Raw genomic sequence first — 112,690 nt, 5'->3', positions numbered from 1 at the left:
AGCTCTCCCGCGTGCTGGTGCGTCTCGGCGACGGCGAGGTGCTGCGCCGGCTCGGTGCCAATCGCGGCGCCGAATTCTCCGACGACGACATTCATGCGTTGCATCTGCGCTCCGAGAGCGATCCGGTCCTGCGCGACACGCTGCTCGCCCGCGACGACCTGCGCGAGGCGCTCCTGCGCGTCCTGCGCCGGATGATGGAACGCGCCGTCGGCGAGGTGCGGCCGCGCAGCCGCGGCCTGTCGGCGCGCGGCGACCTCCACCCGGTCCACACCGTCGGCGACGTGCCGGCACCCGTCGAAGAGGCTGTCGCCGCGAAGCCCAGGGACGAGGACCTCGGCGTCGCCGTGCTGGTCGAAAACGTCCGGCGCGGCACCCGCTCCGTCGATGCGGTGGTGGTCGAACTCGCCGACGCCGATCGCCATGCCGATCTCGCCCGCTTCCTCGGCACCATGGCCGACATCGACGAGAGCGGCGTCCTGCGCGTCCTGGTGCGCTCCGACGTCGACGGCATCGCGCTGTTGGCCGGCGGCCTCGCCATCGCCGAAGCCGCCTTCGAACGACTGATCGAACTGCGCCGCCGCAAGCTCCGCTTCTCCGCGACGCAGGTGAAGTGGGAGCGCGAGGCCTATCGCAACCTCGACCGCGAGAATGCCCGCACCACGCTCGAACAGTTGGGCCGCCGCCGCCGCTCGGTCGCGTGACGCCGCCCTTCGTTCGTGCCGTGCGCTCTTCCGACGATCCGCCGAAGAACAACGCCGCCGCGGATCGCTCCGCGGCGGCGCCTCTCCCGGGCGGCGCGGGTTGATCCCACGCCCGTCTCCTCGAAGGTCGCGCCGGGCCTGCCCGGCGGCGAATGTCGTTCAGGCGGCGCCCCGGTCGCGGGGCGCCGGCCCGATCACTTGACGATCTGCGCCAGCTTGCCCGACGCATAGGCGGCGGCGATGTCCTCGAGTGGGGCCGGCTTGATCTTGTCGGCCTGACCGGCGGCGCCGAAGGCCTCGTAGCGGGCCTTGCAGACCGCCGAGGCGGCCTTCTGGGCTTCGGCGTTGTACTTGCGCGGGTCGAACTCGCCCGGCTTGGTGGCGAAGACACGCCGCACGGCGGCGGTCATGGCCAGACGCAGGTCGGTGTCGATGTTGACCTTGCGCACGCCGTACTTGATGCCCTCGACGATCTCCTCGACCGGGACGCCGTAGGTCTCCTTCATGTCGCCGCCGTACTTGCGGATCTCCTCGAGCAGTTCCTGGGGAACCGAGGACGAACCGTGCATCACCAGATGGGTGTTGGGGATGCGGGCGTTGATCTCCTTGATGCGGTCGATGGCGAGGATGTCGCCGGTCGGCTTCTTGGAGAACTTGTAGGCGCCGTGCGACGTGCCGATGGCGATCGCCAGAGCGTCCACCTGGGTCCGCTTGACGAAGTCGGCGGCCTGATCGGGATCGGTCAGGAGCTGCTCGCGGGTCATGGTACCCTCGGCGCCGTGCCCGTCCTCCTTGTCGCCCTTCATCGTCTCGAGCGAACCCAGAACGCCGAGCTCGCCTTCGACCGACACGCCGATCGAGTGGGCGAAGTCGACCACCGTGCGGGTGGTCTCGACGTTGTACTCGTAGGTGGCGACGGTCTTGCCGTCGGCCTGCAGCGAACCGTCCATCATCACCGAGGTGAAGCCCGAACGAATCGCCGCCTGGCAGATCGCCGGGGAGGCGCCGTGATCCTGATGCATGACGACCGGGATCTCGGGATAGGCCTCGACGGCGGCCTGGATCAGGTGGCGCAGGAACTGCTCGCCGGCATATTTGCGCGCGCCGGCCGAGCCCTGGAGAATGACCGGGCTCCGGGTCTCGCGGGCGGCCTCCATGACGGCACGAACCTGCTCGAGGTTGTTGACGTTGAAGGCCGGCAGGCCGTAGCCGTTCTCGGCGGCATGGTCGAGCAACTGGCGCATGGAAACGAGCGGCATCGGGGTCTCCTCATTCTGTTCGAGTGCGAAGCCGAACGCGGCCCCGCTCGACTACGTCCGAGTTAGAACCCCGGACGCCTGCATTCAAGTGGAACGTTCGACCATCGCGAACTTCCCCGTCCGTGAAACGACGGAGAAACTTCGCCGCAGTGCAAGAAGTTGCCTCCACTGCGGCGAATTTCTTCGAATTACCCGACGATGCGGCGCACCGTCGCGGTAACGTTGTCGACAGTGAAGCCGAAGAGCGGCCACAGAACCTTCTCCGGCGCGCTCTCGCCGAAGCGATCGATGCCGATGACGGCGCCGTCGCGGCCGGCGAGCTTCCACCAGCCGCGGGTGACGCCGGCCTCGACCACGACGGTCGGCAGACGGCCGAGCACGGCGGCCTGTTCGTCGGCCGGGCGACGCTCGAAGGCCTCGACGCAGGGCATCGAGACGACGCGGACCGGAAGGCCCTCGGCCTCGAGCTGCTTCTGGGCGGCGACGGCGAGCTGCACTTCCGAGCCGGTCGCCACGATCACCGCCTTCGCCGCTGTCTTCGGCTCGACCAGCACGTAGCCGCCCTTGGCGACGTCGGCGAGCTGGACGGCATCACGCGGCTGATGCGGCAGGTTCTGACGGGTCAGCAGCAGCGCCGACGGGCCGTCGGTGCGCGACACCGACGACAGCCACGCCGCCATCGTCTCGACCGCGTCGCAGGGACGCCAGACGTCGAGATTGGGGATGACGCGCAGCGCCTCGGCGTGCTCGACCGGCTGATGGGTCGGGCCGTCTTCACCGAGACCGATACTGTCGTGGGTGTAGACGTGCACCACCTTCTGCTTCATCAGCGCCGACATGCGCACCGCGTTGCGGGCGTAGTCGGAGAAGACGAGGAAGGTCGCTACGTAGGGAATGAAGCCGCCGTGCAGCGCCATGCCGTTGGCGATCGCCGTCATGCCGAACTCGCGCACGCCGTAGAGCACGGCGTTGCCGGCCGGATCGCGGGTGATCGCGGTCTGGCCCTTGTAGTTCGTCAGGTTGGAGTGCGTCAGGTCGGCCGAACCGCCCATGAATTCCGGCAGCTTCGGACCGAGCACGCCGAGCGCGTTCTGGCTGGCCTTGCGGGAAGCGATCGTCGCCGCCTCGGCGTCGACCGCGGCGAGCGCGGCCTTGGCGAAGGTGTCGAAGTCGGCCGGGAGCTGGTGGTTCACGCGGCGGGTGAACTCGGCGGCGAGGTCGGGATGGGTCTTCGCATAGCCGGCGAAGAGCGCTTCCCAGTTGCCCGAGAGTTCGGCGCCGCGGGTGGTGCGATCCCACTCGGCGTAGACGTCGTCCGGGATCTCGAAGGGCGCGTAGGGCCAGTTCATCGCGGCGCGGACGCCGGCGATCTCTTCGGCGCCGAGCGGCGCGCCGTGGCAGCCCTCGGTGCCCTGCTTCTTGGGCGCGCCCTTGCCGATGACGGTCTTCGCCTGGATCAGGGTGGGCTTCGACGTTTCGGCGATCGCGGCCTTCATGGCGGCGTCGAGAGCGACCGGGTCATGGCCGTCGACGTTGCGCACGACGTGCCAGCCGTAGGCTTCGTAGCGGGCGCAGACGTCCTCGCCGAACCACTCGGCGACCTTGCCGTCGATCGAGATGCCGTTGTCGTCCCACACCACGTTGAGCTTGCCGAGGCCGATGGTGCCGGCGAGCGAGGAGACTTCGTGGGAAACGCCCTCCATCAGGCAGCCGTCGCCGACGAAGACCCAGGTGCGGTGATCGACGATCGTGTGGCCCGGACGGTTGAACTGGGCGGCGAGCGTGCGCTCGGCGATGGCCATGCCGACGCCGTTGGCGATGCCCTGGCCGAGCGGACCGGTGGTGGTCTCGATGCCCGGCGTGTAGCCGTATTCCGGATGACCCGGGGTCTTGGAATGGAGCTGGCGGAAGTTCTTGATGTCGTCGATCGAGACGTCGAAGCCGGTCAGGTGCAAGAGCGCATAGTTCAGCATCGAGCCGTGGCCGTTCGACAGCACGAAGCGGTCGCGGTTCGGCCAGGTCGGCTTCTTCGGGTCGACGCGCAGATGCTCGCGCCACAGCACGCTGGCGATCTCGGCCATGCCCATCGGGGCGCCGGGATGGCCGGACTTGGCCTGTTCGACCGCGTCCATCGCAAGGGCGCGGACAGCGGCGGAAACCTTCCAGGTCAGGGCGTCGGTCACGGGCTTGTTCATCTCGTCGTCTCCCGGTCCCCGCCGTCCCGTTGATCGGGATCGCGACGGGTTCGCGCTGCACTCGTGCCCGCGGGCGGGTCTTTCCGACCATCGCGGACGAGCGGCGGATTTCCGCCGCTCCACGTGCTGGTCAACCGCCAGACCCTGCGACGAAAGTCAACCTCCGAAGTTGGAAAGATCGCCGCGGTCCCCGACCGCTCGAAGGCATCTCCGGATTGCAATGAATGATCTTGCAGAAACGGCACAAGTTGCAAGTCTGGTGTCGGTCGAAGCAGAACCGTCATGTTCAGTAGAAGCGACTTTCGCCGCCCGAAGGGGCTCGAAGAGCGCACGATCGCCGGTCGCGATCGATTGGAAGCCCGTCGCGGAGGTTTCGCCGGAGCGACCGCCGAGCGGCGCGGTGCCTCGATGCCATTCGCGGCCGGATCGCCACGGTCGCATTCGACTCGACAAGTCTCGTCCGTCCGCCACGTCATGGCTGGCCCTCCGGGATTGCACGAGACCGCCGTGCGCCTGCCGAGCCTACGCGGTTCTACGCAAAATGCGTGCACCATGCATGTATTTCGGGTATCGTGTCGCGCCCGGCGGGGGAGGGCGCCCAGGGCGATGCACCGAGTCGGAGCTGCCCGCGCGAGGCGGTGGATCGCGGCGAGGTCGGGGTCCTTGCCCTTCGGCCCACGCACAGGCTGCGAAACGAAGACGCCCGCAGACCGTGCGATCCGCGGGCGCTTCGAAAGATCGGGACGCCGTCCCCGTCGCCTCACTCGGCGGCGGCTTCGATCTCGTCCTCGTCGACGAGGTGATGGCTCTCGATGCGCTCGACTTCCTCGCGGCTGCCGAAGATCAGCGGGATGCGCTGATGCAGGATGCGCGGCTCGAGGTCGAGCAGGTTCTCGTTGCCGGTCGAGACCGCGCCGCCGGCCTGCTCGACCACCCAGCCGATCGGGTTCGACTCGTAGATCAGCCGCAGCCGACCCTCGTCGTAGCCCTTGCGCTTGTCGGCCGGGTAGAGATAGACGCCGCCGCGCACCAGGATGCGGTGGCCGTCGGCGACGAGGCTGCCGACCCAGCGCATGTTGGTGTCCTCGCCGCGGGCGCCCTCGGCGCCGTGGACGCATTCGTCGATGTAGCGCTGCGTCGGCTCGTTCCAGTGGCGACGGTTCGACGAGTTGATGGCGAATTCCTTGGTCTTCGGCGGGATGCTCATCGCCCGGTTGGTGCAGATGAAGGTGCCGCGACGGCGGTCGAGGGTGAACATCTGCGTGCCCGAGCCGAGCGTCATGACGAGCGTCGTCTGCGGCCCGTAGAGGATGTAGCCGGCGGCGAGCTGGTCGCGGCCCTTCTGCAGGAAGGCGTCGTGGGTGTGCGGGTCGACGTGGTCGGGCGCGCGCAGCACCGAGAAGATCGTGCCGATCGACACGTTGGTGTCGATGTTCGACGAGCCGTCGAGCGGGTCGACCGCGGCGAGCAGCGTGCCGTCGTGGTGGATCGGGGTCGGATGATCGAGTTCCTCGGAGGCGATCGCCGCGACCGGCGCGCGGCGGCAGGCCTCGATCAGCAGGTCGTTGGAATGGACATCGAGGAACTTCTGCACCTCGCCCTGGACGTTCTCGGTCATCGCGGCGGCGAGTTCGCCGGCGAGCGGGCCGTCGGAGACCAGCGCGGCGATGTCGCGACCGGCGTCGGCCAGCGCATGGACGGTGGCCGCGATGTCCTGCCGGAGGCTGTCCCTGCCCGCCCACTTCTCGAGGAACGAATAGAGGCTCTCGTTCTTCATCGTCGTCTCCCTGACCTGACCCGGCGCGACACCGCGCCCCTCGAGGTGATGTGTCGCATCGCCCTTCACATGCCCTCGCGCCACGCTCTTCGCAACCGCGAAAAAGCAGTCGCGCGATGGTATTCGCTCGGCATTTCGTCGATATCGTGGATTCACGAAGGCCTTTTGACGCGACGAGTTGCGTAATTCCGTCAAGTCTGCAAGAAATTCCTCCGTCATGACCCGAACGCCCGTTCCGCCCTCGAGCCCCTCGAGCTCGCCCGCGCCCTCCGACCGTGCCCCCGCAGATCGGGCGCACGGCGACGAGGGACTGCCGTCGCATGTCCGCAGGAAGCGACTGGGGGCGAAGCCGCTCGTCCACGAGACCGCGGTCACCCGCGACAGCCGCTTCGGCAAATTCGTCAAGATCGGCGCCCGCACGACGATCATCGAGACGGATTTCGGCGACTATTCCTACGCGGTGAACGACTGCGAGATCGTCTATGCGACCATCGGCAAGTTCGTCTCGATCGGCGCGCTGGTCGGCATCAATCCGGCGAACCACCCGTGGGAACGGGCGGCGCAGGCGCATTTCACCTATCGCTCGTGGCAGTATTTCGAGGACGTCGCCGACGAGGTGGAGGAGTTCGACCGCCGCCGCGCCGAGCGGGTGACGATCGGCCACGACGCCTGGATCGGCCGCGCGGCGATCGTCCTTCCGGGCCGCACCATCTGCAACGGCGCCATCGTCGGTGCCGGCGCCGTCGTGACGAAGGACGTCGCGCCCTATACGATCGTCGCCGGCAACCCGGCGAAGCCGATCCGCCGCCGCTTCTCCGAGGAGACCGCGGAACGGCTCGAGCGGCTGGCGTGGTGGAACTGGCCGCACGCGGTGCTGCGCCGCGCCGTGCCGGACTTCCGGGCCCTGTCGGCGGAAGCCTTCCTCGACACGTGGGAGAAGAAGATCGCGGCGGGTGAGGTCCGGCTCTGAACGCCGGCCTCGGAGCGGGTGCGTCGCGAAAACGAGCTTCCGCCCGAGGACGTCAGCAACCATGATGCGCGCCGGCGAGCGCCCGGAGCGGGTGGCGTCGCGGCGGGGGAGAGCGGCATGGAACAGTTCGCGGCATTGATCGGAGCGACGGGATTCCTGTCGGCGCTCGCCGGATTTCTCGTATTGTGGGGCACCGTGATCCTCGGCGTGACCGTCACCTTCGTGGTGACCGGCTTCGTTCTGGAGCGGCTCAACGCCCGCCATCCCGAACGCCGCATCCAGAACCGCACCAACCCCGACAAGTGGCGGGAACTGCGCACCGCGCCGCAGTCGATCCTGACCCTGTCGTTCTGGTTCGCGCTCGGGTTGTTCGCTCAGGCGCGCGGCTGGACCATGACGCCGGTCGCGGCCTCGTGGTGGTCGGTGGCACTCTTCACCGGGCTCGGCATCGTGCTCTACGACACCTGGTTCTATTGGGGCCACCGGTTGATGCACCTGAAGTCGTGGGCGTGGATCCACGCGCTCCATCACGAGAGCTTCGCGCCCACTCCGTGGTCGAACCAGCACGACAGCATCCTCGATTCCACCATCTGCCAAGTCTATTTCGCGATCCTGCCCTTCGTGCTGCCCTTCCCGTGGCAGGCGCTGGTGCTGCACAAGCTCTACGACCAGATCGGCGGTATGGTCGGCCATTGCGGCCACGAGCATTTCGCCTCGCCTCTGGCGCGGTCGCCGTGGCCGCTCGCCGGCACGGTCTTCCACGACATCCACCACAGCCGCTACAATTACAACTTCGCCCACACCTTCACGTTCTGGGACCGCTGGGCGGGAACCCTCCATCCCGACTACGACCGCACCGTCGACGCCTTCGTCGCCGCGGACGCCGCGCGCCGCGCCGCTTGAGCGCGGGCTCCTTCGATCACGTCATCGTTCGGCGTCCGACCAATCGCTGCCTTGGCGGCGTCCCGGAACCGTTCTAGAACCTCCGCCGGGCGCGACCGCCGGTCGCAGGCCCGTCCCGGGCCGGCCGTCGCGCCCGAGATCCCAGATCCCACGGGAGACCTTCGACGATGACCACCGAGACCCCGGCTTTCCAGTATTCCGAGATGTTCCCGCACGGCCCCGACAAGACGCCGTGGCGCAAGCTCACCTCGGACTTCGTGAAGGTCGAGACCTTCCAGGGCGAGGACATGCTGGTGGTCGATCCGGCGGCGCTGAAGCTGCTCGCCGAGACCGCGCTGGGCGAGATCTCGCACTATCTGCGCCCCGGTCATCTCGAACAGCTCGCCAAGATCCTGAAGGACCCGGAAGCGACGTCGAACGACAAGTTCGTGGCGCTCGATCTCCTCAAGAACGCCTGCATCTCGGCCGGCGGCGTGCTGCCGATGTGTCAGGACACCGGCACCGCCATCGTCATGGGAAAGAAGGGCCGCCGGGTCTACACCAAGGGCGGCGACGAGGCGGCGCTGTCGGAGGGCGTGCGCGACGCCTACCTCAAGCGCAACCTGCGCTACTCGCAGCTCGCGCCGATCACCATGTTCGAAGAGAAGAACACCAAGAACAATCTGCCGGCGCAGATCGACATCTACGAAGAGGGCGAGGACGCCTACAAGTTCCTCTTCATGGCCAAGGGCGGCGGCTCGGCCAACAAGACCTATCTGGTCCAGGGCACGCCCTCGCTTCTGACCCATGATCGCCTGATGGAGGTGCTGAAGAAGCAGATCCTCGGCCTCGGCACCGCCGCCTGCCCGCCCTATCACCTCGCCATCGTCGTCGGCGGCACCTCGGCCGAGCAGAACCTCAAGACGGTGAAGCTCGCCTCCGCCCGCTATCTCGACGACCTGCCGACCAAGGGCACCGAACTCGGCCACGCCTTCCGCGACCTCGAGCTCGAGGAAGAGGTCCACAAGCTGACCCAGTCGCTCGGCGTCGGCGCCCAGTTCGGCGGCAAGTACTTCTGCCACGACGTCCGCGTCATCCGCCTGCCGCGCCACGGCGCCTCGCTGCCGATCGGCATCGGCGTCTCCTGCTCGGCCGACCGCCAGTGCCTCGGCAAGATCACCAAGGACGGCGTCTGGATCGAGCAGCTCGAGCACGATCCGGCGAAGTTCATGCCCGAGTTCGACGAGAGCGAACTGTCGGGCGACGTGGTGCAGATCGACCTCAACCTGCCGATGGCCGAGATCCTGGCGACGCTGTCGAAGTACCCGACCAAGACGCGCCTGTCGCTCTCCGGCCCGATGATCGTCGCCCGCGACCTCGCGCACGCCAAGATCCGCGAGCGGCTCGAGAGCCAGCAGCCGATGCCGGACTACTTCAAGAACCACCCGGTCTATTACGCCGGTCCCGCCAAGACGCCGGAGGGCATGGCCTCGGGTTCCTTCGGCCCGACCACGGCCGGCCGCATGGACAGTTACGTCGACCAGTTCCAGTCCTTCGGCGGCTCGATGGTGATGCTCGCCAAGGGTAATCGCTCGGCCGCGGTGACGACCGCGTGCAAGACGCACGGCGGCTTCTACCTCGGCTCGATCGGAGGCCCGGCGGCACGTCTGGCGCAGGACTGCATCAAGCACGTCGAGGTGCTCGAGTACCCGGAACTCGGCATGGAAGCGATCTGGAAGATCGAAGTCGAGAACTTCCCCGCCTTCATCGTCGTCGACGACAAGGGCAACGACTTCTTCAAGGAGCTCAATCTGGGCTGAGGCCGGGGATCGTCGTTCCCCTTGCTTCTTGGTGCTCATGTCGGCAACAGCCGACATGAGGTGGGAACGACTTCCTCGAGGAGCCGAACCTCGGCTGAGGTGGGGTTTTCGGGACTTCCCTGTTCGGCTTCACCCTGAGGTGCCCGGCAACGCCGGGCCTCGAAGGGCGAAGCCTCGACGGGCGGTGCCACTCGGCCCTTCGCCCTTCGAGGCTCGCTTCGCTCGCACCTCAGGATGAAGGGCCTCTGCTCGAAGCCCGTCGGGATCCCCTCCCGGCGGGCTTTCCCATGCGGCCTCACCCCGCCCGCGGCGCTTCCCCGTCGAGGCCGCGGAAGATCGCTTCGGCGATCGGCAGGAGACGGTCGCGATCGGTCGTCGCCGTCACCGCGAAGCCCCAGCCGCGATCGATCCAGGCGAAGGTCGAGGTCGCCCCCTCGGAGCGGAACCGGAAGGCTGTGGTATCGCCGCCCGGCGTCGCCTGCACCCACAGCGTCAGCCGTCCGCCGGCCGCATCCTCGTACATCAGCTGCGCCGCGGCGGTCTCGCCCGCGGGCAACAGGCGCCCGCCGATCAGCTTCCAGCCGAAACGGCCGAGATCGGGCGCGACGATCGGCCGGCCGAGCCGTTTGGAGAGCCAGCCGAGGAGATGCTTCTCTTCGCTCGCCCGCACCTCGACCGGATGCACCACCTCCGCCACAAACAGCCGATGCGCGGCGCTCGCCTCCTCGGCGACGATCATCGGCACCGGTGCGACGGGGGCGGCAGGGGAGGGCGCGAATGCCCGCATCGACAGTCCGCCGACGACCGCGCCGGCGACGAAGACCACCAGCGCCGCGGCGATCGCCCGCATCCGCGACAGGCTGCGCCGACGGTTCGCCTCGCGGATGTTGGCGATGCGCAGGCGGCTGGGGATCGGCTCGTCGGCGATCGGGGCGAGCTGTTCGCGAAGTGCCGCGCGGTCGCGCGTCTCGGCGGCGATGCGGTCGGCGAGTGCCGGATCTTCGCCCATCCGGGCGGCGAGGAGAGCGGCGCGATCGGGGGCGAGGCGGCCGTCGACCGCCGCCACGAGATCGTCTTCGCCGATGGGAGACCGGAGATCGGTCATTTCACTCTCCTGAGAAGCGTCGTCCGTCCGGTCTCGATCAGGCCCCGGAGCCTCTGGCGCCCGCGCGCCAGCCGCGACATCACGGTGCCGATCGGAATGCCCATCACCTTCGCCGCCTCTTCGTAGCTCAGGTCCTCGACGCCGACGAGGAGCAGCAGCGTCTTCTGCTCTTCCGGCAGCAGATCGAGCGCGGCGAGCGCGTCGCGCGCACCGAGGCCGGTCTCCTGATCGGGGGGAAGGGCGGGTTCGTTGGTCTCGTCGATTGCGACCGCGACCCCGCGTCGGCGTCCGCGGCGGATCTCGTCGAGATGGAGATTGCGCAGGATGGCGAAGAGCCACGGTCGGGGATCGTCGGCGGAACGCCGCATCCACCAGCGGGCGAGGGCACGCTCCAGCGTGTCCTGCACCAGATCGTCGGCGCGGTCGGCATCGCCGGTCAGCGCTCGGGCATGGCGGCGCAGCGCCGGGATCAGGGGCTCGAGCACGCGTGCGGCATCGTCGCTCGCCATCGCTTCTCGTCCTCCCCCGTCTCGGCGCCCGCCATCATGCCTCAGGGACGCGCCAGGCTCCAGGCGCCGTTGAGGAAGCCGTCGCCGGTCGTGTCGCCGGGCTTGGTGTCCTTCGTCCAGGCATAGAGCGGCTTGCCCTTGTAGGCCCACTGCTTGGCGCCGTCGTCGCGGGTGACGACGGTCCAGTCGCCCATCGCCTTGGCATCGGCGTTCGCCGCGAGCGGCGGCCAGTTGGTGGCGCAGGGGCCGTTGCACATCGACTTGCCGCCGGCGTCCTTGGCGAAGGTGTAGAGCGACATGCCCTTGGCGTCGGTCAGCACCTTGCCCTTCTCGGTGGTCCCGACCATCGCCGGATCGGCGGCGAAGGCGAAGGCGGTACCGGCCAGAAGCGCGGCGGCGACGATCAGGGTGCGCAGGGGGGCGTTCTTCATCGGGTGTCTCCTCGTCGGGTTTGGGTCGACAGAGGTAAGACGTGTGCTGGGCAGGGTTTATTCCCGAAGGCTTCGAAAAATTCCTCGGTGCCGACGACGGCGGGAGCAGACGCCGCCGTTTGCGGCGGCGCCTTCGGTCTCGAGGCTCCAGCGGATCAGCGCTCGTTCTCTTCCATGATCTTCGTCGCTTCCCGGATGAACGCCAGTTCGTCGCGCCACGGCAGCGTCCGAGAGACTTCGGGATCGTCGAGCGCCTCGTCGAACACCGCGCGCAGCTTGGCGAGACGGTCCGGATCGCCGCCCGCGAAGGTCGAGGCGCGGTCACGCCACCGCCGAGCCAGATCCAGGGCATCCGGCGAACCAGGAGCGCGGCCGAGCAGAGCACGGGCCTCCGCCAACAGCTGCTCGCGTTCTTCCGCGTCCGCATTCCGGTCGCCGCCGCTCGGCCTGGGGGCGGCCATTGCGAGGCGCTCGGCTTCGGTGAAGTGCTTGGCAAAGAGCGGCGTCAGGTTTTCACGCCAGTCGGGTCTTCCTTCGGTCATGACGATCTCCTTCGTGAGCGTTACGAGATCGTCCACCGACAGGTTCTCGCCCGCCTCGAGGCGCCTTCTGGCTGCGGCAATGGCGGCCGCTGCGGCCTGCAACGTGGCGATCCGCAACCGAAGGTCTTTCTCCTGGGCCTCGAGGATGGGTTCGAGATCGTCGCCGAGGCTCTCGATCAGCACCCCGATCCGGGCGAGCGTGAGCCCGAGCGACTTCAGAGCCAGGACCTGATGCAGGCGGCGCATCTGAACCGGACCGTAGACGCGGTATCCCGCTGGGCTCCGATCCGGTTCGACCAGGCCATGGCGTTCGTAGACCCGCAATGCCTTGATCGAGACACCCAGCAGAGCTGCGGTCTCTCCGACGGTGCGGAATCTCGGGTGCCGGGTCAATTGCGCCTCCTGTCGATGGACATTCATGTCCTTCGGGCCGGTCCCTGGGGCCGGGTCAAGCGCCATCATTCGGAAATCGCGTCTTCCCTGTCACGGATCCGGAGATCCGTGGGAGGGCGAGGCAGGATCCTCGTCTTCGACCGTCGGGTCTCTCACCCCAACCGCTCGGCGTGCCACCTGAGATGATCGGCGATGAAGCTGGCGATGAAGAAATACGAGTGGTCGTAGCCCTCCTGCCGACGCAGGGTCAGCGGCATCTTCGCCTTCTCGCAGGCCGCTTCCAGCAGGTGCGGCTTCAGCTGCGCTTCGAGGAAACCGTCGGCGGTGCCCTGGTCGACGAGCAGGCCCGGCAGCCGCGCCCCGTCCTCGATCAGCGCGCAGGCGTCGTACTTGCGCCATTGCGCCCGGTTGGGGCCGAGATAGCCCTCGAGCGCCTTCTCGCCCCAGGGGCAGTTCATCGGCGAGACGATCGGCGCGAAGGCCGAGACCGAGGCGAAGCGCGACGGCTCCCTGAGGGCAATCGTCAGCGCGCCGTGGCCGCCCATCGAATGGCCCATGATGCCCTGTCGCATCATGTCGGCCGGCAGCTCGCGCCCGACGAGGCCCGGCAGTTCGTGCTCGAGCCACGAGCGCATGCGGTAGTGCTCGGCGAAGGGCTCGACGGTCGCATCGACGTAGAACCCGGCGCCGAGGCCGAAGTCGTAAGACCCTTCCGGATCGTCCGGCACGCCCTCGCCGCGGGGGCTGGTGTCCGGTGCGATCAGCATCAGCCCGCGCTCGGCGGCGACGCGCTGGGCGCCGGCCTTCACCGTGAAGTTCTCCTCCGTGCAGGTGAGCCCGGAGAGGAACCAGACGACCGGCACCGGCCGCCGTTCCGCCGCCGGCGGCACGAAGACCGAGAAGCGCATGTCGCAGTGCGTCTCGGCGGAGGCGTGTTTGTAGACGAACTGCGTGCCGCCGAAGCACTTGGCAGCGGAGATCTGTTCGAGAGCCATGGTTCGTCTCCTCAGAACACCACCACCGAGCGGATCGACTTGCCTTCGTGCATCAGGTCGAAGGCGGTGTTGATCTCGTCGAGCGGCATGGTGTGGGTGATCAGACTGTCGATGTCGATCTTGCCCTCCATGTACCAGTCGACGATCTTCGGCACGTCGGTGCGCCCGCGCGCGCCGCCGAAGGCCGAGCCCTTCCACACCCGTCCGGTGACGAGCTGGAACGGCCGCGTCGAGATCTCGGTGCCCGACGGCGCCACGCCGATGATGATGCTCTCGCCCCAGCCGCGGTGACAGCACTCGAGCGCCTGCCGCATGGTGTGGACGTTGCCGATACATTCGAAGGAATAGTCGGCGCCGCCGTCGGTGAGGTCCTGGATCGCCTCGACCACCTTGTCGCGGCCGACCTCGTCCGGATTGACGAAATGCGTCATGCCGAACTTCTTGGCCATCTCCACCTTGGACGGGTTGAGATCGACGCCGATGATCTTGTCGGCGCCGACCATGCGGGCGCCCTGGATCACGTTGAGGCCGATGCCGCCGAGGCCGAAGACGACGACGTTCGAGCCCGGCCGGACCTTTGCGGTGTAGATCACCGCGCCGATGCCGGTCGTCACGCCGCAGCCGATGTAGCAGATCTTGTCGAAGGGGGCGTCCTCGCGGACCTTGGCGACGGCGATCTCCGGCAGCACGGTGAAGTTCGAGAAGGTCGAACAGCCCATGTAGTGGAAGATCTCGTTCTTCGCCCGCCCGACCGGCTCGCAGGAGAAGCGCGTGGTCTTGTCCGGCATCAGGCCCTGGCCCTGGGTCGAGCGGATCGCCGTGCAGAGGTTGGAACGCTGCGAGAGGCACGTCTTGCAGCCGCGGCATTCGGGCGTGTAGAGCGGGATGACGTGGTCGCCCGGCTTCACGGACGTCACGCCCGCGCCGACCTCGCGCACGATGCCGGCGCCCTCGTGGCCGAGGATCGCCGGGAACTTGCCCTCGGAATCGAGGCCCGACAGCGTGTAGGCGTCGGTGTGGCAGACGCCGGTCGCCATGATCTCGATCAGCACCTCGCCGGGCTTCGGCCCCGAGATGTCGATGGTCTCGATGGTCAGCGGCTTGTTGGCCTCCCAGGCCACGGCGGCACGGCTCTTCATGGTCGTCCTCCCGAAGGTGTTCGTTACTTGAGATAGGTCTTGAGGATGCGCAGCACGCCGTCGAGTTCGGCGTCGGAGGCGACGTCGACGGGCGCTTGCGTGCGCGCCAGCGTCTCCTTGAGGTGGCTCTCGATCACTTCCGCCATCAGCCCGCCGACCGCGCCGCGCAGCGCCGCGATCTGTTGCAGCAGGGGACTGCAGTCGGTCCCCGCCTCGATCGCGCGCCGCAGCGCCTCGACCTGCCCGGCGATGCGGGAAAGCCGCGTCAGAGCGTGCTTCTTGTCTTCCGGCGAATGCGGCATCGGCTCCTCCCGATTGGGGAAGCTTCGGCGACGGCGCACGATCTGTCAACATACTCCGGGGAGTATATGGAGGGGCGGGTTCCGGGTTGACAGAACCGCCCTTTCGGCGCTTCGGTCGCGCCTTCATTCCTGCCGCCTCGCCATCGGAGCCGTCATGTCCGCGCTTGCCCCCGTCATCGCCCCGTCGATCCTCTCGGCCGACTTCGCCCGTCTCGGCGAAGAGGTGACGAACGTGCTCGCCGCCGGCGCCGACTGGATCCACTTCGACGTGATGGACAACCACTACGTCCCCAACCTGACGATCGGGCCGCTGGTGCTCCAGGCGATCCGGCCCATCGTCAAGGCGCCGATCGACGTCCATCTGATGGTCGAGCCGGTCGACCGGATGATCGAGATGTTCACGGAAGCCGGCGCCGACATCGTCACCTTCCATCCGGAGGCGAGCGGCCACGTCGATCGTTCGCTCGACCTGATCAAGAAGAAGGGCGCCAAGGCCGGTCTGGTGCTCAACCCGGCGACGCCGCTCTCGACGCTCGACTGGGTGATGGACCGGGTCGACATGATCCTGCTGATGTCGGTCAACCCCGGCTTCGGCGGCCAGAGCTTCATCCCGCACGTGCTGGAGAAGGCGAAGCGCGTGCGCGACCTGATCGAGGCCTCGGGCCGCGAGATCCGCCTTGAGATCGACGGCGGCGTCAAGGTCGACAACATCGCCGAGATCGCGGCGGCCGGCGTCGACGCCTTCGTCGCCGGCTCGGCGATCTTCGGCAAGCCGGACTACGCCGGCATCATCGCGAAGATGCGCGCCGAGATCGCCCGCGGCCGTGGCGAGACGCTGGACGCCTGAGGCGTGCAGAGGTCCTTCACCCTGAGGTGCTCGCGCAAGCGAGCCTCGAAGGGCGAAGGGCCGAGAGGCACCGCCCGTCGACGGCTTCGCCCTTCGAGGCCCGGCTTTCGCCGGGCACCTCAGGATGAAGCCGAACGGAGATAGGCAGTCTTCTGCGGATCGATCGCCCTCAGGCGATCCCGAATTTCGCCACCGCGTCGAACAGCTGGTCGAACCGGTCGAGCACCGCGTCGGGGTGATACTCGGCGACCGGCTTGTCGGTGTAGCCGAAGGTGAAGGCGACGACGGGGATGCCGGCGGCGCGCGCCGTGGCGATGTCGGTGCCCGAATCGCCCACCATCACCGACCGCTTCGGATCGCCGCCCGCCCGCTCGATCGTGCCGAGGAGATGGGCCGGATCGGGCTTGCGGACCGGGAACGTGTCGCCGCCGCAGATCGCCGCGAAGCGTTGCGTCAGGCCGAGCGCGTCGAGGAGTTGCAGCGACAGACCCTCGAGCTTGTTGGTGCACACCGCGAGATCCCAGCCGGCGGCGACGAATCGGTCGAGCGCCGCCTCCATGCCCGGGAAGGGGCGGGAGTGGACGGCGATCGATTCGCCGTAGAGCGGGATGAAGCGGGAAAACAGCCGATCGAGCTCGTCTTCGGCCAGCGGCACCTCGGCGATGGCGAAGCCGCGCTTGATCATCGCCCGCGCGCCGGCGCCCAGAAGCGCCCCCGCATCGGCCCGCGTCATCGGCCGGACGCCTTCGTCGGCGAGGATGCGGTTGAGCGTCGCGATCAGATCCTCGGCGGTGTCGACGAGGGTTCCGTCGAGGTCGAGGACGAGCAGCGGTCGGGTCATCACGGGGTCTCCGGCAACGGGAGGCGGACACTAACGGCCGAAGCGCCGGCGCGAAACCCCTGCGATTTCGATCGCGTCGGTTTCCCGTGCCGGCGCTTCGCACTGGCGAGGCGCGCGCCGCTGCGCTATGGAAACCGCGACGGGTCGGGCCGGGCCCGTCGGTGAGGAACCCGTGGGCACGCCCGCGGACACGAGGAGAGACGCCGCGCATGAGCGCCGAGATGAAGAAGCGCGCCGCCGCCGCCGCCCTGGAGTTCGTCGAACCCGGCATGCGGCTCGGCATCGGCACCGGCTCGACCGCCGACGAGTTCACCAAGCTGCTCGGCGAGAAGGTCGCGAACGGCCTCGACATCATCGGCGTGCCGACGTCGGAGCGCACCAGGGTGCTCGCCGGCTCGCTCGGCATTCGCCTGGCCACCCTCGAGGAACTGCCCGAACTCGATCTGACGGTCGACGGCGCCGACGAGATCGGCCCCGGTCTGTCGCTGATCAAGGGCGGCGGCGGTGCCCATCTGCGCGAGAAGATCGTCGCCGCGGCCTCGGCCCGCATGGTGGTGATCGCCGACGAGACCAAGATCGTCGACATGCTCGGCGCCTTCCCGCTGCCGATCGAGGTCAACCGCTTCGGCCTGCGTGCCACGACGATCGCCATCGAGAAGGCGGCCGCCCGGCTCGGCCTCTCCGGCACGCTGGTCAAGCGCGTCAACAAGGCCGACGGGACCGATTTCGTCACCGACGGCGGCCATCTGCTGCTCGATGCATCATTTCGCCGAATTCCCGATCCATTGAGCCTCGCGCGCGCGCTGGTCGACATTCCCGGCGTCGTCGAGCACGGCCTATTCCTCGGCATGGCGACCGCCGCCGTGGTGGCCCGCGCCGACGGCATCGACGTTCTGAAGCCCTGACACGAAGTCCTTTCCGCGTCGGCCTGCCGCCGACGCACGAGACAGCCAACCGGAGCCTTCCGATGACCCGTTCCTTCGCCTCTCGCCTCGCTGCTGCCGCTCTCTTCGTCGGTCTCGTCCAGCCGGCCTTCGCGGACGACTACACCAAGGAGCACCTCGACGCGGCCAAGGCGGCGATCGATGCGAGCCATGTCGGTGACGGTCTCGACAACATCCTGATCGGCGTCGCCCAGCAGACCAAGGCGGTGCTCGCCCGCACCAATCCGGCCCAGTCGAACCTGATCGACGAGCTGACCAACACCGCCGCCCTCGAGCTGGCCGCCAAGCGCCCCGAGCTCGACAAGCAGATCCAGGAAGTCTGGGCCGCCCGCTTCTCCCAGGACGAGCTGAAGAAGATCGCCGAGTTCTACAACTCGCCGGTCGGCCAGAAGCTCTCCAAGGAGACCGCGTCGATGGTCCAGATGTCGGGCGTCGCCGCCCAGGTCTGGCAGGCGAAGATCGCCCAGGAGATGCTCGCCAAGGTGCGCGAGGCCGCCAAGGCCAAGGGCGTCAACTTCTGACGTCTCTCCCGCGGCGGCAGACCGCCGCGATTCGGATGGTTCGGCGGGCCCGCTCCCGCCGCGACAGGCGTGAACGGGCGGGCCTGCCGCCCGTGGTGTGACCGATCGGCGGAGGGCCCGATGGCCGAGGCAAGCGACTTCGATCTCGACCTCTTCGTCATCGGCGCCGGGTCGGGCGGCGTCCGGGCCGCCCGCATCGCGGCGACCCACGGTGCCCGCGTGGCGATCGCCGAGGACCGCGAGGTCGGCGGCACCTGCGTCATCCGCGGCTGCGTACCGAAGAAGCTGATGGTCTATGCCGCCCGCTACGCCGACGACTTCGCCGACGCCCGCGGCTTCGGCTGGACGGTCGGCGCGACGTCGCACGACTGGTCGGCGCTGATCGCCGCCAAGGACCGCGAGATCACCCGCCTCGAGGGCGCCTATGTCGCCAATCTCGAACGCGCCGGCGTGACCATCCTGCGCGCCCGCGCCCGGCTCGACGGACCGCAGCGCGTCCGCCTCTCCGACGGTCGCACCTTCACCGCCCGCCACGTCCTGATCGCCACCGGCGGCACCCCCGTGCGCGACGGCGGCTTCCCCGGCTCCGAACTCGCTGCCACCTCGGAGGAAGTCTTCCACTGGCCGCAGCGCCCCGAGCGCGTGGTGGTGGTCGGCGGCGCCTATGTGGCGCTCGAATTCGCCTCGCTGCTCGCCGGCCTCGGCTCGAAGGTGACGGTGCTCTACCGCGGCGAGGAGATCCTGCGCGGCTTCGACGGCGAGGTCCGCGCCCATGTCCATGCGGCGCTGGTCGCCCGCGGCCTCGACGTCGTCACCGGCGACACGCCGGCGGCGCTCTCCCGCGAGGCCGACGGCTCGCTCCGCCTCGAGACGCGTGCCGGCCGGGTGATCGCCGCCGACGCGGTGCTGCTGGCGATCGGCCGCAGGCCGGCGACGAAGGATCTCGGCGTCGAGACGACCGACCTCCGCCTCGCGGCCGACGGCTCGATCCCGGTGACCGGGGCGGCGGCGACCAATCTCCCCTGGCTCCACGCCGTCGGCGACGTCACCGGCCGCCCGGCGCTGACCCCCGTCGCCATCCGCGACGGCCATGCCTTCGCCGACCAGACCTTCGGCGGTCTGGCGCGCGAGGTGTCGCACGAGCAGATCCCGACGGCGGTCTTCACCACCCCCGAAGTGGGCACCGTCGGTGCCGGCGAGGAGGACCTGCGCGCGGCGGGAATCGCCCATGCGATCTTCCGTTCGACCTTCCGTCCGATGCGGGCGACGCTCGCCGGTCGCGAGGAGCGTACGCTGATGAAGATCCTCGTCCGGGAAGCCGACGACCGCGTCCTCGGCGTCCACGTCGTCGGCCCGGATGCCGCCGAAATGATCCAGCTGGTGGCGGTCGCCATGCGGATGGGCGCGACGAAGGCCGACTTCGACCGCACCATGGCGCTCCATCCCTCGGCGGCCGAGGAGCTGGTGACCATGCGCCAGCCGTCCGGCCACTGGCGTCCCTGACCGCGACGGGCGGTTCGGCCAACCCTGCGAAGTAGGGAGTTCGCGCGATTTGACCCCCGCTCGGCGCGGGGCTATTTTCCGCCGCGTCGGTGAGGTGCGGTGAAACGGTCGCACCCCGACGAGTGAAGCCGGGGAGCGAAGAACCAGACCCACACGAGGCGATGCGCGATGCGGAGGGGCGATCCGCGATCGACGTTTCGCCGTCACGCCGACGGGCGCGAGGCAGACCTCGCGCCGCGACGAAGGTTCGAACCGCACCCGTTTCTCCCGGGAGAGGGCCATGGCCCAGAGTGATCAGGAAGTCCCGACGGCGGGTGACGCCGCTTCGGAAGCGCACGAGACGCCCATCGACAAGGCTCCCGCGGCACCGGCGACCCCGGCCGACAGCCCTTGCGCGCCCGCGGCACCGGCCCACGGCCACGGCGGCCACGCTGCCGGCCATGCCGGCGTTCTCGCCGCCCTCGGCATCGTCTTCGGCGACATCGGCACCTCGCCGATCTACACCCTCGGCACCGCCTTCAAGGTCGGCGTGATCCAGCCGGTCCCCGCCGACATTCTCGGCTTCCTGTCGCTGATCATCTGGTCGCTGATCATCGTGGTCGGCATCTGGTACGCGATCTTCATCATGCGCGCCGACAACCGCGGCGAGGGCGGCATCTTCGCCCTGATGGCGCTCGCCCATCGCGCCCGGCCGGAACTCGGCACGGTGATCGCCGTGCTCGGCATCATCGGCGCCTCGCTGTTCTACGGCGACGCGGTGATCACGCCGGCGATCTCGGTCCTGTCGGCGGTCGAGGGCATCGCGGTCGCCGCGCCGTCGCTCGAGCCGGTGGTCCTGCCGCTGGCGGTGGTGATCCTGACGACGCTCTTCGCCGTCCAGCGCGGCGGCGCCTCGAAGGTCGGCGGCTGGTTCGGTCCGATCATGCTCGGCTGGTTCGGTCTTCTCGGCCTTCTCGGCCTGAAGCAGCTGATGCTCTACCCGGGCGTCCTGTGGGCGCTCGACCCGTGGTACGGCATCGCCTTCATCGCCAACGGCGGCTGGCACGTCTTCGCCATCCTCGCCGTCGCCGTCCTCGCGGTGACCGGCGCCGAGGCGCTCTACGCCGACATGGGCCACGTCGGCCGCGATTCGGTGCGCAAGGCCTTCGCCTTCGTCGTCGTGCCGGCGCTGATCCTGGTCTATCTCGGCCAGGGTGCCCAGGCGCTCGCCGATCCGCTCCACGGCCACGACGACCCCTTCTTCCAGATGGTCGGCCCCGCCTTCCAGCCGGTGCTGGTGGTCTTCGCCACCATGGCGACGGTCATCGCCTCGCAGTCGGTGATCTCGGGCGCCTTCACGGTGACCCATCAGGCCGCCCACCTCGGCTTCTGGCCGCGCACCGACACCCGCCACACCTCGGCCGCCGAGCGCGGTCAGGTCTACGTGCCGGTCGTCAACATGGTGCTGTTCATCGCCGTCATCGCCATCGTGCTGATGTTCCAGAAGTCGGAGAAGCTCGCCGAGGCCTACGGCTTCTCGGTGACCGGCACGATGGTCGTGACCTCGCTCCTCGCCTTCATGGTGGCGCGCGGCGCCTGGGGTTGGCCGCTGTGGCGCGCCATCCCGACCGTCGCCTTCTTCATGATGTTCGACGTCGGCTTCTTCCTGTCCTGCGCCACCAAGCTGCTGCACGGCGCCTGGCTGCCGCTGGTCATCGGCATGCTGCTGGTCTTCATCATGGCCGCCTGGCGCATGGGTCGCCTCAGGCTCGCAGCAAGGCGGCGGCACGAGGGCGTACCGATCAAGATCGCGCTCTCGGCGCTCCGCAGCCCGCGCATCGAACACGTGCGCGGCACCGCGGTCTACATGATGGAAGACGCGTCGCTGGCGCCGCGGTCGTTCCTGCACAACCTCAAGCACAACAAGGTCGCCCACCAGCAGATCGTCTTCATGTCGATCCAGACGACGGAAGAGCCCTGGGCCGATCCCGATCGCCGGGTCTCGGTCGAGGAGATCGGCGAGGCCGTCGCCATGGTCCGGGTGAAGTTCGGCTTCATGGAGACGCCGGACGTGCCGACCGCGCTCGCCGCGTCGGAGTGCATGGGCGTCCACGTCGACCGGAAGGACCTGTCCTTCTTCGTCTCGCGCGCCCATCTCGTCGAAGGCGAGGAGCGTGGCCTGTGGACCTGGCTGCGCGGGCTCTTCATCTTCCTCTATCGCAACCAGGCCGATCCGGCGGAGTACTACCAGATCCCGCCCGGTCGCGTGGTCGACCTCGGCGCCCAGATCACCATCTGAGGCTCGGGCGCCGATCCGAAACGAAGAGAGCCCCGGTCGACGACCGGGGCTCTTCTCGTTTGTGGGGAGGGGGATTTGTTCGCCGGATGCGGATCGGATCCTCGTCCTCTGTTCGGCTTCATGCTGAGGTGCCCGACCGTAGGTCGGGCCTCGAAGCGCGAAGCCACGACGGGCCTTGCCACTCGGCCCTTCGCCCTTCGAGGCTCGCTTTGCTCGCACCTCAGGATGAAGGGCCTCTGCGAGAGTTCCGGTGGGCCGAAACTCCGCCGCCCCGCTCTCACTCGAAGGCGCAGCCGGGCTTGGCGCCGAGCTTCTTCAGGATCATCGCCAGCGGGCAGAAGCCGGTGAAGGCCGCCTGCAGCATGTTGGCGCCGACGAAGGCGGTGAAGAACAGGAAGTACGGGTGGACGTACCAGCCGAGCGCCAGTGAAATCAGGATCATGGTGCCGGCGAAGGCGAGGACGATGCGGTCTATGCTCATGGGGGAACTCCGGAGCGACGAAGCGCCGATGGCGCCGCGTGCGGAAAAATCGGACAATGCTCCCGGTGCCGGGCGCGGGGAGCTACGAAAGAACCATGCCGCCCTCTTGTTGGATTAGCAAGATCTAATATATACGGTCGGAGCAAGAATCCCCGACCGGGAGGAGAGCGCCGCGAGACGGCGGCCGCCTCGATCGAACCCAAGCTGGAGCACTCCTCGGCATGCCTCGTTCCATTCCTCTCCTCGATCCGTCGGCCGGCGCCTTCCGTCGACGTGCCGCCGCCTCGCGTGCGGCGCTCGCCTTCGCGCTGGTCCTCTCGGCCTCCGCCGCGGCGGCGGGCGAGGTCGTGACCGTCGCGCCGGTCACGGTCGACGACGCCAAGGAAGTGCTGGCGACGGTGGAGAGCGTGCGTGCGCCGCTCGCCCGCGCCCGCATCGGCGGTACGCTGGAGAAGGTGGCGGTGGTCGAAGGCGATCGTGTGGCGAAGGACGCCGTCCTCGCCGTCGTCGTCGATCCCAAGCTGAAGCTCCAGCTGGGGGCCTCCGACGCCCGCATCGCCGCGCTCGAGGCCAAGCTGACGCTGGTCCAGATGGAACTCGACCGCGTCCGCCAGCTGCGCACCACCGGTGCCGCGCCGCAGGCCAAGCTCGACGACGCTCAGACCCAGCTCGTCGTCACCAAGGCCGAGATCGCCGCCGCCGAGGCCGAGAAGTCGGTGCTGGAGCAGCAGGTGGTCGAAGGCCGGGTGCTGGCGCCCGACGAGGGGCGCGTCCTCAAGGTGATGGGTGTCGAAGGCCAGGTGATCATGCCGGGTGAGCCGGTGGCGAGCCTCGCCACCGCGACCTACGTCCTGAAGCTCCGCCTGCCCGAGCGCCATGCCCGCTTCATCCGCCAGGGCGACGCGATCGTCGTCGCCGGCCGCGGCCTCGACCGTGCCACCGACCTCCGCCCGATCGCCGGCAAGATCATCCGCGTCTATCCCGAGCTCGACCAGGGCCGCGTCGTCGCCGACGCCGAAGCCCCGGGCATCGGCGACTATTTCGTCGGCGAGCGCGTCTCCGTCTTCGTCTCGACCGGCAAGCGCGAGACCTTCGTCCTGCCGAAGGACGCCGTGATCAACCGCGAAGGCCTGACCTTCGTCCGCCTCGAAGGGACCGGCGAGGTCCCGGTTCAGACCGGCGTGTCCCGCCCCGCGACCGGCGATTCGCCGGCCGGCGTCGAGATCCTGACCGGTCTGAAGACCGGCGACCGGGTGGTGCGTCCATGAGCGGTCCCAATGATCATGCGAACGGCGCCGAGCCTTCGAAGAAGGCACTCGGCCTCGCCGGCCACCTGACGGCGGCCTTCATCCGCTCGGCCCTGACGCCGCTCCTGCTCTTTGCCTCGATCGCGCTCGGTTCGCTGGCGCTGATGTCGCTGGCGCGCGAGGAGGAGCCGCAGATCTCGGTGCCGATGGTCGACGTCCTGGTCCAGGCCGACGGCCTGCGCGCCGACGACGTGGTCGAGCTCGTCACCAAGCCGCTCGAAGGCATCCTCAAGGGCATCGACGGCGTCGAGCACGTCTACACCTATTCCTACGACGACCGCGTCATGGCCGCCGCCCGCTTCCAGGTCGGCACCAAGTCCGACGAGGCGATCCTGCGCGTCCACGAGAAGCTGCGCGCCAACTTCTCGCGCATTCCGCTCGGCATCCCCGAGCCGCTGGTGGTCGGTCGCGGCATCAACGACGTCGCCATCGTCACGCTGACGCTCTCGCCCAAGCCCGAGGTCGCCGACCGCTGGTCCGACAACGCGCTCTACAAGCTGGCGGAGAAGCTCCTGACCGAGATGGTCAAGATCGACGACGTCGGCCTGACCTACATGGTCGGCGGTCGCGCCGATCAGATCCGCGTCGAGCCCGATCCGGAACGGCTGGCCCGCTACGGCATCGCCCTCAACGATCTCGTCGAGAAGGTCAAGAACGCCAACCGCTCGTTCCTGGTCGGCACCCTGCGCGACCAGGGCCGTCAGGTTCCCGGCGCCGCCGGCCAGACCCTCCAGGGCATCCCCGACGTCGGCCTGCTGTTGTTGGCCTCGCGCGACGGTCGCCCGGTCTACGTCAAGGACGTCGCCAACGTCGTGATCGAGGCCAAGCCGGAAGAGGCTCGCGCCTGGACCATGACGCCCGACGGCAAGGGCGGTCTCGTCGCCACACCCGCGGTGACCATCGCCATCGCCAAACGCGCCGGCGCCAACGCCGTCACCATCGCCAAGACCGTGGAGAAGCGGTTGGCCATGGTCGAGCACGAGATCATGCCGTCCGACGTGGTCGTCACCAAGACCCGCGACTACGGCGAGACCGCCGACGAGAAGGTCGGCGAGCTCCTGTTCCACCTGGCGCTCGCCACCCTGTCGATCGCCGCTCTGGTGGGGTTCGCGGTCGGCTGGCGGGAGGGCATCGTCGTGCTGGTCGTGGTGCCCACCACGATCCTGCTCACCATGTTCGCCTCGTGGATCCTCGGTTACACCATCAACCGCGTGTCGCTGTTCGCGTTGATCTTCTCGATCGGCATCCTCGTCGACGACGCCATCGTCGTGGTCGAGAACATCGATCGCCACTGGTCGATGCCCGACGATCGCAGCATCGTCCGCAAGGCGATCGACGCCGTCGCCGAGGTCGGCAACCCGACCATCGTCGCCACGCTGACCGTGGTCGCCGCCCTTCTGCCGATGATGTTCGTGTCCGGCATGATGGGCCCCTACATGAGCCCGATCCCGGCCAACGCCTCGGCCGCCATGCTGTTCTCCTTCTTCGTCGCGGTGATGCTGACGCCGTGGCTGATGGTGAAGATGCGCGGCAAGGGCGGCGTTCCGGCCGGCCACGGCGAACACGACGAGGGTGCGCTCGGCCGCTTCTATCGCCGCGTCGCCGGCCCGATCGTCGCGACGAAGGCGACCTCCAGGCGTTTCCTGATCGCCGTCGGCGTCGCCACCGTCGTCTCGATGCTGCCCTTCGCCACCAAGTGGGTGACGGTGAAGCTGCTGCCCTTCGACAACAAGTCGGAGCTGCAGGTGGTGTTCGACCTGCCCGAGGGCACCTCGCTGGAGGACACCGACCGCACCTTGATGCAGGCCTCGCGGTTGATCGCCGACGTGCCGGAACTCTCCACCCTCCAGGCCTATTCCGGGACCGCCGCGCCGTTCAACTTCAACGGTCTGGTGCGCCACTACTTCCTGCGCTCCTCGCCCAACCAGGGCGATCTCCAGGTCAACCTGACGCCGAAGTCCGAGCGCAAGCGCCAGAGCCACCAGATCGCGCTCGAGATCCGCCATCGCCTCGACGACGGGCTGAAGCTGCCGCCGGGGTCCTCGGTCAAGGTGGTCGAGGTGCCGCCGGGACCGCCGGTGCTCTCCACGCTCCTGCTCGAGGTCTACGGCCGCGACGCCGCCGAGCGCCGCGAGGTCACCGCCAAGGTCCACGACGCCTTCAAGCGCGTGCCCTTCATCGTCGACGTCGACGACACCGTGCGCGAGCCGGGCGAACGCATCCGCTTCCGCCTCAACGAGGCCTCGCTCGAGTGGTACGGCGTCACCGAACAGGCGGTCTACGACACGATGCGGGCGGTGCTCTCCGGCGTGCCGGTCGGCTACAGCCACCGCGGCGCCGGCGTCTCGCCGATCGAGATCGTGGTGCGCCTGCCCAAGTCCGAACTCGCCGTCACCGAGCGCCTGCTCTCCACGCCGGTCCCCGGCGCCAAGGGCAACGCCGAACTCGGCGATCTGGTCCGCGTCGAGCACGAGAAGGCCTCGCCCTCGATCTTCCGCCGCGACGGCCGCCCGGCCGAGATGGTCACCGCCGATCTCGCCGGTGCCTACGAGGCCCCGATCTACGGCATGCTCGCCGTCTCCGACGAGTTGAAGAAGATCGACTGGGGCAAGAACGGCCAACCGCCGGTGTCGCTGCACGGCCAGCCCGAGGACGAGGCGCATCCGAGCCTTCTGTGGGACGGCGAGTGGGAAGTGACCTGGGTCACCTTCCGCGACATGGGCGGCGCCTTCGGCGTCGCGCTGGTCGGCATCTACCTGCTGGTCGTCGCCCAGTTCGGTTCGTTCCGCGTGCCGCTGGTCGTGCTGACGCCGGTGCCGCTGACGCTGGTCGGCATCGTCATCGGCCACTGGCTGTTCGGGGCGCCCTTCACCGCGACGTCGATGATCGGCTTCATCGCGCTCGCCGGCATCATCGTGCGCAACTCGATCCTGCTGGTCGACTTCATCCGCCACGCCGCCCGCCCCGGCGCGACGCTGCGGGAAGTGGTGCTGGAGGCGGGTGCGATCCGCATCAAGCCGATCCTGCTCACCGCCATCGCGGCGATGATCGGCGCGGCCTTCATCCTGGCCGATCCGATCTTCCAGGGTCTCGCCATCTCGCTGCTCTTCGGCCTCGCCTCGTCGACGGCGCTGACGGTGCTGGTGATCCCGGCGATCTACGTCGTCATGCGCGGCCCCGACAGCCTGCCTGCCGGCCCGGCGGTGGACGAGAAGGCCTGATCGGCGCGTCGCCGAAGCGAAACGAGAAAGGCCCCGGACGGTGACGTCCGGGGCCTTTCTCGTCGCGGGGGCGTCGCGGGTCAGGCGACGAAGAGTTCAGGTCGCGCCTTGGCGAGGTTCAGCAACATCGCGGTATAGGCCTCGACATGCGCCTCCATCTCGCGCGCCGCCGCGTCGCCGTCGTGCGCCGCGATCGCCTCGGCGATGCGTCGATGCCCGGCGTGCGAGGCACGGACGGCCTCGAGGTCGGGCCGGAACGGCTCCTGGCAACGTCGGATCGTCGCCAGCCCGAGGTCGATCTGATGGGCGACCTGCGGATAGGGCAGGGCCAGCGCCAGCGTCATGTGGAACTCGCGGTCGAGCGCGAAATAGGCGTCGGTGTCCTCGGCCTCGATGGCCGCACGCTGCCCCGCCAGGATCTCGTCGATCCGCGCCCGCAGCGCCGCGTCGTCGGCCTGCGCCAACCGCCGCGCCGCCGCCGTCTCGAGCGCGCCGCGCACGAACAGGCTCTCGCGCATCGCGCCGAGGCGCAGCCGCGCGACATAGGTACCGCGTTGCGGATAGATCTCGACGAGACCTTCCTGCTCCAACCGCGTCAGCGCCGCCGTCACCGGTTGTTTCGATACCCCGAGCTTTTCGCAGACCTCCACCTTGTCGATGAACGTTCCGGGTTGCATGCCGAACGACAGTATTTCGTCCCTGAGCCAGAAATATGCGCGTTCCGACTTGCGAACGACTTGTGAAGCGTCGCTTTCCGCGTCGGTTTGCGATCGCATGCCGCGATACATGTGCCTCTCCCCCGAAGTCCGGCCGAAAGCCCGCCAATTGGCTTTCCCGCCGTTCGCCGACATCTCTCGACGACGGCCTTCGGTAAGGGATGCTAGTCCGATCGTCGTCATGAGGGTATCGGAGCAATTACAGATATTCTCATGTATACGGGCAAACCACAATCGTAGATGAAAGTAAATATCCGAAATCCGGCCGAATTCGGCCCTGGAATCGATATCCTTACGTGAAGCCCCTGATGGTGTCGTCTTTCATCGGTCAAGGCGCCATCGCGTCGCCCGTGGGCCGCCGCGCGCGTCCGCGGATGTGGCCAAGACGGCGCCGGGCGTGTATAAACCCGCCTCCGGCGGCCCTGGACAGAGGGTCCTCGGAACCCAAATTCCCAGTGGATGGACAACGCGAGCCCGCATGACGACGGGCGGAGGATCTTGAAATGACGAAGTCCGGGAACTCGGCCGACTGGTCGCCGACGAGCTGGCGTGGCAAGCCGATCGTCCAGGTGCCTGTCTATGCCGATCAGGCCCTGCTTCAGGCGGTCGAGGAAGACCTGCGTACCTGGCCGCCGTTGGCGATCGCCGACGAAGTGCGCCGTCTGCGCAAGAACCTCGGTCGCGTGGCCGAGCGCAAGGCTTTCCTGCTCCAGGGCGGCGACTGCGCCGAGAGCTTTGCCGAGCACTCCGCCAATCAGATCCGCGACTTCTTCCGCATCTTCCTGTCGATGTCGGTGGTGCTGACCCATTCGGCCGGCCTGCCGGTCGTCAAGGTCGGTCGCATCGCCGGTCAGTTCGCCAAGCCGCGCTCCTCCGACATCGAGAAGCGCGACGGCATCGAGCTGCCGTCCTACCGCGGCGACATCATCAACGGCTTCGACTTCACGGCGGAATCGCGCATTCCGGATCCGCAGCGCATGCGCATGGTCTACCGCCAGTCGGCGGCGACGCTGAACCTGCTGCGCGGCCTCGCCAACGGCGGCTACGCCAAGCTCGAGCGCGTGCAGAAGTGGATGGTCGAGTTCCTCGCCGACAGCCCCGTCGCCGAGCGCTTCTCGGAAGTCGCCGAGCGCATCTCCGAGGCGCTCGACTTCATGGCCGCCTGCGGCCTGACCGCCGAGACCGTGCCGCAGCTGCAGACCGTCGATTTCTACACCTCGCACGAGGCGCTTCTGCTCCCCTACGAGGAGGCGCTGACGCGCGAGGACTCGGTCGAGGGCGGCTGGTACGACACCTCCGCCCACATGCTGTGGATCGGCGACCGCACCCGTCAGCCCGACCACGCCCATGTCGAGTACATGCGCGGCATCGCCAACCCGATCGGCCTCAAGTGCGGCCCGAGCCTCGACATCGACGGCCTGCTTCGCCTGATCGAGGCGCTCGATCCGAAGAACGAGGCGGGTCGCCTGACCCTCATCGCCCGCTTCGGCTCGGAGAAGATCGGCAAGCACCTGCCCGAGATGGTCCGCGCGGTGGCCCGCGAGGGCCGCAACGTCGTGTGGTCCTGCGACCCGATGCACGGCAACACCGTGACCTCGGCGACCGGCCACAAGACCCGTCCCTTCGACAAGGTCCTCTCGGAAGTGCAGAGCTTCTTCGAGGTCCATCGCGCCGAAGGCACCTGGGCGGGCGGCGTCCACCTCGAGATGACCGGCAAGAACGTCACCGAATGCACCGGCGGCGCCGTGGCCATCCAGGAGGCGGATCTCTCCCAGGCCTACGAGACCGCCTGCGACCCGCGCCTCAACGCGGCGCAGGCGCTGGAACTGGCTTTCCTCGTCGCCGAGGAACTCAAGAAGGATCGCGCCGGTCGCCCGGCGCTCGCCGCCGCGGCCGAGTGAGCCCGGCGGACGATCCGCCCCGATACGAGAGGATCGTTCGAGAAGATCGAACGATCCTTTCTCGTTTCCAGGGGGCCGTCGTCGTTGAATTCGCGGCCGTCTCGGCCGATTTGTGAAGACGAAAGAGGCCTTCCCGTCGCGATCTCCCATCGGACGATCCGGGGTGGCCGAGGATCGTCATCATGACCGACACCGTGACCCCGATCGCGCCGATCTTCGTCTCCCACGGCGCCCCCAACATGATCCTGCACGACAGCGCCACCCGTTCGTTCCTCGCCGGTCTCGGCAAGGCGATGCCGCGGCCGAAGGCGATCGTCTCGGTCTCCGCCCACTTCATGGCGATGCGCCCGGCGGTGGTCACCGACCCGCGGCCGGAGATGATCTACGACTTCGGCGGTTTCGAGCGCGAGCTCTACCGCATCGAATATCCCGCACCCGGCGATCCGGCGCTCGGCGAACGCGTGCTGTCGCTCCTCGGCGAGGCCGGCCTCGACCCTGCCCGCGTCGAGAGCCGCGGCTTCGACCACGGCACCTGGGTGCCGCTGAAGCTGATGTATCCGGAGGCCGACATCCCGGTCGTCCAGGTCTCGGTGCAGCCGCGCCGCGACCCGCGCCATCACTACGAGATCGGCCGGGCGCTGGCGCCGCTGACGCAGGAGGGTGTGCTGATCCTCGGATCGGGCTCGCTCACCCACAATCTCCACGCCGCCTTCGGCCCGCTCGGCGGCCTGCGCCCGATGCGCGAGGAGGCGGAGGCATGGGTCACCGGCTTCGCCGACTGGGTCGCCGAGAAGGTGGCGGAAGGCGACGTCGAGGCGCTGATCGACTATCGCGCCCGTGCCCCCTTCGGCGGTCGCAACCACCCGACCGACGAGCATTTCCTGCCCTTCTTCGTGGCGCTCGGCGCCGGCGGGGCAGGCACGGTGATCCACCGCGAGACCCAGTTCGCGGTTCTCGCCCTCGACGCCTACCGCTTCGCGGCCTGAGCGTCGGTTCCCTCCGGCAGGTGATCGAGCGGCAGCGGTGCGCCGCTCTTCACCGTCTGGATGGCGAAGTTCGAGCGGATGTCGCTGACCCCCGGCAGCTTCAGCAGCGTGCCGAGCAGGAAGCGTTCGTAGCCGGCGAGGTCGGGCACCACCACCTGCAACAGGAAGTCGGCCTCGCCCGAGACGAGATGGCAGGAGACCACCTCCGCCAGCCCGCCGACGGCGTCGCGGAAGGCGGTCGCCTGTTCGTCGTGGTGGCGCTCCACCTTGACGCCGACGAAGACCGTCAACCCCAGCCCGACCGCCTTGCGCTCGAGCGTCGCGTGATAGCCGGCGATCACCCCGGCCTTCTCCAGCATCTTCACCCGCCTCAGGCAGGGCGACGGCGACAGGCCGACCGCCTCGGCGAGGTCGACGTTGGAGAGCCGCCCGTCGCGTTGCAGGGCGGCGAGAATGCGCCGATCGATGGCGTCGAGCTTCATGTCGGCATCATTCCGTCGTGAGAGTGGAGCGATTGGCAGACTATGCCGATCTTGCTTCGAAACGAAGCACGAAACGCAGAGATCCGCTCCGGCCCTCGGTGCTATCGCTTCCGCGTCGAGGAGGTGATCACATGGAAGCCACGAGCCTTTCGGCCTTCGTCGTCGCGCTGGCGCTGGTCTATCTTCTGCCCGGTGCCGACATGATCCTGGTGCTGCAGACCGGCATCCGCGACGGCCGCCTTGCCGCGCTCGCCGCGGCGGCGGGACTGGCGCTCGCGCGTGCGATCCATGTCGCGCTCGCCGGTGCAGGGCTCGCGGCGCTGCTGCGCTCGGCGCCGGCGCTCTACGACGCGATGCGCCTCCTCGGCGCCGCCTGGATCGCCTGGCTCGGCGTCGAGATCGCCCGATCGCCGGCGCTCCTGCCGGCGCCGGACGCGGCGGTTCGCAGCGATGGCGGCGTTTCGCTCGGTCGTGCCTTCCTGAAGGGCGTCGCCACCAATCTGCCGAACCCCAAGGCGCTGCTCTTCTGCTCGGTGCTGCTGCCGCAGTTCGTCGCCGCCGACGAGGGCGCGGTCGGTGCCCGCTTCGCCCTGCTCGGTCTGGTGCTCGTCGCCGTCGGCATGGTCTTCGATCTCGCCTATGCGCTGGGCGGCACGGCGATCGGCCGGCTCGTCGCCGGCCGGCCGCGGCTCGCCCGTCTTCAGGCACGCGGTTTCGGCGCCGTTCTGCTGCTCTTCGCCGTCGCGCTGGTCGCCGACCACGCAGTGTGAGAATGCCGCGCGTGCTACACTCTGAAATTGCGGAATCATTCGAATTTTAGCGGTTGGATTCGATCGAATCGAACCGATCGGCCGATACCGTCCCGGCGTGGGAGGTCCGTCGCCGCATGTCGCGGCACGGCGCGTCGAACGGAGGCGTCGCGATGCACGACGTCGTGGAAGCCGTCAAGAAGGTCGGATACGCACTCGGCGTCGGCTATTGGATGGTCGAACTCGAGCGCGGGCTCGTCTATTGGCCCAAGGGCCTCGGACGCCCCCGCGGCGAAGAGAGCGAACGCGGCTATCAGGTCGCGCCGCTCGACAAGCTGATCGCCCGCATCGCGCCCGAGGACCAGGGGCGCTTCCGTTCCTTCCTCTCCGGCATCCTCGACGGTCGCGGCGACGAGCCCGTCGATCTCGCCATCCAGGCGACCTGGGGGCCGATCATCCACATCCGCATGGCCGGCCGTCAGGTCGGCCACGGTCGAGACGCCAAGGTGATCGGTCTGGTCGAGGTGACCGAGCACGTCCACGAAGTCGAGCGGCTCGCCAAGAGCCTGTCCTTCATCGTCGAGGCGCTCTTCATCTCCTCCGACAGCGGCATCGTCATCTTCGACGACCAACTGCGCGTGCGCCGGCTCAACCGCAACGCCCTCGACCTCTTCGGCGTCACCGACGAGGAGGAGACCTCGGGCGACTGGGCCGCCGTCATCGAGAAGCGCATGCCGAAGGGCACGCGGGACCTGCTGCTCGAGGCGATCCAGAATTCTTCCGCCGTCTCCGGCACCCTGTCTCTCGGCGGCCTCGGCAGCCCGCGCCTCTCCTGGCGCGCCAACCCCTGGGGCGACGGCGTCGGCGACATGTCCGGCCTCGTCATGACCTTCAACGCCAAGCATCGCGCCGTCGCCGCCGAGGCCGGCGATCACCCGGTGGCGGCGCTCGCCCAGGCGATCGAGACCGGGCTGGCGATCGCCGCCGAGGCCTCGCCGCCGCCGGAACTGCCGCCGCTGCCCGCCGCGGCGCAGAGCTCGGCCGACGCCGACGCGCGTCACCGGGCGCTCGAATGGGTGAAACATCCGATCGTGCTGGTGTCGGTCTCGACCGGCGAGATCGCCTTCGCCAACCGCGCCGCTCGCGATCTCTTCCGCCTGCCGGCCGAAAAGCGCTGCTTCGTCGAGAATCTCTACGATCTGTCGGGCTTCAACTGCGACGTCGATGCGCTCGCGGTCACCGCCGCCGGCGGCGTCGCACTGCGCCTGAGGCTCGGCGCCCGGGTCGGCCGCATGGTCGACTACGACGCCGACCTGATCTTCGTCGAGTATCACGACGCGACGCTGCACACTCGGCCCCATGCGCTGACCCGCGCCGAGATCGCCGACCGCGCAGCGCACAAGGGTGCTTCGCGCACGTCGCCCGTTGTCGCCCGCCCCGGCGCGCGCTAAGACCGAGGCATGACCGATCGCCTTCTCGTCGCCCTCGCGCAGTCGAACCCGATCGTCGGCGATGTCGCCGGCAACCTCGCCAAGGCGCGTGCCGCCCGGGCGGAGGCCGCGCGTCACGGCGCCGACGTGGTGCTGTTCTCCGAGCTCTTCATCGCCGGCTACCCGACGGAAGACCTCGTCCTGAAGCCCGCCTTCCAGGCGACCTGCATGGCCGCAGTCGCCGACCTCGCCGCCGACACCGCCGACGGCGGTCCGGCGGTGCTGATCGGCACGCCCTGGCTCGCCGAGGGCCGGCTGCACAACACCCACGCCCTGCTCGACGGCGGCGCCATCCGCCATCTGCGCTTCAAGGTCGATCTGCCCAACTACGGCCCCTTCGACGAGAAGCGCGTCTTCGTCCCCGGCGATCTCTCCGGTCCGATGCCGGTGCGCGGCGTGCGCATCGGCGTGCCGATCTGCGAGGACATCTGGAAGCCGGACGTGGTCGAGTGCCTCGCCGAGACCGGCGCCGAGATCCTGCTCGTCCCCAACGGCTCGCCCTTCCGCCGCGCGGTGCTGGACGAACGCTTCTCCGTCGCCGTGGCGCGGGTGAAAGAGAGCGGTCTGCCGCTCGTCTATCTCAATCAGGTCTGTGGCCAGGACGAACTGGTCTTCGACGGCGCCTCCTTCGTGCTCGATGCCGACGCCAACCTCGTCGTGCAGATGCCGGCCTTCCGCGAGGCGCTCGGCTTCGTCGAGTTCCGCAAGGTCTCCGGCCGCTGGGTGCCGAGCCCGGGCGAGAAGGCGCTGGTCGAGGAGGGTACGGCCGGTGACTACACCGCCTGCGTCCTCGGCCTGCGCGACTATGTGAACAAGAACCGCTTCCCCGGCGTGGTGCTCGGGCTCTCCGGCGGCATCGATTCGGCGATCGTCGCGGCGATGGCGGTCGATGCGCTCGGCGCCGACCGTGTGCACGCGGTGATGCTGCCCTATCGCTGGACCTCGTCCGACAGCCTCGAGGACGCCGCCGACTGCGCCCGCCGTCTCGGCATCCGCTACGACGTCGTGCCGATCTCCGATCCGGTCGAGGGCTTCCTCGGGGCGCTGGCGCCGATGTTCGCGGGCAAGACCCCCGACATCACGGAGGAGAACCTCCAGTCGCGCACCCGCGGCACCATCCTGATGGCGATCTCCAACAAGTTCGGCCCGATGGTGGTGACGACCGGCAACAAGTCGGAACTGTCCGTCGGCTACGCCACGCTCTACGGCGACATGAACGGCGGCTTCAACCCGATCAAGGATCTCTACAAGACCGAGGTCTATGCCGCCGCGCGCTGGCGCAACGCCAATCGCCCGGTGGGGGCGCTGGGTCCGGCCGGCGAGGTCATCCCCGACCGCATCATCACCAAGGCGCCGACCGCGGAATTGCGCGAGGGCCAGACCGACCAGGACAGCCTGCCGCCCTACGACGTGCTCGACGGCATCCTGATGCGGCTGGTCGAACGCGAGATGGCGGTCGCCGAGATCGTCGCCGAAGGCTTCGACGAGCCGACGGTGCACCGCATCGAGCGGCTGCTCTACGTCGCCGAATACAAGCGCCGTCAGGCCGCCCCCGGCGTGAAGATCGGCCACCGCATCTTCGGCCGCGACCGCCGCTATCCGATCACCAACGGCTTCCGCGATCCGGGCGTGAAGCCCGACCTGCCGGCCGCACCGCTGCCGGTGAAGCCGCTGACCGACGTCGTCGATTTCTGACCCGAACGGACCCTCCGTGACCGCACCCGTCACCCGCTTCGCGCCGTCGCCGTCCGGCCTGATCCACATCGGCAACGCGCGTACCGCGCTCCTGAACTTCCTCTGGGCGAAGGCCCGCGGGGGAACGTTCATCCTGCGCTTCGACGACACCGACACCGAACGCTCGAAGCGCGAATATGCCGACGCCATCACCGAGGATCTCGCCTGGCTCGGCATCGTGCCCGACCGGATCGAGCGCCAGTCGGAGCGGCTCGACCGTTACGCCCTCGCCGTCGAACGGCTGAAGGCGGCCGGCCGCCTCTATCCCGCCTTCGAGACGCCGGACGAACTCGAGCGCCGCCGTCGCCGCCAGCTCGCCCGTGGCTTGCCGCCGATCTACGACCGCGCGGCGCTGACGCTGACCGCCGACGAGATCGCCGCCTTCGAGGCCGAGGGCCGCCGGCCGCATTGGCGCTTCCGCCTCGATGGGAAACAGATCACCTGGGAGGACGGCGTGCGCGGCCGTCAGTCGGTCGACACCGCCTCGCTCTCGGATCCCGTTCTGATCCGCGCCGACGGCACCTGCCTCTACACGCTCGGCTCGGTCGTCGACGACATCGAGATGGGCGTCACCGACGTCGTCCGCGGCGAGGACCACGTCACCAACACCGGCGTCCAGATCGAGATCTTCGAGGCGCTCGGCGGCCCGGTGCCGCGCTTCGCCCACCACAATCTGCTGGCGGCGACGACCGGCGAGGCGCTGTCGAAGCGGCTCGGCTCGCTCTCCATCCGTAGCCTGCGCGACGCCGGCTACGAGGCGATGACCGTCGCCTCGATCGCCGTGCTGATCGGCTCGTCGGAAGAGGTCCACGCCTATCCCGACCTCGAAAGCCTCGCGCCCCACGCCGAGCTCTCGGCGATGTCGCGCTCGACCGCCAAGTTCGATCCCCACGAGCTCGACACGATCAACGCCCGCCTCGTCCATCACCTCGGCCATGCCGAGGTCCGCGACCGGCTCGCCGCCCTCGACGCCGATCTCGGCGAGGCCTTCTGGCTCGCGGTGCGCGACAATCTGGCGAAGCTCGCCGACGTCGTCGAATGGGCCGAGGTGGTGCGCTCCGACGCCGTGTCGGTGAAGCCGGACGGGCAGGGCGATTTTCTGGCCGAAGCCGCCCGTCTCCTTCCCGAGGAGCCGTGGGACGAGACGACCTGGGGGCTGTGGACCAAGGCGATCCAGGCGGCGACCGGGCGCAAGGGCCGCGATCTCTTCCTGCCGCTGCGCCTCGCGCTCACCGGCCGCGATCACGGCCCGGAGATGAAGCGCCTCATGCCGCTCATCGGTCGGAGAAGTATTTCGGCCCGACTGTTCTGACCTTCGGCGCGTCGGGGAGGTCGGATTCCGCGATCTTGGCGGCGGCCTCGACCGGGACCGGGGTCTGCGGCGCGACGTCGTCGATGGCGAGGCCGGACATCCTCAGCGCCTGCGTCTCGGGATCCTGATCGGGATCGGGGCGGACACGCGGCAGCGGCGCCCCCGCGTCGATGCCGGCCCGCGCCTCGCGCGTTCCCATCAGCCCGCCGGCGCCGGTCGGGATCGCCTTGAGGTCGGGTGCGCCGCAGGTGCAGTTCGACACCACCTTGGTGCGATAGACGAAGGCGTTCGGCAGCCTGGTGATCGGCGTGCCGTCGTCGGCGGCGACCGCGTCCTCCGCCTCCTGACCGGTGGCGTCGTGATAGTAGAGCCGGGTCTCGGCCGCCGGGCACAGCGCCTTGCAGACGTTGGCGTCGGTCTTCATCCGCGCCCGCGAGGCGTTGAACGTCACGGGGAAGTAGAAGCCGTCGCAGGTGCGGACGCAGAGCGTGCGGTAGTTGCCCGACCACGCGCCCGGCCCGCCGATCGTCGTCTCGCCGCCGGCGGTGAGCGCGGCGTTCGGATCGCCGTCGCCGGGATAGATGGTGACGCCTGACGGCGCCGGCCGCCCGGCCTCGTAAGGCGCGGGGCGCGTCTGCGAGCCGCGCGGCTCGAACAGGAACGAGAACAGCGAACGCTGCGGTTGCGGCGCCGGCTGTTGGGTCTGCACCCCCGGCGGCGGTTCGAAACGCCCGTGCGGGGCGCCGGGCGGCGGCGGCACGAAGCGCGACGGCTCGGGGGCGCGGGCGGCGGCCGAGCCGCCCATCCGGGCATGCTGGCGCTCGAGCCGCGCGAGATTGTCGGCCATCAGCTTGGCGCGGTCGTCGATCGCGGCGCAGCGCGGATCGCCGGGGGCACCACAACGCGTCCGCGCCGCGCGGTTGGTGGCGATCGCCTCGCGCTGTTCGCGGATCGCGGCGGCATATTGGTCGACCGCCGACTGGGCCGCGGCGAGGGACGGCGCGATGAGCACGAACAGAGCCGCGGCCGCCGGGATCGCCCAAGCGAACCCCCGCGTGCGTCGGCGCACCGTCGCTCTGCCCCTCGTTTCGAACATGTCCGTCCCCGTCGTCGCCCCGGCGACACCTCCGTCGGGACGAGCTATAACCCGCATTTGGTAGCCAAAGTCAAAACGCGGACGACCAATGGGTCCGATCGTCGCGAACGGCGGCGATCCGGGCGATTTCGGGCCTTCGAACCGCCCGAATCGTCGGATGCTCTGGCACCTCGCCATTCCGCGGGAGTACCCCATGACGTCGCGCCTCGCTCTTGCCCTCCTCGCCTTCGCCCTCGCGGCGGTGCCCCTTTCGGCGCGTGCCGAGGAGCCCGATCTGGTCTTCAAGAAGTCGACGGTGTGGAAGCTGCTCACCCCCGACGACAAGCTCGCGGTCTACGGCATCGACGATCCCGACGTCGAAGGCGTCGCCTGTCACTTCACCGTTCCCGAGCGCGGCGGCGTCAAGGGCATGCTCGGCGTCGCCGAACAGACCTCCGACGTCTCGCTCGCCTGCCGTCAGGTCGGCCCGGTCAAGTTCAAGCGCCCGTTGGCCCAGGGCGACGAGATGTTCCGCGAGCGCCGCTCGCTCTTCTTCAAGAAGATGCAGATCGTGCGCGGTTGCGACGCCAAACGCAACGTCCTCGTCTACATGGTCTATACCGACAAGATCATCGACGGCAGTCCGAAGAATTCCACCTCCTCGGTGCCGCTGATGCCCTGGGGCGTCGAGCCGCCGCCGCGCTGCGCCGACTTCGTCAAGTGAGCCCGCCGATGAAGCCCGTCCTCCTCGCCCTCGCCCTGATCGTCGCCGCCCCGCTCGCGGCTTTTGCCCAGACCGCGACCACCACCCGCACCGCCGCCGACCGGGCGCTCGACCGTTGCCGCGCCGAGATCGGCTGGAGCCGCATGACGGCGGCGCAGCAGGCCTCGGCCGACACGCGCTTCCGCCTCCAACTCTGCCTGAAGCGCGCCGCGGTGCGCTGAGGGTTCCCACCCGTCCGTTCCCGCCGTCCGGCCGCAGGGTCGGGCGGCGCCGTGTTCTTCCGCCCTGCGCGGCCCCGAGGTGTTTCATGTTTCCCGATCAATGGCCGTTGCTGCTCGGCGCTTCCTTCTTCGCCGGCATGGTCGACGCCGTGGGTGGTGGCGGCGGTCTGATCCAGGTGCCGGCGCTGCTCGCGCTCTTCCCGACGACCGCGATCCCGGCGCTCTTCGGCACCAACAAGGTGGCGAGCGTGGTGGGCACGGCGGCGGCGGCGCTGCATTTCGTCCGCCGGGTGAGGATGCCCTGGCTGATCGTGATCCCGGCGACCATCGCCGCCTTCGTCGGCTCGTTCTCCGGTGCGATCTTCGCCTCGTCGCTGCCGCGCCGGGTCATGCTGCCCCTGGTCATCGTGCTGATGATCGGCGCCGCGCTCTATACGTTCCTCAAGAAGGACTTCGGCAGCGTCGCCACCCACGAGCCGACGGCCGCCGATCGGCCCAAGGCGGCCGCGATGGGCGGCGGCATCGGCTTCTACGACGGCATCTTCGGCCCCGGCACCGGCTCGTTCCTGATCTTCGGCTTCGTCCGGCTCTTCGGCCTCGACATGGTCAGGGCGAATGCCGCCACCAAGATCGTCAACGCCACGACCAACATCGCGGCCATCCTGTTCTTCGCGGCGTCGGGCGCGGTGATGTGGCCGGTGGCGCTCGCCATGGCGGCGGCGAACTTCCTCGGCGCCCAGGTCGGCGCCCGCGTCGCGCTGCGCTACGGCTCGAAGTTCCTGCGCAAGGTCTTCCTGATCGCGGTGGTGGCGCTGATCGTCAAACTGGTGATCGACTTCGCGGGGACGCTCTGAAGCACCCGCGCTCCCTTGACGGCACGCCCGAAATCCGTCACTTCTCGCGCCATGACGAACGGAACCGTCGCGCGTCTCGCGCAGATCGCCATTTGCATTATTTGCGGCTAGCAGCTTCGCTGGCCCGGTTCCGTCTGTCCTTCCTCGAAAAGTCCAGATGAAACCCCGGCCGGCGGGCGGGGAAATTCGTCTCGACGTTCATGGTCCGCGTTGAAATGCGGCATTCGAGGAGACCGGTCGTGGTCCTGAAGCTCTACAACACGCTCACCCGCGAGAAGGAAGACTTCTCGCCGATCGATCCCGCCAACGTGCGCATGTACGTCTGCGGGCCGACGGTCTACGACTTCGCCCACATCGGCAATGCCCGCCCGGTCATCGTCTTCGACCTGCTCTACCGCCTGCTGCGCAACCTCTACGGCACCAATGCCGTGACCTACGTGCGCAACATCACCGACGTCGACGACAAGATCAACGCGCGCGCCGCCCGCGACTTCCCCGGCCTCGCGCTCAACGACGCGATCCGGCAGGTCACGAGCGCCACCGAGGCGCAGTTCCAGGCCGACGTCACCGCGCTCGGCACGCTGGCGCCCACCGTCCAGCCGCGCGCCACCGAGCACATCGCCGAGATGATCGCCATCATCGAGCGGCTGATCGCCTCCGGTCATGCCTATGAGGCCTCCGGCCACGTCCTCTTCGACGTGCCGTCGATGGCCGACTACGGTCGCCTGTCGCGCCGCCCGCTCGACGACATGATCGCCGGCGCCCGCGTCGACGTCGCACCCTACAAGCGCGGCGAGATGGACTTCGTGCTGTGGAAGCCGTCGAGCGAGAACGAACCCGGCTGGGAGAGCCCCTGGGGTCGCGGTCGTCCGGGCTGGCATCTCGAGTGCTCCGCCATGAGCTGGAAGCACCTCGGCGAGACCTTCGACATCCACGGCGGCGGCATCGATCTGGTCTTCCCGCACCACGAGAACGAGGTCGCCCAGTCGCGGTGCGCCTTCGGCCACGACGTGATGGCGAACGTCTGGATGCACAACGGCTTCCTTCAGGTCGAAGGCGAGAAGATGTCGAAGTCGCTCGGCAACTTCCTCACCATCAACCAGCTGCTCGCCGACTGGCCGGGCGAGGTGCTGCGCTTCACCATGATGAAGACGCACTATCGCCAGCCGATCGACTGGACGGTGAAGAGCCTCGAGGAGAGCTGGAAGACGCTCGACGACTGGTACTGGTTCGCCGGCGACGTGCCCGGCACCCGTCCGGCCAAGGCGGTCGTCGAGGCGCTCTGCGACGATCTCTCGACCCCCAAGGCGATCGCCGAACTGCATGCGCTGCGCAACGCCGCCCAGCGCACCGGCGGCGAGGGCGCCCGCGACGCGCTCGCGGGTTCGCTCCGCTTCCTCGGCTTCTTCGCCGACACGGGCGAGGCCTGGGCGGCGCGCCGCAAGTCGGCCGTCGAGGTCGACGTCGCCGCCGTCGAGGCGCTGATCGCCGATCGTCTGGCCGCCCGCCAGGCCCGCAACTGGGCCGAGAGCGACCGCATCCGCGACCAGCTCACGGCGATGGGTCTCGTCATCAAGGACGCCAAGGACCCGGCGACCGGCGAGATGAAGACGACGTGGGAACCGGCGCGATGACGCGCTCTGGGGAACCGGCGCGATGACGCACTTCGAGGAGCCTGCACGATGAGCGATCCGGGAAAGCGCGAGCCGATGAACCCGGTGTTGAAGGTCTCGATCTTCATCGCGGTGAAGCTCGCGCTCCTCTCGGCCCTCACCGTCGTCATCCTGCGCTGGAAGGGGCTGATCTGAAGGGTCCGATCCGAGAGGAGTGACTTGCCATGACGGGGTTCACCGGTGGGTGCCAGTGCGGCGCCGTGCGTTTTCGTTGCGAGGATCTCGGTCGCGCCTCGATCTGCCATTGCCGCATGTGCCAGAAGGCCTTCGGCGGGCATTACGGACCGCTCGTGACCGCCAAGGGTCTCGTCTGGACCCGCGGCGAGCCCAAGCGCTTCCGCTCGTCGAACAAGATCGCCCGTGGCTTCTGCCCCGACTGCGGCACACCGCTGACCTACGAGCCGGACGGCTTCCCCGTGGTCGAGGTGGCGCTCGGCGCCTTCGATCATCCCGCCGACATCCGCCCGGCGATCCAGGTCGGCGTCGAGAGCCGCATGCCCTGGTTCCACGAACTGGCGGATCTCCCCGGCCGCCCGCCCGAGCAGCAGGCGACGGCGGAGATCTTCTTCGCCGACGTCGTCTCCTACCAGCATCCCGACCACGACACGGCCGAATGGCCGCCGCGCGCCGACGCGTGAAAGAGCCGAGAGAAGCCCGATGAAAGAGCGCGTCCACCTCTTCGACACCACCCTGCGCGACGGTGCCCAGACCTCCGGCGTCGACTTCACCCTCGACGACAAGCTGAAGATCGCCCGTCTGCTCGACGATCTCGGCGTCGACTACGTCGAGGGCGGCTATCCCGGCGCCAACCCGACCGACAGCGCCTTCTTCGAGGAGAAGCGCACGACGCGCGCCCGTTTCACCGCCTTCGGCATGACCAAGCGCGCCGGCGTCTCGGTGTCGAACGACCCCGGCCTCGCGGCGCTGCTCTCGGCCGCCGCCGATGCCAACTGTTTCGTCGCCAAGTCCTGGGACTACCACGTCCACGTCGCGCTCGGCACGACGCTCGAGGAGAACGTCTCCTGCGTCCGCCAGACGGTCGAAGCCGCCGTCGCCCGCGGCCGCGAGGCGATGATCGACTGCGAGCACTTCTTCGACGGATACAAGGCCAACCCGGCCTACGCCCTCGAGGTCGCCCGCGCGGCGTACGACAGCGGCGCCCGCTGGGTCGTGCTCTGCGACACCAACGGCGGCACCCTGCCGCACGAGGTCGACGCGATCGTCCGCAAGGTGACGGAAGTGGTGCCCGGCAGCCATCTCGGCATCCATGCCCACGACGACACCGGCCAGGCGGTCGCCAATTCGCTCGCCGCGGTGCGCGCCGGCGTGCGTCAGGTTCAGGGCACGCTCAACGGCATCGGCGAGCGCTGCGGCAACGCCAATCTGGTGACGATCATCGGCACGCTGTCGCTGAAGCCGGAATTCTCCGACCGCTTCGTCACCGGCGTCGAGGCCGGAAAGCTGAAGGAGCTGACCCACGTCAGCCGCGCCTTCGACGACATCCTCAACCGCTCGCCCAACCGTCACGCGCCCTATGTCGGCGCCAATGCCTTCGCCACCAAGGCGGGCATCCACGCCTCGGCGATCGTCAAGGACCCCAAGACCTACGAACACGTCGAACCCGAGAGCGTCGGCAATCGCCGCCGGGTGCTCGTCTCCGATCAGGCCGGCAAGTCGAACCTCCTCGCTGAACTCGCCCGCTTCGGCATCGAGGTCGACAAGGCCAATCCGAAGCTCGACACGCTGCTCTCGGAAGTGAAGGAGCGCGAGGCCCGCGGCTTCTCCTACGAGGCGGCGGACGCGTCGCTGGAGTTGCTGGCCCGTCGGACGCTGGGCACCGTGCCGCGCTACTTCGACGTCCAGTCCTTCCGCGTCATCGTCGGCCAGCGCTCGGACGGGCTCGGCGAGATGGTCACCCAGTCGGAAGCGATCGTGAAGGTGCGCATCGGCGAGGAGCTGTTCCTGTCGGTGGCGGAGGGCAACGGCCCGGTCAACGCCCTCGACGCGGCGCTGCGCAAGGATCTCGGCCCCTATCAGGCGGCGATCGAGGATCTCGAGCTGGTCGACTTCAAGGTCCGTATCCTCAACGGCGGCACGGGGGCGACGACCCGCGTCCTGATCGAGAGCCGCGACGGCGCCAAGAACCATTGGACGACGATCGGCGTCAGCGAGAACATCATCGAGGCCTCGTTCCAGGCGCTGATGGATTCCGTCGTCTACAAGCTGGTCAGGGCCGGGGTGGAGAAGGCCGGCTGAACGCCGGCCCTCCCGTTCGGACGGTTCGAGGTGTGCTCGAACCGTCGTCGCGTCACACCGCGCCGTGCGCCTCGACGTAGAGCGCGTAGATCGAGTGGCACGACGCCATGTAGAGACGGTTGTTCTTCGGCCCGCCGAAGGTCAGGTTCTCGCAGCGCTCCGGCAGACGGATGAAACCGATCGCCTTGCCCTGCGGGTTGAAGACCTTGACGCCGTCGAGATCGGCCGACTTGCCCTTGAGCTCGTAGATCTTGCGGCCGCCGACGTCGGTCGGCTCGCTGTTCAGGGCGCCGTTGCTGCCCCAGCCGCACCACAGATTGCCGTCGCGATCGACGCGGAAGCCGTCGAGCGAGCCCTGGTCGTCGGCGTCGATCAGCTTGACCTTGTTGGAGACCGCGCCGTCGGCGGCGACGTCGTAGGACCAGATCGACCGGTTCGGCGTGCCCTTCCATTCGACGACGTAGAGCTTCTTCTCGTCGGGCGAGAAGGCGAGGCCGTTCGGGTTGACGAGATCGGTGATCACCGCCGTCAGCTTGCCGTCGGTGCCGATGCGGAAGACGTTGGTGTTGGTCTGCTCGCGCTTGGCCTTGAAGCCCTCCCACTCGCCGTTGATGCCGAAGGTCGGGTCGGTGAACCAGATCGTGTCGTCCGACTTGACGACGATGTCGTTCGGCGCGTTGAGCGGCTTGCCCTCGAACTTGTCGGCGAGGACGGTGATCTTGCCGTTCTTCTCGGTGCGGGTGACCCGCCGCGTCACCGAATGCTCGCAGGTGACGAGGCGCCCCTGACGATCGCGCGTGTTGCCGTTGGCGTAGTTCGACGGCGAACGGAACACCGTGACGCTGCCGTCCTTCTCCGAATACTTCATGATCCGGTTGTTCGGGATGTCGGAGAACAGCAGATAGCCGCCCTCGGGGAAGTAGACCGGTCCCTCGGCCCAGCGCATGCCGGTGGCGACCTGCTCGACCGAGCTCGAGTAGAGGCGGTACTTGGCGAAGCTCGGATCGAGGATCTCGACCGCCGGGTCGGGATAGCGCGCGTTCGGCGTGAAGGCGATCGACTGGGCGCTGGCGCGCGAGGCGACGGCGGACGCCGCGCCGAGGGCGGCCATCGACAGCAGGTTACGGCGAGTGGGATGCATGGTCTTCTTGCTCCACGTCAGGCGGGATCGGTCCCTTCGGCGATAGGCCCCGGCGGGATGCCGGCCGCGACCGCGCGCGCCCGTTCGCGTTCGAACCGGCGGCGACGCGTGATCGAAGAGGAGAGGCGAGGGGATGCATCGACGCCGGTCGTCGCAAAGCAATGCCCTTCACGAACCGAGCAGTGTCGGATCATGGTCGGCAAATGCACGAGCATCGACGCGCAAGTGCAGCGTCGACGTCACGTCTAGGCGTCGCGTGTTGTCGTCACGATGGTGCAGGACGAGTGTCGCCATCCCGAGGCATGGCCTCGGTTGCTTCCTTCTCTGTCATGGTTTCATCCCCGCGCCGTATGTTAGCGCTATCTTTTGCCGGGAGGCTAACCGATGACAGGGGCGCTGACAAGCGGCTCGTCGCGGCGAGCGCTGCGGCAATTCGGTTCGGTGAGATGTGTTCGGATGGCGCGCACGAACGCCTCCCGCCACGCCTCGAAGGCACGTCCGGGAGGTGACGACGGAGAGCGCGAGACGCGGCGAGGGCGCCGACGACGGCGCCCCTCCGCCCTCACATCTTCTTCAGATCCACCGCCGCCTGTTCCGCGGTGATCGCCTGATCGGCCTGTTCGGCGAGCTGGCCGAGGCGCTTGCGCATCTTCGGCAGGATCTCGTCGATCGCGTTCGCCACCCCGAAGGACAGTTCGAAGCGCGGGCGGATGAAGGCGCTGTCGCGCATGTGGGCGAGCAGCGCCACGAACGGGTCCCAGAAGCCGGCGATGTTGGCGAGCACGATCGGCTTGGCGTGCTGGCCGAGCTGCGCCCAGGTCATCTGCTCGACCACCTCCTCGAGCGTGCCGATGCCGCCCGGCAGCGCCACGAAGGCGTCGGCATGGTCGAACATCAGCCGCTTGCGCTCGTGCATGTCGGCGGTGACGATCAGCTCGGAGACGTCCGGCAGCATCACCTCCATGTCGACCAGGAACTGCGGGATGATGCCCGTCACCTTGCCGCCCTCGGCGAGGCAGGCGCGCGCCGCCGCGCCCATCAGGCCGAGCGAGCCGCCGCCATAGACGAGGCGGATGCCTTCGCGCGCCAAGAGCCGGCCGAGATCGACCGCCGCCCGTTCGAAGGCCGGATCGGCGCCCTTGCCGGAACCGCAGTAGATGCAGATGGAGGAAAGCGCACTCACAGGGGGGGTCTCCGTCGTCGGCCCGGATCGGGCTTTCGCGATGCAGCATGGGCCAAGTCTATCCGCTTCGCCCGCCCGTGGAACCCCTTTCGCGAAAGAACGGCCCGTCTTGGCCGCCCTGCGTGCCGCGGGGTTTGAATTCCGCCGCCGACGCCTTACATGGAAACCTTCCAAGCCCGCCTTCCCGAAGAGATTCCCATGTCGCGACACCACAAGCCCGTCGGCCCGAACGTTCCGGTCGGCGACGGCAAGACGCTCGAGACGCTGCGCGACCTGTGGCCCCACCTGTGGCCCGCCTCCCGTCCCGACCTGAAGCGTGCCGTGATCTGGGCGCTGCTTGCCCTCGTCGCCGGCAAGGTGCTGACGGTGTGGATGCCCTTCGTCTACAAGTGGACGACGGATGCGCTCGCCCCTTCGGGCGCCGCGCCGACCGCCACCGGGCTGCTCGCCGCGCCGATCATGCTGGTCGTCGCCTGGGGCATGGTGCGGATCGCCTCCAACGGCTTCAACCAGCTGCGCGACGCGCTCTTCGCCGCCGTCGGCCAGCACGCCGTGCGCGAACTCGCCACTGAGACCTTCCGCCACCTCCACGCCCTGTCGCTGCGCTTCCACCTTCAGCGCCGCACCGGCGGCCTCAGCCGCATCGTCGAGCGCGGCGCCAAGGGCATCGAGACCATCGTCCGCATCTCCATCCTCGCCGGCTTCCCGACCATCGTGGAGTTCGCCCTGATGGCGGCGGTGATCCTGTGGGAGTTCGACTGGACCTATGTCGCCGTCATCGCGGTGACGACGTGGGTCTACGTCTGGTTCTCGATCAAGGCGTCGGACTGGCGGATGGACATCCGCCGCGACATGAACGACGCCGACAACGACTCCATGTCGAAGGCCGTCGACAGCCTGCTCAACTTCGAGACGGTGAAGTATTTCGGCGCCGAGCGCCTCGAGGCCGCCCGCTACGATCGCGCCATGGCGAAATACGAGAACGCCGCCATCCGCACCTACACCTCGCTCTCCTGGCTCAACATGGGCCAGGCGGTGATCTTCTCGATCGGCATGGCGGTCTGCATGGGCCTGTCGGCCTGGTCGGTGTCGAAGGGCGAGCAGTCGGTCGGCCACTTCGTGATGATCAACGCGCTGATGATGCAGCTGTCGGTGCCGCTCAACTTCATCGGCACGCTCTATCGCGAGATCAAGCAGTCCCTCGTCGACATCGAGAGCCTGTTCTCGATCCTCGGCCAGCCGGCCGAGGTCGCCGACAAGCCGGGCGCCAAGCCGCTGGTGGTGCGCGACGCCACCATCCGCTTCGAGGACGTCCACTTCGCTTACGACCCCGAGCGCCAGATCCTCAAGGGCGTCACCTTCGAGGTGCCGGCCGGCAAGACCGTCGCCATCGTCGGCCCCTCGGGGGCGGGCAAGTCGACCATCTCGCGGCTGCTCTTCCGCTTCTTCGACGTCAAGGGCGGCCGCATCACCGTCGACGGTCAGGACATCCGCGACGTGACGCAGGAGAGCCTGCGCGGCGCCATCGGCATGGTTCCGCAGGACACGGTGCTGTTCAACGACACCATCGCCTACAACATCCGCTACGGCCGCCCCGACGCCTCGGAAGAGGACGTGCGCGAGGCCGCCCGCCTCGCCCAGATCGCCGATTTCGTCGAGCGTCTGCCCAAGCACTGGGAGACGGAGGTCGGCGAGCGCGGCCTCAAGCTCTCGGGCGGCGAGAAGCAGCGCGTGGCGATCGCCCGCACCATTCTCAAGGCGCCGCCGATCCTGATGCTCGACGAGGCGACCTCGGCGCTCGACACCCACACCGAACGCGAGATCCAGGAGGCGCTCGACCGCGTCTCGCGCAACCGCACCACGCTGGTCATCGCCCACCGCCTGTCGACGGTGGTCGGCGCCGACGAGATCCTCGTGCTCGACAAGGGTATCGTCGCCGAACGCGGCCGCCACGACGACCTCCTGGAGAAGGGTGGTCTCTACGCCTCGATGTGGACCCGCCAGCGCGCCGCCGACGAGGCCCGCGAGCAGCTGGAGAAGACCGAGGCCGAAGACCCCTTCGGCGTGGTCAAGCGCGGCGCCCCGGCTGCGGAGTGAAAGCGTGCGGCCGGGCGCTCGCGAGAGCGCCTGCGCCGACGTGTGGCCTTTTCTTCGCCGCCGTTCCCGTATAGGTCCTTGGTCACCCCGCGCGCGCCTGCGCGCCGAGACGTGACCCCGCGCGCCTGCGCTGATAGACGAGAGCTGACGGCATGGATTCCCTCTGGGCGACGATCACCAAGGCCTTCCCCCCGGTCAATCGCGAAGGCTGGCCCTTCGTGGCGATCGCGCTGATCCTGACGCTGGTGCTCGGCGCCTTCTGGCAGCCGCTGTTCTGGATCCTGCTCGGCCTGACGATCTGGGTCGCCGCCTTCTTCCGTGATCCGGTCCGCGTCACCCCCGAGGCCGAGGGCCTCGTGGTCGCTCCCGCCGACGGCCGCGTCTCCCATGTCGGCGAGGTCCTGCCGCCGCCGGAACTGGGCCTGCCGGCCGAGCCGATGCTGCGCGTGTCGATCTTCATGAACGTGTTCAACGTCCATGTGAACCGCATGCCGATCACCGGCGAGATCGAGAAGATCGCCTATACGCCCGGCAAGTTCCTCAACGCCGAGCTCGACAAGGCGTCCGAGTTCAACGAGCGCAACGGCTTCGTCATCCGCCATTCGCTCGGCACCATCGGCTGTGTCCAGATCGCCGGCCTCGTCGCCCGCCGCATCGTCACCTGGACGACCGAGGGCTCGCACCACACGGTGGGCACCCGCATCGGCATGATCCGCTTCGGCTCGCGCCTCGACGTCTATCTGCCGGTCGGTACCGTGCCCAAGGTGGCGCTGGGCCAGACGACGATCGCCGGCGAGACCATCCTCGCCGACCTGACGACGGGCGGTGCCGCCGCGCCGGTCTACCACACCGCCTGATCGGCGGCTGCTTCCGGAGATCGGACGATGAGCGAGCTCTTTCCCGAAGTCGACCACCAGTCGATCCGCACCGGGCGCCGTTTCGCGCGCCTGCGCTCGCTGCCCTTCCGCGTCATCCTGCCCAATCTGGTGACGCTGCTGGCGCTCTGCGCCGGCCTCACCGGCATCCGCATGGGCCTCGACGGCCGCTTCGAATGGGCGGTCGGCGCGGTGGTGCTCGCCGCGCTGCTCGATGCCGTTGACGGCCGCGTCGCGCGCTGGCTGAAGGGGACCTCGCGCTTCGGCGCCGAGCTCGACAGCCTCGCCGACTTCGTCAACTTCGGCGTCGTGCCGGGGCTGCTGCTCTACATCTGGGTGCTGAAGCTCGCCGGCAACTTCGGCTGGATCGCGGTGCTCGCCTATGTGCTCGGCGCCGTGCTCCGCCTCGCCCGTTTCAACACCCAGCTCGACACCGAGAGGCCCGCCTGGCAGGCGAACTTCTTCACCGGCATGCCTGCGCCCGCCGGCGCCATCGCCGCGCTGCTGCCGCTCTATCTGTCGCAGATCTTCGAATTCGCTCCGGCCCGTCCGATCGCCGGCGTGGTCGCGATCTATCTCGCGCTCGTCGCCTTCCTGATGGTCTCCACCATCCCGACCTGGTCGGGCAAGAAGATCGGCGCCCGGGTGCCGCGCGACAAGGTCGTGCCGATGATCGTCGCGGTGGTGATGCTGATCGCCTTCCTGGTCAGCTGGCCGTTCCCGTTCCTGGCGATCACCACCATCGCCTATCTCGTCTGCATCCCCGTCGGTTGGCAGGTCTTCCGTCGCATGGATCGCGAACACAAGGCGGCGGAAGCCTCGGAACCGCAGCCCGAGATCGACGACGTCGAACCCTGAGCCTCAGCGCCGCGCCGCTCCGGCGATGACCGCGACGCGGGCCGACAGGCTCGCCTCGGGAAAGGCGTCGCGCAGGCACTTCAGCGCCTCGGCGTCACTCGTCGGCCGCATCCGGGCGAGAAAGGCGCGCATCTCGGCGACGCGCGCGTCGATCGCCATCGCGTGCGGATCGGCCTGCCAGCCGGGCGGGCACTCGCCGAGGACTCTGGTGGTCGGCGTCCATTCTGCGACGCCGGGCGACGTCTTTCTGTCCGTCATGTCGCGCTCCGTGGCCCCTTCGGGTGATTCGGTCGACTGAAAAAAGACCAAGCACGTTTCGTGCCATCGCCATTCTGTCGGATTGCCGCCATCCGTGCCCGATCGTCGCACGCGATCGTGACGTTTTCGACGGCGTCTGCATCTTTTTGTCTACTTCGGCGCTTTTCCTCTGTGCGGGACGAGACGGCGCGCTATCCTCTTTCTCGAGAGCGCTTCGGGAGACAGCCCGCATGAACGACGATCGTCGCGATGGGGAATTCGAGCCGAGCGACCCCATGCTCGCCGACCCCGATCTCGCCCTGGCGGGTGGGCCGCGTCGCCTGCGCGACGACCCGCTGCTCCGCCTCTTCGCGGTCAACTGGCTGATCGGCGCGGCGGTCGCGCTGGTGCTCGTCACCGTCGTGCTGGTGACCGATACCGCCCACCTGCGTTCGCTGATCATGCGCTCGAGCGAGCCCTGGATCGGCTTCATCCTCCTCGTCTTCGGCTTCCTCGTCACCATGTGTTCGGTGGCGATCGCCACCGCGGTGATGCTGCTGCCCAAGGACGACGACGACGACGGCCCCGGCGGCGGTATGAGGATCGAGGTGCTGAAGATGCCGGCCCCCGCGCCGCGGCTCGAACCGGTGCCGGTGCGCGCCGCGCCCTCGCGGTCACCGCGGCGCTGAGCGGCTCTCCGTTTCCCGAATGGATGGTCTCCGCGCGGCGGGGGTTGAATTCGCGTCGGCGACGGACGCACTGTATGCGTCACCGTATACGCTTGTGAGGGTGTCTCATGACCGCCGATACCGCCTATCCCCGCGACATGATCGGCTACGGCCGCAACCCGCCGGACCCGAAGTGGCCGGGCGGCGCGCGCGTGGCGGTGCAGTTCGTGGTGAACTACGAGGAGGGCGGCGAGAACTGCATCCTGCACGGCGACGCCGCCTCCGAGGCCTTCCTCTCCGACGTGCTCGGCGCCCAGCCCTGGCCGGGCCAGCGCCACATGAACGTCGAGAGCATGTACGAATACGGCTCGCGCGCCGGCTTCTGGCGGCTGTGGCGGATGTTCACGTCGCGCGAGATGCCGGTCACCGTCTACGGCGTCGCCACCGCGCTCGCCCGCAATCCCGAGATCGTCGCCGCCATGAAGGAGGCGAACTGGGAGATTGCCAGCCACGGTCTGAAGTGGATCGACTATCGCAACGTCACCGCGGAGGAGGAGCGCGCCCACGTCGAGGAGGCGATCCGCGTCCACACGGAAGTGACCGGTTCGCGACCGCTCGGTTGGTACACCGGCCGCACCTCGGTCAACACCCGCGACCTGGTCAAGGCGGAAGGCGGCTTCGTCTACGACAGCGACACCTATGCCGACGATCTGCCCTATTGGGAGGAAGGCCCCAAGGGCCCGCATCTCGTCATCCCCTACAGCCTCGAGACCAACGACATGCGGTTCTCGAACGCGCCGGGCTTCACCGAGAGCGTGCAGTTCTTCCAGTATCTCAAGGACACGTTCGACGTCCTGTGGGAGGAGGGGGCGACGAGCCCGAAGATGATGTCGGTCGGCCTCCACTGCCGCATCGTCGGCCGCCCCGGCCGCGCCGCCGGCCTCGCCCGCTTCCTCGACTACATCGCGTCGAAGGAGAAGGTGTGGATCCCGCGCCGCATCGACATCGCCTGGCACTGGCACACCCACCATCGCCCCGCCGACGCCGGCTGAGGCCGGTCGGACGCGACACCGAAACGAAAGAGGCCGCCCATTGGGCGGCCTCTTCTGCATCGGGACGGCATCGCGCGTCAGGCCGCCGCGACGTCCTGCAGGAAGCGCGAGATGCGGCCGTCGAGTTCGCTCGCGGCCTCCGCCAGTTCCTTGGCGACGCCGGTCACCTCGTCGGCGACGCGCGAGGTGTCGTCGACGGCGCCGGCCACCCGCGAGATCGCCTCGGTGAGGAGCGCGGTGTCGCGCGCCACGTCGCGCGAGCGGTCGGAAATCTGGTTGGTGGTGGCGGTCTGCTCTTCGACCGCCTGGGCGATGGTCGAGCTCGAATTCTCGATCGCCTCCAGCGAATGCGTCACCGAGGCGATCTGACGGACCGCTTCGCGGGTCGCCGACTGGATGGCGGCGACGCTGCCGCCGATCTCTTCGGTGGCCTTGGTGGTCTGGGTGGCGAGCTGCTTGACCTCGGAGGCGACGACCGCGAAGCCCTTGCCCGCCTCGCCGGCCCGCGCCGCCTCGATCGTGGCGTTGAGGGCGAGGAGATTGGTCTGGTCGGCGATGGCGCGGATCAGGTCGACGACGACGCCGATCTTCTCGGCGGTGTCGGCCAGCGCGGCGACGCCCTGGCGCGCCTCGCGCCCCTGTTCGGCGCCTTCCGAGGTGATGCGCCCGGCCTCCGACGTCTGGCGGCCGACGTCGATGACGGTCGACGACAGTTCCGACGTCGCATGCGCCACGGCGGCGACGTGCTCGGCGTCGGCATAGGCGAGCTTCTCGGCCTCGTGCATCGACTGGCCGGTCTCGCGCGCCGTCTTGGTCAACTCTTCGGCCGAGACCGTCATGTCCTGCGCCGTGGTGCGGACGAAGGCGACGATCTGCGCCGCCTCGCCGCGGAAGTCGGAGATGATCTTCTCGATCCGGCCGGCGCGGGCATTGTGCTCGTCGGCGATGTTGGCCTCTTCGAGCTTCAGCGCGTCGCGCTCGATCATCGACTGGCGGAACACCTCGACGGCGCGGGCGATCTCGCCGACCTCGTCGTTGCGGACCGTGTAGGGCACCTTGCCCGAGGTGTCGCCGGCGGCGAGCTCGTCCATCACGCCGGTCAGGCGATTGATCGGACGCGAGATGCCGCGGCCGAGCCACAGCGCATAGATCACGAAGGCGACCATCGCCGGCGTGCAGCCGGCCGAGATCCACATCACGGTCCGGATGATCGTCGTATCGACGTCGGTGACGTGGGTGCCGGTGCCGATCAACCAGTCGAAGCCGGGGACGGTCACGGCATAGGCGCTCTTGCGGCTGCTCGAACCGTCGCCCGGGCGCGTCCACTGATAGTCGACGAAGCCGCCGCCCTTCGCGGCGACCGCGCGCATCTCCGTCATCAGCCTCTTGCCGTCGGCGGTGACCGCGCCGTTGCCGTCGGTGCCGACCTTCAGCGCGGGATTGCCGGAGGCGACCAGCCTGCCGGCTTCGTCATAGGCGAAGATGTAGTTGTCACCCTCGAAACGGATCGCGGTGATCGCCTCGGCGCCTGCCTTGCGCGCCGCTTCCTGCGTCATCTCTCCGGCCGCGACCTTGCGCTGCAGTCCACCGAGATGGGAGGCGGTGGTGTCGATCACCGCCTTGGCCTGCTGCTGGCGCAGCTCGATCATCGCCTCGCGGAACTGGTAGATCGCATAGATCGTTCCGGCACTCATGATCACGACCGCGATGGCGATGATCGTGAGAAACCGAAGCCCGAGGGTCAGTTTGATGCGGCTGAACATGTTTTCTTGTTCCGGCTCTCGCAGGCGTTCCGCTGCAAAAATAGGCCGTGGTGGTTAAAGAAATCATTTCGGCACGGCGATTTGTCGACATACGGGAAACCACGTGGCCGCACAGTTTCCACGCGAAGATGACGCGACGTCAGAAAAATTAGACGAAAGGCTGATGCCGTCGTCGCGGTAGAATTCGCGGGAAACTGCCGCAATCGTGACTGAAAACGATTTCACAACGTCTTGTCGGGCACCGCGCCGGCGAGACGGCCGGGATGCCCTTACGTCACGATGGTGAGGCGCTCTGCCGCACGGGTAATGCCGGTGTAGAGCCAGCGGGCGCGATGTTCCTTGAAGGCGAAGCTCTCGTCGAACAGCACGACGTCGTCCCACTGTGAACCTTGCGACTTGTGGACGGTCAACGCGTAACCGTAGTCGAATTCATCGGATCGACGACGCAATTGCCAAGGCAGAGCATCTTCTCCACCTTCGAAGAAGGCTGGAAGAACCGAGGCCGCGATGCGCCGCCGTTCGGTCGTGTCTTCGGCGGCGAGGTCGAATTTCAGGAAGGCGCCCTTCGGGCTCTTCACTCGGGTGACGCGATAGAGCCCGCCGTTCTGGATGCCCTTGGTCTTGTCGTTCCTGAGACAGACGAGCTTCTCGCCGACTTCCGGCGTCGTGGCGGTGTAGCCGCGCAGCTCGCGGATGCGCTTGTTGTAGAGATGCCGCGTCTTGTTGCGCCCGACCAGCACCTGGTCGGCGGCGAGGATGCGGTCGGCGGTGATCTCGCGCCGGCCGATCACCGCGGCCTCGCCGTAGTCGCCCGGCTCGAGCTCGCGCCCCTCGCGGATGTCCATCGACAGGCGGATGATCGGATTGTGTGCCGCCTGCCGGTGCACTTCCGTCAGCATCACGTCGGGTGTCGCCTCGGTGAAGAAGCCGCCGCCCTTGACCGGCGGCAGCTGCGCCGGATCGCCCAGCACCAGCGTCTTCTTGCCGAAGGAGAGCAGGTCGCGTCCGAGATCCTCGTCGACCATCGAGCATTCGTCGATGACGATCAGATCGGCCTTGGCGGCGTCCGAGTTGCGATTGAGAGTGAAGGAGAAGGTCTCCTCCTCTTCCTCCTCGTCCTCGGCCGGGCGCTTGGGGCGATAGATCATCGAATGGATGGTCGAGGCACCGTCGCAGCCCTTGGAGCGCATCACCAGCGCCGCCTTGCCGGTGAAGGCGCCGAAACAGACGTCGCCGTCGACGCCCTCGGCGATGTGGCGCGCGAGCGTCGTCTTACCGGTGCCGGCATAGCCGAACAGCCGGAAGACTTGGGCGTCGCCGCGCTTCAGCCAGTCGGCGATCTCGGTCAGTGCCCGATCCTGTTGGGGTGCCCATTCCATGCGATGCGAATCCTCGCCCGACCCTTCGCGCAAGGTTCTACAGGGATTGGAACAAAATGAAAACAGAGGTTGCGGGCCTCGTCACTGCGCCCCGAGCAGCGTGAGCCAGCCGACCGAGGTCAGGACGCCGAGCGCCGTCGTCAGCGCGACCACACCGGCCCCCAGCCGCTGCCCGGCGCCGAACTGGCTCGCCAGCATGAAGACGTTGATGCCCGCCGGCACGCCCGCCACCACCACCAGCGGCCCGGTGTCGGCGGCGTCGAGCCCGACCAGCCGGCAGGTCGCCAGCACCAGCGCCGGCATCGCCACCAGCTTCAGCGTCGAGATCGCCAGCGACGGCGCGATGTCGCCGCGGATGCCGCGGAAATGCATGCTCATGCCGAGCGACAGGAGCGCCACCGGGCTCGCCATCTCGGCGATCGACTGCACGGTCTTTTCGACCACGCCGGTCGGCTTCAGCGCGAAGTAGCGGAAGGCGAGGCCGGCGAAGATGCCGAGCACGATCGGATTGGTCGCGAGCGCCTTGAGGATCCGCCAGACGGTCCGGAACACGCCGCCCGGTGCGTCCTTGCCCGAGGCGCGCGTCATCATCAGCGTCGCCGCCGTCATCATGATCGGCATGTGGACGGAGATGATCAGCGTGACGATCAGCGCGCCGTGGTCGCCGTAGGCCTTCTGCGCCAGCGGCAGGCCGACGAAGGCGGTGTTGGCGAAGGCCGCCCCCATGCCGCCGATGACGGCGGTGCGGGCGTCGCGATCGAAGACGCGGGCGGTGACGAAGTGGCCGATCCCCCACGAGATCGCCGCCGCCGGGAAGTAGCAGGCCCACAGCGCCCAGGGCGACACCGCGCCGAAGTCGGCGAAGACGATGGTGCGGAAGATCAGCATCGGAATGCCGACGGCGCCTGCGACGATCGCCAGCCCGTCGGCCGCCTGCGGCCCGATGGTGCGCGTCACCGCCATCACCCAGCCGATGGCGACGAAGGCGAAGATCGGCACGACGGTCTCGAGGGCGAACAGCATGGGCATCCCACTGCGATCGACGGCGGGATGCCGGGCGGATCGTCCTGTTTTCGCTAACATGACCGGTCGGATTTGAACACCGCCGCGCCCGCATGGGACGATCCCGCCGCGAGATGCGTCGAAGTCCGCCGTCTGCCTCTGGTCTCGACGCCCGGATCGAGCTATTTGAACCGCTCGAAGATCGCTGGAATCCGTCGCGCCTCGCCGCGACCTCCTCGAAGGAAGAGCCGATGCCCGCCTATCGTTCCCGCACCTCCACCCATGGCCGCAACATGGCCGGCGCCCGCGGTCTGTGGCGCGCCACCGGCATGAAGGACGGCGACTTCGGCAAGCCGATCATCGCCGTGGTGAACTCCTTCACCCAGTTCGTCCCCGGCCACGTCCATCTCAAGGACCTCGGCCAGCTGGTCGCCCGCGAGATCGAGCGGGCCGGCGGCGTCGCCAAGGAGATGAACACCATCGCCATCGACGACGGCATCGCCATGGGTCACGACGGCATGCTCTATTCACTGCCGTCGCGCGACCTGATCGCCGACAGCGTCGAATACATGGTCAACGGCCACTGCGCCGACGCCATGGTCTGCATCTCCAACTGCGACAAGATCACCCCCGGCATGCTGATGGCGTCGCTGCGCCTCAACATCCCGACGATCTTCGTCTCCGGCGGCCCGATGGAGGCCGGCAAGGTGCTGCTCTCGACCGGCGACACCAAGTCGGTCGACCTGATCGACGCGATGATCGCCGCCGCCGACGACAAGGTGTCGGACGAGGACGTGAAATCCTACGAGCGCTCGGCCTGCCCGACCTGCGGCTCGTGCTCGGGCATGTTCACCGCCAACTCGATGAACTGCCTGACCGAGGCCCTCGGCCTGTCGCTGCCCGGCAACGGCTCGACGCTGGCCACCCACGCCGATCGCGAGCGCCTGTTCCTCGAGGCCGGCCGGCTGATCGTCGATCTCGCCAAGCGCTATTATGAAAGCGACGACGAGAGCGTGCTGCCGCGCTCGATCGCCGGCAAGCCGGCCTTCGAGAACGCCATGACGCTCGACATCGCCATGGGCGGTTCGACCAACACCGTGCTGCATCTCCTCGCCGCGGCGCAGGAGGCGGGCGTCGACTTCCAGATGGCCGACATCGACCGTCTGTCGCGCCGCGTGCCCTGCCTCTCCAAGGTCGCCCCGGCGGTCGCCAACGTCCACATGGAGGACGTCCACCGCGCCGGCGGCATCTTCGCCATCCTCGGCGAACTGGAACGTGCCGGCCTTCTCGCGACCGACCTGCCGACCGTCCACGCGCCTTCGCTCAAGGCTGCGATCGACACCTGGGACATCGTGCGCTCGAACGACCCGGCGGTCGCCGAGTTCTACAAGGCGGCTCCGGGCGGCGTGCCGTCGCTGACCGCCTTCTCGCAGGCGCGTCGCTGGGACAGCCTCGACACCGACCGCGCCAAGGGCGTCATCCGTGACGCCGACCATGCCTTCTCCAAGGACGGCGGCCTCGCGGTTCTCTTCGGCAACATCGCGCTCGACGGCTGCATCGTGAAGACCGCCGGCGTCGACGAGTCGATCCTGAAGTTCGAAGGCGAAGTGAAGATCTTCGAGAGCCAGGACGCCGCGGTCGCGGGCATTCTCGGCGGCCAGGTGGTGGCGGGCGACGTCGTCGTCATCCGCTACGAAGGCCCCAAGGGCGGTCCCGGCATGCAGGAGATGCTCTATCCGACGAGCTATCTGAAGTCGAAGGGCCTGGGCAAGGCCTGCGCGCTGCTGACCGACGGCCGCTTCTCCGGCGGCACCTCGGGTCTGTCGATCGGCCATGCCTCGCCGGAAGCGGCGGAGGGTGGCAACATCGGCCTCGTCGAGGCCGGCGATCGCATCCGCATCGACATCCCGAACCGCAAGATCGACCTGCTCGTCTCCGACGAGGTTCTGGCCGATCGTCGTGCGAAGATGGAAGCCAAGGGCAAGGCCGCCTGGAAGCCGGCCGAGCCGCGCGCCCGCAAGGTCTCGGCGGCGCTGCGCGCCTACGCCGCCATGGCGACCTCGGCCGCCAAGGGCGCCGTCCGCGACGTCAGCCAGATCGAGCGCTGATCGGCGACCGATCGATCCGCACCATGGGAAACGATGAAGGGCGGGAGCCGGGGGCTCCCGCCCTTCGTCGTTCCGATGGGGCCTCACGCAGCCGCGTCGAAGGTCGAGGCGGGCGGCGTCATGTTGCTCGTCGCCTGGCCGTAGGTCTGCATCAACATCTGGGCCAGCATCTGCGAGTACTTCGACGTGTCGGTGTCGCTCGACGACGTGGTCGAGGACGTGGACGTGTCGCTCGAAGAGGCCGTCGTCGTCGTGGAGGACGAGGAGTCGGTCGACGACGTCGAGGACGTGGAGGCCTGCTCGCCGTGCGGTCCGCCGTTCGGGCCGCCGGGCGGCGGCGGCGGCGGGGCGTTGGCTTCCATGAAGCTCGACAGCTCGTCTTCCGACACCGAGCCGTCGCCGTCTTGGTCGAGGCTCGCCATCAGCTGCGAGACGAGGTCGCTCGACGACGTTCCGTCGGTCGACGAAGCGGCGTCGGTCGACGTCGAAGAGGACGACGACGAGGAGGAGGAATCCTCCTGCAACGACAGGAGCGAGCTGCGGGTCTTGTCGTCGAGCCCGTCGACGAAGGACTGCAGTTCACTGGAGGAGAGCCCGCCGCTCTGATCGCTGTCGAGCGACGACATGATCGAAGACGCGGCATCGCTGGCGGAGGGGGGCGGGGGAGGCGGTCCCTGCATCGCCTGCGTGGAGCTCGACGAACCGGAGGTTCGGCTGTTCCACGAGGTCTGCATGGAGGATGTGTTCAAGGAACCGATCATCGTCGGTGGCTCCTCATGCTCAGCCGGTCCGGAATGGTCCGGCTCATTTCCCGCTGTACAAGGACCGTGCCCTGTTTCCTCTAGATGTCTCGCGCAAGTCTCGGTAAATTTTCAGAAAATCACTGGAAATATATGAGGCCTCGACGACCTGTGAGATGCTCCGGCGACGTCGGGGAACGGTAAGGTTTGCCGGGCAATGAGCGCTGCTCGGCAAGATCTGCCGCGACCGCCGGTCGCGGATGAACCCGACGAGGCGAATCGTTTCGTCAACCTGCGGGTAATCATCTCGCTTCACTCTATCTTTCAGAATTCGTGTCAGGGTCCCGGCCATGGGTCATTTCCAAAAGGGGAGTGTCATGGCCACTCAGATTCGCGAGCTTCTCGGCAGTCACAAGATCATTCCGGTTCCGGTCGACAACGTCCCCGACGAGGCCGATCTCTACGATCTCGGGATGACATCGTTTGCGTCGGTACAGCTGATGCTGGCCCTCGAAGAAGCCTTCGACATCGAATTCCCGGAACGCATGTTGAACCGCAAGACGTTCCAGTCGATCGCCTCGATCGACCGTTCCGTGTCCGAACTCGTTGCCGGAAGGGCTTGATCCCATGAACATTGCCATCGATCCCACGTCGCTGACCGAGTCCGCTCTGACGCGCATGGCGCGCGTCGCCGACGAAGTGGCCGCGAAGTACGCCGCCGACGTCGATGCCGTCGGTCGTTTCCCGAAGGAGACCTTCGAGGCCCTCAAGCGCGAGCGTCTGCTCGGCTGCTGGATCCCGAAGGAATACGGCGGCGAAGGCCTCTCCTTCACCGAGATCTGCGGCCTCGTCGCTCGTCTCGGCCAGGCCTGCGGCTCGTCCGCCATGGTCTACGGCATGCATCAGATCAAGATGTCGTCGCTGATCCAGCATTCGGTCGGGTCGGACTGGCACATCGAATTCATGCGCGAATGCGCCCGCGATCAGCTCCTGCTCGGCTCGGCGACGACCGAAGGCGGCATCGGCGGCGATCTGCGCAACTCGATCTGCGCCGTGGAGGTCAAGGACGGCCGCTATCGCCTGACCAAGCAGGCGACCTGCATCTCCTACGGCTGGGAGAGCGACGCGATCCTCGCCACCTGCCGCCGTCATCCCGATGCCGCCTCGTCGGATCAGGTCATGGTGGTCTGCCGCAAGGAAGACTACACCCTGCGCGAGACCGTCACCTGGGACACGATGGGCATGCGCGGCACCCGGTCGATCGGCTTCGAGCTGATCTCCGAAGGTGACGCCCGTCACATCTTCGTCCAGCCCTTCGGCGAGATCGCCGCCCAGTCCATGCTCGCCATGGCCCACATCATCTGGTGCGCCACCTGGTACGGCATCGCCGCCGACACCGTGGTCAAGGCCCAGGCCTTCGTGAAGGCCGAAGCCAAGAAGCGTCCGGGCGTCATCCCGCCGGGCGCCCTGCGCCTCGCCGAGGCCTCCGCGACGCTGCAGAAGATGAAGTCGCTGCTGACCGCCGGCATCGCCCACTACGAGGCCGCTCTGGTCGACGAGAACCTGATGAACAGCCTCATGTTCATCGCCGAACTCTGCACCATCAAGGTGTCGGCGTCGGAACTCGGCACCGAGATCGCCCAGCAGTCGCTGATGATCCTCGGCCTCAACGGCTATCGCAACGACAGCCCGTGGTCGATCTGCCGCAACTACCGCGATCTCCTCTCTGCCGCGATCATGATCAACAACGATCGCATCCTCGGCAACGCCTCGAGCCTGCTCCTCATGAGCAAGATCGACACTTCGATCGGAGCGTGATCCGCATGAACGCCGTTCCCCCGAACTTCGAGGCGGTCGAGACCGCCGACGAGGCCGAAGAGACCTCGGCCAAGCCGTTCCTCGACACGCTGTTCGCGGACGGCGTTCTGATCCCCTCGGGTGTCGACGGCCTCTACGGCCGCTCCGGCGACTTCGAGGACGTGATCGACCGGTTCGAGGCGCTCGTCGAGCGCTTCTCCCGGGAAGACGGTGCGGTGAAGATCCACTTCCCCCCCGCCATGCCCCGCGTCAACATGGAGAAGTCCGGTTACCTGAAGAGCTTCCCGCAGCTCGCCGGTTCCGTGCACTCCTTCATGGGCAACGACATGGACCACTGCCGCCTGATCGCCGCGATCGCGGAAGGCGGTGACTGGTCGCAGTTCCAGCAGGCGACGGACCTCGTCCTCACCCCCGCCGCCTGCTACCCGCTCTACCCGGCGGTCGCCGCCAGGGGCGCGGTGCCGGATGCCGGACTGCTCTTCGACCTGAAGAGCTACTGCTTCCGCCACGAGCCCTCCAAGGAACCGACCCGCATGCAGTTCTTCCGCATGCGCGAGAACGTCCGCATCGGCACCGCCGAGCAGGTCCAGGACTTCCGCGAGCGCTGGCTCGAGCGTGGTCCGAAGCTGATCGAGAGCCTGGGGCTGCCCTGCGAGCTCGACGTCGCCAACGACCCGTTCTTCGGCCGCGGCGGCAAGCTGATGGCGCGCAACCAGCGTGACCAGCAGCTGAAGTTCGAGCTTCTGGTTCCGGTCAACGACGGCCTCGGCCCGACCGCCTGCTTGTCGTTCAACTACCACCAGGACCATTTCGGCACCCTGTGGAACCTCGTTCGCGAGGATGGCGAGAAGGCCCATTCGGCCTGCGTCGGCTTCGGCCTCGAGCGCATCACGCTGGCGCTGTTCAAGCACCACGGCAACGACGTCGCCCAGTGGCCGGCGTCCGTGCGCAAGGTGCTGTGGGGCTGAGGCTCCCGGACGGTGGGAGACACGTCCCGCCGCATGCACAAAGCCCCCTTCACCCTGAGGTGCCCGGCGCGAGCCGGGCCTCGAAGGGCGAAGGGATGATGGGCGAGGCCGTGGCGGCTTCGCCCGACGGAACCGAGCCGCGAGGCCTTCACCCTCCCATCAGGGGAGGGTGGCCCGCAGGGCCGGGTGGGGTCGGAGTTCTCCTCTCGGACGCCGTTCGAGTGGAACCTCCCACATCACCCCACCCCCTGCCCCTCCCCTGAGGGGAGGGGGAAACCGGGCGGCATCCGAGCGATCCCGTCCGTGAGACCATGCGCCAGATCGAGGACATTCCATGCCCGCTCTCGACCCCGCGACCCATCGCTCCCATGCCCTCCACGGGCCCGATCGCCGTTGGCCGCAGACCAACTGCTGGACCGATCTGTGGATCGAGATCGTCGCCGCCCACGGCCACGATCCCCTCGCCATGCTCGGCTTCACCGTGACGCAGGACTACGAGGGCGATCAGGCGACCTTCTTCAAGGTGCCGACCGAGGACATGGAACGCCTCTTCGGCTTCCGTCTGCTGGAGCTGTCGATCTTCGACCGGCTCGAGGCGCATGTCGTCGAACAGGCGAAGCGCGGCCGCATCGTCGTCGTCGAGGTCGACGGGCACTTCCTGCCCGACACGCTCGGCGTCTCCTATCGCACGACGCATCCCAAGACGACGATCGGCATCCAGTCGATCGATCCGGAGGCGCGTCGCCTCGTCTATTTCCACAACGACGTCGTCTCCGCCCTCGAGGGCGAGGACTACGACGGCATCTTCGGTGCGAAGGACGCGGTCGCCGATCCGGCGAAGCTCTTCCCCTACGCCGAGTTCCTGAAGTTTCCCGAACGCGCCCCGCGTGTCGATCTCGTCGCGGAAGCCGTGGCGCTGATGAAGCATCATCTCGCCCGCCGCCCGGCGTCGAACCCGCTTGCCGCCTGGGCCGCCGACTTCGGCCGCCATGCGGCCGACCTCGCGACGCGGCCGCCGGAGTGGTTCCACACCTACGCCTTCAACCTGCCGCGCCAGTACGGCGCCAACTTCGAACTGCTGGCGAGCCATCTCGCCTGGCTGAAGGACCACGGCGAGACCGGTCTCGACCGGGCGATCGCCTCGGCCGAGGAGATCGCCGAGACCGCCAAGGTCTTCCAGTTCAAGCTCGCCCGCGCCATGGCGCGCAAGAAGTTCGAAGGGCTCTCCGAGATGATCGAGACCATGGCCGCGGCCTGGGACCGCATCATGACGGATCTCGACGCCAAGTACCTCGGGACGAGCGTCCGCGACGCGGCGTGAGGCCGCTAAGGGGTCAGCGGCGGCCGAAGCTCGTGTAGCGGATCACGCAGGATGGCGCCCGACAGCCGGCGGCGGTCAGTTCGATCGCAGCCGCCTCCGTCGCCATCGGCATGAAGGTCAGGGCGGTCGCATTGCCGACCGGCTGGCCCTGGGCGAGAACCGCGCCGTTCCGGCCGATCAGGCGCATCCGCACACCGCTGCAGGCATCGCAGATCGCGGCGAAGGCCACGGCCGTGTCCTGCCGCAGACCCGCGCCCCAGCGCTTGGGCGTGTCGCCGCGAATGGCGAAATTGTAGCCCTCCGCATGGAACGGCTTCCAGCCGTTGCCGACCCAGCGGCGCTGGACGCTCTGCCAGCCGTCGTCCATCGACGCCACGACCGGAGCGCCGGCGGCGCGAACCTCTCGGACGATGCCGGCGAGGACCGCCGTGGCCAGACCGACGACGAGCATGATTCGTACGGCGCTTCGCATCGTTCCTCACTCCCCATCCGGCAGCGACACGTGCCGTCGCGGCACCCGGGACGGGCCCGATCGGCCCGCCGACAGATGTCTGAGTAGAATTACGCATGCCGCATGATTTCCGCAAGCCGACGTGGGTGCGTCGCGTGGAGTATCCTGTCCCCCGTTCTTCCCCGAGTCGCCGGAGACCTCCCCCGTGCCTTTCCGCCCCTTCGAGACCTCGACCCTCCTCGACACCGGCTGGAGCCTCGTCTCGACCGCGCCGGGCGCCGCGGCGACGCCGGCCGATCTCGCGGATGATCTCGAAAGCGTCCCCGCGACTGCCCCCGGCACCGTCGCCGCAGCGCTTTCTGCCGCCGGCCGCTGGGACCTCGAAGCCCCGACGCCGCTGCACGATCGCGACCACTGGTACCGCACGCGGCTCGACGTCGCCGGCCGCCGCATCCTGCGCTTCGACGGGCTCGCGACCATCGCCGAGGTCTTCCTCGACGGTGTCGAGATCCTGCGCTCGCGCTCGATGTTCGTCGCTCGCGACGTGGCGGTCGACTGCCGGCCGGGCATGGAACTGGCGATCGTCTTCCGCTCGCTCGACCGCGCCCTCGAGACCGTGAAGCCCAAGCGCGCCCGTTGGCGCTCGACCCTGGTTCCCGATCAGCGCCTGCGCGCGATCCGCACCACGCTCCTCGGCCACATGCCGGGCTGGTGCCCGCCGGTCGACGCCGTCGGCCCCTTCCGGCCGATCCGCCTGATCGACCCGGCCGCAAACCCGATCGTCGACGTCGCCTTCGTCGCCGGCTTCGACGGTATGGACGGCCATCTCGACGTCACCATCACCCCGCGCGACCCCGCCGCCCGCCCCGACGGCATCGTCCGTTGCGCCGGCTGCGAGGCGCCGGTGGTGGCGAGCGGCGAGGGGACGTGGACGGCGCGGCTCAACCTCGCCGGCATCGCTCCCTGGTGGCCGGCGACCCACGGCGCACCGACCCTCCACGACGTCGCTCTCGTGCGCGACGGTCTGTCCACTCCGCTCGGCCGTGTCGGCTTCCGCCGCATCGACCTCGATCGCGGGCGCGACGGTCGCGGCTTCGGCCTGCGGGTCAACGGCGTCGAGGTCTTCGCCCGCGGCGTCGTCTGGACCGAGGCCGATCTCGTCGGCCTGCCTTCGACGCGCGGCGCCTTCGTCGCCGACCTCGAGCGACTGGCGGCGGCGGGCCTCAACATGGTCCGCGTCGCCGGCATCGGCCTCTATGCGCCGCCGGATTTCCACGCGCTCTGCGACGAGCTCGGCATCATGGTCTGGCAGGACCTGATGTTCGCCAATTTCGACTATCCCGCTGCCGATCCCGACTTCGTCGGGCTGTGTGCGGCAGAGGCCGAGGAGGTCGCGGCGCGGCTCGCTCTCTCGCCCTCGACGGTCGTCGCCTGTGGCGGCTCGGAAGTGACGCAACAGGCGGCGATGATGGGCCTGCCGCCGTCGATGTGGGGCAACGCCCTCTTCGACGAGGTTCTGCCCGAGATCCTCGCCCGCCGCCTGCCGACGCTGCCGCGGCTGCGCTCGACGCCCGACGGTGGCCCCATGCCCTTCGTCGTCGACGAGGGCGTCGGCCACTGGTTCGGCGTCGGCGCCTATCGCCGCCCGCTCGACGACGCACGCCTCGCCAGCGTCCGCTTCGCCGCCGAATGTCTCGCCTTCGCCCACGTCCCCGACGAGGTGTCGCTGGCCAAAGGGCTGCCCGTGTCGCCGGTCCATCACCCGAAGTGGAAGGAACGCGTGCCGCGCGATTCGGGAGCTGCCTGGGACTTCGAGGACACTCGCCTCCACTACGAGACCGAGATCTTCCGAACCGATCCGGCGCTGCGCCAGGAGGACCCGGCCCGCGCGCTGGCGATCGGCCGGGCGACGACCGCCCATGTGGTGGAAGAGACCATCCGCACGCTGCGCCGTCCCGGCTCGCCGACCCGCGGCGCGCTGGTCTTCCTCCATCGCGACACCCGGATGGGCGCCGGCTGGGGCTTCGTCGATGCCGAGGGGGTGGCGAAGTCGAGCTTCCACGGCCTCGCCCGCGCCGCGGCGCCGATTGCGGTGATCCTCGCGGACGAAGGGGTGAACGGCCTCGTCGTCCACCTCGTCAACGAGACCGCGACGCCGGTCGCCGGCCGGATCGAACTCGCGGCCCTGGCGGAAGGGCGCCGTCCGGCGGCGTCCGGCGCCCGCGACGTCGAGATCCCGGCGCGCGGCCACCTCTCGATCGCGGCGACCGATCTCTTCGGTGGCTTCTTCGACACCACGCGCGCCTATCGCTTCGGCCCCGCCGCCCACGACCTCACCCACGCTCGGCTCGCGGCGGCCGACGGCACGACGGTCGCGGAAGCCTTCCACTGGCCGCTCGGCCGCAGCGCCGTGAAGCGTGCGGCGGGTCTCGTCGCGCGGCTCGAGGGCGGCGCCGGCGACTGGCGGCTGGTGGTCGGAGCGGCGGTGGCGGTCACCGCGGTGACGATCGTCGACGAGGCCTTCGTCGCGGTCGACGACCATTTCCATCTGGCGCCGGGCGAGCGGACGGTCGCGCTCCGGCTCCGGCCGGGCGCGCCGGCGGAGGCGACCCCGCACGGCGAAGTGCGCGCCCTCGATGCGCTCGAGGTCGCACGCTACGGCTGACGGCGGCGGATCTCAGGCCGGCTTCTGGCGCAGCACGAAGGGGCGCCGGCCGCGGGCGAGGTCGCGGGCGACCAGTTGATCGATCCTGAGCCGCATGCGCTCGCCGATCCGGCGATGGAGGAAGCGGGCGATCGTCGGCGGCAGGTCGCCGCGTCGGGCGAGCGCGTCGTCCATCTCGGGCTGATGGGCGGCGATCGCCGAGAGCAGGTCGAAGCCGCGCGTCGAGATCTTGGCGCCGATGTTGCCGGCGACCGTCAGCAACACGCGGGCACGGCCGCGGTCGATCAGGAAGTCGGTCATGATCATCGACAGCGGATTGCGCCAGGCGATGGCGACTTCCTCGGCCTCGCGTTCGTTGACGGCGATGATCTCGACCAACTCGTCGTCGGAGAGTTCGGCGACCACCAGATGACGCGCCTCGAGCCGGCGCTTGAGCAGGGTGGAGACCTGCGGCGGCAGGTCGGGACGGCGGGCGAGCGCCTTGCCCATCGCCGACTGGCGTACGGCGATGTCGCACAGCGTCTCGAGGCTCGGCTCGGACAGGCGGGCGGTCTGGTTGCCGGCGAGTGCGGCCAGCACGTCGGGCCGGCCGCGGGCGACCAGCACCTCGGTGATCGCTTCCGAAAGCCCGCGCCGGCGTGCGATGGCGGTGTGGACGCGGTCGTTGTCGCGCGTGGTCAGGAGTTCGAGCAGTTCGACGTCGGAGAACGGTGCATGTTCGATCACCGCCGAGACGACGAGGTGGTCGTCCTCGAGCATGCGCGAGACGACCGCCCGCGGCACGTGTGGATGGGTCGAGACGTTGCGGGCGAAGGCGAAGCGCTCCAGCAGCCCCACCTTGCCGAACAAGGCGAGCACGAGTTTCGAGAAAATCTGACCTTCGGCGGAAGTCAAATCGCCGTCGTGACGCATGAGTTCTTCGGCCAGCCGCTTGAGCAGTTCGGGATCGGGGCGTTTTCCGCTCGTCCAATCCTGATATAGCTCTCTCAGACGTCGCTCTCGCATGTCGGGTTTCCTCTCCTTCCGCAACGATAGGCGTAAGGTGGTTGAAGAAACCTTATTTGCCGGCGCATCCGAAACCGATCCGAAACAATGCGGATCGGGACCCTTCAGCCACAGGCGACGGCGGGCCTTCGCCACAGGCTCGCCAGCTCCGGCCGTCGCGCCAGTTCGGCGACGCGGGACCAGATCTCGGCCGGCTCGTCGACCGGGCGATTGACGATGTCGGCGGCGACCCGCCCCGGCGCGCCCGAGAGCACGACGATGCGGTCGGCGAGCCGCACCGCCTCGCTCGGATCGTGGGTGACGAAGAGCGCCGCGACGCGCGTGCCGACGACGAGATCGCGCAGCATGCCCTGCAACGCCTGCCGCCGCGCCGGGTCGAGCGCGGCGAAGGGCTCGTCGAGCAGGACGAGATCGGGCTCGATGGCGAAGGCGCGGGCGATCGCGACGCGCGCCAGCATGCCGCCGGAGAGCCCGGCCGGCCGCTTGGCGAGATCGCCTTCACCGAGACCGAGCCGCAGGAGCCAGTGCCGCGCCCGCTCGCGGGCCTCGGGGCGCGTCAGCCCGTCGGCCGAAAGCGGCAGGGCGGCGTTGTCGAGAGCACTTTCCCAGGGCAGCAGGCGCGGCTCCTGGAAGATCATGGCGGTGCGACCGCCGTCGTTCGACACGCGGCCGCGGCCCGGCGCGATCAGGCCGGCGGCGAGCCGCAGCAGCGTCGTCTTGCCGATGCCCGAGGGCCCGAGCAGGGCGACGAGTTCGGCGCGGCCGACCGAAAGGTCGACGTCGGTGACGATGGCGCGGCCGTCCGCGCTCCAGGAGACGTCGTCGAACCGCAGCATCACGCGACCTCCCTCATGGCGCCGATGCCGACGCAGCGCGCGCCGCCGACGGCCGTCTTGCCCGGCGTCGTCTCGCGGTGCCCGGCGATCCAGCGCCGGAGCGGTCCGAGCACCAGCGCGTCGGTGACGAGCAGGAAGACGACGACGAGGACGATCCAGGCCATCGCCTCGGCGAGGTCGAGATGCGCCCGTGCCGTGGCGAAGGCGCCGCCGATGCCCGAGCCGTCGCCCAGCACTTCGGCCGTCAGCGCCACCTTCCACGAGATCGCGAAGGCGGTGGAGAGCGCCGGGGCGACATGGACGGCGAGTTCCGGCAGCACGATGCGCAGGAGCCGCGTGTGCCGCGGCAGGCGGAAGACCGTCGCCATCTCGGCGAGGCCGGCATCGCGCGTCCGCATCCCCTGCAGCGTCGCGGCGAAGACGATCGGCAGCGCGGTGATCGTCACCGTGAAGAGCGGCGCGAGGAGCCCCGTGCCGAACCACAGGAAGGCGAGCACGATCCAGGCGACCGGTGGCACGCCGAGGACGGCGGTGATCGGCGCGGCGAGCATGCCGCCGATCGGTCGCACCGCCCCGCCGGCGAGCCCCAGCCCGAAGCCGAGCGCCGCGCCGAGGAGCGCGCCGCCGACCGCATGGACGAGCGTCGTCGCGAGTGCGACGAAGGCCTCGCCGGAGGCCGTGATGCGCGCAAGTGCCGTCCCGGTGTCGCGGAGCGAGGGCAGCACGAAGGGCCCCGACCGGGCATGGACGAAGGCCCAGCCGGCGGCGAGGGCCGCCAGCCCCAGCGTCGGCCAGACCATGCGGAGAAAGCCGCGGCGCTCGCTCATGGCTCAGAGATCCAGATAGTAGTCGTCGGGCGGCAGCTTGCCGCCGACCGCGTTGGGTTCGAGCTCCAGCAGTGCCGAATAGAAGGCGATCAGCTCGTCCTTCGCCGCCTTGGCCGAGACGAGGTCGATCTTCAGATGCGGGAACGACTTCTCGAAGATCGGCGCCTTCATCTGCATGGTGCGTTCGGCGAGTTTCGCCGCCGCCGGCGGATCGGCGAGGACGCGGGCCTTGGCGGCGGGAAGCCCGGCGCGCAGGGCCGCGAGGATCTCCGGGCTCTCGTCGATCAGGCTCTGGTGGACGGCGATGCCGGCCATCGGGATCCGCGCCTTGCCCTTGTGGTGCCCCCAGACGTCGTTGAGATCGAAGGCACGACGCAGGCTCTTGCCCTGCGCCGCCGCCATGGCGATGGCCGCGGTCGCCGGTGGTTCGGAGAGGACGGCGGTGGTCGCCTGTCCCGCCGCCAGCATCTGCGCCGCCTCCATCGGCGTCTGCACATAGGTGAGCACGAAGTCCTTGTCGGGGTTCATGCCTTCCATCTTCGCCAGCGCCCGGAAGGTGAGGTCGGGCATGTCGTGGCGGAAGAAGCCGAGGATCGGCTTGCCGGCGAGATCGGCGAAGGAACGGATCGTCTCGTCCGAGGTGACGATCGACAGATGCCCCATGCCGAGGATGCAGAGGAGCTTCAGCGGCATGCCGCGCGCCACCAGGTTCGCCGGCACGTGGCTCGGCGTGGTGAAGAGCCGCGACCGACCGGAGACGATGCCGGCGCGCAGGTCGTCGGTCGTCCGCCATGTGCGGAACTTGGCGCCCGGCGCGGCACTCGCGAGCCCGCCCGCCTCGATCAGATCGGCGAGCACCACCGACGAACCGTTCGGCGCCAGCAGCACCTCGACATCCGAGACCGGCGCGGCGAAGGCCCGCGGCGTCGCGGCGAGGGCGGCGGCGCCGAGGAGAAGGGAACGGCGATCGAGGAAGGCGGTCATCGGGGGCTCCTGTCGGGGAAGGGGGCGGCGAGGGAGAGGGTGCGGGCGCGGACGTCGGCGTCGAGCGACGCGGCGGCCCGCACCACGGCCCGGGCGATCGTGCCGCCGCGCGCGTCGATGCCGGACCACTGCGCCTGCCAACGGCCGCGCGGGTCGATCTCGATCAGCTTGGTCTCGGCCGGCACCTCGGTGTCGTCGCGGACGAGGCCGCGCAACACGCCGTCCATCGGCGCCTGCACGGGCTCCCGACCGATCCGCCCGACGATCTGGCCGCGGAACACGCGGGTGCCGATCGCGAAGGCGGTGCGCCAGTGGCCGGCCTCTGCGGCGCGGACGAAACGCTCCTCGCCGTGGCCGCCGAGCAGGGGAGGAGACCCGTCCGGCGCCGCCGTGCTGCCTCGGGTCAGGAGGTGGCCGAGGCGGTCCGGACGGGTCTCCACCGCCACGTCGCAGTCGACGCCGGCGGAAAAGCCGGGGCCCAGCCCGATCGTCGCCGCCGCGAAGGGGCGCAGATCCGGCGTGACGGCATATTTCTGCAGCCGCGCGTCGACGAGGAGATCGAAGCGGCCGAGCGGCATCAGATCGACGAGACCCATGCGCGTCACCGCGACGGCTTCGGTCGATGCGGTCACCGCCAGCATCTCGATCAGGCTCTCGACGCCGACCGCCGGAACGCCCTCGAGCGCCGGCCCTTCGCCCCACAGAGCGTCGTGGAAGGCCATGCCGCGCCGGAGCACCGGCGGCAGCGGATCGTGCGACAGGACGACGCCCCAGCCGGCATGGCCGAGATGGACGGCGATCGCCGAGGCGACCTCGTTGGTGCCGAGGAGCACCGCCAGCGGCGGGCGGGAGGGAAAGGGCATCGTCGGCGCTCCGTCGGGCACTCGGCCCTCTATTTATATAATTGAATTACATCACGAGACGGAAAGCAACCGCCGTACCACCGGCGCATGGCGGTGCGCGACGTCACCAGAAACGTGACGTTCGGCCAAAAATGCCGCGAATTCGGGCATGGCGGCGCCCCATTCGGCAGCGGACGGCCGAAGAGGCGATTGTCGGGAATCCGACATCGTCGTATATGTCTAGGTGATTGCGAATGGAGGCTGCCATGTCGATCGCCGATGCGGAAATCTCGATCGCCGGACGGAGCGCGGCATGGAGCGTCGCACGGCGCCCGTCCTCGCCCCCCTCCGTCGCCCGTCGCCTGCCGATCCATGCCGAATGCGACGTCGGTGCGCTGGTCTACGGCCCCGACGACGATCCCGACGCGCTGATGCGCGCCTTCGTCGACCGGCGGATCGACGAGGGTCGCGACGTCGTCGGCATTCTCCAGACCCGTCGTCCGTCGCCCGACGGCTCGCGCCGCGGTGCCGCGCTGCGTCTCGTCCACGAGGCGCCGGTCGACGACGAGATCACCGTGCCGCAGACCCATGCCCGCGCCGTCGACGTCGTCGCCGATCTCGGGCAACGGCTCGAGGCGGTGCTCTCCCGCCGGCCCGAGCTGCTGGTGCTCAACCGCTTCGGCCGCGGCGAGATCGCCGGTGCGGGGCTTTGGCGGCTGATGGAGCGGGCCGTCACTCTGGAACTGCCGATGGTGACGGCGGTGCCCGAGACCCACTTCGGCGACTGGCTCGCCGCGGCATCCGGTCTCGCCGTGCGCATCCGCCCGACCGCGTCGGGGCTCGAGCGCTGGTGGCACTCGTTGGAGACCTCCGCGGCGCCGCGTGCCCGCGAGTCGGCCTGCAGCGCCTGGAAGTGACGTGGGCCGAAGGCCTGAAACGACGTCGCCCGCCCCGTGAGGGGCGGGCGATCGCATTTTCGGGTGTCGTCGCGAGGCGTTCGCCTCACTTCACGACGGTGAAGCCCTGACCTTCGAAGATCTTGCGGGCTTCGGGACCCTTCAGGAAGGCGAGATAGTCGGCGACGTCGGGGCTCTTGGCGTCCTTGGTCACGGCGACCGGATAGACGATCGGCGGGTGGCTGTCGGCCGGGAAGGTGCCGACGACGACGACCTTCGGTTCCGCCTTGGCGTCGGTCGCGTAGACGATGCCGTACTTGGCTTCGCCGCGGGCGACGAGACCGAGGGCGGCGCGGACGTTCTCGGCGCCGGCGATCTTCGGCTCGACATCCTTCCACACGCCCAACTTCTCCAGCGAGGCCTTGGCGTATTTGCCGACCGGCACCGAGGCGACGTCGCCGGTGGCGATCTTGCCGTCGCCGACCTTGGCGGCGAGCGCCACGCCCGGACCGATGTCGACCTTCTCCGGATTGGCGATCGGAGCGATCAGCACCAGCGCGTTGCCGAGCAGGTCGGAGCGCGTGTCGGCCTTGATCAGGCCCTTGTCGGCGACGTAGTTCATCCACGGGATGTCGGCCGAGATGAAGAGATCGGCCGGCGCGCCGGCCTCGATCTGCTTGGCCAGAGCCGAGGACGCGGCATAGGAGACGGTGACCGTCTTGCCCGACTTGGCCGTCCACAGCGCGTCGATCGCGTCGAGCGCGGTCTTCATCGAGGCGGCGGCGAAGACGGTCGGGCCGGCCGACTGGGCGGTCGCGGCGCCGACCGAGAGGCCGAGCGAGACGACGCCGACGGCCGCCAGCGCCAGGGCGCGACGCGTCAGGGCGGCGAAATCGGTGCGGAACGCGTGCATGTCGAGGGATCTCCTTGGGTGCGGGAAGCGGAACGTCGTGGCCGATGTCCGACATCGACCGGCTGCACGACCGCAATGCAATTCGAATGCCGAATGCTGGCATTCTGGACGGCAGGACGGCGATTTTCAACACGCAATATATAACCGAGGTATACGACGGCGGCGTTGCAGAGCCGCGACCGGCGCGGGCATCGGGATTCCGTGCCCGGGTCCGTCGTGCTAGCCTGACGCTCCGATCGACGTCGAACCGAGCCGGGATGGCGCCTTGAAGACCCTCATTCGTCTCCTCGCCTTCGGCGTCGCGCTCGCCGCCGGCCCCTCGGTTGCCGCGCGGGCGGCGGATGCCGCCTTCGAGCGCTTCCTCGCCGAGATCCGCCCCGAGGCGGAAGCCGCCGGCGTCTCGCGCGCCACCTTCGATCGCGAGACCCGCGGCCTCGAGCCCGATCTGAAACTGCCCGACCTCGCCCTGCCGGGCCGCCCGGCGACGGGGGCCTCGAAGCAGCCGGAGTTCGTCAGCCTGCCGGCCGACTACGTGAAGGAGACGACGATCGCCGGGCTGGCCGCGACCGGCCGCCGCCTCGCCGCGACCCATGCCGATGCGCTGGCCCGGCTCGAGGAGCGTTTCGGCGTGCCGGGCAACGTCGTTCTGGCGATCTGGGGCCGCGAGACCGACTACGGCCGCGCCGCCGACAAGCTCGACGCGCTACGTGTGGTGGCGACCCAGGCCTTCGTCGGCCGGCGCAAGGCACAGTTCCGCAGGGAGTTCGTCCTCGCGCTGAAGATCCTCGACGAGGGCGCGGTGAAGCGGTCGGAGTTCCGCTCGTCCTGGGCGGGGGCGACCGGTCTCACCCAGTTTCTGCCGTCGGAATATTATGGCCACGGCGCCGATCTCGACGGCGACGGCCGTGTCGACATCTGGCATTCGGTCGACGACGCGCTAGGCTCCGCCGCCAAGCAGCTCGCCGACAAGGGCTGGCAGCCGGGCACTCCCTGGGCGATCGAGGTGCGGGCACCCGCCGCCACCGACTGCACCCTCGGCGTGCCCGATCAGCGCCGGCCGATCGGCGACTGGGTCGACGCCGGCTTCGTGCCGACGCGCGGGCGGGTGCTGACCGCCGCCGAGCGGGCGGAACCCGCCTCGCTGCTCCAGCCCGAGGGCGCGCGGGGCCCGGCGTTTCTCACGACGAAGAACTACTTCGTGATCAAGGAATACAATTTCTCCGATCTCTACGTGCTCTTCGTCGGCCATCTCGCCGATCGCATCGCCGGCGGCGAACGCTTCGCCACGCCGTGGGGCGCGACGACGCGGCTCGAGACGGCGGGCGTCGAGACCGTGCAGCGCCATCTCACCCGGCTCGGCTTCTATCGCGACAAGATCGACGGCAAGGCCGGCATGCTGACGCGTTCGGCGGTCGGCGCCTATCAGAAGGCGACCGGCGCCCCCGTCGACTGCTGGCCGAGCGAGAGCGTGGCGAGATCCCTCGCGGCGACGCCGTGAGGGGTGACCGACCGATCTGCGGTGCGCCGTGCGGAGGCCCTTCATCCTGAGGTGCCCGGCTCTGCCGGGCCTCGAAGGGCGAAGGGCCGCGTGGCAGGGCCCGTCGTGGCTTCGTGTTTCGAGGCTCGCTTCGCTCGCACCTCAACATGAAGCCGAACAGGGTGCAGACTTCGGCGGCAGTGCTGCTCGATACCTCACCCCATCCGCGACAGCATCGTCTTGAAGCGTGCCGAGGCCCAGCCGAGGAAGAAGACGCCGAGTACCGCCATCACCGCGAGCTGCGGCCAGACGATGTCGAGGCCGGCGCCGCGATAGAGCAGCGCCTGCGAGAACTGCACGTACCAGACCGACGGCGAGGCGTGCATGCCCCATTGCAGCACCGGCGGCATGGACTCGAGCGGCGTCATGTTGCCGGAGAGCAGCAGCATGGTGGTGAAGACCGGGATCGCCATCAGCCCGAACTGCGGCATCGACGAGGCGACGGTGGCGATCAGGATGCCGAGCGAGGTGGTCGAGAACAGGTAGATCACCGTGCCGAAGGCGAAGAGCAGGCGCGATCCGGCGATCGGCACGCCGAGCCACCAGCGCACCACGATCTCCATCGAGGCGAGGGTGGCGACGAGGATCACCGCGCCGTTGGCGACGACCTTGGCGAGCGCGATCTCGACCGCGCCGATCGGCATCACCAGGAGATGCTCGATCGTGCCGTGCTCGCGCTCGCGGATCACCGCCGCGCCGACCAGGATGATCGACAGGATGGTGATCGAGTTGACGAGCTGCATGATGGCGTTGAACCAACGCCCCTCGATGTTGGGATTGAAGCGCACCCGCGGCACCACCTCGATCGGCAGCGACGCCTCGATGCCGGCGGTGTTGGCCCAGGTCGCGACCTCCTCGGCGACGATGTTCTGGACGAGGATCGAGCCGTTGCCGGCCTGCACCATGGCGGTGGCGTCGACGGTCAGCGCGATCGACGGTGCCCGGCCGGCGACCGTGTCCTTCTCGAAGTCGGGCGGGAACTCGACGACGAAGCCCCAGCGCCCGAGATCGAGCCCGCGCGCCGCCTCGGTCGGACCGACGACGATCGGCGGCTTGAACCACGGCGGGCGCAGCGCATCGACGATGCGGTGCGACAGCACCGAGCGGTCGGCGTCGACGATCGCCACCTGCGCGCCCACGACCTCGAGCTTGACGCCGGTCGCCACCGTGACGACCGCCACCGACAGCGCATAGACGATCAGTCCGAGCATCACCGGATCGTGCCGGAGGCTCGCCAGTTCCTTGAGCGAGAGACGCCAGAGGTCGAGGAGGAAGCGCATGGCTCAGCGCTCTTGTTTGTCGAGGAGGAGGCAGGCGACGCCGATGAAGAGCCCGGCGAAGCCGGCGATGATCAGCGCCTCGCGCCACAGGTCGGCGATCCCCAGCCCCTTGGCGAAGACGCCGATCGAGATGGTCTGGAACCACGAGGTCGGAAAGGCGAAGCCGACGACCTTCGCCGCCCCCTCGAGCGAGGAGACCGGATTGAGGAAGCCCGAGAAGTTCACCGCCGGGACGACCGACAGGATGGCGACGGCGAAGATCGCCGCGACCTGACTGCGCACCAGCGTCGAGACGAGCAGGCCGAAGCCGGTCGCCGCCAGCACGTAGAGCAGCGCCCCGAGCGTCAGTGTGGCGACCGAGCCGCGCAACGGCACGCCGAAGAACACCATGGCCGCGAGCGTCAGCGTCGCGAAACTCACCATGCCGACGGCGACGTACGGGAGCTGCTTGCCGATCAGGAACTCGGCGACGCGGGCGGGCGAGGCCTGGACGTTGGCGAAGGAGCCGACCTCGCGTTCGCGCACCACGCCGACCGCGGTCATCGCGCCGGGGATCAGCACCAGGAGCAGCATGATGACGCCGGGGGTGATGGCGTCGACCGAGCGGAAGGCCTGATTGTAGGCGAAGCGCGGCACGACCGAGACCAGGCTCGTCGACGCCGTGCCGGGGCCGCGGATCTCGGCCGAGAGCTTGGTGGCGAAGTCGATCGTCACCCCCTCGACATAGCCGCGCACCGTCTCGGCGCGGAACGTGTTGGCGCCATCGATCTCGACCGCCACCGCCGGACGACGACCGGCGAGGAAGTCGCGGCCGAAGCCGGGCGGGATGGCGAGGACGAAGCGCAGATCGCCGTTCTTGAGGCGCCGGTCGGTCTCCGCCTCGCTCGTCACGGCGGCGCGGCGCTGGAACCAGCGGCTGCCGTCGAAGGCCTCGACGAGGCGGCGGCTCTCGATCGACTGGTCGCGGTCGAAGACGGCGAAGGGCAGATGCTCGACGTCGAAGGAGACGCCGAAGGCGAAGAGCACCATCAGCAGCAGCGAACCGAGTACCGCGAAGGAGAGCCGCACCGGATCGCGCCGGATCTCCAGCGCCTCGCGCCGCGCAAAGGCCAGCGTCCGCCCGATCGCCCCGGCGTTGCCGGGTGTCGACGCGGGATCCGCGGCCACGGCGAGCGGCGCGTCGACGGGACGATCCTCGCGGCCGCCGCCGGCGGCGATCAGCGCGTCGATGAAGGCGTCTTCGAGGCTCGCGGCGCCGGCCTTCTCGACGAGATCGCGCGGCCGGCCGACCGCCAGCACGCGGCCCTGATGCATCAGCGAGATGCGGTCGCAGCGCTCGGCCTCGTTCATGAAGTGGGTCGAGACGAAGATCGTCACGCCGTCGCGCCGCGACAGTTCGGCGAGATGGCGCCAGAAGGCGTCGCGCGCCCGCGGGTCGACGCCCGAGGTCGGCTCGTCGAGGATCAGCACCTCGGGCCGATGCAGGCAGGCGGCGGCGAGCTGCAACCGTTGCCGCCGGCCGAGCGGCAGCGCGGCGGGCGAGGCGTCGGCATCCTCCACGAGGTCGAAACGCTCGAGCGCTTCGGCGACGCGCGAGGCGACGTCGTCTTCCGCCACGCGGTAGAGCCGGGCATGGAGCCGCAGGTTCTCGGCGACGGTCAGTTCCTCCCACAGCGAGAAACTCTGCGAGACGTAGCCGACGCGCAGCCGGACCGAGACGTCGTTCGCCTCGATCGGCCGACCGAGCAGGGTCGCGTGGCCGGAGGACGCCGGCAGGAGCCCCGTCAGCATCTTCATCGTCGTCGTCTTGCCGCAGCCGTTCGAGCCGAGGAAGCCGAAGATCTCGCCGCGCGGAATGGCGAAGGAGACGTCGTCGACCGCGACGAAGTCGCCGAAGCGCCGCGTCAGCCCGTGTGCCTCGATGGCGATCTCGTCGCTCTTGCCGGCGAAGGGTGGCATGACGAAGCCCGTGGCCGCGCCCGAAGGTCCCGACTGCAACGCCGCGAAGGCGCCCTCGAGATCGGCGGCGCCGGTCTTCGCGACGATCGCCGCCGGGGCGCCGTCGGCGATGACGCGGCCGTCGTCGATCGCCACTACCCGGTCGAACCGCGCCGCCTCCTCCATGTAGGCGGTGGCGACCAGCACCGTCATCCCCGGCCGCGAGGCGCGGATCTCGCCGACGAGGTCCCAGAACTGGCGGCGCGACAAGGGATCGACGCCGGTCGTCGGCTCGTCGAGGACGAGCAGGTCGGGGTCGTGGACCAGCGCGCAGCAGAGCGACAGCTTCTGCTTCATGCCGCCGGAGAGCTTGCCGGCCGCCCGGTCGGGGAAGGGATCGAGCCCGGTCGCGCGCAGGAGCCGCTCGATGCGGGCGCCGCGCGCCGCGGCGTCGAGGCCGAAGAGCCGGGCGTGGAAGTCGATGTTCTCGGCGACCGACAACGTCGGATAGAGATTGCGCCCGAGCCCCTGCGGCATGTAGGCGACGCGCCTTGCGACCGCGTCGCGCCAGGACGCCTCGCGCATCGAGCCGCCGAAGACGTCGATCGTGCCCGTCTGCATCCGCCGCACGCCGACCAGCAGACCGAGCAGTGTCGACTTGCCGACGCCGTCCGGTCCGATGATCGCCGTCGCGGTACCCGCCTCGAAGGAGAGCGTCACGCCGTCGAGCGCGGCACGGTCGCCGTAGCGATGCTCCACCCCGGCGAGCGCCAGCACCGGGCGCGGCTCGCCGTCGGCGGTGGTCATCGCGTCGCCTCCGGCTTCGGCGGCAGTTTCGGCTCGAGCGAGGCCGGCCACGCGGCGCCCGGTTCGGTCAGGAAATGGGCGGTACCGGTCAGGCCCGACTTGACGTAGTCGCGCCAGGCGTCGAGCAGGGCGGGGTCGATCCGCGCCTTGACCCGATACATCAGCTTGTCGCGCTCGTCGGCGGTCTCGACCGTCTTCGGCGTGAACTGCGCCTCCGCCGCGACGAAGGAGACCGTCGCCGGGATCACCCAGTCGGGCGCGGCGTCGAGCACGATGCGCACCGGCGCACCGAGCTTCACCCGCCCGAGCGAACGCGTCGGCAGGAACACCGTCATGGTGACGTCGGTGAGATCGAGCAGCGTGACGATCTTGCCGCCGGCGCCCAGCACCGCGCCGGGATCGACGAGGCGATATTCGACGCGGCCGGCGACCGGCGCCTTCAGCACCATGTCGTCGAGATTGGCCTGGATCTGGGCGACCTGCGCCTCGGCGACGTCGCGCATCGCCTCGGCATCGGCGACGCCGGCACGCGCTGCGGCGACGGTCGCGGCGGCGACGTCGCGCTGCGCCTTGCGCTGGTCGAGGAGGGCCTGTGGGCTCACCGCCTTGTCGAGGAGATCGGCCGAGCGCTGCATCTGGATCTCGGCGAGCGCCAGATTGGCCTCGGCCGAGGCGACGTCGGCCCGCGCCTTGGCGATCGCCTGACCGGCGCGCGCGACGTTGGCTCGTGCCGAGGCGCGTTGGGCGAGCAGATCGGAGACGTCCATCTCGGCGACGATCGCGCCCTTCGCCACCATGTCGCCCTCGGAAACCTCGAGCTTCGCGAGCCGCCCCGGCAGTTTGGTGGCGATGTCGCGTCGTTCGACCTCGAGCCGGCCGTTGGTCGACGTGACCCCCGCCGGCCCGCGCGTCGAGGTTGTGGCGATCTGGACACCGACGATCAGGAGGGCGAGCGCCGCCCCGGCGAGAACCCATGCGATGGTTTTCTTCATGGCGTGCTCCAGCGGATCCGCCTGCCGGGACACGCGCCCCAGCGTCTTTTCCCGGGCGCGACGCGCACACGGGAACGAATACCCTCGCATCAGACATATTACTTTGCCGCGAGCCCTCCCATAGGCTCGAACCCGGATCGTGGTAAGGCGGACGAGGCAGGGGAGGGCCGGGCGGCGCCGGCCGTGGCGCTCATGCGGGGTCGAGAGCGCCCGCCTCGTCGAGGGTCGAGCGCGTCGTCCCGTCGTGGCCGACGAGGATCGCCGCGATGTGGTGACGCCGCGCCAGCGCGATGCCGGCCTCGAGCCCCGCGACCATCAGCGCCGTCGCCCATGCGTCGGCCACCATGCAGCGCTCGGCGAGAACCGTCGCCTGCGCCACGTCGCCGACGAGCGGCCGGCCGGCGCGCGGATCCATCGTGTGGCTCACCTCCCGCCCGTCGATCTCGTGGACGTGGCGATAGTCGCCCGAGGTCGCGATGCTCATGTCGGCGAGTTCGAGTACCCCGGAAAGCGCACGCTCGTTCCGGTCCGGTCGTTCCTGGCCGACGATCCAGCGGCTGCCGTCCGGCTTCGGCCCGCCCGCCCGCATCTCGCCGTCGATGCCGACGAGGAAGGACGTGATGCCGAAGGCCGCCATCACGTCGGCCATGCGGTCGACGCCGTGGCCCTTGGCGATACCGGCGAGATCGATGGCGATCGGCGCGAGGCGGCGGGCCCGGCCGCCGACCGGATCGAGCTGCAACGCCTTCGGCGAGACGATCCGCGCCCCGCCGGAAAGGGCGGCGATGCCCTGCGGGTCGGGTGTCCGTCGGCCGTGGCCGAAGCCGTGGGCGCGGACGAGGTCGCCGACGCCGACGTCGAAGGCACCGTCCGAGAGGTCGCCGATCGCCAAGGCCGTATCGAGCACCGTGAAGAGACCGGGCGGCAGCACCAGCCATTCGCCGACCGGCGCGCGGACGAGCCGTTCGACGACCGAGTCCAGCCGCCAGTTGGAGGCCTCGTTCTCCACCGCCTCGACCTCGGCGGCGAGCGCCGCGGAAAGCGCCGCGACGTCGAAGGCCTCGTCGGCGAAGAAGACCGCCGACCAGCGCGCGCCCATCGCCGGGCCGGAGAGGGCCCGGCGGACGAGGGGCTGCGCGCCTTCAGTAGATGTCTTCGACATAGCGGCCCCCGGCGCGCAGCGTGGCGAGGTCGAGCCCGAGCGGGCGGACGATGCGGTCGAGCGTATGGGCGACCGCCTGACCCATGTCGCGGCTGCCGCAGACCAGGATCTGGGCGCCGTGGCGGACGAGCTCGCGGAAGTGGAGTTCGTCGGCGGCGATGCGGTCCTGGACATAGGCACCCGAGCGCGGGTCGCGGGAGAAGGCGGTGACGAGCGAGGTCAACCGCTTCTCGGCGAGCGCCTGGACGAGTTCGTCCTCGTAGAGGAAGTCGGAGGCGGGCGACCGGCCGCCCCAGTAGAGATGGACGGGCCGCGATCCGTCGCTCTCGCGCACGAAGCCGGCGAGCGGTCCGAGGCCGGCGCCGGCGCCGATCAGGATCAGCGACGGCGCCGCTTCGCTCGGCCGGAACGACGGGTTCTCGCGCACGAAGGCCTCGATCCGGTCGCCGGGCTCCAGCGCATGCAGCGCCGTCGAGACGAGACCACCGGGCATCAGCCGGACGCAGATCTCGACGATCCCGTCGCGCGCCGAGGAGGCGAGCGAATAGAAGCGCGGGATGGACGCGTTCGGGTGCATCACGCCGAGGAGGTCGCCCGCCTCGAAGGCCGGGAGCCTGCCGGGACGGCCGCGGGCGTCGTCGCGCGGCGCGGCGAAGCGCAGGATCGCCACCGGCGCGCCGACGGCCTCGCCGTAGTCCTCGCGCTCGACGAGTTCCAGCGCGGTGGTCGCGGGCCGTTCGGCGACGTGTTCGAGCACGAGCTCGTGGCCGAGCGCACGGCCGAGGTCGCGACCCCACTGGGCGAATTCCTGCGCCGAGCGGCGGTCGATGCGCTTGGTCTCGACGAGGAGCGGGAAGCCCTTCGCCTCGAGCGCCGCCGCGACGGTGCGGGCATAGCCGCAGAAGTCGGTGAAGGTGCGATCGCCGAAACCGAGGACCGCGACGGGCGGCCGCGCTTCGATCGTCGCCAGCCGGTCGAGGAAGCGGGCGGCCGAGGCCGGCGCGCCGCCGTCGCCCCAGGTGGCGGCGAGGATCAGCACACGCTGGGCGCGGAAATGCGCTTCGCCGGCGGCGTTCATGTCGGCGACGTGGACGGCATGGCCCTCGGCGGTGAGTGCCGCGGCGAGCGTCGCGGCGAAACCGCGGGTCGAACCGCCGTCGGAGCCGACGAGGACGACCGTGTCGGCGGCTTCCACCGCGACCGAGGCGAGGGCCGCGGCCGGCCGGCGGCGACGCCACCACAGGAGAACGCCGGTGGCGCCGAGCAGCGGCACCATGGCGGCGGAGAGCCCGAGCACCAGGCCGAGGGCAGCGGCGCCGCGGCCGGTGTGGACCATGCGGACGATGCCGTCGATCCGGTCGACGACGGTCGCCGGAGCAGACGCGATCACCCGGCCGGTCGCCGGATCGATCGCCGCTTCGCCGGCGGCGGTGCGCAGGCGGACAGTGTCGGCCGGGTCGGTCGGATCGGCGAGCGTCAGCTCGCGCAGGTCGGCGACGTCGACGGTGCGGAGCGCCGCGAGCCGTCCGATCGGAAGCGCCGTGCCACCGCTCGCGGTCGCGGTCTCGACCGACGCCGCCTCGGGGAGGAAGCCGAAGGTCGAGGCCGACATCCACAGGCCGGTGAGCGAGGAGACGATCAGGCCGATCGCCGCGATCCGCGCCGCCTCTCCGTGCAGCCGCTCCGCCGTCGAGCCGCGGACCGGACGCGTCAGCGCCCGCCAGCCGCCCATGCGGCGGGCGAGCAGCGCGAGGCCGGAGACGACGACGACGATCATCGCGAGCGCCGAGATCGCCGCGGCGATCCGGCCGTCGGAACCGAAGCCGAAGGCGCGGTGGAGATCGGTCAGGAAACGCAGGTTCGACGACGGGGCATAGGGGCCGAGGCCCGCCCCGGTCGCCGGGTCGATCCGTTCGACGCCCGACGCCTCACCGTCGGTGACGCTCGCGGTGACGACGCCGGTCGCCCTGACCCGGATCGAGGCGACCGCCTCGTGACGGGCGGAAACCGCGGCGGCGAGGTCGGCGACCGACGTGCCGCGGGTGATCGCGGGCGTCGACAGCCGGTCGAGTGTCGGCACGACGGAGAGCACCGCGCCCGTCGCGGCGGTGACCGCGAGGGCGACGGCGAGAACGAGACCGGGCAGCGAATGGAGGCGGCGGAGCATGATCGATCCTCGGTTCAGAACGTGACCTTGAGCGACTTGACGTAGCCCTTGCCGGCGACCGGCTTGCCCGACTGGCCGGCGGAGAGCGGCACCACGGCGTCAGCGGAGACGTCGCGGCCGTCCTCGACGGCGGTGTCGACATGGACCGCGTAGCCGGCGTCGATCAGGGCGTCGGCGACGTCGACGGTGATCTTGAGCGTCCGGCCGGAGCCGATGCTGGCACCGGTGATGCCGTCGACTTCCGTGGCGCGGCCGCCGGAGGCGCGCTGCCAGTCGGCGAGGTGGCGCCAGTACTTGGCGCGGTCACCCGCCATCCACAGCGTGCCCTTGTACTTGCCGGAGGCGTCGGCGACCCAGACGACGGCATAGGCGCCGGGGCCGCCGTAGGCCTTCATCGTCGTCTCGATCGTCAAGGACCGCGCGGCGGCCATCGTCGGGGCGACGAAGGCGGCGGTGGCGGCGGCGACGGGCAGAACGAACTTCATGGGGTGAACTCCTCGGGAAACGGTGGGACGGTCGGTCATCAGTTCACCTCGACCTTCGGCCGGGCCTTGCCCTGGAAGAGGCCGTTGTCGGGAACCGGCGTCGAAGGATCGCTCGGACCGGTCACCGGCATGCGGCCACCGCCGCGACCTTCGCCGCGCGCACCGTCGTCGTCGTCGTCATCGTCGTCGTGATGGTCGCGGTGGTGCTTGCGGCCGTGATGGTCGCGATCGCCGTCGCGGCGGTGGTCGCCGGCGACGCGGAAAGAGGTGTCGTCGGACGCTTCGGCGCGGGCGGCATGGTGCTCGCCGCGAGCGAGGTGGTCGGCGATGTCCGGGGTCGAAGCGATCGCGGCACCGGCGGCGGTGCCGGCGAGAAGGGCCGCGACGAGGGCGAGGGAGGTCTTCATCGGGTGGGTCTCCGGTTGCGTTGACCGGAGCACCCTGACGCGGCGACCTGACGCCGACCTGACGTCGGCGTCAGTCGGCCTTCAGCTTCGCGTCAGCTTCGCGGCCGGATCGGCGAAACGCACCCGGGCGAGGAAGCCGTCGGTGCGGCCGGGGACCGGCGACGACATGTCGAAGGTCGCGCCGGCGCCCCGGCAGATCGCCGCGACGATGGCGAGGCCGAGGCCCGAGCCCTCGGCGGTGCTGCCGCCGCGCTCGAAGCGTCGGCCGAGCCGGGCGAGCACGTCCGGCGCCAGTGCCGGCCCGTCGGTCTCGACCTCCAGCACCCGGCCGTCGAAGCGCAGCACGATACGGCCCTCCGGATCGCCGTGGATGGCGGCGTTCTCGACGAGGTTGCGCACCAGGATGGCGAAGGCGTCGGCATCGACGTCGAGCGCCGCGCCGCCGTCGGCCGGAGTCTCGATCGTCAGCCGGTCGGCGATGTCGCGCCGCCGGTCGATCTCCTCGACGACGAGGGCGAGCACGGCCCCGAGCTGCGCCGGCTTCTCGGCGAGCAGTCCGCCGCCCTCGGCCTTGGCGAGTTGCAGCAGCTTCTCGGAGAGCGACGACAGTCGCCGCAGCGAGGCGGCGACGGCGCGCAGCCGCGCCCGCGGGTCGTCGCCCTCGATCTCGGCGGCGAGGCGTTGGGTCTGGGCCAGCGCCGCGGCGATCGGCGTCCGGAGTTCGTGGGCGGCATTGGCGGTGAAGCTGCGTTCGGCCTCGAGCGCGCCGCGCAGCCTCTCCATCAGCGCGTCGACCGCCTCGGCGATCGGCGCGATCTCGGTCGGCAGGCCGGCTTCGCCGAGCGGCTCGAGATTGCCGCGCCCGCGCGAGTGGATCCGGTCGCGGAAGGCGAGGACCGGCCGCAGCGCCGCGCGGCCGACGAGATGGACGGCGAGGAGCGCGATCGGCACCAGTGCCGCGAGCGGCAGGAGGAGGCCGAGGACGGCACCGCGCAGCGCCGCGGCGCGATGGGCCACGGGCTCGACCGTCGTCACCCGGATCGAGCCCTTCACGGCCGCTTCCGAATAGAGCCGCAAGCCGTCGACCGTGGCGAAACCGTCGGCGAGATCCTTCGGGATCCGCGCCGGCGTGGCGTCGCTCGACTGGAGGAGATCGTTGCCCGCGGCATCGCGGACGACATAGGTGATCGTCTCTCGATGCGGCCCGAGCGGCGGCAGGTGCTGCGGCTGGTCGCCCTCTTCGCGCGACAGGACTTCGGAATAGGCGAGCGGCAGGATGCGCTGGGCGACCTCCTGCAGGGCGCTGTCGAAGATCTCGTCGATCTCGTGTTTCAGCGCCAGTCCGGCGACCGTGGCGGCGGCGAGCCACGACAGGACGATCGCCACCGAGAGACCGAGGCCGAGCCGCCGGCCGAGACTGCCCGGACGTCGTGCGCTCATGGCGCCTCCCCCGGCGTGCCGAGCCGATAGCCCATGCCGCGCACCGTCTCGATCGCGTTCGCCCCGAGCTTCTTGCGCAGCCGCGCGACATGGACCTCGATCGTGTTGCTCTCCACCTCGGCATCGAAGGAATAGAGCCGTTCCTCGAGCCGCGCCTTGGAGATCAGCTGGTTGGGGTTCTGCACGAAGGCCTCGAACAGCGACCACTCGCGCTGGGTCAGGCGGATCGGCTTGCCGGCTCGATGGACCGAGCGGGCGGCGAGGTCGACGTCGAGATCGCCGACCACGACCAGCGGATTGGGATTGCCGGAATAGCGCCGCCCGACCGCGCGGATGCGGGCGGAGAGTTCGGCGAGATCGAAGGGCTTGACCAGATAGTCGTCGGCGCCGGCATCGAGCGCGGCGATCCGGTCGGAGATCTGGTCGCGCGCGGTGAGCACCACGACCGGCGTGACGTCGCCCGCCGCCCGCAGCGCCTTGAGGAAGTCGAGGCCGCGGCCGTCGGGCAACATCAGGTCGAGCAGGACGAGATCGAACACGCCGGTGCGCCGCGCCGCGTCGGCATCGGCGAGGCGGGTCACGCGGTCGGCCGAATGGCCCTCGGCGACGACGTGGTCGTTCACGGCCTGGCCGAGAACGAGGTCGTCTTCGATCACCAGAATGCGCATGGTCCGCCTCGAACGCCTTCGTGCCCGTTCCCCCGGAGCCCGGACGCGGGTCCGGACTTCCCGCACGGCGTGCGGGAATCGGCCGCGCCGGGTGTGATCGGCCGATCACATCATTAATACGGGCGGACGGCGCCTGCGTCGGGTATTTTGTCGAGATCCTTCAGGTCGGCGTCAGGTGATTGTGTTCCGATGGCCGCGAATTGGGAGACCATGCCCCGTGTTTCGTCGTCCGACCGTCCTCGCACTCGCCGTCCTCGCCGCCGCGCTCGCCCTCGCGACGCCGTCCGTCTCGCGCGCCGAAGACCGCTGTGCCGTGCCGCTCGCCGACTGGCAGCCGCGCGAGGCGCTGAAGGCCAAGCTCGAAGGGGCCGGCTGGAGCGTCCTCAAGATCCGCGCCGACGACGGCTGCTACAAGGTCCTGGCGGTCGACCCCGACGGCCGCACGGTGAAGTCCCGCTTCGACCCGGCGACGCTCGAGCGCGTCGAAGGCCGCGGTCACGACGGCCACGGTCGTCGCCACGGCCGCGACGGCGAGGACGACCAGGACTGAGCGCTCTTCGGAAGAGTCTTGCGATTGCCGTCGAAGGCGGCGATCGGAAGCGACCACTCTCCGTCTTCCTGCGACCAGAAGCCGGATTTTCCGTCTGCGATCGAACGGCGAGACGGCGCGACCATGTGGAAGAGAGACGGGCTTGAACCGCCCCTAGATTTCTGGACGCCTTCTTCCCTAAATTTGAGGCAAGGAGGCCCCCGATGGGCAAAGCGAACTTCACCGAGGATTTCAAACGCGACGCCGTCCTTCAGATCACCGAGCGTGGCTATCCGGTCGCGGAGGTGGCTGCGCGGCTGGGGATCAGCAAGTACTCGCTCTATGAATGGAGGAAGCGGTACGGCAAGCCTGCCGTCGCCGCCCGTGATGACGAACAAGCCGTCGAGGTGCGGCGGCTGAAGCGCGAGCTGCAGCGCGTGACGGAGGAGCGCGACATCCTAAAAAAAGCCGCCGCGTGACTATCGCCAGGGATGCAAAGTGAAGTACGCGTTCATCGCCGGCTGTTTTCGATCCGCGCCATGTGTCGGTGCCTCTGTGTCCAGCCCAGCGGCTTCTACGCCTGGTTGAAGTACCCGCTCTGAGCAGGCGGACGCAGGAAGACCTCCGACAGACCGAGCTGATCCGTGCGGCGTGGAGCGAGAGCGGTAAGGTCTATGGCCATCGCAAGCTCCACGACGACCCGGCGGACATGGGCGAGAGCTGCAGTCCCAATCGGGTTGCACGGCTGACGCGGCTCGCGGGCATCCGGGCGCAGATCGGCTACAAGTGCCGCCCCGGCCAATATGGAGGCAGACCGTCTCTGGCGATCGACAACACGCTCGATCGCCGGTTTGATCCGGAGGTGCCCGACAAGGCCTGGGTGACAGACATCACGTACATCCGCACCCACGAAGGCTTCGCCTATCTGGCGGTCGTGATCGACTTATTCTCCCGCCGCGTCGTCGGCTGGTCCATGCAGGCCCGGCAGACGACCCACGTCGTGCTTCAGGCGCTGCTGGCCGCCGTCTGGCGACGCAAGCCGAAGGGCCGCGTGCTGGTGCATTCGGACCAGGGAAGCCAGTTCACGAGCGTGGAGTGGGCTTCATTCCTGAAGCACCATGATCTGCGGCCCTCGATGAGCCGTCGCGGCAACTGCCATGACAACGCCGTGGCCGAGAGCTTCTTCAACCTGCTCAAGCGAGAGCGAATCCGCCGTAAGGTCTACCGCACGCGGGATGAGGCGCGCCGGGACGTCTTCGATTACATCGAGATGTTCTACAACCCCACCCGGAAGCACGCCAGGAACGGGATGCTGTCGCCGATCGAGTTCGAACGGCAGCACAAAGCGAACCCCGAAGGCGTCTAGAAAACTCGGGGCGGTTCACTTCCACTCTCGAGCCTTGACCGGCGGGTTCCGAATCAGGTCTTCGTTCAGCAATATCCGAAAGAGGCTTCGGCGATGCCGCGCTTCGTCTTCTCCTCGTCGGCGGGGCACCTTTTCGGCCTGCTCCTTTCGCTCGCCACACTGGTCTCCGCTGTCACGCCGGCGTCGCCCACCGACACCACCGGCGCGGTGAGGCCCGCCGATCCAGCGACCTTCCGGCGTTCCGGACCGGCCGATTTCTCCGGCTTCGATCGGCTTGAGGCGTTCCGACGGATGCATGCCCGGCTCAGCGCCGAATACGCTTTCACCGACTGGAAGCACATCGACTGGCCGGTGCTGTTCGCCCGCAGTCTGCCGGCGGTCGAACGCGCTGCTCGCGACGGCGATCCGAAGGCCTTTCGGGCGGCGTTACGCGCCTATGTCTCGGGGATTGACGACGGTCACGTCAACCTGCCGCGCAATGACGCGGTGGCGCCGCTGGATGACGCGCTGCTGGAGGAGCGCTCGGGCGCGACCTTCGGGCTCGATCTTGTCGGCCTTGACGACGGCAGGGTGATCGTCGTGCGGACCACGCCCGACCGTCCCGCGGCACGCGCCGGAGTGCCGGTCGGCGCCGAGATCCTGCGTTGGAACGACCGGCCGATTGGCGATGCCGTCGCCGCCGTCGATCTCGGCTCCCTGGTCGCCGCTGCCCGCGTTGCCACCGACGGCCATCGGCGGCTCGAACGCCTGCGGCTCATCGGTCGGGCGCCGCTCGGCACCGCCATCGAGATCGATCTGCGCGGACCGGGGACGACAGTAGAGCAGCGAGTCCGCCTGACGGCCGAGAGCGACGGACCGCAGGCACTCGCCGGCCTCGCCCCACACCTCGACCTCAACGAACAGGCGATCACCGTCCGGCAGATCGGCAAGCACGGCTACATTCGCCTCACCGCACTTGCCGATCTTTCCAATCTCGGCGCCTGGCCCGAGGCGATCTGGACCGCCTACGCGACGGCGCTGCGCGATTTTGCCGCCGCCGGTGTCCATGGCCTGGTGCTCGATATCCGCGGCAATCACGGCGGCTGGGACCTGTTGGCGATGCGGATCTGCGGCACCCTGCGCCGCACGCCGGTCTTCTACGAGGCAACCGAGATCTACGATGCGGCAGCCGGTGGCCTCCGCCGCCTGACCGTCGACGACCGCAGCGGCGAGGTTGTTGAAGCGCTGACCGTCGAACCGGAGGAACCGGCCTTCAACGGTCCGGTGATCGCCCTGATCGACACGATGACGATCTCCAGTGGCGAGGGCTTGGCTCACTGTGTCGTCGGCCGGCCGGGCGGCGAGACCCTCGGGCATTACGCCACCCGCGGCTCCTTCGGTCTCGCCGGCGGCGAGATCCGGCTGCCGGATGGCAACGTCGTCCATTATCCGGATGGGCGTGCCGTCGATGCGGCGGGCACCGTGCTGATCGACAGCCGCGACGGCGTCGGCGGCGTGGCCCCGAGCATCCGGATCCCGGTCACTGCCGAGACGGCGCTCGCCGAGGCGAAGGGTGAGGACGTCCTGCTGGCCGAGGCGTTGCGCCGGTTGGACGCCGCGCCGCCATCGCCACCGTGAGTGTGGTGACCCCGTTCTTGGCCTTGATTTGCAGGAGATGATTTTCATGCCGCCGATCTGAGCGACAAGCCTGTCTTGCTGCACGGCATCGATTTCCGGTTTTGTTTTTGGCGCAACCTGACAAGGACTGGCGTTGCCCCCGGTTTGTCCCCGTCCATGACCGGAATCCGTTCTGGTTCTGGTCCGCTCGGGACCGTGCTGCAAACTCGTTCGGGGTGAGCCCGTCGAGGCTCGTGTGGGGTCGTTCGGTGTCGTCGTCGGTTCTCCACTCCTCGATGACGTGGCGGGCATGGGCCAGCCCACGGAACAGTGTCTCGTTCAGGCACTCGTCTCGGAAGCGCCCGTTGAGGCTCTCGACGAAGCCGTGTCTCGCATCGGCTCGCCGAACCACTTCCACAGGGAGATCGTGGCGCTCAATTCCGGCCGTCGTGACGCCTTCCATTCCTTCGATCCGTCGATCTTGAAGGTGATGAACTTGTTCCAGAGCGCGTCGATGGGGGCGGTCGCCCTGACGGCGGGACCGACCGATGGCGATGACATGTCGATGCTCGAAACCGCCCGGGGCGCCAAATCGACGAGCCTGTCGTTGAGCGTCGCGAGCGCGGAGGTGAGATTGGCGGCAAACTCGTTCGAGACGGGCGGAGTGGTCTGCGAGGGCTGGGAAATGGGGTTCGGCTCGACCGTCGGGCTGGGCATCCGCTCCCGATTGCCGGAAAATTTCGGTGAGACCTCAGGCAGGGGGCGGCGCCGCAATCCCACCGCCTTCAGACCTCGGTCGATCAATCCGCGATCGCCGACGAGCGCATCCTGCCGCAGACGCTCCGCCTTCTCGGCGTGGAAGCGGACGAAGGCGCGTGAGAGAGCCTCGTTGATCTCGGCTTCGAGCGGAGAGCCGACGTCGATTTCGATGCCGACGTCGTGGGCGATCCGGCAGACCGCTTGCGGGTCGAGAATACCGCCGACCTCGAACTGACGATCGACGGCGCCGGCGGCAATTTTCTCGTGATGGCGGATCTGAGCCTTGCGGTCGCCACCAGCCGGAGTGAGCGCGAAGGGGAGCGTCTCCCGATCTCGCCTGTCGAGCCGGTCGAGGTCGGCGAGATAGGCTTCGGTGAGCGCTCGAATGTCGGCGGCAGTGAGTTTCGGGTCGGCGCGCACTTTCATGAACAGCATCTCCGTCAGCGCCCGGGCATTGGATGCACGTCGACGGATGTCTGCTGCCGAGCCCGTGCCGAGGCTCCTGACTATTTCAGCGCAAATGAAGCGATGCGCAAGGTCGGCGGGTACGCGGCGCCTGAAGAGGGGATGCTTGGCGGGTCGATCGACGACGCCGGGCATGGCTGTCCGAGCCGATCTCCAGGTCCGAGAGATTGGTAACCGATGTGTCCCCACGTGATCCGGGCGGGTCGTGTGGACCCGTTTGTGGACCAACGTGTGGACCGAGCGCGAAAGAGCGAAAGCCCGAGAATTTCTTCTGGGAAATCGTTTCTTTTCAAGGGCTTGCGAGAAATTGGCTGGGGGACCTGGATTCGAACCAAGACTAACGGAGTCAGAGTCCGCTGTTCTACCGTTAAACTATCCCCCAGCAGGCGGAGCGGCGAAGCGCTGCCGGCCGGTGCGGGCCTAACTAGCCGATCGAACCGCGCCGCGCAAGTGCCCTCGTCAGCCTTTTGCCGACGCAGGTCTCCGATGCACGTTCGAAGACCCCGCCGCGTCCCCGCCGCAGGCCCGGAACCGGCCGCGGAAACCGTGAAATCTCGCCCGCGCGCGGCCATTTCCCGCCGACGACGCTTTGTCGGAGGCCAAACCCCTGTTAGACTGGTCCCGACTTGTGGAAACGTACGCCGTGCGCGCGATCACCGCTGCCGCGGCGTGGAGATGACATTTGGCTGAGAACGGAGACGAACCGCCGGCGGCGGGGCGTCCGGACGCAGGCGCGCGTGGATCGGGGCAGACCAAGCACCGACGTCGCCGCCGGCGGGGAAAGCGCACGCGCTGGGCCTCGGTGGCCAAGCCGACGCCGAAAGGCGGCGAACGCCCCCCCGAATCCGGACGGCCGACGACGGCAGGTCCGCAGACCGCATACGACGCACAGAGTGCTTCGCCCGCGCGGCCGTCGCCGCCGGATATGGGCGCGCGCGCCGCGGAGCCGAGTGATTCGCGTGGTCGCGGCGCCGGAGCGCTTCAGGGTGCACCGGCGGGTTTCGCCGCGACGGGTTTCGACCGTGACGCCACCGATCGGAACGTCGCGGATCGCGGCGGCGATGCCGCTCCCCGCGATTCCGTCGCCCGTCCGCCGCGCGGGCCCGATCGGCGCGAAGAGGTGCGCGGATCGGCCGATCGCGATCGCACCGGCCGTCCTCGCCGCTGGGGGACGCGCGACGAGCGCGACGCGCCGCTCTATGCCGCGCTCGATCTCGGCACCAACAACTGCCGCCTGCTGGTCGCCGAACCCTGGCATCAGAGCTTCCGCGTCGTCGATGCCTTCTCGCGCATCGTGCGGCTGGGCGAGGGCCTTTCGCGCTCCGGCCGGCTGTCGGACGCGGCGCAGGATCGCGCCATCGAGGCCCTCAGGGTCTGCCACGGCAAGCTGCAGGCGCGCGGCATCGTCCGCTCGCGCCTCGTCGCCACCGAGGCCTGCCGCGCCGCGGAGAACGGCGAGGACTTCCTCGCCCGTGTCCGCGCCGAGACCGGCCTGACGCTCGAGATCCTGACACGCGAGACCGAGGCGCGGCTGGCGGTCGCCGGCTGCGCCAACCTGATCGACCGCGCCGCCGACGGTGTGCTGCTCTTCGACATCGGCGGCGGATCGTCGGAACTGGTCTGGCTCGACTTCTCCGAAGGCGCCCGCCGCGGCGGCGATCCGACGCGGCACATTCGCGCCTGGACGTCGCTGCCGGTCGGCGTCGTCACCCTGTCGGAGCGCCACGGCGGCGTCGCGGTCGGGCGCGAGATCTTCGAGGACATGGTGGCCGACGTCGCCGAGCTCCTCGCCGAACACGCGCCCTGGACGGCGATCGACGAGAAGATCGTGCCGGAGCGCTGGCACATGCTGGGCACCTCCGGCACCGTGACGACGCTCGCCGGTGTGCATCTCGGCCTCGCGCGCTATGATCGCCGCCGGGTCGACGGCACCTGGCTCGCCGACGCCGAGGTGGGGGCGATGATCGAACGCCTGCTCGACATGGACTTCGACGATCGCGTCGCCAACCCCTGCATCGGCGGCGATCGTGCCGATCTGGTGCTGGCGGGCTGTGCCATCCTCGAGGCGATCCGGCGGCGCTGGCGCACCGATCGTCTGCGGGTCGCCGATCGCGGCCTGCGCGAGGGCATGTTGACGGAACTGATGCTCGGCGACGGCGTCTGGCGGCGGGGCAACCGCTGGCCGAAGCGCGGCTGAGTCCGAGGAAGAAGAGGACGAACCGTGAGCGAGAATGGCTCCGATGGCGGCAACGGCGCGCCGCGCGCGCTGAAGGTCAAGGTGAAGACGGCCAAGCGCCGCACCGCCTCCTCGACGCGCTGGCTGCAGCGCCAGCTGAACGACCCCTATGTCGTCCGTTCCAAGAAGGACGGCTGGCGGTCGCGCGCCGCCTACAAGCTGATCGAGATCGACGACAAGTACCACATCCTGAAGGCGGGCAACCGCGTGGTCGACCTCGGCTGTGCGCCGGGCGGCTGGTGTCAGGTGGCGGCACAGCGGGTGAAGTCGTCCGACACCGCGCCGCGCGTCGTCGGCATCGACTATCTCGAGATGGGCGGCGTCCCCGGCGCGATCTTCCTGCAGAAGGACTTCCTCGACGAGGACGCGCCCGCGGCCCTCTTCGCGGCGCTGGGTGGCGAGAAGGCCGACGTCGTGCTTTCCGACATGGCGGCGCCGGCGACCGGCCACAAGAAGACCGACCACCTCAAGATCATGCATCTGTGCGAAGTGGCGATCGACTTCGCCCGTACGGTGCTGCGTCCCGGCGGCCACTTCCTCGCCAAGGTGCTGCGCGGCGGCACCGAGAACGAGTTGCTGGCCAACCTCAAGCGCGACTTCGCCCAGGTCCTGCACATCAAGCCGCCGGCGAGCCGTGCCGACAGCTCCGAACTCTACGTCATCGCCAAGGGCTTCCGCGGCGAAGGCCTGATCGAGGAGATCGATCCGGAAGGCGATCCGCGCGACCACGTCGCCTGGATGCCCGATCTCAAGGGCGAGAAGACCAAAGGCTGAGGCGTCTCCGCCTCGTTCCCCGTCGCCCTCACAGCGAACGGCAGGTGAGCGGACCCGAGACCACCGTCGACACTTTTCCGGCGGCCGTGATCTTCACGTCGCGCATGAAGCCGACCGCCGAGGTGTTCTCGGGCGCGGCATGGGGCAGCTTGTAGGCCGCGGTGCAGTCGGGCGGGGTCTGGGCGAGTTCCGCCGGCACCAGTTTCTGCGCCGTCAGCTTGCCCCAGCAGGCGCGATCCTTGACCAGCGAGCAGTTCTCGTAGACTTCGTGGCGATAGACGAGCCGGAGCCCGTCGCCCTCGCCGGAAACGACGAGCGCCTTCGGGTCGGTGCTGATACCGCCGTCGAGACCGCCGAAGACGGTCCCCTCGTGGAGGGACTTGGCGGTCTTCGCATCGAAGACCTGAACGCCGCCGTCGTCTCCGAAGACCAGAAGCAACCCCTTGCGGCCGAGAAGGCTGCGGGTGGCGGGAAGGCTGGTCGCGCCGGCGACCTTGCCCGGCTTGCAGGGCGCATTCGCGGACCTGATGACCAGGGTCTCCGAGTCGCTCTCTTCACGCGGCTCGATACGGACCATCATGTCCGGATAGTAGGTGCATTCCATCACCAACTCGCCGGACAGCTTCGTCTTCTTCGTCGAAGTCGGCGCATCGAGCCCGCTGATCTGGCCGGCGGCCGCGTCGGAGATCCCCGACCATCCGTTCGCGACGAGAATGCCTGCCACTGCGACGAAGGCCCTCACCCTGCTCATCCCCGTTCCTCCCCGTGAACCGTCGATCGGCTCTGCATGGACGGCTCGTCCTACGCAGAATTCCCGATCACAGGCTATCAGGCGGGCGCACGATGGCAACGCCGTCGTGCGGGGGCACGGCGGCGTTTCGATCATCGAGAGGGAACGTCTGTCGATCGAGGTTCAGCGCGCCTCGCTCCAGCAGATCCGGCGCGATCCGACGTAGCGCTCGTGGCGGTCGTAACGCGGCTGGAGCGCACAGACGACGTGGCGGCCGGGGCCGACCATGGCGTCGTCGGCGCGCGCCCAGGGCGAGACCACGGCGCGCTGCGGCCGTTGCCAGCCCGGCGCGCCGTACCAGCGGGCGCCGTAGGCGTCGGTGACGACATGGCCGCCGACGCGGGTCGGCGCCGGCCCGGTGACGAAGCCCGATCCGCTCGAGCCCTCGAAGAGGCCGAAGATGCCGGCTCTCGCCGGCGTCGTCAGGATCGCCGCGCCGATCGCCGCCATCGCGCCCATCGCCAGAATGGATTTCTGAAACATCGCCTGCCCCCCGGTGTCGTGAAACCTATGCGTCCCCGTGCGTGTCGTCGGAACCCTGCCGCGGGAGGGGTGGCGATCGGGTTTACGCAGCGTCGGATCGCCGGCTTCGCGGCGGATTTTCCGGCATTGCGGTGAAGGGAGTGTCGTCGCGATCGCTCCAATTCGAACGATCGCGGCACGGCGCTTGCTGCGACGCCCGCGACACCCCTCCGACGTCGGACATGCGACATGAGCGAAACGCCCCTCGAAGACCTCGTCCTCGGCATCGCCGCGATCGACGACGACCACGCCCAGACCATCGTCGCCTGGAAGGCGGCGCGCGACGCCGCGCCGGAGGCGTTTCTGGAGAAGCTCACCGCCTTCGTCGACGACCTCGAGGCGCATTTCGCTCGCGAGGAAGCACTGATGAAGGCGATCGCCTACAAGGAGATCGCCCATCACGAGGCCGAGCACCGCCGCGTCGTGGCGGAAGGGCGGCGTTTCGTGGCGCAGGTCGCCGCCGGCCGCACGATGATGGCGCGCGCCTATGCGACGGACCTCGTCCCCGACTGGTTCCGACGCCACGTCGTGATGTTCGACAGCGAGGTGGCGCGCGTGGCGAAACTGGCGGGGGGCGGGTGAGGAGACGGCCTCAGGTCAGCGAGCCGACCGGCACGTTCTTCTGGTGGACCGGGGTGCAACGCACATAGGCCTGCCATTCGCCGTTGCCGAGGTTGCCGTAACCGAACTGCAGGATGCCGGGGAACGTCCCCTCGGGGCAGACCGCCGCCTTGCCGAGCGCGTCGCGGATGGCGTTCTGGACCAGTTCGTCTTCGCGCGGACCCGACGGGATCGGCGCTTCCTTGCGGCGCACGTGCGTCCACAGCGCGGCAAAGCCCGACTTGTAGGCATAGTCGATCTCGAGCATCCCGTACGGCGTCGGCCAGGAGACGGCGCGCGTTCCCTCGAAGGACGGCGTGTGATTGCCGCCCGCTTCCGTCATGGCGCAACCGCCGACGGGGAGGAGGAGGAGCGACGCGACGAGGATGTTTCGAAGAGACGCGTGCATGAATGCCTCTGTACAATGAATGCGAGATGTCCCTCGTATAGGTCGGCGAGGATGCGCAATCAATGGTGGTGAAATGGACATCTCGTCGCCGAAGTCGCGAGGCGGGCTCGCCGGGACGACCCCCACATCCCGCGCATGGCGGATGGTCACCCACGAGATTTCGTCGCTCTCTTCCCCTTTCGTCATTTCCGTGTTAACGACCGCCGCCAACTCCGATGAACCACATATCGGAACCGGCTGCGGATCGATCGTGATCCGCCGGCCGGCCTTTCCGCATTTCTGATGAGGACGTTGGCCGATGGCGACCTTCTACGAACCCTCCTATTCCGCCGAAGCGCTCACCTTCGACGACGTGCTCCTGCTGCCCGGTCACTCCGAGGTCATGCCGGGCGAGACCATCGTCCGCTCCAAGGTGACCCGGGAGATCGAGCTCGAGCTGCCGATCCTCTCCTCGGCCATGGACACGGTCACCGAAGCCCGCCTCGCCATCGCCATGGCCCAGGCCGGCGGCATCGGCGTCATCCATCGCAACATGGAGCCCGACGAGCAGGCCGAGCAGGTCCGTCAGGTCAAGAAGTTCGAATCGGGCATGGTCATCAACCCGATCGTCATCGGCCCCGACGCCACGCTCGCCGATGCGCTCGCCCTGATGGCCCGCTACAAGATCTCCGGCATTCCGGTGGTCGAGGACGCCGAACTCGGCGGCTCCCACATCGGCCGTCTGGTCGGCATCCTGACCAACCGCGACGTCCGCTTCGCCTCCAACCCCAACCAGCGCGTCTACGAGCTGATGACTCGTGAGAACCTGGTGACGGTGAAGGAGGGCGTGAGCCAGGAGGAGGCCAAGCGCCTGCTCCATTCCCACCGCATCGAGAAGCTGCTGGTGGTCGACGAACAGTACCGCTGCACCGGCCTCGTCACCGTCAAGGACATCGAGAAGGCGCAGCTCAACCCCAACGCCTCCAAGGACGCTCAGGGTCGCCTGCGCGCTGCCGCCGCCACCACCACCGGCGACAAGGGCTTCGAGCGCGCCGAGCGCCTGATCGACGCCGGCTGTGACCTCCTCGTGGTCGACACCGCCCACGGCCATTCCCAGCACGTGCTGGCCATGGTCGAGCGCGTCAAGCGCCTGTCCAACACCACCCAGGTGCTCGCCGGCAACATCGCCACCAAGGACGCCGCCAAGGCGCTGATCGACGCCGGCGCCGACGCCGTCAAGGTCGGCATCGGCCCGGGCTCGATCTGCACCACCCGCATCGTCGCCGGTGTCGGCGTGCCGCAGCTGACCGCCATCATGGAGGCGGTCTCGGTCGCCCAGGACGCCGGCATCCCGGTGGTCGCCGACGGCGGCATCAAGTATTCGGGCGATCTCGCCAAGGCGCTGGCCGCCGGCGCCTCGGTCGCGATGATCGGCTCGCTGCTCGCCGGTACCGAGGAGAGCCCCGGCGAGGTCTATCTGCACCAGGGTCGCAGCTACAAGGCCTACCGCGGCATGGGCTCGGTCGGCGCCATGGCGCGCGGCTCGGCCGATCGCTACTTCCAGGCGGAAGTGCGCGACACGCTGAAGCTGGTGCCGGAAGGCATCGAGGGTCAGGTCCCCTACAAGGGCCCGCTCTCCGGCGTGCTGCACCAGCTCGCCGGCGGCCTGCGCGCCGCCATGGGCTATGTCGGGGCGAAGACGCTGCCGGAATTCTCCGAGAAGTCCCGCTTCGTCCGTATCTCGGGCGCTTCCCTGCGTGAGAGCCACGTCCACGACGTGACCATCACCCGCGAGAGCCCGAACTACCCGAGCAACATCTGATGACCGCACTCGAGCGACTGCTGATCCTCGCCGTCCTCGCCCAGATGGTCCTGACCATTGCGGTCGGGTTCTGGCTGGGCTGGACGCGCAAGGTCGCGGTCGCCGAGAAGAAGGTCGGCCCGGGCGTGATGCTCTCGCCCGAGGGCTGGCCGAAGCAGGCGCGGGCGGCGTCGAACAACTTCTCCAACCAGTTCGAGCTGCCGGTGCTGTTCTATGCGCTGGCCCTCCTCGCGCTGTGGCTGAAGGCGGTCGGCCCGATCCTCGTCGTGGCGGCGGTGGTCTTCGTGGCGAGCCGCATCGCCCATGCGATCGCCCATTGCGGGCCGAACGACTTGCGTTTCCGCGCGCCGGCCTATTTCGTCGGCGTCGTGGCGGTGATCGTGATGCTGATCGACGTGATCGCGGTCGTCGTCCGCGCCTGAGGGCGGGCGACGCGCGACCGACCGGGGAGGGGGATCCATGGCCGAAGGCCGCAAACCGCTCGTCGATCTCGCCCGCCTGCGCTTCGGCGCACTGGTGGCGCTGCTCACCGCGACCGTCGTGATCTTCGGCGTGATGCATTTCGTCGTGGTGCCGCGCCTGACGACCCTGACCGCCGGCCTGCCGATCTTCGACCTGCGGGTGCTCGGCTACGATCGGCGCGACGCGGTCGACCTGCTGCGTGCGCTCGGCCCCGAGGGGCGGCTCGACTATCTCCTCGTCCAGCTCCGCCTCGACGACGTCTTCGCGCCGCTCTACGCGGTGTCGCTCAGCCTCTTCCTCGCCGAGATCCTCGTCCACGCCGGCATGGCGCGTCGTCACGCGCTGCTGCTGGCCGTGGCGATCGTTCTGCCCACCGCCGCCTTCGACATCGCCGAGAACGCGGCGATCGCCGAGATGTTGCGCCGCCCGCCGGATGCGATCGCCGACGCGACCGTCTCCGCCGCCTCCTTCCGCACGCAATTGAAGTGGCTCTTCGCCGCGCTCGGCCTCGTGGCCGCTGCCGTCGGCCTCGTCCTCGCCAATCGCCGCATCGACAGGAAATACGAACAATGAAGACCGGCGGCCGTCTCCAGGCGGCGATCGAAGTGCTCGAGGACGTCGAGAAGCGTCGCCGCCCCTTGGCCGACGCGCTGAAGGACTGGGGCCTTTCCCATCGCTTCGCCGGCTCCGGCGACCGCAACGCCATCGGCTCGCTCGCCTTCGACGCGCTGCGCCGCAAGGCCTCGCTCGCCCGGCTGATGGGCGATGCGGCCCCGCGCGCCGCGGTGCTGGCGACCTACGCCATCCTCTGGGGCGAGGGCGTCGCCGGCCTCGAGGCGGCGCTCGCCGACCCGCATGCGCCGAAGCCGCTCGCCGCTGCCGAGCGCGAACGGCTCGCCGCCGATCCCGCCGCGGCGCTGGCCGATGCGCCCGATCACGTCCGCGCAGACCTGCCGGAATGGCTGGTCTCCTCGCTCGCTTCCGTCTGGGGTGAACGGCTGGTCGACGAGGGCAGGGCGCTCGCCGAGCGCGCGCCGGTCGATCTCCGCGTCAACACGCTGAAGGCGACCCGCGCCGACGCCCTCGTGGCGCTCGCCGGCCTCGCCGTGACCGCGACCCCGCTCGCCCCCCACGGCCTGCGCCTGCCCGAGGGCGGGCCGACGGCGAAGCCGGTCCATGTTCCCTCCGAGGCCGCCTATCAGGACGGTGTCGTCGAGATCCAGGACGAGGGCTCGCAGATCGCCGCCCTCGTCGCCGGTGCGAAGGCCGGCGAACGCGTCCTCGACCTCTGCGCCGGTGGCGGCGGAAAGTCGCTGGCGCTCGCCGCCGAGATGGCGAACAAGGGCGCGATCTTCGCCTACGAGGTCGACAAGCGCCGCTTCGGCGACTTCCGCGACCGTGCCGCCCGCGCCGGTGCCTCGATCGTCACCCTGCGCCCGCCGGAGCGCGACGCCGACGTGCTCGCCGATCTCGAGGGCTCGATCGACTGCGTCTTCGTCGATGCCCCCTGCACCGGCACCGGCACCTGGCGCCGCCGACCCGACGCCAAGTGGCGCCTGCGTCCCAATGCGCTCGACGAGCGCATGAAGGATCAGGACGCCGTGCTCGACGAGGCCGCCCGCTTCGTCGCCCCCGGCGGCCGCATCGTCTACGTCACCTGCTCGGTGCTGCCGGAGGAGAACGAGGACCGCGTCGCCGCCTTCCTCGGCCGCCACGACGGCTTCCGCCTCGCCGATCCGCTCGCCCGGGTCACGGGCGAGACGCGTGCGAAGCTCGCGCCCTTCGTCGCCCCGCGCGCCGGGCTCGGCGACTGCCTGCGGCTTTCGCCCGCCACTTCCGGCACCGACGGCTTCTTCGCCGCCGTGCTGACGCGGAGCAGGAACGGATGAGGCTCCGCGAGAAGCTCCAGGACGCGACCGATCGGGTGATGGCGCTGACCGACGCCTTCGATGCGCTCGCCGCCCGCCGCTTCGGCTTCGCCGAGCGCGACGACCGCGCGTGGATGCTCGTCCTGTTGCTCCTCGCCGGTCACGTCGTGGTCTGGACGCTCGTGCCGCTGCTGTCGCAGAACAACCTCGCCGACAGTGTCGACATGGTCGAGAACTGGACCTGGGGCCGCGAGTGGCAGCTCGGCTACTGGAAGCATCCGCCCTTCTTCGCCTGGGTGACGGGGGCGTGGTTCTCGTTCCTGCCGCGCGCCGACTGGGCCTATTATCTCCTCTCCGCCGTCAATGCGGCGGTCGGCCTCGCCGGCACTTGGGCGCTCACCGGCGTCGTCGACACCTCCGCCCGCCGCCGCCTGCTGGCGATCGCCGGCCTCGCGCTGACGCCGATCTGGGGCTTCCTCGCGGTCAAGTTCAACGCCAACGCCGTGCTGCTCGCCGTCTGGCCCTGGGCGACCTGGGCCTTCCTCCGGGCGATGCGCGCGCCGACGGCGGTCAACGGCGCCGTCCTCGGCCTGCTGCTGGCCGTGGCGATGCTGTCGAAATACGTCTCGGTGGTGCTGATCGTCGGCATGATCGTCACCGTGCTCCTCGATCCGCGCCGCCGGGTGATCCTCACCTCACCGGCGATGATCGCCGCCGCGGTGGTCGGCCTCGTCGCGCTGGCGCCGCATCTCTGGTGGATGGTCGCGACCGAGTTCCGCACGCTCGCCTATGCCGAGAAGCAGCAGGCCGCCTCCTCCGCCCAGTTCGTCAACTATCTGGTGCGGCTGCCCTTCTCGATGGTGCTCTTCCTCGCGCCGATGATCGCCGCCGTGCTCGTCGCCCTGCCGCGGGCCGACTGGCGGGGGCTCCGCGCGATCCTCTCGTGGCGCCGCTCGGACGAGGGTCGCCGCGCCGTGCTCGGCGTCGGCCTCTTCTCCTTCGTCACCATGGTTGGCCTCGGCACCTGGAAGTGGGTGAAGCTCTCCTCGCAATGGGGCTTCCCGCTGATGTTCCCCTGGGGCTGGCTCACGACCTCGACCCCCGGCCTCGACGATCGCCGCTTCCGGCTCGATCGCGTCGCCCTGCTCGTCGGCCTCGTCTGGGGCGCGCTCCTCGCCGCGGCGCCGGTGATCAATGTCGTGACGACGCTGCACGGGTCCAAAGTCGCCGTCGAGCCGCGCGCCGAACTCGGCCGCGAGGTCTCCCGGATCTGGCGCGAGGCCGCCGGCACGCCGCTCGCCTTCGTCGCCGGCACCTTCGACCTCGCCTCCAACGTCTCGTTCTACGCGCCCGAGGGCCCGTCGATGCTGATCGACTTCGATCGGCTGAAGTCGCCCTGGGCGACGGCGGAACGCACCCGACGCGACGGCATCGCCGTCGTCTGCGCGCACGACGACGACGCCTGCGCCCTTTCCGCCCGCACCATGCTCGAAGCCGACCCGACGCCGCGCGAGGTGACGGTCGCCAAGCGCTGGTTCGGCATCGCCCTGAAACCGCTGACTGTCCGGCTCTTCCTGCGCTTGCCCGAGAGGCCGGCTTGATCTAGAGCCATCCGCAACGCTCCCGGTGGACCCCACGGCCCGCCGATCCACAGCCATTTCCGGCGCCCGGCGCCCGCGACCCCGAGGGATGACCATGACCCACGATTCGATCCTCATCATCGACTTCGGTTCGCAGGTGACCCAGCTGATCGCCCGCCGCGTCCGCGAGACCGGCGTCTACTGCGAGATCCACCCGTTCCAGTCGGCCGACGCGGCGTTCAAGAAGCTGAACCCCAAGGGCGTCATCTTCTCCGGCGGCCCGGCCTCGGTGACCGACGAGGGCTCGCCCCGCGCGCCGAAGGCGGTGTTCGAGGCGCAAGTGCCGATCCTCGCGATCTGTTATGGCCAGCAGACGCTCTGCACCCAGCTCGGCGGCAAGGTCGAGGGCGGCCACGCCGCCGAATTCGGCCGCGCCGACGTCGAGATCCTTAAAAGCAGCCCGCTCTTCGAAGGCTTCTGGGAGAAGGGCAGCCGCTATCCGGTGTGGATGAGCCACGGCGACCGCGTCACCGTCCTGCCGGAGGGCTTCGAGGTGGTCGGCACCTCGGAGAACGCGCCCTTCGCCATCGCCGTCGACGAGAAGCGCCGCTACTACACCACGATGTTCCACCCCGAGGTGGTCCACACCCCCGACGGCGGCAAGCTGCTGGCGAACTTCGTGCACAAGATCGTCGGGCTGAAGTCCGACTGGTCGATGTCGGCCTATCGCGCCGAGATGATCGCCAAGATCCGCGCCCAGGTGGGCAACGAGCGCGTCATCTGCGGCCTCTCCGGCGGCGTCGATTCCTCCGTTGCGGCCGTCCTCATCCACGAAGCGATCGGCGATCAGCTGACCTGCATCTACGTCGACCACGGCCTGATGCGGATGGGCGAGAGCGAGCAGGTCGTCGGCATGTTCCGCGACCACTACAACATCCCGCTGGTCCACGTGGACGCCTCGGAAACCTTCCTCGGCGAGCTCGAGGGCGTCGTCGATCCTGAGACCAAGCGCAAGATCATCGGCCGCCTCTTCATCGAGACCTTCGAGGCCGAGGCCAAGAAGATCGAGGCCGACGGCAAGGGCCGCCCGACCTTCCTGGCGCAGGGCACGCTCTATCCGGACGTGATCGAGAGCGTCAGCTTCTCCGGCGGACCGTCGGTGACGATCAAGTCCCACCACAACGTCGGCGGCCTGCCCGAGCGCATGAACATGAAGCTCGTGGAGCCGCTGCGCGAGCTCTTCAAGGACGAGGTCCGCGCGCTCGGCCGCGAACTGGGCCTTCCCGACAGCTTCATCGGCCGCCACCCGTTCCCGGGTCCCGGCCTCGCCATCCGCTGCCCGGGCGGCATCACCCGCGAGAAGCTGGAGATCCTGCGCAAGGCCGATGCGATCTACCTCGACGAGATCCGCAAGGCGGGCCTCTACGACGTGATCTGGCAGGCCTTCGCGGTGCTGCTGCCGGTGCAGACGGTCGGCGTGATGGGCGACTACCGGACGTATGACTATGTGCTCGCGCTGCGTGCCGTGACCTCGGTCGACGGCATGACGGCCGACTTCTACCCCTACGACATGGCCTTCCTCGGCCGCACCGCGACCCGCATCATCAACGAGGTGAGGGGCGTCAACCGCGTCGTCTACGACGTGACCTCGAAGCCGCCGGGCACCATCGAGTGGGAGTGAGGAATGGTCGGAGATCGTCGTCAGACGATCTCCGATGCGAAGATCCGGTGAATCTTCGCAAATGACGAACGCCCGGAGCGCAAGCGGAGGGCAGGGGGCGGTCGTCGCGAATCGGTGCGCCGCCGCCGACGGCCTGCGACCAGAAGCGGACGTCTATCTCGTGCGATTGGAACGGCAACTATGCGCCCCAACTCAGTCATTCGCCGACTGGGCGCGCGACGCTAAGAGCTGTCGCTCGTTGATCGCGCATGGACGGTCTGTACTGGTGAAAAGCTTACGGCGGAGAACTGACGCCAACTCCCCTTCTGGGGATCCTGCGAGGCTCTGCGTAATGACGTCTCGACATCGGCCAGCCTTGCCTCCAGCTTATGGTCATGAAGCAAAAGCCGCTAAAGACTGAATTGCACCATTGGTGGCCGCGAACCCTCTCCGATCATTGGTCGGCGGCCGACGGTATGGTCTCGGTTATCCGACCGAATGGAACCATGCACCGCGCACCACCGGGCGCGTTCGGGGCAATCACCAACGCACATCATATCAAGACAGGCGGACATTGGGATTCGACCTTTGAACCGATCTTCAATGAGCCCGACAACGAAATGGCCGCGTTCGTGCAATGGCTAGGAACACTCGAGGCTTCGCTGGCGTCGCCCGATCAGCCGATGATCGAGCGGATCCTGCCGCAGCCGCTGCCCGATGAACGCGCGGCGCAAACCACCCGCGTGACCGCCTCGCTGCTCGCCCGCAGCCCAAGCATTCGCGCGTCGATCAAACAGACTACCGAATATTACCGGCGCCGCTTCGGCTTGGCCGATCCAATCGCGGACAAGACACTAATCGCGGCGAACCAGCGCGGGCTCTACGATGCCTATCGCAAGCGCATGATGCGCGGCCGCTGGGCGGTTCTCTTCAGCGACGAAAGGGAGTTCATCGCAGGTGACGGCTTCCTGCACAATTTCCCCGCGTCGCGGGACGCGCTCAACGTCGGGCTCAAGCTGGTGCTGCCGATCCTGCCGACGGCAACGATCGTTTATATGTCGCCGATGCAATATCCGACCGAGCCGCGCCTCGTCACGCTGCGGCTCGGCGCTGAAGAAGTGGATCGGTTGAACGCAATCACGCAGGTCTATGCCAGCGAATTCCTCTTCTATCGCGACGAAAAGCCGGAGTTGAGCGATGCCTTCCAGTGCGGCGAGCATCGCCAGTTCCAATATCATGGCCACCACTGGCTCGATCCACTGCTCGATAAGCTGTCGCAATACAATCGTTGGGGGAAGGACGGCGCCGCCGGCATCTCCAGCAGGCGTCCGTACAGTGAATCGCTCGAAGGCAATCGCTGGCTCGGCCGTTTCGTGACCCGAGGCGACTAGCACAGGGTCCGCAATTGCGGATACTCGTCCCCGGCACCGGCACCGGCACCGGCAGCCAGGCACGCGCCGCCTCGAGATGGCGAGGCACCTAGGCAGCGGATTGGTTTGGGGCTGGGCCGCTATTTGTGGTCAGCTCTAGGTATGATGGAAATCTGGCTCGATCAAAATAGTTCGTCATTGCGAGTGTCCACTTCACGCGCCACCGGGCTCGCGACCTGCCAGTCGGCAATCGGCCCCATTTCAGTCGCTCAAGCACAGCACGCTCAGCTTCCGCCTTCGGCGCGACGCGGTCCGTGCCCCCCCATCTCCCCGTTGACTCCCGTTCACCCTTTCCTTACGACTGACGAATTATGAAAATCGTCAGCGCACAGAATTCAGGGTTCCGGAGACGGGCATGACGGCTCAGAATGCTCCCGAGGTGGTGGACACGGCGACGCGCGTGCTCGACGTCGCCGATCGGCTGTTCCGCCACTACGGCTGGGAAAAGACCACCGTCGCCGACATCGCCCGCGAGCTCGGCATGTCGCCGGCCAACGTCTATCGCTTCTTCGCTTCCAAGATCGCCATCGTCGAGGGCATCGCCGAACGCATGTTCGCCGAGCGGCGGCGGATGTATCGCGCCATCGCCGACGGGCCGGGTAGCCCGTCCGAACGGCTGCGCCGTCTGCTGATCGACGATCACGCCCATACCGTCACGACGCTGGTGCACGATCGCAAGGTCCACGAGATCGCCGAGGTGGCGATCCGTCAGGAATGGCCGTCGATCAACCGGCATCTCGCCAACTTCTGCGACGTCATCGAAGAGATGATCCGCGCCGGCATCGAGACGGGCGAGTTCGCCCCCGTCGCCGACACTCGCCGCACCGCCGTCTGCCTGCGCCAGGCCTTCGCCTCGCACATCCACCCGATCCTGATCGTCCATTGCGGCAACGACCCCGAACGGGCCGGCGCCGAGGAACTGGCCGATTTCCTGATCGCCGCCCTGCGCGGCCCCGCTGGTCGTCCGGCCTGACCGGAACCGAGGAGACCCACTGCATGTTCGCCTCGTCCAGAGCCGCGCGCCTCGCGCTCGCCGCCCTCGTCCTCGCTCTGCCGCTCGCGGCCTGCAAGGAAGAGAAGAAGGCGGAGAGCGGCGAACCGATCCGCCCCGTCCGCGTCATGACCGTCTCGGCCGGATCCGAGACGCGCACGCTGATCTATTCGGGATCGGTCCGCGCCCGCGTCGAGACCGCCCTCGGCTTCCGCGTCCCCGGCAAGATGGTCGAACGCCTCGCCAACGTCGGCGACAAGGTCACCGTCGGCGCCGTGCTCGCCCGTCTCGACCGCACCGACCTCGAGCTGCAGCTGCGCACGGCGGACGCCAACGTCGCCGCCGCCCGCGCCCGGGTGAAGGTCGCCGACGACGGTCGGGCGCGTGCCCAGGCGCTCAACAAGAAGGGCTTCCTCGCCGACAGCGGCCTCGACCGCGCCGATCTCGAGGCCGATCAGGCCCGTGCCGCGCTGGAAGCCGCCGTCTATGCCCGCGATCAGGCCGCCAACCAGATCGGCTATGCCGCCCTCGAGGCCGACGGCGACGGCATCGTCACCGACATCCGCGCCGACGTCGGTCAGGTGGTCGCCGCCGGAACGCCCGTCGTGACGCTCGCCCGCGACGGCGAGAAGGAAGTGGCGATCGCCGTGCCCGAACAGGACGTGACCCGCTTCGCCCGCGATCAGGTCGTCGCCCTGCGCTTCTTCGCCGACCGCGATCTGGCGCTGTCGGGCCGCATCCGCGAGATCGCCGGCTCGGCCGATCCCGCCTCGCGCACCTATGCCATCCGCGTCGCCCTCGACGACGATGCCCGCGTCCGCCTCGGCATGACCGCCACGGTCGAGGCGACGGTGCCGGTCGCCGAAGGCACGATCGTCGTGCCGGTCGCGGCGCTGTCCGGTGCGCCGGATCGCCCCCGCGTCTGGGTGGTCGATCCCGCCACCGCCACCGTCCAGCCGCGCGAGGTCGAACTCGGCGCCGTGGCGCCGGACGGCGTGCGGATCCGTTCGGGGCTCACGGCGGGCGAAGTGATCGTCACCGCCGGAACCCAGTTCCTGGTGCCGGGCCGCAAGGTCCACCTGCCGGATGCCGCCGCCCAGGCGGCGGCGACCCGTTGAGCCCTCGAACCGGCGAGTGACACCGATGCTGCGCAGTTCCGTTCCCGGTCAGGGCTTCAATCTGTCACGTTGGGCGATCCGTCATGCCCATCTGACGCGCTTCTTCTTCGTGCTGGTGGTGGTCGCCGGCATCACGTCCGTCCTGTCGCTGGGACAGAAGGAAGATCCCGACTTCACCTTCCGCGTCATGGTCGTCCAGGCGGCGTGGCCGGGCTCCAGCCTCGAGGAGATGCAGGATCAGGTCGTCGACAAGATCGAGCGCAAGCTGCAGGAGACGCCCGGCCTCGAGAACGTCAAGTCCTACACCCGCGCCGGCTCGGCGGTGGTGATGGTGTCGATCCGCGGCGATGTCTTCGGCCGCGACGTGACCGACGCCTTCTATCAGGTGCGCAAGAAGATCTCGGACATTTCGTCGAACTTCCCCTCGGGCGTGATGGGCCCCTATTTCAACGACGAGTTCGGCGACACCTACATCGGCCTGTGGGCCTTCACCGGCGACGGCTTCTCCTATCCCGAGCTCAAGACCTTCGCCAAGCGCGCCCGCGACGCGGCGCTGCGCATCCCCGGCATCGAGAAGGCGCAGATCCTCGGCGACCAGGACGAGAAGATCTACATCGACGTCTCGTCGAGGACGCTCGCCGCCCGCGGCATCGGCGTCGAGGCGATCGCCGACGCGCTCGCCCGGCAGAATTCGCTGGCCCCCGCCGGCCGCGTCGAGACCGGCGAACGCTCGGTGCGCATCGCCGTCGACGGCAATCTGAAGACCCTCGACGACCTCAAGGAACTGCGCATCCGTGCCGGTAGCGAGGTCATCCGTCTCGGCGACATCGCCTCGATCTCGTCCGGCCTGATCGATCCGCCCGATCGCCGCTTCCGCTTCCAGGGCCGCGACGCCGTGGTACTCGGCCTCGTCATGAACAAGGGCGGCAACGTCACCAAGATCGGTCGTTCGGTTGCCGAGACCATGGACCGTGTCCGCGCCGCTCTGCCGCTCGGCGCCGAGATCGGCAAGATCTCCGACCAGCACGAGATCGTCGCCCATTCGATCGACGAGTTCTTCGAGGCGCTGCTCGAGGCTCTGGCGATCGTGCTGGCGGTGTCCTTCCTGTCGATCGGCCTGCGCGCCGGTCTGGTCGTCGCCATCACCATCCCGACGGTGCTCTGCGCCACCTTCTCGGTGATGGAGGTCATGGGCATCGACCTGCAGCGCATCTCGCTCGGCGCGCTGATCATCGCCCTCGGCCTCTTGGTCGACGATGCCATGATCGCGGTCGAGATGATGGAGCGCAAACTCGACGAAGGCCTCGACAAGATCTCCGCGGCGAGCTTCGCCTATACCTCGACCGCCTTCCCGATGCTGACCGGCACGCTGGTGACGACCGCCGGCTTCATCCCCGTCGGCTTCGCCAAGTCGACGGCGGGCGAATATGTCAACTCGTTGTTCTGGGTGGTCGGCATCGCGCTCATCACGTCGTGGATCGCGGCGGTCTATTTCACGCCGTGGATCGGCAACATGGTGCTGAAGTCGCGCCCCCACGCCGGCGAGCATCACGACGCCTTCGACACGCCCTTCTATCGCACCCTGCGCGCGACCATCGCCTGGGGCGTCCGTCGTCGTCTCCTGGTGCTGGCGCTGACGCTGGTCGCCTTCTTCGTCGGCATCGCCGGCTTCAAGTTCATCCCGAAGAGCTTCTTCCCGGAATCGACCCGGCTCGAGCTGCTCGTCGACCTGTGGTTCCCGGAAGGCACCGGCATCGCCGAGACCGACGCCAAGGCGCGCGAGCTCGAGAAGCGCATCATGCAGGACCCCGATCAGGCGATGGTCACCACCTTCGTCGGCGAGGGCGCACCGCGCTTCTACCTGCCGCTCGACCAGCAGCTGCGCAACCCGAACTACGCCCAGTTCGTCATCGTCTCCAAGGACCTGAAGGCGCGCGACCGGCTGGTGACGTCGCTGCGCACGATGATCGCCCGCGACTACCCGACGATCCGCTTCAAGGTCGATCGCCTCTACAACGGCCCGCCGGTCGGCTGGGCGGTGCAGATGCGGGTGACCGGCCCCGAACGCGCCGAGGTGCGCCGCATCGCCGACGAGGTGAAGCAGGCCTTCCGCGCCGACCCGCTGCTCTCGACCATCCACGACGACTGGCTGGAGCCGGTCCCGGCACTGCGCCTCGTCGTCGATCAGGACCGCGCCCGCGCCCTCGGTGTGACCTCGCAGGCGATCCGCCAGACCCTCCAGGTCGCGCTCTCCGGCGCATCGATCGGCGAGTTCCGCAACGGCGACGAGACCATCGCCATCGTCGCCCGCGGCGGCGGCGAACGGCGCGATCTGCTGACGGCGGTCGAGGAGACCTATGTCCAGACCGCGACCGGCCGCTCGGTGCCGATGACCCAGGTCGCCCGCGTCGTGCCGGTGATGGAGCCCGGCGTCGAATGGCGGCGCGACCGGCTGCCCTCGATCACGGTGCGCGGCATCATCCCCGACGGCGTGCCCTCCAACGACGTGACCCAGCGCATCTACGACGGCCTGAAGCCGCTGCGCGACAACCTCGCGCCCGGCTACACCATCGAGATGCAGGGTGCGGTCGAGGAATCCGCCAAGAGCCAGGCCTCGATCAACGCCAAGGGGCCGATCATGATCCTCGTCATGATGGTGCTGCTGATGCTGCAGCTGCAGCACTTCGGCAAGACCATGCTGGTCTTCATGACGGCGCCGCTCGGCCTGATCGGCGCGGCGGCGGCGCTCCTCGTCACCCAGTCGGCCTTCGGTTTCGTGGCGATCCTCGGCGTCATCGCGCTCGCTGGCATCATCATGCGCAACTCGGTCATCCTGATCGACCAGATCGACCAGGACATGGCCGCCGGCCATCACCCCTGGCACGCGACGATCGAGGCGGCGGTCCGACGCTTCCGTCCGATCATGCTGACCGCGGCGGCGGCGGTGCTGGCGCTCCTGCCGATCGCCCAGTCGGCCTTCTGGGGGCCGATGGCCTACGCCATGATGGGCGGCATCCTCGCGGCGACGGTCTTGACCATCGTCGTCCTGCCGGCCGCCTATGCGCTGTTCTTCCGGGTGCACGAGCCGGCGCCGGACCTGCCCGACCAGGCCCTCGACGACGCCGGTTCCTTCGAGGTCGGCATCGACGAACTCGACATCCACCGCGCCGAGCACGGCGGCCACGGGGCGTGATGCCGTCGGGCTTTGGAAAAGACCGACGGCATTCCGCACGCGAATTTCTCATTGCCCTGATGCAAATGGGAAATGCGCGTGTCTGCAAAGGCCGGGTGCGTCGGCACCTTCGGCCTTTGGCGTGAGATCTCACGCCAAAGGCCGCATCCGTCGGTCGGACTGGCGCAGATCGAGCGTCGGCACCCAATGGCGGATGAGATCGAAGGGGCGCCGGTCGCGCATCGCCAGAAGCGCGTCGACCGCGTGACGCGCCATGTCGTGCGTCTGTGGCCGCACGACCGTGACCTCGGGCACCGCGTGGTGCAGCGTGTGGCTGTCGCCGAAGGTGATCGTCGAGACGTCGCGTCCGATCTCGTGTCGGCTCCGTGCCAAGGCGGCCATGCCGCCGATCGCCATGCGGTTGGTGAGGAAGACGATGGCGGTCGGAGCCGGATCGGGCCCGGCGACGAGGCGTTCGGTCGCCTCGCGTCCCCCGGCGGCCGAGAGCGGGGCCGTCGCCTTGTCGAAGCGCAGTCCCAGTTCGGCGGCAGCCGTCTCGAACTGCTCGAAACGGGCGAGGGCGAAGTCGAAGTCCTCGGTCGGGCCGACACAGGTCAGGCCGGTGTGGCCGAGCGCCGCCAACCGCTCGCACACCATCCGCGCGGCGCGCGCCTCGTCTGAGCCGATCGCCGCGACGTCTTCGTGTCCGCAGGCGGAACCGTCCAGCAGCACGAAGGGCATGCCCGCCGTCCGCAGCGTCGCGATGCGCGGATCGTCGCGCCGCGGTCGCACGATGATCATGCCGTCGACCCGTCGCTCCGTCACCGCGCGCCGGAAGGCGAGGCCGTCGCGATCGTCGCCGCCGGAAGCGCCGTCCGCCGACGGCAGCAGCATCAGATCCTGTGCGAACTCGGCCAGCCGCGACCAGGCACCGACCAGCGCCGTCGACAGGAACGTGTCCTCGAGCGTGCCCGCTCCGCAGGGCACCGCCACACCGATCGCGTCGGTGCGCCCCTTGCGCAGCCGACGGGCCATGGCGTTGGGAACGTAGCCGATCCGCTCCGCTTCGGCGCGAACACGACGGCGCGTCTCGGCCGCGACATCCGAATAATCGGCGAGCGCGCGCGACACCGTCGTAACGCTCAAGCCGAGTTTCAGTGCAATGTCGCGCAGGGCCATGAAACGTCTCGATTCAGCTCGTGCGGTCGTCGAGTTTTATGTAATTTTCTTGTATATTGGCGCGTTGAGCTGAGGTCAATCGAAATAGTGTTCCGGAATCCCAGATATGACTTCAATGCATTCTTGTGAAATTTCTCAAAATGAAGAGAAAATTAATCTCAACTGATTGAATGTTGACTCGAGATCGCATCGAATGCAAAAGGAATAGCTGCACTGCGTCGAAATGGCAGGTATGGTAGGCAGCTTGCCGCTCCTGCCCCGACTGCGGGTGACGACGTTGCGGACCGAAGTCCCACCCTCGGTAGAACTTCTGAGGAGACGTCTCGACGTTAGCGTCACTTGACGGCACCGTGCTGCATCGACCGTTGACGCACGCGTCGGGGGAGTGTCTATCGGAGACGAGAGCGACCAACGCCCGTCCGCGATGTCCGGAGATCGTCCATGCCCATTTCCCGCGAAGCCGTCCTGCAAGCATTGGCCACCGTTGCCGGGCCCGACGGACGACAGTCGCTCGCCGCCTCCGGTGCCCTGTCGGAGATTCTGGTCGAGGGCGGCCGCGTCTGTTTCTCGATCGCCGTCGATCCCGCCCGCGCCGCGGCGATGGAGCCGATGCGCAAGGCGGCCGAGGCGGCCGTCGCCGCGCTGCCCGGCGTCGAGTCCACGCTGGTCTCGCTGACCGCCGAGCGCCCCGCCTCGCAGGCCCCCGCGCCCAAGGCGCCCGCCCCGCAGGCCGCCGACAAGCCGAGCCTCGTGCCGGACGTCCGCCACGTCGTCGCCGTCGCCTCCGGCAAGGGCGGCGTCGGCAAGTCGACCACCTCGGCGAACTTCGCGCTGGCGCTCTCGCGCCTCGGCCTCAAGGTCGGTCTGCTCGATGCCGACGTCTACGGTCCCTCGGTGCCCAAGATCTTCGGCCTGACCGGCCGCCAGCCCGAGATGGTGGACGGCAAGATTCTGCCGATCCAGGTCGCCGGCATCTCCGTGATGTCGATCGGCTTCCTGGTCGACGAGGATGCGCCGATGATCTGGCGCGGCCCGATGGTGATGAGCGCCGTCACCCAGCTGCTGCGCGACGTCGCCTGGGGCGCCCTCGACGTGCTCGTCGTCGACATGCCGCCCGGCACCGGCGACACCCAGCTGACGCTCGCCCAGCAGGTGCCGCTCGCCGGCGCCGTCATCGTCTCGACGCCGCAGGACCTCGCCCTGATCGACGCCCGTCGCGGCGTCGCCATGTTCGAGAAGGTCGAGGTGCCGATCCTCGGCGTCGTCGAGAACATGTCCTATTTCGTCTGTCCGAACTGCGGCACCCGCCACGACATCTTCTCCCACGGCGGCGCCCGCGCCGAAGCGGCGAAGATGGGCGTGCCCTTCCTCGGTGAGGTGCCGCTCGCCATGGCGATCCGCGAGGGCTCCGACGGCGGCCGTCCGATCGTCGTCGAGGACCCGGAAGGCCCGCACGCCAAGGTCTACGGCGCCATCGCCGAAGCCGTGCGGGATCGCCTCTTCGGCACCGCCGGCCGTGTCCGTCCGCGCATCGTGATGGAGTGAGCGATGGACGGCGACGTGCGGCCTTCGAACCCCGCGGTCGTCGCGGCCGGCTCGTCGACGCGCGTCGCCGAACGCCGTGACGGCGGCGGCCGCCGCCACCTCGACGAGACCGTCGCCGAGGAGGTGCCGATCGCCCTGGTGGTCAATCGCAACGCCTTCGCGGTGATGATGGCCTCGCCCGCCGATCTCGAGGACTTCGCGCGCGGCTTCGCCCTGACCGAAGGCATCGTCGACGCGATCGACGAATGCGAGGCGGTCGAGGTCGAGAAGGTGGCGCGCGGCTGGGAGGTGCGGCTGACCGTGTCGGAGGCGCGCGGCCTGGCGCTGCGCGCCCGCACCCGCGCGCTCGCCGGACGTACCGGCTGCGGCCTCTGCGGTGTCGACACCATCGCCGAGGCGATGCGTCCCGTGTCGCGGCCCATGACCACGGCGCGCTTCTCGGCCGAGGCGATCCATCGCGCCGTCGACGGCTTCGGCGCCGATCTGCCGCTCAACCGCGCCACCGGCGCCACCCATGCCGCGGCCTTCGCCGACGTCGAAGGCCGGATCGTCATGGTGCGCGAGGATGTCGGCCGCCACAACGCCGTCGACAAGCTGGTCGGTGGCCTGGCGGCGGTGGGCGTCGACGCGACGGCCGGCTTCGTCGTTGTGTCGAGCCGCTGCTCCTACGAGATGGTCCACAAGGTCGCCGCCGCCGGCAGCGGCGCCATCGTCTCGGTCTCGGCGCCGACGGGACTGGCGATCGACCTCGCCGAAAGGCTCGGCGTCGGCCTCGCCGCCTTCGCCCGCGATGCCCGTTTCACCGTCTACGCGGCGTCCGATCGCTTCGAATGAACTTAATTTCAGTTCATTCGACGATTTTCGCACGATGAACCGGAATTCGGTCATTTTTAGGCGAGTCCCTCTCGTTCGTGCGGCGCATCGAAGTCGAAGGCCGGACCCTTGGGCACGATGCCGGTCGGGTTGAGGTGGCGGATCGACCAGTAGCCGCGCTTGATCGCGTCGATCGACACCGTCTCGGCGACGCCCGGCCACTGGTGGAGATCGCGCATGTAGCCGGCGAGCGCCGGGTATTCGGCGATCCGGCGCAGATTGCACTTGAAGAGCCCGTGATAGGCGGCATCGAACCGCACCAGCGTCACGAACAGCCGGAAGTCCGCCTCGAGCGGCCGCTCCGCCGTGAGGAAGCG

98 protein-coding genes, 1 tRNA gene and 2 pseudogenes (2 of these 101 cut by a window edge) are annotated in these 112,690 nt (G+C 68.9%); 55 read left to right on the top strand and 46 right to left on the bottom strand.

Translation table 11 applies throughout. From position 1 onward, the window contains the following. On the top strand, nt 1-701 hold the 3' portion of the coding sequence (locus ACT53U_RS07030) for a DUF2336 domain-containing protein (RefSeq protein ID WP_476153715.1). Its footprint begins 385 nt before the window's first position; the window shows 701 of its 1,086 coding nt (coding positions 386-1,086); its start codon lies beyond the left edge, outside the window; it ends in the stop codon at nt 699-701. Between the two features lie 194 nt (nt 702-895). On the opposite strand, the gene fba is transcribed toward ACT53U_RS07030, so the two are convergent. The 3 genes from fba to ACT53U_RS07015 all read right to left on the bottom strand — a co-directional run bounded on the left by fba (nt 896) and on the right by ACT53U_RS07015 (nt 5,932). Further along, on the bottom strand, nt 896-1,960 hold the full coding sequence (fba, locus tag ACT53U_RS07025) for a class II fructose-bisphosphate aldolase (protein WP_476135692.1): 1,065 nt from the start codon (nt 1,958-1,960) through the stop codon (nt 896-898). Nucleotides 1,961-2,148: 188 nt separating this feature from the next. Beyond that, nucleotides 2,149-4,155 (bottom strand): transketolase, encoded by a 2,007-nt coding sequence (gene tkt, locus ACT53U_RS07020; protein ID WP_476153714.1) that lies wholly within the window; start codon nt 4,153-4,155, stop codon nt 2,149-2,151. A 760-nt stretch (nt 4,156-4,915) separates the two neighbouring features. Next, the gene (locus ACT53U_RS07015) at nt 4,916-5,932 is read right to left on the bottom strand and encodes a class 1 fructose-bisphosphatase (RefSeq protein ID WP_476153713.1); all 1,017 of its coding nucleotides are present in this window, start codon (nt 5,930-5,932) and stop codon (nt 4,916-4,918) included. Between the two features lie 217 nt (nt 5,933-6,149). Between ACT53U_RS07015 and ACT53U_RS07010 the strand changes: the two genes are divergently transcribed. From ACT53U_RS07010 to ACT53U_RS07000, 3 genes are all read left to right on the top strand, one after another. Next, nucleotides 6,150-6,902, top strand: a complete 753-nt coding sequence (locus tag ACT53U_RS07010) for an LbetaH domain-containing protein (RefSeq protein WP_476153712.1) — start codon at nt 6,150-6,152, stop codon at nt 6,900-6,902. Between the two features lie 117 nt (nt 6,903-7,019). Then, the gene (locus ACT53U_RS07005; protein WP_476153711.1) at nt 7,020-7,805 is read left to right on the top strand and encodes a sterol desaturase family protein; all 786 of its coding nucleotides are present in this window, start codon (nt 7,020-7,022) and stop codon (nt 7,803-7,805) included. Between the two features lie 167 nt (nt 7,806-7,972). Further along, nucleotides 7,973-9,604, top strand: coding sequence for a fumarate hydratase (locus tag ACT53U_RS07000; protein ID WP_476153710.1), 1,632 nt, complete (start codon nt 7,973-7,975; stop codon nt 9,602-9,604). Nucleotides 9,605-9,899: 295 nt separating this feature from the next. Here the strand turns inward: ACT53U_RS07000 and ACT53U_RS06995 are convergent, their stop codons facing one another. The 7 genes from ACT53U_RS06995 to ACT53U_RS06965 all read right to left on the bottom strand — a co-directional run bounded on the left by ACT53U_RS06995 (nt 9,900) and on the right by ACT53U_RS06965 (nt 15,020). Continuing rightward, a complete protein-coding gene (locus tag ACT53U_RS06995) occupies nt 9,900-10,709 on the bottom strand; it encodes an anti-sigma factor family protein (RefSeq protein WP_476153709.1) in 810 nt (269 codons plus the stop codon). Continuing rightward, on the bottom strand, nt 10,706-11,218 hold the full coding sequence (locus tag ACT53U_RS06990) for a sigma-70 family RNA polymerase sigma factor (protein WP_476153708.1): 513 nt from the start codon (nt 11,216-11,218) through the stop codon (nt 10,706-10,708). Before ACT53U_RS06990 ends, ACT53U_RS06995 begins: the two co-directional genes overlap by 4 nt. Before the next feature lie 41 nt (nt 11,219-11,259). After that, nucleotides 11,260-11,649, bottom strand: coding sequence for a COG4315 family predicted lipoprotein (locus ACT53U_RS06985; RefSeq protein WP_476153707.1), 390 nt, complete (start codon nt 11,647-11,649; stop codon nt 11,260-11,262). 155 nt (nt 11,650-11,804) lie between these two features. After that, nucleotides 11,805-12,653 carry a MerR family transcriptional regulator gene (locus ACT53U_RS06980; RefSeq protein WP_476153706.1) on the bottom strand — a complete coding sequence of 283 codons (849 nt, stop codon included), beginning with the start codon at nt 12,651-12,653 and terminating at the stop codon, nt 11,805-11,807. Nucleotides 12,654-12,736: 83 nt separating this feature from the next. Continuing rightward, nucleotides 12,737-13,579, bottom strand: coding sequence for an S-formylglutathione hydrolase (gene fghA, locus ACT53U_RS06975; RefSeq protein ID WP_476153705.1), 843 nt, complete (start codon nt 13,577-13,579; stop codon nt 12,737-12,739). An 11-nt stretch (nt 13,580-13,590) separates the two neighbouring features. Next, nucleotides 13,591-14,718, bottom strand: a complete 1,128-nt coding sequence (locus tag ACT53U_RS06970) for an S-(hydroxymethyl)glutathione dehydrogenase/class III alcohol dehydrogenase (RefSeq protein ID WP_476153704.1) — start codon at nt 14,716-14,718, stop codon at nt 13,591-13,593. Between the two features lie 23 nt (nt 14,719-14,741). Continuing rightward, complete coding sequence (locus tag ACT53U_RS06965; RefSeq protein WP_476153703.1) at nt 14,742-15,020, bottom strand: metal/formaldehyde-sensitive transcriptional repressor; 279 nt, start codon at nt 15,018-15,020, stop codon at nt 14,742-14,744. Between the two features lie 154 nt (nt 15,021-15,174). On the opposite strand from ACT53U_RS06965, the gene rpe reads away from it, so the two are divergent. Further along, nucleotides 15,175-15,867, top strand: coding sequence for a ribulose-phosphate 3-epimerase (gene rpe, locus ACT53U_RS06960; RefSeq protein WP_476153702.1), 693 nt, complete (start codon nt 15,175-15,177; stop codon nt 15,865-15,867). Between the two features lie 169 nt (nt 15,868-16,036). Here rpe and gph read toward each other — a convergent pair whose 3' ends face one another. After that, entirely contained in the window at nt 16,037-16,708 is a 672-nt protein-coding gene (gph, locus tag ACT53U_RS06955; RefSeq protein ID WP_476153701.1) for a phosphoglycolate phosphatase, read from the bottom strand. Nucleotides 16,709-16,917: 209 nt separating this feature from the next. Here gph and rpiA point away from each other — a divergent pair, with 209 nt between their 5' ends. The 4 genes from rpiA to ACT53U_RS06935 all read left to right on the top strand — a co-directional run bounded on the left by rpiA (nt 16,918) and on the right by ACT53U_RS06935 (nt 21,954). Then, complete coding sequence (gene rpiA / locus ACT53U_RS06950; protein ID WP_476153700.1) at nt 16,918-17,613, top strand: ribose-5-phosphate isomerase RpiA; 696 nt, start codon at nt 16,918-16,920, stop codon at nt 17,611-17,613. Between the two features lie 62 nt (nt 17,614-17,675). Then, the gene (locus ACT53U_RS06945; RefSeq protein ID WP_476153699.1) at nt 17,676-18,173 is read left to right on the top strand and encodes a DUF2059 domain-containing protein; all 498 of its coding nucleotides are present in this window, start codon (nt 17,676-17,678) and stop codon (nt 18,171-18,173) included. Nucleotides 18,174-18,293: 120 nt separating this feature from the next. Next, nucleotides 18,294-19,676, top strand: coding sequence for a glutathione-disulfide reductase (gorA, locus tag ACT53U_RS06940; RefSeq protein ID WP_476153698.1), 1,383 nt, complete (start codon nt 18,294-18,296; stop codon nt 19,674-19,676). Between the two features lie 280 nt (nt 19,677-19,956). Beyond that, a complete protein-coding gene (locus ACT53U_RS06935; protein ID WP_476153697.1) occupies nt 19,957-21,954 on the top strand; it encodes a potassium transporter Kup in 1,998 nt (665 codons plus the stop codon). 277 nt (nt 21,955-22,231) lie between these two features. On the opposite strand, the gene ACT53U_RS06930 is transcribed toward ACT53U_RS06935, so the two are convergent. Further along, a complete protein-coding gene (locus ACT53U_RS06930) occupies nt 22,232-22,435 on the bottom strand; it encodes a YgaP family membrane protein (protein WP_476153696.1) in 204 nt (67 codons plus the stop codon). 221 nt (nt 22,436-22,656) lie between these two features. Between ACT53U_RS06930 and ACT53U_RS06925 the strand changes: the two genes are divergently transcribed. Continuing rightward, on the top strand, nt 22,657-23,703 hold the full coding sequence (locus tag ACT53U_RS06925) for an efflux RND transporter periplasmic adaptor subunit (protein ID WP_476153695.1): 1,047 nt from the start codon (nt 22,657-22,659) through the stop codon (nt 23,701-23,703). Then, entirely contained in the window at nt 23,700-26,963 is a 3,264-nt protein-coding gene (locus ACT53U_RS06920; protein WP_476153694.1) for an efflux RND transporter permease subunit, read from the top strand. Before ACT53U_RS06925 ends, ACT53U_RS06920 begins: the two co-directional genes overlap by 4 nt. A gap of 80 nt (nt 26,964-27,043) precedes the next feature. Here the strand turns inward: ACT53U_RS06920 and ACT53U_RS06915 are convergent, their stop codons facing one another. Then, on the bottom strand, nt 27,044-27,862 hold the full coding sequence (locus tag ACT53U_RS06915) for a GntR family transcriptional regulator (protein ID WP_476153693.1): 819 nt from the start codon (nt 27,860-27,862) through the stop codon (nt 27,044-27,046). A gap of 320 nt (nt 27,863-28,182) precedes the next feature. On the opposite strand from ACT53U_RS06915, the gene ACT53U_RS06910 reads away from it, so the two are divergent. Both ACT53U_RS06910 and ACT53U_RS06905 read left to right on the top strand, forming a co-directional pair. Then, a complete protein-coding gene (locus ACT53U_RS06910; protein WP_476153692.1) occupies nt 28,183-29,580 on the top strand; it encodes a class II 3-deoxy-7-phosphoheptulonate synthase in 1,398 nt (465 codons plus the stop codon). A 182-nt stretch (nt 29,581-29,762) separates the two neighbouring features. After that, complete coding sequence (locus tag ACT53U_RS06905; protein ID WP_476153691.1) at nt 29,763-30,566, top strand: DODA-type extradiol aromatic ring-opening family dioxygenase; 804 nt, start codon at nt 29,763-29,765, stop codon at nt 30,564-30,566. Here ACT53U_RS06905 and ACT53U_RS06900 read toward each other — a convergent pair. Then, complete coding sequence (locus ACT53U_RS06900) at nt 30,548-31,048, bottom strand: Lrp/AsnC family transcriptional regulator (RefSeq protein ID WP_476153690.1); 501 nt, start codon at nt 31,046-31,048, stop codon at nt 30,548-30,550. The two genes, ACT53U_RS06905 and ACT53U_RS06900, sit on opposite strands and share 19 nt — an antisense overlap. 131 nt (nt 31,049-31,179) lie before the next feature. On the opposite strand from ACT53U_RS06900, the gene ACT53U_RS06895 reads away from it, so the two are divergent. The 4 genes from ACT53U_RS06895 to gltX all read left to right on the top strand — a co-directional run bounded on the left by ACT53U_RS06895 (nt 31,180) and on the right by gltX (nt 36,333). Then, nucleotides 31,180-31,818: a LysE family translocator gene (locus ACT53U_RS06895; protein ID WP_476153689.1), complete on the top strand. Its 639-nt coding sequence runs from the start codon at nt 31,180-31,182 to the stop codon at nt 31,816-31,818. Nucleotides 31,819-31,970: 152 nt separating this feature from the next. Further along, entirely contained in the window at nt 31,971-33,248 is a 1,278-nt protein-coding gene (locus ACT53U_RS06890) for a PAS domain-containing protein (protein WP_476153688.1), read from the top strand. A 9-nt stretch (nt 33,249-33,257) separates the two neighbouring features. Beyond that, on the top strand, nt 33,258-34,982 hold the full coding sequence (locus tag ACT53U_RS06885) for an NAD+ synthase (protein WP_476153687.1): 1,725 nt from the start codon (nt 33,258-33,260) through the stop codon (nt 34,980-34,982). 16 nt (nt 34,983-34,998) lie between these two features. Next, a complete protein-coding gene (gene gltX / locus ACT53U_RS06880; protein ID WP_476153686.1) occupies nt 34,999-36,333 on the top strand; it encodes a glutamate--tRNA ligase in 1,335 nt (444 codons plus the stop codon). Here the strand turns inward: gltX and ACT53U_RS06875 are convergent. Further along, on the bottom strand, nt 36,296-37,429 hold the full coding sequence (locus ACT53U_RS06875) for a DUF2865 domain-containing protein (protein ID WP_476153685.1): 1,134 nt from the start codon (nt 37,427-37,429) through the stop codon (nt 36,296-36,298). The two genes, gltX and ACT53U_RS06875, sit on opposite strands and share 38 nt — an antisense overlap. A gap of 193 nt (nt 37,430-37,622) precedes the next feature. Between ACT53U_RS06875 and ACT53U_RS06870 the strand changes: the two genes are divergently transcribed. From ACT53U_RS06870 to cimA, 7 genes are all read left to right on the top strand, one after another. Further along, entirely contained in the window at nt 37,623-38,132 is a 510-nt protein-coding gene (locus ACT53U_RS06870; protein WP_476153684.1) for a CreA family protein, read from the top strand. Between the two features lie 8 nt (nt 38,133-38,140). After that, the gene (locus ACT53U_RS06865; protein WP_476153683.1) at nt 38,141-38,353 is read left to right on the top strand and encodes a hypothetical protein; all 213 of its coding nucleotides are present in this window, start codon (nt 38,141-38,143) and stop codon (nt 38,351-38,353) included. Nucleotides 38,354-38,439: 86 nt separating this feature from the next. After that, nucleotides 38,440-39,207, top strand: a complete 768-nt coding sequence (locus ACT53U_RS06860; RefSeq protein WP_476153682.1) for a sulfite exporter TauE/SafE family protein — start codon at nt 38,440-38,442, stop codon at nt 39,205-39,207. 239 nt (nt 39,208-39,446) lie between these two features. After that, nucleotides 39,447-40,841, top strand: a complete 1,395-nt coding sequence (gene cysS / locus ACT53U_RS06855; RefSeq protein ID WP_476153681.1) for a cysteine--tRNA ligase — start codon at nt 39,447-39,449, stop codon at nt 40,839-40,841. Nucleotides 40,842-40,889: 48 nt separating this feature from the next. After that, the gene (locus ACT53U_RS06850; protein WP_476153680.1) at nt 40,890-41,015 is read left to right on the top strand and encodes a hypothetical protein; all 126 of its coding nucleotides are present in this window, start codon (nt 40,890-40,892) and stop codon (nt 41,013-41,015) included. 29 nt (nt 41,016-41,044) lie between these two features. Next, nucleotides 41,045-41,518: a GFA family protein gene (locus tag ACT53U_RS06845; RefSeq protein WP_476153679.1), complete on the top strand. Its 474-nt coding sequence runs from the start codon at nt 41,045-41,047 to the stop codon at nt 41,516-41,518. Nucleotides 41,519-41,537: 19 nt separating this feature from the next. Beyond that, nucleotides 41,538-43,136 (top strand): citramalate synthase, encoded by a 1,599-nt coding sequence (gene cimA, locus ACT53U_RS06840; protein WP_476153678.1) that lies wholly within the window; start codon nt 41,538-41,540, stop codon nt 43,134-43,136. Nucleotides 43,137-43,188: 52 nt separating this feature from the next. Here cimA and ACT53U_RS06835 read toward each other — a convergent pair whose 3' ends face one another. After that, nucleotides 43,189-44,277 (bottom strand): SMP-30/gluconolactonase/LRE family protein, encoded by a 1,089-nt coding sequence (locus ACT53U_RS06835; RefSeq protein WP_476153677.1) that lies wholly within the window; start codon nt 44,275-44,277, stop codon nt 43,189-43,191. Between the two features lie 562 nt (nt 44,278-44,839). Continuing rightward, nucleotides 44,840-45,460, bottom strand: coding sequence for an LOG family protein (locus ACT53U_RS06830; protein ID WP_476153676.1), 621 nt, complete (start codon nt 45,458-45,460; stop codon nt 44,840-44,842). Nucleotides 45,461-45,658: 198 nt separating this feature from the next. Here ACT53U_RS06830 and ACT53U_RS06825 point away from each other — a divergent pair, with 198 nt between their 5' ends. From ACT53U_RS06825 to ACT53U_RS06815, 3 genes are all read left to right on the top strand, one after another. Continuing rightward, on the top strand, nt 45,659-47,557 hold the full coding sequence (locus ACT53U_RS06825) for an ABCB family ABC transporter ATP-binding protein/permease (RefSeq protein ID WP_476153675.1): 1,899 nt from the start codon (nt 45,659-45,661) through the stop codon (nt 47,555-47,557). Nucleotides 47,558-47,709: 152 nt separating this feature from the next. Continuing rightward, nucleotides 47,710-48,414, top strand: a complete 705-nt coding sequence (locus ACT53U_RS06820; protein WP_476153674.1) for a phosphatidylserine decarboxylase — start codon at nt 47,710-47,712, stop codon at nt 48,412-48,414. Between the two features lie 27 nt (nt 48,415-48,441). Continuing rightward, nucleotides 48,442-49,290, top strand: a complete 849-nt coding sequence (locus ACT53U_RS06815; protein ID WP_476153673.1) for a CDP-alcohol phosphatidyltransferase family protein — start codon at nt 48,442-48,444, stop codon at nt 49,288-49,290. A gap of 3 nt (nt 49,291-49,293) precedes the next feature. Here ACT53U_RS06815 and ACT53U_RS06810 read toward each other — a convergent pair whose 3' ends face one another. Continuing rightward, nucleotides 49,294-49,548 carry a hypothetical protein gene (locus ACT53U_RS06810; protein ID WP_476153672.1) on the bottom strand — a complete coding sequence of 85 codons (255 nt, stop codon included), beginning with the start codon at nt 49,546-49,548 and terminating at the stop codon, nt 49,294-49,296. A gap of 230 nt (nt 49,549-49,778) precedes the next feature. On the opposite strand from ACT53U_RS06810, the gene ACT53U_RS06805 reads away from it, so the two are divergent. Together ACT53U_RS06805 and puuE are read left to right on the top strand one after the other, a co-directional pair. After that, nucleotides 49,779-50,216 (top strand): hypothetical protein, encoded by a 438-nt coding sequence (locus ACT53U_RS06805; RefSeq protein WP_476153671.1) that lies wholly within the window; start codon nt 49,779-49,781, stop codon nt 50,214-50,216. Between the two features lie 107 nt (nt 50,217-50,323). Further along, nucleotides 50,324-51,247, top strand: coding sequence for an allantoinase PuuE (puuE, locus tag ACT53U_RS06800; protein WP_476153670.1), 924 nt, complete (start codon nt 50,324-50,326; stop codon nt 51,245-51,247). 77 nt (nt 51,248-51,324) lie between these two features. Here puuE and ACT53U_RS06795 read toward each other — a convergent pair whose 3' ends face one another. The 3 genes from ACT53U_RS06795 to ACT53U_RS06785 form a co-directional block, all read right to left on the bottom strand. Continuing rightward, nucleotides 51,325-53,010 carry a methyl-accepting chemotaxis protein gene (locus ACT53U_RS06795; protein WP_476153669.1) on the bottom strand — a complete coding sequence of 562 codons (1,686 nt, stop codon included), beginning with the start codon at nt 53,008-53,010 and terminating at the stop codon, nt 51,325-51,327. A 269-nt stretch (nt 53,011-53,279) separates the two neighbouring features. Continuing rightward, on the bottom strand, nt 53,280-54,389 hold the full coding sequence (locus ACT53U_RS06790; RefSeq protein WP_476153668.1) for an ATP-dependent DNA helicase: 1,110 nt from the start codon (nt 54,387-54,389) through the stop codon (nt 53,280-53,282). A gap of 81 nt (nt 54,390-54,470) precedes the next feature. After that, nucleotides 54,471-55,418: an AEC family transporter gene (locus ACT53U_RS06785; protein WP_476153667.1), complete on the bottom strand. Its 948-nt coding sequence runs from the start codon at nt 55,416-55,418 to the stop codon at nt 54,471-54,473. Nucleotides 55,419-55,642: 224 nt separating this feature from the next. On the opposite strand from ACT53U_RS06785, the gene ilvD reads away from it, so the two are divergent. Beyond that, nucleotides 55,643-57,499 (top strand): dihydroxy-acid dehydratase, encoded by a 1,857-nt coding sequence (gene ilvD, locus ACT53U_RS06780; protein ID WP_476153666.1) that lies wholly within the window; start codon nt 55,643-55,645, stop codon nt 57,497-57,499. An 83-nt stretch (nt 57,500-57,582) separates the two neighbouring features. Here the strand turns inward: ilvD and ACT53U_RS06775 are convergent, their stop codons facing one another. Beyond that, nucleotides 57,583-58,125, bottom strand: a complete 543-nt coding sequence (locus tag ACT53U_RS06775) for an EF-hand domain-containing protein (protein WP_476153665.1) — start codon at nt 58,123-58,125, stop codon at nt 57,583-57,585. A gap of 491 nt (nt 58,126-58,616) precedes the next feature. Here ACT53U_RS06775 and ACT53U_RS06770 point away from each other — a divergent pair, with 491 nt between their 5' ends. The 4 genes from ACT53U_RS06770 (at nt 58,617) to ACT53U_RS06755 (ending at nt 62,346) form a co-directional block, all read left to right on the top strand. Continuing rightward, complete coding sequence (locus ACT53U_RS06770) at nt 58,617-58,862, top strand: acyl carrier protein (RefSeq protein WP_476154003.1); 246 nt, start codon at nt 58,617-58,619, stop codon at nt 58,860-58,862. Between the two features lie 4 nt (nt 58,863-58,866). Then, the gene (locus ACT53U_RS06765; protein ID WP_476153664.1) at nt 58,867-60,057 is read left to right on the top strand and encodes an acyl-CoA dehydrogenase family protein; all 1,191 of its coding nucleotides are present in this window, start codon (nt 58,867-58,869) and stop codon (nt 60,055-60,057) included. Nucleotides 60,058-60,062: 5 nt separating this feature from the next. After that, a complete protein-coding gene (locus ACT53U_RS06760; RefSeq protein WP_476153663.1) occupies nt 60,063-61,025 on the top strand; it encodes an amino acid--[acyl-carrier-protein] ligase in 963 nt (320 codons plus the stop codon). Nucleotides 61,026-61,359: 334 nt separating this feature from the next. Then, nucleotides 61,360-62,346 carry a DUF1839 family protein gene (locus ACT53U_RS06755; protein WP_476153662.1) on the top strand — a complete coding sequence of 329 codons (987 nt, stop codon included), beginning with the start codon at nt 61,360-61,362 and terminating at the stop codon, nt 62,344-62,346. A 13-nt stretch (nt 62,347-62,359) separates the two neighbouring features. Here the strand turns inward: ACT53U_RS06755 and ACT53U_RS06750 are convergent, their stop codons facing one another. After that, the gene (locus tag ACT53U_RS06750) at nt 62,360-62,818 is read right to left on the bottom strand and encodes a hypothetical protein (protein ID WP_476153661.1); all 459 of its coding nucleotides are present in this window, start codon (nt 62,816-62,818) and stop codon (nt 62,360-62,362) included. 184 nt (nt 62,819-63,002) lie between these two features. Between ACT53U_RS06750 and ACT53U_RS06745 the strand changes: the two genes are divergently transcribed. Next, entirely contained in the window at nt 63,003-65,462 is a 2,460-nt protein-coding gene (locus ACT53U_RS06745; protein ID WP_476153660.1) for a glycosyl hydrolase 2 galactose-binding domain-containing protein, read from the top strand. Between the two features lie 12 nt (nt 65,463-65,474). On the opposite strand, the gene ACT53U_RS06740 is transcribed toward ACT53U_RS06745, so the two are convergent. The 5 genes from ACT53U_RS06740 to ACT53U_RS06720 form a co-directional block, all read right to left on the bottom strand. Beyond that, entirely contained in the window at nt 65,475-66,467 is a 993-nt protein-coding gene (locus ACT53U_RS06740) for a DUF2336 domain-containing protein (protein ID WP_476153659.1), read from the bottom strand. 104 nt (nt 66,468-66,571) lie between these two features. Then, the gene (locus tag ACT53U_RS06735; protein WP_476153658.1) at nt 66,572-67,303 is read right to left on the bottom strand and encodes an ABC transporter ATP-binding protein; all 732 of its coding nucleotides are present in this window, start codon (nt 67,301-67,303) and stop codon (nt 66,572-66,574) included. After that, entirely contained in the window at nt 67,303-68,130 is an 828-nt protein-coding gene (locus tag ACT53U_RS06730; RefSeq protein ID WP_476153657.1) for an ABC transporter permease, read from the bottom strand. Before ACT53U_RS06730 ends, ACT53U_RS06735 begins: the two co-directional genes overlap by 1 nt. A gap of 3 nt (nt 68,131-68,133) precedes the next feature. Then, nucleotides 68,134-69,114 carry an ABC transporter substrate-binding protein gene (locus ACT53U_RS06725; protein ID WP_476153656.1) on the bottom strand — a complete coding sequence of 327 codons (981 nt, stop codon included), beginning with the start codon at nt 69,112-69,114 and terminating at the stop codon, nt 68,134-68,136. After that, a complete protein-coding gene (locus tag ACT53U_RS06720; RefSeq protein ID WP_476153655.1) occupies nt 69,111-69,977 on the bottom strand; it encodes a xanthine dehydrogenase in 867 nt (288 codons plus the stop codon). Before ACT53U_RS06720 ends, ACT53U_RS06725 begins: the two co-directional genes overlap by 4 nt. A gap of 245 nt (nt 69,978-70,222) precedes the next feature. Between ACT53U_RS06720 and ACT53U_RS06715 the strand changes: the two genes are divergently transcribed. Then, a complete protein-coding gene (locus ACT53U_RS06715; RefSeq protein WP_476153654.1) occupies nt 70,223-70,873 on the top strand; it encodes a DUF2478 domain-containing protein in 651 nt (216 codons plus the stop codon). A gap of 85 nt (nt 70,874-70,958) precedes the next feature. Here the strand turns inward: ACT53U_RS06715 and modA are convergent, their stop codons facing one another. Next, nucleotides 70,959-71,765 carry a molybdate ABC transporter substrate-binding protein gene (modA, locus tag ACT53U_RS06710; protein WP_476153653.1) on the bottom strand — a complete coding sequence of 269 codons (807 nt, stop codon included), beginning with the start codon at nt 71,763-71,765 and terminating at the stop codon, nt 70,959-70,961. Nucleotides 71,766-72,030: 265 nt separating this feature from the next. Here modA and ACT53U_RS06705 point away from each other — a divergent pair, with 265 nt between their 5' ends. Further along, nucleotides 72,031-73,263: a lytic murein transglycosylase gene (locus tag ACT53U_RS06705; RefSeq protein ID WP_476153652.1), complete on the top strand. Its 1,233-nt coding sequence runs from the start codon at nt 72,031-72,033 to the stop codon at nt 73,261-73,263. A gap of 194 nt (nt 73,264-73,457) precedes the next feature. Here the strand turns inward: ACT53U_RS06705 and ACT53U_RS06700 are convergent, their stop codons facing one another. The 9 genes from ACT53U_RS06700 to ACT53U_RS06660 form a co-directional block, all read right to left on the bottom strand. Continuing rightward, nucleotides 73,458-74,582 carry an ABC transporter permease gene (locus ACT53U_RS06700; protein WP_476153651.1) on the bottom strand — a complete coding sequence of 375 codons (1,125 nt, stop codon included), beginning with the start codon at nt 74,580-74,582 and terminating at the stop codon, nt 73,458-73,460. A gap of 3 nt (nt 74,583-74,585) precedes the next feature. Continuing rightward, nucleotides 74,586-77,327, bottom strand: coding sequence for a ribosome-associated ATPase/putative transporter RbbA (gene rbbA / locus ACT53U_RS06695; RefSeq protein WP_476153650.1), 2,742 nt, complete (start codon nt 77,325-77,327; stop codon nt 74,586-74,588). Next, on the bottom strand, nt 77,324-78,319 hold the full coding sequence (locus ACT53U_RS06690; protein WP_476153649.1) for an HlyD family secretion protein: 996 nt from the start codon (nt 78,317-78,319) through the stop codon (nt 77,324-77,326). The genes rbbA and ACT53U_RS06690 overlap by 4 nt, the downstream gene beginning before the upstream one ends. A gap of 190 nt (nt 78,320-78,509) precedes the next feature. Beyond that, nucleotides 78,510-79,481, bottom strand: coding sequence for an FAD:protein FMN transferase (locus tag ACT53U_RS06685; RefSeq protein ID WP_476153648.1), 972 nt, complete (start codon nt 79,479-79,481; stop codon nt 78,510-78,512). After that, entirely contained in the window at nt 79,462-81,648 is a 2,187-nt protein-coding gene (locus ACT53U_RS06680; RefSeq protein ID WP_476153647.1) for a PepSY domain-containing protein, read from the bottom strand. Before ACT53U_RS06680 ends, ACT53U_RS06685 begins: the two co-directional genes overlap by 20 nt. Before the next feature lie 14 nt (nt 81,649-81,662). After that, nucleotides 81,663-82,133, bottom strand: coding sequence for a DUF2271 domain-containing protein (locus ACT53U_RS06675; RefSeq protein WP_476153646.1), 471 nt, complete (start codon nt 82,131-82,133; stop codon nt 81,663-81,665). 38 nt (nt 82,134-82,171) lie between these two features. Next, on the bottom strand, nt 82,172-82,540 hold the full coding sequence (locus ACT53U_RS06670) for a hypothetical protein (protein WP_476153645.1): 369 nt from the start codon (nt 82,538-82,540) through the stop codon (nt 82,172-82,174). Nucleotides 82,541-82,621: 81 nt separating this feature from the next. Then, on the bottom strand, nt 82,622-83,980 hold the full coding sequence (locus ACT53U_RS06665; RefSeq protein WP_476153644.1) for an ATP-binding protein: 1,359 nt from the start codon (nt 83,978-83,980) through the stop codon (nt 82,622-82,624). Beyond that, complete coding sequence (locus tag ACT53U_RS06660) at nt 83,977-84,648, bottom strand: response regulator (RefSeq protein WP_476153643.1); 672 nt, start codon at nt 84,646-84,648, stop codon at nt 83,977-83,979. Before ACT53U_RS06660 ends, ACT53U_RS06665 begins: the two co-directional genes overlap by 4 nt. A gap of 217 nt (nt 84,649-84,865) precedes the next feature. On the opposite strand from ACT53U_RS06660, the gene ACT53U_RS06655 reads away from it, so the two are divergent. The 3 genes and pseudogenes from ACT53U_RS06655 (at nt 84,866) to ACT53U_RS06645 (ending at nt 88,160) form a co-directional block, all read left to right on the top strand. Then, complete coding sequence (locus tag ACT53U_RS06655; protein WP_476153642.1) at nt 84,866-85,198, top strand: PepSY domain-containing protein; 333 nt, start codon at nt 84,866-84,868, stop codon at nt 85,196-85,198. A gap of 203 nt (nt 85,199-85,401) precedes the next feature. Beyond that, nucleotides 85,402-86,543, top strand: a pseudogene (locus ACT53U_RS06650) (IS3 family transposase). Between the two features lie 93 nt (nt 86,544-86,636). Beyond that, complete coding sequence (locus ACT53U_RS06645) at nt 86,637-88,160, top strand: S41 family peptidase (protein ID WP_476153641.1); 1,524 nt, start codon at nt 86,637-86,639, stop codon at nt 88,158-88,160. A gap of 184 nt (nt 88,161-88,344) precedes the next feature. Here ACT53U_RS06645 and ACT53U_RS06640 read toward each other — a convergent pair. The 3 genes and pseudogenes from ACT53U_RS06640 to ACT53U_RS06630 all read right to left on the bottom strand — a co-directional run. Beyond that, a pseudogene (locus ACT53U_RS06640) lies at nt 88,345-88,530 on the bottom strand (integrase core domain-containing protein); the annotation flags it as partial. Continuing rightward, nucleotides 88,479-89,498 (bottom strand): DUF6538 domain-containing protein, encoded by a 1,020-nt coding sequence (locus ACT53U_RS06635; RefSeq protein ID WP_476153640.1) that lies wholly within the window; start codon nt 89,496-89,498, stop codon nt 88,479-88,481. The gene ACT53U_RS06635 and the pseudogene ACT53U_RS06640, both read right to left, overlap by 52 nt. A 173-nt stretch (nt 89,499-89,671) precedes the next feature. Further along, nucleotides 89,672-89,745: transfer RNA gene (locus ACT53U_RS06630), tRNA-Gln, on the bottom strand. Nucleotides 89,746-90,483: 738 nt separating this feature from the next. On the opposite strand from ACT53U_RS06630, the gene ACT53U_RS06625 reads away from it, so the two are divergent. Beyond that, the gene (locus ACT53U_RS06625) at nt 90,484-91,560 is read left to right on the top strand and encodes a Ppx/GppA phosphatase family protein (protein ID WP_476153639.1); all 1,077 of its coding nucleotides are present in this window, start codon (nt 90,484-90,486) and stop codon (nt 91,558-91,560) included. A gap of 24 nt (nt 91,561-91,584) precedes the next feature. Continuing rightward, a complete protein-coding gene (locus ACT53U_RS06620; RefSeq protein WP_476153638.1) occupies nt 91,585-92,373 on the top strand; it encodes an RlmE family RNA methyltransferase in 789 nt (262 codons plus the stop codon). Nucleotides 92,374-92,401: 28 nt separating this feature from the next. Here the strand turns inward: ACT53U_RS06620 and ACT53U_RS06615 are convergent, their stop codons facing one another. Both ACT53U_RS06615 and ACT53U_RS06610 read right to left on the bottom strand, forming a co-directional pair. Beyond that, nucleotides 92,402-93,124: a hypothetical protein gene (locus ACT53U_RS06615; protein WP_476153637.1), complete on the bottom strand. Its 723-nt coding sequence runs from the start codon at nt 93,122-93,124 to the stop codon at nt 92,402-92,404. Between the two features lie 162 nt (nt 93,125-93,286). After that, entirely contained in the window at nt 93,287-93,646 is a 360-nt protein-coding gene (locus ACT53U_RS06610; protein ID WP_476153636.1) for a hypothetical protein, read from the bottom strand. Between the two features lie 228 nt (nt 93,647-93,874). Between ACT53U_RS06610 and ACT53U_RS06605 the strand changes: the two genes are divergently transcribed. Beyond that, entirely contained in the window at nt 93,875-94,267 is a 393-nt protein-coding gene (locus ACT53U_RS06605; protein ID WP_476153635.1) for a bacteriohemerythrin, read from the top strand. 10 nt (nt 94,268-94,277) lie between these two features. Here the strand turns inward: ACT53U_RS06605 and ACT53U_RS06600 are convergent, their stop codons facing one another. Continuing rightward, nucleotides 94,278-94,694 (bottom strand): hypothetical protein, encoded by a 417-nt coding sequence (locus tag ACT53U_RS06600; RefSeq protein ID WP_476153634.1) that lies wholly within the window; start codon nt 94,692-94,694, stop codon nt 94,278-94,280. Nucleotides 94,695-94,992: 298 nt separating this feature from the next. Between ACT53U_RS06600 and guaB the strand changes: the two genes are divergently transcribed. The 10 genes from guaB to ACT53U_RS06550 all read left to right on the top strand — a co-directional run bounded on the left by guaB (nt 94,993) and on the right by ACT53U_RS06550 (nt 108,797). Continuing rightward, entirely contained in the window at nt 94,993-96,495 is a 1,503-nt protein-coding gene (gene guaB, locus ACT53U_RS06595) for an IMP dehydrogenase (protein WP_476153633.1), read from the top strand. Then, nucleotides 96,495-96,917, top strand: a complete 423-nt coding sequence (locus ACT53U_RS06590) for an MAPEG family protein (RefSeq protein WP_476153632.1) — start codon at nt 96,495-96,497, stop codon at nt 96,915-96,917. The genes guaB and ACT53U_RS06590 overlap by 1 nt, the downstream gene beginning before the upstream one ends. A 37-nt stretch (nt 96,918-96,954) precedes the next feature. Continuing rightward, nucleotides 96,955-97,530, top strand: a complete 576-nt coding sequence (locus ACT53U_RS06585) for a hypothetical protein (protein ID WP_476153631.1) — start codon at nt 96,955-96,957, stop codon at nt 97,528-97,530. Beyond that, nucleotides 97,527-98,846 carry an RsmB/NOP family class I SAM-dependent RNA methyltransferase gene (locus tag ACT53U_RS06580; RefSeq protein ID WP_476153630.1) on the top strand — a complete coding sequence of 440 codons (1,320 nt, stop codon included), beginning with the start codon at nt 97,527-97,529 and terminating at the stop codon, nt 98,844-98,846. Before ACT53U_RS06585 ends, ACT53U_RS06580 begins: the two co-directional genes overlap by 4 nt. Beyond that, nucleotides 98,843-100,426: a glycosyltransferase family 39 protein gene (locus tag ACT53U_RS06575; protein WP_476153629.1), complete on the top strand. Its 1,584-nt coding sequence runs from the start codon at nt 98,843-98,845 to the stop codon at nt 100,424-100,426. Before ACT53U_RS06580 ends, ACT53U_RS06575 begins: the two co-directional genes overlap by 4 nt. Nucleotides 100,427-100,514: 88 nt before the next feature. Further along, nucleotides 100,515-102,086, top strand: a complete 1,572-nt coding sequence (guaA, locus tag ACT53U_RS06570) for a glutamine-hydrolyzing GMP synthase (protein WP_476153628.1) — start codon at nt 100,515-100,517, stop codon at nt 102,084-102,086. 485 nt (nt 102,087-102,571) lie between these two features. Continuing rightward, nucleotides 102,572-103,456 carry a hypothetical protein gene (locus ACT53U_RS06565; protein ID WP_476153627.1) on the top strand — a complete coding sequence of 295 codons (885 nt, stop codon included), beginning with the start codon at nt 102,572-102,574 and terminating at the stop codon, nt 103,454-103,456. A 394-nt stretch (nt 103,457-103,850) separates the two neighbouring features. Continuing rightward, nucleotides 103,851-104,468, top strand: a complete 618-nt coding sequence (locus tag ACT53U_RS06560) for a TetR/AcrR family transcriptional regulator (protein ID WP_476153626.1) — start codon at nt 103,851-103,853, stop codon at nt 104,466-104,468. A 23-nt stretch (nt 104,469-104,491) separates the two neighbouring features. After that, complete coding sequence (locus ACT53U_RS06555) at nt 104,492-105,604, top strand: efflux RND transporter periplasmic adaptor subunit (RefSeq protein WP_476153625.1); 1,113 nt, start codon at nt 104,492-104,494, stop codon at nt 105,602-105,604. A 25-nt stretch (nt 105,605-105,629) separates the two neighbouring features. Next, nucleotides 105,630-108,797, top strand: a complete 3,168-nt coding sequence (locus ACT53U_RS06550; protein WP_476153624.1) for an efflux RND transporter permease subunit — start codon at nt 105,630-105,632, stop codon at nt 108,795-108,797. Between the two features lie 129 nt (nt 108,798-108,926). On the opposite strand, the gene ACT53U_RS06545 is transcribed toward ACT53U_RS06550, so the two are convergent. Continuing rightward, nucleotides 108,927-109,955 (bottom strand): LacI family DNA-binding transcriptional regulator, encoded by a 1,029-nt coding sequence (locus ACT53U_RS06545; protein WP_476153623.1) that lies wholly within the window; start codon nt 109,953-109,955, stop codon nt 108,927-108,929. Nucleotides 109,956-110,396: 441 nt separating this feature from the next. On the opposite strand from ACT53U_RS06545, the gene ACT53U_RS06540 reads away from it, so the two are divergent. Then, a complete protein-coding gene (locus ACT53U_RS06540; RefSeq protein WP_476153622.1) occupies nt 110,397-111,500 on the top strand; it encodes an Mrp/NBP35 family ATP-binding protein in 1,104 nt (367 codons plus the stop codon). 3 nt (nt 111,501-111,503) lie between these two features. Continuing rightward, a complete protein-coding gene (fdhD, locus tag ACT53U_RS06535; protein WP_476153621.1) occupies nt 111,504-112,334 on the top strand; it encodes a formate dehydrogenase accessory sulfurtransferase FdhD in 831 nt (276 codons plus the stop codon). 56 nt (nt 112,335-112,390) lie between these two features. On the opposite strand, the gene ACT53U_RS06530 is transcribed toward fdhD, so the two are convergent. Beyond that, nucleotides 112,391-112,690, bottom strand: partial view of a glutathione S-transferase family protein gene (locus tag ACT53U_RS06530; protein ID WP_476153620.1) — the end only. The gene runs 711 nt beyond the window's last position; 300 of the gene's 1,011 nt are visible here — the last part of the coding sequence; the start codon falls outside the window, past its right edge; it ends in the stop codon at nt 112,391-112,393.

This window comes from Pinisolibacter sp. DMC19, assembly GCF_056313985.1.
This window is presented reverse-complemented; position numbering and strand designations above follow the sequence as displayed.

Excerpts from the sequence above, each read along its gene's own strand:
- fba (WP_476135692.1), bottom strand. The coding sequence starts at position 1,960 with ATGCCGCTCGTTTCCATGCGCCAGTTGCTCGACCATGCCGCCGAGAAC.
- tkt (WP_476153714.1), bottom strand. The coding sequence starts at position 4,155 with ATGAACAAGCCCGTGACCGACGCCCTGACCTGGAAGGTTTCCGCCGCT.
- ACT53U_RS07015 (WP_476153713.1), bottom strand. The coding sequence starts at position 5,932 with ATGAAGAACGAGAGCCTCTATTCGTTCCTCGAGAAGTGGGCGGGCAGG.
- ACT53U_RS07010 (WP_476153712.1), top strand. The coding sequence starts at position 6,150 with ATGACCCGAACGCCCGTTCCGCCCTCGAGCCCCTCGAGCTCGCCCGCG.
- ACT53U_RS07005 (WP_476153711.1), top strand. The coding sequence starts at position 7,020 with ATGGAACAGTTCGCGGCATTGATCGGAGCGACGGGATTCCTGTCGGCG.
- ACT53U_RS07000 (WP_476153710.1), top strand. The coding sequence starts at position 7,973 with ATGACCACCGAGACCCCGGCTTTCCAGTATTCCGAGATGTTCCCGCAC.
- ACT53U_RS06995 (WP_476153709.1), bottom strand. The coding sequence starts at position 10,709 with ATGACCGATCTCCGGTCTCCCATCGGCGAAGACGATCTCGTGGCGGCG.
- ACT53U_RS06990 (WP_476153708.1), bottom strand. The coding sequence starts at position 11,218 with ATGGCGAGCGACGATGCCGCACGCGTGCTCGAGCCCCTGATCCCGGCG.
- ACT53U_RS06985 (WP_476153707.1), bottom strand. The coding sequence starts at position 11,649 with ATGAAGAACGCCCCCCTGCGCACCCTGATCGTCGCCGCCGCGCTTCTG.
- ACT53U_RS06980 (WP_476153706.1), bottom strand. The coding sequence starts at position 12,653 with ATGATGGCGCTTGACCCGGCCCCAGGGACCGGCCCGAAGGACATGAAT.
- fghA (WP_476153705.1), bottom strand. The coding sequence starts at position 13,579 with ATGGCTCTCGAACAGATCTCCGCTGCCAAGTGCTTCGGCGGCACGCAG.
- ACT53U_RS06970 (WP_476153704.1), bottom strand. The coding sequence starts at position 14,718 with ATGAAGAGCCGTGCCGCCGTGGCCTGGGAGGCCAACAAGCCGCTGACC.
- ACT53U_RS06965 (WP_476153703.1), bottom strand. The coding sequence starts at position 15,020 with ATGCCGCATTCGCCGGAAGACAAGAAGCACGCTCTGACGCGGCTTTCC.
- rpe (WP_476153702.1), top strand. The coding sequence starts at position 15,175 with ATGTCCGCGCTTGCCCCCGTCATCGCCCCGTCGATCCTCTCGGCCGAC.
- gph (WP_476153701.1), bottom strand. The coding sequence starts at position 16,708 with ATGACCCGACCGCTGCTCGTCCTCGACCTCGACGGAACCCTCGTCGAC.
- rpiA (WP_476153700.1), top strand. The coding sequence starts at position 16,918 with ATGAGCGCCGAGATGAAGAAGCGCGCCGCCGCCGCCGCCCTGGAGTTC.
- ACT53U_RS06945 (WP_476153699.1), top strand. The coding sequence starts at position 17,676 with ATGACCCGTTCCTTCGCCTCTCGCCTCGCTGCTGCCGCTCTCTTCGTC.
- gorA (WP_476153698.1), top strand. The coding sequence starts at position 18,294 with ATGGCCGAGGCAAGCGACTTCGATCTCGACCTCTTCGTCATCGGCGCC.
- ACT53U_RS06935 (WP_476153697.1), top strand. The coding sequence starts at position 19,957 with ATGGCCCAGAGTGATCAGGAAGTCCCGACGGCGGGTGACGCCGCTTCG.
- ACT53U_RS06930 (WP_476153696.1), bottom strand. The coding sequence starts at position 22,435 with ATGAGCATAGACCGCATCGTCCTCGCCTTCGCCGGCACCATGATCCTG.
- ACT53U_RS06925 (WP_476153695.1), top strand. The coding sequence starts at position 22,657 with ATGCCTCGTTCCATTCCTCTCCTCGATCCGTCGGCCGGCGCCTTCCGT.
- ACT53U_RS06920 (WP_476153694.1), top strand. The coding sequence starts at position 23,700 with ATGAGCGGTCCCAATGATCATGCGAACGGCGCCGAGCCTTCGAAGAAG.
- ACT53U_RS06915 (WP_476153693.1), bottom strand. The coding sequence starts at position 27,862 with ATGACGACGATCGGACTAGCATCCCTTACCGAAGGCCGTCGTCGAGAG.
- ACT53U_RS06910 (WP_476153692.1), top strand. The coding sequence starts at position 28,183 with ATGACGAAGTCCGGGAACTCGGCCGACTGGTCGCCGACGAGCTGGCGT.
- ACT53U_RS06905 (WP_476153691.1), top strand. The coding sequence starts at position 29,763 with ATGACCGACACCGTGACCCCGATCGCGCCGATCTTCGTCTCCCACGGC.
- ACT53U_RS06900 (WP_476153690.1), bottom strand. The coding sequence starts at position 31,048 with ATGAAGCTCGACGCCATCGATCGGCGCATTCTCGCCGCCCTGCAACGC.
- ACT53U_RS06895 (WP_476153689.1), top strand. The coding sequence starts at position 31,180 with ATGGAAGCCACGAGCCTTTCGGCCTTCGTCGTCGCGCTGGCGCTGGTC.
- ACT53U_RS06890 (WP_476153688.1), top strand. The coding sequence starts at position 31,971 with ATGCACGACGTCGTGGAAGCCGTCAAGAAGGTCGGATACGCACTCGGC.
- ACT53U_RS06885 (WP_476153687.1), top strand. The coding sequence starts at position 33,258 with ATGACCGATCGCCTTCTCGTCGCCCTCGCGCAGTCGAACCCGATCGTC.
- ACT53U_RS06875 (WP_476153685.1), bottom strand. The coding sequence starts at position 37,429 with ATGTTCGAAACGAGGGGCAGAGCGACGGTGCGCCGACGCACGCGGGGG.
- ACT53U_RS06870 (WP_476153684.1), top strand. The coding sequence starts at position 37,623 with ATGACGTCGCGCCTCGCTCTTGCCCTCCTCGCCTTCGCCCTCGCGGCG.
- ACT53U_RS06865 (WP_476153683.1), top strand. The coding sequence starts at position 38,141 with ATGAAGCCCGTCCTCCTCGCCCTCGCCCTGATCGTCGCCGCCCCGCTC.
- ACT53U_RS06860 (WP_476153682.1), top strand. The coding sequence starts at position 38,440 with ATGTTTCCCGATCAATGGCCGTTGCTGCTCGGCGCTTCCTTCTTCGCC.
- ACT53U_RS06850 (WP_476153680.1), top strand. The coding sequence starts at position 40,890 with ATGAGCGATCCGGGAAAGCGCGAGCCGATGAACCCGGTGTTGAAGGTC.
- ACT53U_RS06845 (WP_476153679.1), top strand. The coding sequence starts at position 41,045 with ATGACGGGGTTCACCGGTGGGTGCCAGTGCGGCGCCGTGCGTTTTCGT.
- cimA (WP_476153678.1), top strand. The coding sequence starts at position 41,538 with ATGAAAGAGCGCGTCCACCTCTTCGACACCACCCTGCGCGACGGTGCC.
- ACT53U_RS06835 (WP_476153677.1), bottom strand. The coding sequence starts at position 44,277 with ATGCATCCCACTCGCCGTAACCTGCTGTCGATGGCCGCCCTCGGCGCG.
- ACT53U_RS06825 (WP_476153675.1), top strand. The coding sequence starts at position 45,659 with ATGTCGCGACACCACAAGCCCGTCGGCCCGAACGTTCCGGTCGGCGAC.
- ACT53U_RS06820 (WP_476153674.1), top strand. The coding sequence starts at position 47,710 with ATGGATTCCCTCTGGGCGACGATCACCAAGGCCTTCCCCCCGGTCAAT.
- ACT53U_RS06815 (WP_476153673.1), top strand. The coding sequence starts at position 48,442 with ATGAGCGAGCTCTTTCCCGAAGTCGACCACCAGTCGATCCGCACCGGG.
- ACT53U_RS06810 (WP_476153672.1), bottom strand. The coding sequence starts at position 49,548 with ATGACGGACAGAAAGACGTCGCCCGGCGTCGCAGAATGGACGCCGACC.
- ACT53U_RS06805 (WP_476153671.1), top strand. The coding sequence starts at position 49,779 with ATGAACGACGATCGTCGCGATGGGGAATTCGAGCCGAGCGACCCCATG.
- puuE (WP_476153670.1), top strand. The coding sequence starts at position 50,324 with ATGACCGCCGATACCGCCTATCCCCGCGACATGATCGGCTACGGCCGC.
- ACT53U_RS06795 (WP_476153669.1), bottom strand. The coding sequence starts at position 53,010 with ATGTTCAGCCGCATCAAACTGACCCTCGGGCTTCGGTTTCTCACGATC.
- ACT53U_RS06790 (WP_476153668.1), bottom strand. The coding sequence starts at position 54,389 with ATGGAATGGGCACCCCAACAGGATCGGGCACTGACCGAGATCGCCGAC.
- ACT53U_RS06785 (WP_476153667.1), bottom strand. The coding sequence starts at position 55,418 with ATGCCCATGCTGTTCGCCCTCGAGACCGTCGTGCCGATCTTCGCCTTC.
- ilvD (WP_476153666.1), top strand. The coding sequence starts at position 55,643 with ATGCCCGCCTATCGTTCCCGCACCTCCACCCATGGCCGCAACATGGCC.
- ACT53U_RS06775 (WP_476153665.1), bottom strand. The coding sequence starts at position 58,125 with ATGTCGTCGCTCGACAGCGATCAGAGCGGCGGGCTCTCCTCCAGTGAA.
- ACT53U_RS06770 (WP_476154003.1), top strand. The coding sequence starts at position 58,617 with ATGGCCACTCAGATTCGCGAGCTTCTCGGCAGTCACAAGATCATTCCG.
- ACT53U_RS06765 (WP_476153664.1), top strand. The coding sequence starts at position 58,867 with ATGAACATTGCCATCGATCCCACGTCGCTGACCGAGTCCGCTCTGACG.
- ACT53U_RS06760 (WP_476153663.1), top strand. The coding sequence starts at position 60,063 with ATGAACGCCGTTCCCCCGAACTTCGAGGCGGTCGAGACCGCCGACGAG.
- ACT53U_RS06755 (WP_476153662.1), top strand. The coding sequence starts at position 61,360 with ATGCCCGCTCTCGACCCCGCGACCCATCGCTCCCATGCCCTCCACGGG.
- ACT53U_RS06750 (WP_476153661.1), bottom strand. The coding sequence starts at position 62,818 with ATGCGAAGCGCCGTACGAATCATGCTCGTCGTCGGTCTGGCCACGGCG.
- ACT53U_RS06740 (WP_476153659.1), bottom strand. The coding sequence starts at position 66,467 with ATGCGAGAGCGACGTCTGAGAGAGCTATATCAGGATTGGACGAGCGGA.
- ACT53U_RS06735 (WP_476153658.1), bottom strand. The coding sequence starts at position 67,303 with ATGCTGCGGTTCGACGACGTCTCCTGGAGCGCGGACGGCCGCGCCATC.
- ACT53U_RS06730 (WP_476153657.1), bottom strand. The coding sequence starts at position 68,130 with ATGAGCGAGCGCCGCGGCTTTCTCCGCATGGTCTGGCCGACGCTGGGG.
- ACT53U_RS06725 (WP_476153656.1), bottom strand. The coding sequence starts at position 69,114 with ATGACCGCCTTCCTCGATCGCCGTTCCCTTCTCCTCGGCGCCGCCGCC.
- ACT53U_RS06720 (WP_476153655.1), bottom strand. The coding sequence starts at position 69,977 with ATGCCCTTTCCCTCCCGCCCGCCGCTGGCGGTGCTCCTCGGCACCAAC.
- ACT53U_RS06715 (WP_476153654.1), top strand. The coding sequence starts at position 70,223 with ATGTCGATCGCCGATGCGGAAATCTCGATCGCCGGACGGAGCGCGGCA.
- modA (WP_476153653.1), bottom strand. The coding sequence starts at position 71,765 with ATGCACGCGTTCCGCACCGATTTCGCCGCCCTGACGCGTCGCGCCCTG.
- ACT53U_RS06700 (WP_476153651.1), bottom strand. The coding sequence starts at position 74,582 with ATGCGCTTCCTCCTCGACCTCTGGCGTCTCTCGCTCAAGGAACTGGCG.
- rbbA (WP_476153650.1), bottom strand. The coding sequence starts at position 77,327 with ATGACCACCGCCGACGGCGAGCCGCGCCCGGTGCTGGCGCTCGCCGGG.
- ACT53U_RS06690 (WP_476153649.1), bottom strand. The coding sequence starts at position 78,319 with ATGAAGAAAACCATCGCATGGGTTCTCGCCGGGGCGGCGCTCGCCCTC.
- ACT53U_RS06685 (WP_476153648.1), bottom strand. The coding sequence starts at position 79,481 with ATGTCGAAGACATCTACTGAAGGCGCGCAGCCCCTCGTCCGCCGGGCC.
- ACT53U_RS06680 (WP_476153647.1), bottom strand. The coding sequence starts at position 81,648 with ATGCTCCGCCGCCTCCATTCGCTGCCCGGTCTCGTTCTCGCCGTCGCC.
- ACT53U_RS06675 (WP_476153646.1), bottom strand. The coding sequence starts at position 82,133 with ATGAAGTTCGTTCTGCCCGTCGCCGCCGCCACCGCCGCCTTCGTCGCC.
- ACT53U_RS06670 (WP_476153645.1), bottom strand. The coding sequence starts at position 82,540 with ATGAAGACCTCCCTCGCCCTCGTCGCGGCCCTTCTCGCCGGCACCGCC.
- ACT53U_RS06665 (WP_476153644.1), bottom strand. The coding sequence starts at position 83,980 with ATGAGCGCACGACGTCCGGGCAGTCTCGGCCGGCGGCTCGGCCTCGGT.
- ACT53U_RS06660 (WP_476153643.1), bottom strand. The coding sequence starts at position 84,648 with ATGCGCATTCTGGTGATCGAAGACGACCTCGTTCTCGGCCAGGCCGTG.
- ACT53U_RS06645 (WP_476153641.1), top strand. The coding sequence starts at position 86,637 with ATGCCGCGCTTCGTCTTCTCCTCGTCGGCGGGGCACCTTTTCGGCCTG.
- ACT53U_RS06635 (WP_476153640.1), bottom strand. The coding sequence starts at position 89,498 with ATGCCCGGCGTCGTCGATCGACCCGCCAAGCATCCCCTCTTCAGGCGC.
- ACT53U_RS06615 (WP_476153637.1), bottom strand. The coding sequence starts at position 93,124 with ATGAGCAGGGTGAGGGCCTTCGTCGCAGTGGCAGGCATTCTCGTCGCG.
- ACT53U_RS06610 (WP_476153636.1), bottom strand. The coding sequence starts at position 93,646 with ATGTTTCAGAAATCCATTCTGGCGATGGGCGCGATGGCGGCGATCGGC.
- ACT53U_RS06605 (WP_476153635.1), top strand. The coding sequence starts at position 93,875 with ATGAGCGAAACGCCCCTCGAAGACCTCGTCCTCGGCATCGCCGCGATC.
- ACT53U_RS06600 (WP_476153634.1), bottom strand. The coding sequence starts at position 94,694 with ATGCACGCGTCTCTTCGAAACATCCTCGTCGCGTCGCTCCTCCTCCTC.
- guaB (WP_476153633.1), top strand. The coding sequence starts at position 94,993 with ATGGCGACCTTCTACGAACCCTCCTATTCCGCCGAAGCGCTCACCTTC.
- ACT53U_RS06590 (WP_476153632.1), top strand. The coding sequence starts at position 96,495 with ATGACCGCACTCGAGCGACTGCTGATCCTCGCCGTCCTCGCCCAGATG.
- ACT53U_RS06585 (WP_476153631.1), top strand. The coding sequence starts at position 96,955 with ATGGCCGAAGGCCGCAAACCGCTCGTCGATCTCGCCCGCCTGCGCTTC.
- ACT53U_RS06580 (WP_476153630.1), top strand. The coding sequence starts at position 97,527 with ATGAAGACCGGCGGCCGTCTCCAGGCGGCGATCGAAGTGCTCGAGGAC.
- ACT53U_RS06575 (WP_476153629.1), top strand. The coding sequence starts at position 98,843 with ATGAGGCTCCGCGAGAAGCTCCAGGACGCGACCGATCGGGTGATGGCG.
- guaA (WP_476153628.1), top strand. The coding sequence starts at position 100,515 with ATGACCATGACCCACGATTCGATCCTCATCATCGACTTCGGTTCGCAG.
- ACT53U_RS06565 (WP_476153627.1), top strand. The coding sequence starts at position 102,572 with ATGCACCGCGCACCACCGGGCGCGTTCGGGGCAATCACCAACGCACAT.
- ACT53U_RS06560 (WP_476153626.1), top strand. The coding sequence starts at position 103,851 with ATGACGGCTCAGAATGCTCCCGAGGTGGTGGACACGGCGACGCGCGTG.
- ACT53U_RS06555 (WP_476153625.1), top strand. The coding sequence starts at position 104,492 with ATGTTCGCCTCGTCCAGAGCCGCGCGCCTCGCGCTCGCCGCCCTCGTC.
- ACT53U_RS06550 (WP_476153624.1), top strand. The coding sequence starts at position 105,630 with ATGCTGCGCAGTTCCGTTCCCGGTCAGGGCTTCAATCTGTCACGTTGG.
- ACT53U_RS06545 (WP_476153623.1), bottom strand. The coding sequence starts at position 109,955 with ATGGCCCTGCGCGACATTGCACTGAAACTCGGCTTGAGCGTTACGACG.
- ACT53U_RS06540 (WP_476153622.1), top strand. The coding sequence starts at position 110,397 with ATGCCCATTTCCCGCGAAGCCGTCCTGCAAGCATTGGCCACCGTTGCC.
- fdhD (WP_476153621.1), top strand. The coding sequence starts at position 111,504 with ATGGACGGCGACGTGCGGCCTTCGAACCCCGCGGTCGTCGCGGCCGGC.